This is a genomic window from Virgisporangium ochraceum, from assembly GCF_016863655.1.
In the GTDB taxonomy this organism is placed as follows: Bacteria; Actinomycetota; Actinomycetes; order Mycobacteriales; family Micromonosporaceae; genus Virgisporangium; species Virgisporangium ochraceum.
The window spans coordinates 1-115,343 of record NZ_BOPH01000126.1 but is presented as its reverse complement, the minus strand read 5'-3'; the positions used below and the strand labels follow the sequence as shown (position 1 = coordinate 115,343).

Annotated in this window: 93 protein-coding genes, 2 pseudogenes and 1 riboswitch (1 of these 96 running past the window's edge); of the genes and pseudogenes, 47 read left to right on the top strand and 48 right to left on the bottom strand. The window is 73.1% G+C overall.

The window, feature by feature from the left end; translation table 11 throughout:
- The 6 genes and pseudogenes from Voc01_RS44215 to Voc01_RS44190 all read right to left on the bottom strand — a co-directional run.
- On the bottom strand, positions 1–1,707 hold the 5' portion of the coding sequence (locus Voc01_RS44215; RefSeq protein ID WP_203933747.1) for an MBL fold metallo-hydrolase. 132 nt of this gene lie to the left of the window's left edge; only the first 1,707 of its 1,839 coding nucleotides appear in the window; the start codon lies at positions 1,705–1,707; its stop codon lies beyond the left edge, outside the window.
- Between the two features lie 120 nt (positions 1,708–1,827).
- Positions 1,828–2,025, bottom strand: a pseudogene (locus tag Voc01_RS44210) (FAD-dependent oxidoreductase); the annotation flags it as partial.
- Between the two features lie 418 nt (positions 2,026–2,443).
- Positions 2,444–4,270, bottom strand: coding sequence for a hypothetical protein (locus tag Voc01_RS44205; RefSeq protein ID WP_203933745.1), 1,827 nt, complete (start codon positions 4,268–4,270; stop codon positions 2,444–2,446).
- A complete protein-coding gene (locus Voc01_RS44200; RefSeq protein ID WP_203933744.1) occupies positions 4,267–4,926 on the bottom strand; it encodes an aspartate/glutamate racemase family protein in 660 nt (219 codons plus the stop codon). Before Voc01_RS44200 ends, Voc01_RS44205 begins: the two co-directional genes overlap by 4 nt.
- Positions 4,923–5,786 (bottom strand): hypothetical protein, encoded by an 864-nt coding sequence (locus Voc01_RS44195; protein WP_203933743.1) that lies wholly within the window; start codon positions 5,784–5,786, stop codon positions 4,923–4,925. The genes Voc01_RS44200 and Voc01_RS44195 overlap by 4 nt, the downstream gene beginning before the upstream one ends.
- Positions 5,783–7,198, bottom strand: a complete 1,416-nt coding sequence (locus Voc01_RS44190; RefSeq protein WP_203933742.1) for an FGGY-family carbohydrate kinase — start codon at positions 7,196–7,198, stop codon at positions 5,783–5,785. Before Voc01_RS44190 ends, Voc01_RS44195 begins: the two co-directional genes overlap by 4 nt.
- Positions 7,199–7,267: 69 nt before the next feature.
- Between Voc01_RS44190 and Voc01_RS44185 the strand changes: the two genes are divergently transcribed.
- The 3 genes from Voc01_RS44185 to Voc01_RS44175 all read left to right on the top strand — a co-directional run bounded on the left by Voc01_RS44185 (position 7,268) and on the right by Voc01_RS44175 (position 10,303).
- Positions 7,268–8,035 carry a DeoR/GlpR family DNA-binding transcription regulator gene (locus Voc01_RS44185; protein ID WP_203933741.1) on the top strand — a complete coding sequence of 256 codons (768 nt, stop codon included), beginning with the start codon at positions 7,268–7,270 and terminating at the stop codon, positions 8,033–8,035.
- Positions 8,032–9,276 carry a 3-oxo-tetronate kinase gene (otnK, locus tag Voc01_RS44180; protein ID WP_203933740.1) on the top strand — a complete coding sequence of 415 codons (1,245 nt, stop codon included), beginning with the start codon at positions 8,032–8,034 and terminating at the stop codon, positions 9,274–9,276. Before Voc01_RS44185 ends, otnK begins: the two co-directional genes overlap by 4 nt.
- Before the next feature lie 178 nt (positions 9,277–9,454).
- A complete protein-coding gene (locus tag Voc01_RS44175; protein WP_203933739.1) occupies positions 9,455–10,303 on the top strand; it encodes a hypothetical protein in 849 nt (282 codons plus the stop codon).
- On the opposite strand, the gene Voc01_RS44170 is transcribed toward Voc01_RS44175, so the two are convergent.
- Positions 10,270–11,562, bottom strand: a complete 1,293-nt coding sequence (locus Voc01_RS44170) for a DUF1479 domain-containing protein (RefSeq protein WP_203933738.1) — start codon at positions 11,560–11,562, stop codon at positions 10,270–10,272. The genes Voc01_RS44175 and Voc01_RS44170 overlap by 34 nt on opposite strands.
- A gap of 78 nt (positions 11,563–11,640) precedes the next feature.
- Between Voc01_RS44170 and Voc01_RS44165 the strand changes: the two genes are divergently transcribed.
- The 3 genes from Voc01_RS44165 to Voc01_RS44155 are packed head-to-tail and all read left to right on the top strand — an operon-like array spanning position 11,641 to position 14,082.
- Positions 11,641–12,753 carry an ROK family transcriptional regulator gene (locus tag Voc01_RS44165; RefSeq protein WP_203933737.1) on the top strand — a complete coding sequence of 371 codons (1,113 nt, stop codon included), beginning with the start codon at positions 11,641–11,643 and terminating at the stop codon, positions 12,751–12,753.
- 40 nt (positions 12,754–12,793) lie between these two features.
- A complete protein-coding gene (locus Voc01_RS44160) occupies positions 12,794–13,336 on the top strand; it encodes a P-loop nucleotide/nucleoside kinase family protein (protein WP_203933736.1) in 543 nt (180 codons plus the stop codon).
- A complete protein-coding gene (locus Voc01_RS44155) occupies positions 13,333–14,082 on the top strand; it encodes an arginase family protein (RefSeq protein WP_203933735.1) in 750 nt (249 codons plus the stop codon). The genes Voc01_RS44160 and Voc01_RS44155 overlap by 4 nt, the downstream gene beginning before the upstream one ends.
- Here the strand turns inward: Voc01_RS44155 and Voc01_RS44150 are convergent.
- From Voc01_RS44150 to Voc01_RS44140, 3 genes are all read right to left on the bottom strand, one after another.
- A complete protein-coding gene (locus Voc01_RS44150) occupies positions 14,074–15,267 on the bottom strand; it encodes an FAD-binding oxidoreductase (RefSeq protein WP_203933751.1) in 1,194 nt (397 codons plus the stop codon). The genes Voc01_RS44155 and Voc01_RS44150 overlap by 9 nt on opposite strands.
- Positions 15,268–15,376: 109 nt before the next feature.
- Positions 15,377–17,287 carry an armadillo/beta-catenin-like repeat-containing protein gene (locus Voc01_RS44145; RefSeq protein ID WP_203933734.1) on the bottom strand — a complete coding sequence of 637 codons (1,911 nt, stop codon included), beginning with the start codon at positions 17,285–17,287 and terminating at the stop codon, positions 15,377–15,379.
- A gap of 12 nt (positions 17,288–17,299) precedes the next feature.
- The gene (locus tag Voc01_RS44140; RefSeq protein WP_203933733.1) at positions 17,300–18,031 is read right to left on the bottom strand and encodes a MerR family transcriptional regulator; all 732 of its coding nucleotides are present in this window, start codon (positions 18,029–18,031) and stop codon (positions 17,300–17,302) included.
- 92 nt (positions 18,032–18,123) lie between these two features.
- On the opposite strand from Voc01_RS44140, the gene Voc01_RS44135 reads away from it, so the two are divergent.
- Genes Voc01_RS44135 through Voc01_RS44125 form a run of 3 tightly spaced genes read left to right on the top strand, consistent with a single transcriptional unit; the run spans position 18,124 to position 20,654 of the window.
- A complete protein-coding gene (locus Voc01_RS44135) occupies positions 18,124–19,104 on the top strand; it encodes an ABC transporter ATP-binding protein (protein WP_203933732.1) in 981 nt (326 codons plus the stop codon).
- Entirely contained in the window at positions 19,101–19,871 is a 771-nt protein-coding gene (locus Voc01_RS44130) for an ABC-2 family transporter protein (RefSeq protein ID WP_203933731.1), read from the top strand. The genes Voc01_RS44135 and Voc01_RS44130 overlap by 4 nt, the downstream gene beginning before the upstream one ends.
- A gap of 3 nt (positions 19,872–19,874) precedes the next feature.
- Positions 19,875–20,654: an ABC transporter permease gene (locus Voc01_RS44125; protein ID WP_203933730.1), complete on the top strand. Its 780-nt coding sequence runs from the start codon at positions 19,875–19,877 to the stop codon at positions 20,652–20,654.
- On the opposite strand, the gene Voc01_RS44120 is transcribed toward Voc01_RS44125, so the two are convergent.
- A complete protein-coding gene (locus Voc01_RS44120; protein ID WP_203933729.1) occupies positions 20,651–21,493 on the bottom strand; it encodes a LysR family transcriptional regulator in 843 nt (280 codons plus the stop codon). The two genes, Voc01_RS44125 and Voc01_RS44120, sit on opposite strands and share 4 nt — an antisense overlap.
- Positions 21,494–21,589: 96 nt before the next feature.
- Between Voc01_RS44120 and Voc01_RS44115 the strand changes: the two genes are divergently transcribed.
- The 5 genes from Voc01_RS44115 to Voc01_RS44095 all read left to right on the top strand — a co-directional run bounded on the left by Voc01_RS44115 (position 21,590) and on the right by Voc01_RS44095 (position 24,490).
- Positions 21,590–22,297 (top strand): SDR family oxidoreductase, encoded by a 708-nt coding sequence (locus Voc01_RS44115; protein WP_203933728.1) that lies wholly within the window; start codon positions 21,590–21,592, stop codon positions 22,295–22,297.
- 152 nt (positions 22,298–22,449) lie between these two features.
- Positions 22,450–23,061: a hypothetical protein gene (locus Voc01_RS44110; protein WP_203933727.1), complete on the top strand. Its 612-nt coding sequence runs from the start codon at positions 22,450–22,452 to the stop codon at positions 23,059–23,061.
- Between the two features lie 9 nt (positions 23,062–23,070).
- Complete coding sequence (locus Voc01_RS44105) at positions 23,071–23,634, top strand: VOC family protein (protein ID WP_203933726.1); 564 nt, start codon at positions 23,071–23,073, stop codon at positions 23,632–23,634.
- 251 nt (positions 23,635–23,885) lie between these two features.
- On the top strand, positions 23,886–24,182 hold the full coding sequence (locus Voc01_RS44100; RefSeq protein ID WP_203933725.1) for a DUF4287 domain-containing protein: 297 nt from the start codon (positions 23,886–23,888) through the stop codon (positions 24,180–24,182).
- A gap of 56 nt (positions 24,183–24,238) precedes the next feature.
- The gene (locus Voc01_RS44095; protein WP_203933724.1) at positions 24,239–24,490 is read left to right on the top strand and encodes an SIR2 family NAD-dependent protein deacylase; all 252 of its coding nucleotides are present in this window, start codon (positions 24,239–24,241) and stop codon (positions 24,488–24,490) included.
- Between the two features lie 6 nt (positions 24,491–24,496).
- On the opposite strand, the gene Voc01_RS44090 is transcribed toward Voc01_RS44095, so the two are convergent.
- Together Voc01_RS44090 and Voc01_RS44085 are read right to left on the bottom strand one after the other, a co-directional pair.
- Positions 24,497–25,054 (bottom strand): DUF1707 domain-containing protein, encoded by a 558-nt coding sequence (locus Voc01_RS44090; protein WP_203933723.1) that lies wholly within the window; start codon positions 25,052–25,054, stop codon positions 24,497–24,499.
- Positions 25,055–25,057: 3 nt separating this feature from the next.
- Entirely contained in the window at positions 25,058–27,541 is a 2,484-nt protein-coding gene (locus tag Voc01_RS44085; RefSeq protein WP_203933722.1) for a glycogen/starch/alpha-glucan phosphorylase, read from the bottom strand.
- Between the two features lie 260 nt (positions 27,542–27,801).
- On the opposite strand from Voc01_RS44085, the gene Voc01_RS44080 reads away from it, so the two are divergent.
- Both Voc01_RS44080 and Voc01_RS44075 read left to right on the top strand, forming a co-directional pair.
- Positions 27,802–29,961 carry a carbon starvation CstA family protein gene (locus tag Voc01_RS44080; RefSeq protein ID WP_203933721.1) on the top strand — a complete coding sequence of 720 codons (2,160 nt, stop codon included), beginning with the start codon at positions 27,802–27,804 and terminating at the stop codon, positions 29,959–29,961.
- Positions 29,958–30,125: a CstA-like transporter-associated (seleno)protein gene (locus Voc01_RS44075; protein ID WP_203933720.1), complete on the top strand. Its 168-nt coding sequence runs from the start codon at positions 29,958–29,960 to the stop codon at positions 30,123–30,125. Before Voc01_RS44080 ends, Voc01_RS44075 begins: the two co-directional genes overlap by 4 nt.
- A 41-nt stretch (positions 30,126–30,166) precedes the next feature.
- On the opposite strand, the gene Voc01_RS44070 is transcribed toward Voc01_RS44075, so the two are convergent.
- A complete protein-coding gene (locus Voc01_RS44070) occupies positions 30,167–30,499 on the bottom strand; it encodes an EF-Tu/IF-2/RF-3 family GTPase (protein WP_203933719.1) in 333 nt (110 codons plus the stop codon).
- A 22-nt stretch (positions 30,500–30,521) separates the two neighbouring features.
- Complete coding sequence (locus Voc01_RS44065; RefSeq protein WP_203933718.1) at positions 30,522–31,073, bottom strand: hypothetical protein; 552 nt, start codon at positions 31,071–31,073, stop codon at positions 30,522–30,524.
- A gap of 282 nt (positions 31,074–31,355) precedes the next feature.
- Here Voc01_RS44065 and Voc01_RS44060 point away from each other — a divergent pair, with 282 nt between their 5' ends.
- Complete coding sequence (locus tag Voc01_RS44060; RefSeq protein WP_203933717.1) at positions 31,356–32,984, top strand: pectate lyase family protein; 1,629 nt, start codon at positions 31,356–31,358, stop codon at positions 32,982–32,984.
- A 25-nt stretch (positions 32,985–33,009) separates the two neighbouring features.
- Here Voc01_RS44060 and Voc01_RS44055 read toward each other — a convergent pair whose 3' ends face one another.
- On the bottom strand, positions 33,010–34,107 hold the full coding sequence (locus tag Voc01_RS44055) for a Gfo/Idh/MocA family protein (protein WP_203933716.1): 1,098 nt from the start codon (positions 34,105–34,107) through the stop codon (positions 33,010–33,012).
- A gap of 99 nt (positions 34,108–34,206) precedes the next feature.
- Between Voc01_RS44055 and Voc01_RS44050 the strand changes: the two genes are divergently transcribed.
- Positions 34,207–34,782: a TetR/AcrR family transcriptional regulator gene (locus Voc01_RS44050; protein ID WP_203933715.1), complete on the top strand. Its 576-nt coding sequence runs from the start codon at positions 34,207–34,209 to the stop codon at positions 34,780–34,782.
- On the opposite strand, the gene Voc01_RS44045 is transcribed toward Voc01_RS44050, so the two are convergent.
- Positions 34,783–35,757 carry an alpha/beta fold hydrolase gene (locus tag Voc01_RS44045; RefSeq protein WP_203933714.1) on the bottom strand — a complete coding sequence of 325 codons (975 nt, stop codon included), beginning with the start codon at positions 35,755–35,757 and terminating at the stop codon, positions 34,783–34,785.
- Between the two features lie 86 nt (positions 35,758–35,843).
- Here Voc01_RS44045 and Voc01_RS44040 point away from each other — a divergent pair, with 86 nt between their 5' ends.
- Positions 35,844–36,428 carry a TetR/AcrR family transcriptional regulator gene (locus Voc01_RS44040; RefSeq protein ID WP_203933713.1) on the top strand — a complete coding sequence of 195 codons (585 nt, stop codon included), beginning with the start codon at positions 35,844–35,846 and terminating at the stop codon, positions 36,426–36,428.
- On the opposite strand, the gene Voc01_RS44035 is transcribed toward Voc01_RS44040, so the two are convergent.
- Both Voc01_RS44035 and Voc01_RS44030 read right to left on the bottom strand, forming a co-directional pair.
- Positions 36,421–37,995: a sulfatase-like hydrolase/transferase gene (locus Voc01_RS44035; protein ID WP_203933712.1), complete on the bottom strand. Its 1,575-nt coding sequence runs from the start codon at positions 37,993–37,995 to the stop codon at positions 36,421–36,423. The genes Voc01_RS44040 and Voc01_RS44035 overlap by 8 nt on opposite strands.
- Positions 37,996–38,295: 300 nt before the next feature.
- Positions 38,296–40,185, bottom strand: coding sequence for a glycoside hydrolase family 76 protein (locus Voc01_RS44030; RefSeq protein ID WP_203933711.1), 1,890 nt, complete (start codon positions 40,183–40,185; stop codon positions 38,296–38,298).
- 135 nt (positions 40,186–40,320) lie between these two features.
- On the opposite strand from Voc01_RS44030, the gene Voc01_RS44025 reads away from it, so the two are divergent.
- Together Voc01_RS44025 and Voc01_RS44020 are read left to right on the top strand one after the other, a co-directional pair.
- Positions 40,321–41,757, top strand: a complete 1,437-nt coding sequence (locus Voc01_RS44025) for a glycoside hydrolase family 76 protein (RefSeq protein WP_203933710.1) — start codon at positions 40,321–40,323, stop codon at positions 41,755–41,757.
- Positions 41,758–42,116: 359 nt separating this feature from the next.
- A complete protein-coding gene (locus Voc01_RS44020) occupies positions 42,117–45,191 on the top strand; it encodes a discoidin domain-containing protein (RefSeq protein WP_203933709.1) in 3,075 nt (1,024 codons plus the stop codon).
- Between the two features lie 36 nt (positions 45,192–45,227).
- On the opposite strand, the gene Voc01_RS44015 is transcribed toward Voc01_RS44020, so the two are convergent.
- From Voc01_RS44015 to Voc01_RS43990, 6 genes are all read right to left on the bottom strand, one after another.
- Positions 45,228–45,770: a hypothetical protein gene (locus Voc01_RS44015; protein ID WP_203933708.1), complete on the bottom strand. Its 543-nt coding sequence runs from the start codon at positions 45,768–45,770 to the stop codon at positions 45,228–45,230.
- Between the two features lie 17 nt (positions 45,771–45,787).
- A complete protein-coding gene (gene hisD / locus Voc01_RS44010) occupies positions 45,788–47,080 on the bottom strand; it encodes a histidinol dehydrogenase (protein WP_203933707.1) in 1,293 nt (430 codons plus the stop codon).
- A 13-nt stretch (positions 47,081–47,093) separates the two neighbouring features.
- Entirely contained in the window at positions 47,094–47,375 is a 282-nt protein-coding gene (locus Voc01_RS44005; RefSeq protein WP_203933706.1) for a hypothetical protein, read from the bottom strand.
- A gap of 410 nt (positions 47,376–47,785) precedes the next feature.
- Positions 47,786–48,886: an alanine racemase gene (locus Voc01_RS44000; RefSeq protein ID WP_203933705.1), complete on the bottom strand. Its 1,101-nt coding sequence runs from the start codon at positions 48,884–48,886 to the stop codon at positions 47,786–47,788.
- The gene (locus tag Voc01_RS43995; RefSeq protein ID WP_203933704.1) at positions 48,883–49,707 is read right to left on the bottom strand and encodes an amidohydrolase family protein; all 825 of its coding nucleotides are present in this window, start codon (positions 49,705–49,707) and stop codon (positions 48,883–48,885) included. Before Voc01_RS43995 ends, Voc01_RS44000 begins: the two co-directional genes overlap by 4 nt.
- Positions 49,707–51,272: an N-acyl-D-amino-acid deacylase family protein gene (locus Voc01_RS43990; RefSeq protein WP_203933703.1), complete on the bottom strand. Its 1,566-nt coding sequence runs from the start codon at positions 51,270–51,272 to the stop codon at positions 49,707–49,709. Before Voc01_RS43990 ends, Voc01_RS43995 begins: the two co-directional genes overlap by 1 nt.
- 40 nt (positions 51,273–51,312) lie before the next feature.
- On the opposite strand from Voc01_RS43990, the gene Voc01_RS43985 reads away from it, so the two are divergent.
- Positions 51,313–51,693 (top strand): RidA family protein, encoded by a 381-nt coding sequence (locus Voc01_RS43985; protein WP_203933702.1) that lies wholly within the window; start codon positions 51,313–51,315, stop codon positions 51,691–51,693.
- Between the two features lie 20 nt (positions 51,694–51,713).
- On the opposite strand, the gene Voc01_RS43980 is transcribed toward Voc01_RS43985, so the two are convergent.
- The 9 genes from Voc01_RS43980 to Voc01_RS43940 all read right to left on the bottom strand — a co-directional run bounded on the left by Voc01_RS43980 (position 51,714) and on the right by Voc01_RS43940 (position 61,169).
- Positions 51,714–52,580 carry an IclR family transcriptional regulator gene (locus Voc01_RS43980; protein WP_203933701.1) on the bottom strand — a complete coding sequence of 289 codons (867 nt, stop codon included), beginning with the start codon at positions 52,578–52,580 and terminating at the stop codon, positions 51,714–51,716.
- A gap of 11 nt (positions 52,581–52,591) precedes the next feature.
- Entirely contained in the window at positions 52,592–53,638 is a 1,047-nt protein-coding gene (locus Voc01_RS43975; protein ID WP_239160924.1) for an ABC transporter ATP-binding protein, read from the bottom strand.
- A gap of 40 nt (positions 53,639–53,678) precedes the next feature.
- Positions 53,679–54,713: an ABC transporter ATP-binding protein gene (locus Voc01_RS43970; RefSeq protein WP_203933700.1), complete on the bottom strand. Its 1,035-nt coding sequence runs from the start codon at positions 54,711–54,713 to the stop codon at positions 53,679–53,681.
- A complete protein-coding gene (locus Voc01_RS43965; protein WP_239160925.1) occupies positions 54,710–55,603 on the bottom strand; it encodes an ABC transporter permease in 894 nt (297 codons plus the stop codon). Before Voc01_RS43965 ends, Voc01_RS43970 begins: the two co-directional genes overlap by 4 nt.
- A 5-nt stretch (positions 55,604–55,608) precedes the next feature.
- The gene (locus Voc01_RS43960) at positions 55,609–56,568 is read right to left on the bottom strand and encodes an ABC transporter permease (protein WP_203933698.1); all 960 of its coding nucleotides are present in this window, start codon (positions 56,566–56,568) and stop codon (positions 55,609–55,611) included.
- 70 nt (positions 56,569–56,638) lie between these two features.
- Entirely contained in the window at positions 56,639–58,234 is a 1,596-nt protein-coding gene (locus tag Voc01_RS43955) for an ABC transporter substrate-binding protein (protein WP_203933697.1), read from the bottom strand.
- 78 nt (positions 58,235–58,312) lie between these two features.
- Positions 58,313–59,179: a fumarylacetoacetate hydrolase family protein gene (locus tag Voc01_RS43950; protein ID WP_203933696.1), complete on the bottom strand. Its 867-nt coding sequence runs from the start codon at positions 59,177–59,179 to the stop codon at positions 58,313–58,315.
- Entirely contained in the window at positions 59,179–60,147 is a 969-nt protein-coding gene (locus Voc01_RS43945) for a Gfo/Idh/MocA family protein (protein WP_203933695.1), read from the bottom strand. Before Voc01_RS43945 ends, Voc01_RS43950 begins: the two co-directional genes overlap by 1 nt.
- Positions 60,144–61,169: a Gfo/Idh/MocA family protein gene (locus tag Voc01_RS43940; RefSeq protein WP_203933694.1), complete on the bottom strand. Its 1,026-nt coding sequence runs from the start codon at positions 61,167–61,169 to the stop codon at positions 60,144–60,146. The genes Voc01_RS43945 and Voc01_RS43940 overlap by 4 nt, the downstream gene beginning before the upstream one ends.
- A gap of 121 nt (positions 61,170–61,290) precedes the next feature.
- On the opposite strand from Voc01_RS43940, the gene Voc01_RS43935 reads away from it, so the two are divergent.
- The 16 genes from Voc01_RS43935 to Voc01_RS43860 all read left to right on the top strand — a co-directional run bounded on the left by Voc01_RS43935 (position 61,291) and on the right by Voc01_RS43860 (position 89,538).
- Positions 61,291–62,613 (top strand): aspartate aminotransferase family protein, encoded by a 1,323-nt coding sequence (locus Voc01_RS43935; RefSeq protein WP_203933693.1) that lies wholly within the window; start codon positions 61,291–61,293, stop codon positions 62,611–62,613.
- Positions 62,614–62,710: 97 nt separating this feature from the next.
- A complete protein-coding gene (locus tag Voc01_RS43930) occupies positions 62,711–64,795 on the top strand; it encodes an alpha-galactosidase (protein ID WP_203933692.1) in 2,085 nt (694 codons plus the stop codon).
- A gap of 51 nt (positions 64,796–64,846) precedes the next feature.
- Entirely contained in the window at positions 64,847–65,503 is a 657-nt protein-coding gene (locus Voc01_RS43925; RefSeq protein WP_203933691.1) for an NADPH-dependent F420 reductase, read from the top strand.
- A 532-nt stretch (positions 65,504–66,035) separates the two neighbouring features.
- Positions 66,036–67,889 carry an HAD-IIIC family phosphatase gene (locus Voc01_RS43920; protein WP_203933690.1) on the top strand — a complete coding sequence of 618 codons (1,854 nt, stop codon included), beginning with the start codon at positions 66,036–66,038 and terminating at the stop codon, positions 67,887–67,889.
- Positions 67,886–69,217 (top strand): glycosyltransferase, encoded by a 1,332-nt coding sequence (locus tag Voc01_RS43915; protein WP_203933689.1) that lies wholly within the window; start codon positions 67,886–67,888, stop codon positions 69,215–69,217. The genes Voc01_RS43920 and Voc01_RS43915 overlap by 4 nt, the downstream gene beginning before the upstream one ends.
- Entirely contained in the window at positions 69,214–70,698 is a 1,485-nt protein-coding gene (locus tag Voc01_RS43910; protein ID WP_203933688.1) for a condensation domain-containing protein, read from the top strand. Before Voc01_RS43915 ends, Voc01_RS43910 begins: the two co-directional genes overlap by 4 nt.
- Positions 70,695–80,660, top strand: coding sequence for a non-ribosomal peptide synthetase (locus Voc01_RS43905; RefSeq protein WP_203933687.1), 9,966 nt, complete (start codon positions 70,695–70,697; stop codon positions 80,658–80,660). Before Voc01_RS43910 ends, Voc01_RS43905 begins: the two co-directional genes overlap by 4 nt.
- Entirely contained in the window at positions 80,657–81,730 is a 1,074-nt protein-coding gene (locus tag Voc01_RS43900; RefSeq protein WP_203933686.1) for a pyridoxal-phosphate dependent enzyme, read from the top strand. The genes Voc01_RS43905 and Voc01_RS43900 overlap by 4 nt, the downstream gene beginning before the upstream one ends.
- Before the next feature lie 78 nt (positions 81,731–81,808).
- Complete coding sequence (locus Voc01_RS43895) at positions 81,809–82,213, top strand: hypothetical protein (RefSeq protein WP_203933685.1); 405 nt, start codon at positions 81,809–81,811, stop codon at positions 82,211–82,213.
- A 550-nt stretch (positions 82,214–82,763) separates the two neighbouring features.
- Positions 82,764–83,786 carry a sensor histidine kinase gene (locus Voc01_RS43890; protein ID WP_203933684.1) on the top strand — a complete coding sequence of 341 codons (1,023 nt, stop codon included), beginning with the start codon at positions 82,764–82,766 and terminating at the stop codon, positions 83,784–83,786.
- Positions 83,783–84,424: a response regulator gene (locus tag Voc01_RS43885; protein WP_203933683.1), complete on the top strand. Its 642-nt coding sequence runs from the start codon at positions 83,783–83,785 to the stop codon at positions 84,422–84,424. The genes Voc01_RS43890 and Voc01_RS43885 overlap by 4 nt, the downstream gene beginning before the upstream one ends.
- Before the next feature lie 210 nt (positions 84,425–84,634).
- On the top strand, positions 84,635–85,738 hold the full coding sequence (locus Voc01_RS43880) for an endo-1,4-beta-xylanase (RefSeq protein ID WP_203933682.1): 1,104 nt from the start codon (positions 84,635–84,637) through the stop codon (positions 85,736–85,738).
- A 20-nt stretch (positions 85,739–85,758) separates the two neighbouring features.
- Entirely contained in the window at positions 85,759–86,787 is a 1,029-nt protein-coding gene (locus tag Voc01_RS43875; RefSeq protein ID WP_203933681.1) for a Gfo/Idh/MocA family protein, read from the top strand.
- A 57-nt stretch (positions 86,788–86,844) separates the two neighbouring features.
- On the top strand, positions 86,845–87,918 hold the full coding sequence (locus tag Voc01_RS43870; RefSeq protein ID WP_203933680.1) for a WD40 repeat domain-containing protein: 1,074 nt from the start codon (positions 86,845–86,847) through the stop codon (positions 87,916–87,918).
- Between the two features lie 64 nt (positions 87,919–87,982).
- Positions 87,983–88,330, top strand: a complete 348-nt coding sequence (locus tag Voc01_RS43865; protein ID WP_239160923.1) for a YciI family protein — start codon at positions 87,983–87,985, stop codon at positions 88,328–88,330.
- Positions 88,327–89,538 (top strand): RNA polymerase sigma factor, encoded by a 1,212-nt coding sequence (locus Voc01_RS43860; RefSeq protein WP_203933678.1) that lies wholly within the window; start codon positions 88,327–88,329, stop codon positions 89,536–89,538. The genes Voc01_RS43865 and Voc01_RS43860 overlap by 4 nt, the downstream gene beginning before the upstream one ends.
- Here Voc01_RS43860 and Voc01_RS43855 read toward each other — a convergent pair.
- From Voc01_RS43855 to Voc01_RS43835, 5 genes are all read right to left on the bottom strand, one after another.
- Positions 89,519–90,268: an SDR family NAD(P)-dependent oxidoreductase gene (locus tag Voc01_RS43855; protein ID WP_203933677.1), complete on the bottom strand. Its 750-nt coding sequence runs from the start codon at positions 90,266–90,268 to the stop codon at positions 89,519–89,521. The genes Voc01_RS43860 and Voc01_RS43855 overlap by 20 nt on opposite strands.
- Complete coding sequence (locus Voc01_RS43850; protein WP_203933676.1) at positions 90,268–91,107, bottom strand: fumarylacetoacetate hydrolase family protein; 840 nt, start codon at positions 91,105–91,107, stop codon at positions 90,268–90,270. The genes Voc01_RS43855 and Voc01_RS43850 overlap by 1 nt, the downstream gene beginning before the upstream one ends.
- 6 nt (positions 91,108–91,113) lie before the next feature.
- Entirely contained in the window at positions 91,114–91,347 is a 234-nt protein-coding gene (locus tag Voc01_RS43845; protein WP_203933675.1) for an SCO4848 family membrane protein, read from the bottom strand.
- A 549-nt stretch (positions 91,348–91,896) separates the two neighbouring features.
- Entirely contained in the window at positions 91,897–92,442 is a 546-nt protein-coding gene (locus Voc01_RS43840) for a hypothetical protein (RefSeq protein WP_203933674.1), read from the bottom strand.
- Positions 92,443–92,478: 36 nt separating this feature from the next.
- Positions 92,479–92,958 carry a MarR family winged helix-turn-helix transcriptional regulator gene (locus Voc01_RS43835; RefSeq protein WP_203933673.1) on the bottom strand — a complete coding sequence of 160 codons (480 nt, stop codon included), beginning with the start codon at positions 92,956–92,958 and terminating at the stop codon, positions 92,479–92,481.
- Between the two features lie 49 nt (positions 92,959–93,007).
- Here Voc01_RS43835 and pip point away from each other — a divergent pair, with 49 nt between their 5' ends.
- Positions 93,008–93,940, top strand: a complete 933-nt coding sequence (pip, locus tag Voc01_RS43830; RefSeq protein WP_203933672.1) for a prolyl aminopeptidase — start codon at positions 93,008–93,010, stop codon at positions 93,938–93,940.
- A gap of 58 nt (positions 93,941–93,998) precedes the next feature.
- Here the strand turns inward: pip and Voc01_RS43825 are convergent, their stop codons facing one another.
- Entirely contained in the window at positions 93,999–97,199 is a 3,201-nt protein-coding gene (locus tag Voc01_RS43825) for an AfsR/SARP family transcriptional regulator (protein ID WP_203933671.1), read from the bottom strand.
- A 399-nt stretch (positions 97,200–97,598) separates the two neighbouring features.
- On the opposite strand from Voc01_RS43825, the gene Voc01_RS43820 reads away from it, so the two are divergent.
- The gene (locus Voc01_RS43820) at positions 97,599–98,360 is read left to right on the top strand and encodes a condensation domain-containing protein (RefSeq protein WP_203933670.1); all 762 of its coding nucleotides are present in this window, start codon (positions 97,599–97,601) and stop codon (positions 98,358–98,360) included.
- Positions 98,361–98,405: 45 nt separating this feature from the next.
- On the opposite strand, the gene Voc01_RS43815 is transcribed toward Voc01_RS43820, so the two are convergent.
- The 7 genes from Voc01_RS43815 to Voc01_RS43785 are packed head-to-tail and all read right to left on the bottom strand — an operon-like array spanning position 98,406 to position 105,177.
- Positions 98,406–99,863 (bottom strand): acyl-CoA synthetase, encoded by a 1,458-nt coding sequence (locus tag Voc01_RS43815; RefSeq protein ID WP_203933669.1) that lies wholly within the window; start codon positions 99,861–99,863, stop codon positions 98,406–98,408.
- Positions 99,856–100,734, bottom strand: a complete 879-nt coding sequence (locus Voc01_RS43810; protein ID WP_203933668.1) for an amidohydrolase family protein — start codon at positions 100,732–100,734, stop codon at positions 99,856–99,858. Before Voc01_RS43810 ends, Voc01_RS43815 begins: the two co-directional genes overlap by 8 nt.
- The gene (locus tag Voc01_RS43805) at positions 100,731–101,684 is read right to left on the bottom strand and encodes a branched-chain amino acid ABC transporter permease (protein ID WP_203933667.1); all 954 of its coding nucleotides are present in this window, start codon (positions 101,682–101,684) and stop codon (positions 100,731–100,733) included. Before Voc01_RS43805 ends, Voc01_RS43810 begins: the two co-directional genes overlap by 4 nt.
- Complete coding sequence (locus Voc01_RS43800; RefSeq protein ID WP_203933666.1) at positions 101,681–102,541, bottom strand: branched-chain amino acid ABC transporter permease; 861 nt, start codon at positions 102,539–102,541, stop codon at positions 101,681–101,683. Before Voc01_RS43800 ends, Voc01_RS43805 begins: the two co-directional genes overlap by 4 nt.
- The gene (locus Voc01_RS43795; RefSeq protein WP_203933665.1) at positions 102,538–103,212 is read right to left on the bottom strand and encodes an ABC transporter ATP-binding protein; all 675 of its coding nucleotides are present in this window, start codon (positions 103,210–103,212) and stop codon (positions 102,538–102,540) included. Before Voc01_RS43795 ends, Voc01_RS43800 begins: the two co-directional genes overlap by 4 nt.
- Positions 103,209–103,976, bottom strand: coding sequence for an ABC transporter ATP-binding protein (locus Voc01_RS43790; RefSeq protein WP_203933664.1), 768 nt, complete (start codon positions 103,974–103,976; stop codon positions 103,209–103,211). Before Voc01_RS43790 ends, Voc01_RS43795 begins: the two co-directional genes overlap by 4 nt.
- Positions 103,977–103,980: 4 nt before the next feature.
- Complete coding sequence (locus Voc01_RS43785; protein ID WP_203933663.1) at positions 103,981–105,177, bottom strand: ABC transporter substrate-binding protein; 1,197 nt, start codon at positions 105,175–105,177, stop codon at positions 103,981–103,983.
- Between the two features lie 117 nt (positions 105,178–105,294).
- Here Voc01_RS43785 and Voc01_RS43780 point away from each other — a divergent pair, with 117 nt between their 5' ends.
- The 6 genes from Voc01_RS43780 (at position 105,295) to Voc01_RS43755 (ending at position 113,623) form a co-directional block, all read left to right on the top strand.
- The gene (locus Voc01_RS43780; RefSeq protein ID WP_239160922.1) at positions 105,295–106,116 is read left to right on the top strand and encodes a PaaX family transcriptional regulator; all 822 of its coding nucleotides are present in this window, start codon (positions 105,295–105,297) and stop codon (positions 106,114–106,116) included.
- Positions 106,117–106,127: 11 nt separating this feature from the next.
- On the top strand, positions 106,128–107,189 hold the full coding sequence (locus Voc01_RS43775; RefSeq protein WP_203933662.1) for an amidohydrolase family protein: 1,062 nt from the start codon (positions 106,128–106,130) through the stop codon (positions 107,187–107,189).
- A 38-nt stretch (positions 107,190–107,227) separates the two neighbouring features.
- Positions 107,228–108,040 carry a class I SAM-dependent methyltransferase gene (locus Voc01_RS43770; RefSeq protein WP_203933661.1) on the top strand — a complete coding sequence of 271 codons (813 nt, stop codon included), beginning with the start codon at positions 107,228–107,230 and terminating at the stop codon, positions 108,038–108,040.
- 48 nt (positions 108,041–108,088) lie between these two features.
- Positions 108,089–111,166, top strand: a complete 3,078-nt coding sequence (locus Voc01_RS43765; protein WP_203933660.1) for an IPT/TIG domain-containing protein — start codon at positions 108,089–108,091, stop codon at positions 111,164–111,166.
- 50 nt (positions 111,167–111,216) lie between these two features.
- Positions 111,217–111,326, top strand: a riboswitch (TPP riboswitch).
- Positions 111,324–112,652 carry a purine-cytosine permease family protein gene (locus Voc01_RS43760; protein WP_203933659.1) on the top strand — a complete coding sequence of 443 codons (1,329 nt, stop codon included), beginning with the start codon at positions 111,324–111,326 and terminating at the stop codon, positions 112,650–112,652. It overlaps the preceding riboswitch by 3 nt.
- Before the next feature lie 5 nt (positions 112,653–112,657).
- Entirely contained in the window at positions 112,658–113,623 is a 966-nt protein-coding gene (locus tag Voc01_RS43755; protein WP_203933658.1) for an endonuclease/exonuclease/phosphatase family protein, read from the top strand.
- Here the strand turns inward: Voc01_RS43755 and Voc01_RS43750 are convergent.
- On the bottom strand, positions 113,620–114,834 hold the full coding sequence (locus Voc01_RS43750) for an EAL domain-containing protein (RefSeq protein WP_203933657.1): 1,215 nt from the start codon (positions 114,832–114,834) through the stop codon (positions 113,620–113,622). The two genes, Voc01_RS43755 and Voc01_RS43750, sit on opposite strands and share 4 nt — an antisense overlap.
- A 287-nt stretch (positions 114,835–115,121) precedes the next feature.
- On the opposite strand from Voc01_RS43750, the pseudogene Voc01_RS43745 reads away from it, so the two are divergent.
- Positions 115,122–115,343: pseudogene (locus Voc01_RS43745) on the top strand (hypothetical protein); the annotation flags it as partial.

Genomic DNA, 115,343 nt, shown 5'->3' with positions numbered 1-115,343 from the left:
GCCCAGCGGGGGCAGGGAGAGGGGTACGACGTCGGGCACGGCGACCCAGCCTACCGGTAGCACCAGGCGTAACACGGCCTTCTGCACCGTCCGTCGCGGATTGCTCACGGTGATCCGGTACCGGGTGGTCGACCCGGCTTCCACGCGCGAGTAGTAGGGCGCGATGCGGGCGGCGCCGCCGTCGAGGGCGATGTCGAGGTCGTCGAGGGGCAGCAGGTCGCGGTGGATGCGGACCTGGTCGTCGCCGACGGCGGTGACCTGGTCGAGGTACCCGTCGGTGATCCAGCGCGGCATCCAGTGGCCGGTGATCATCAGGTCGGGCCGGACGCGGCGGTACAGCTCGGCGCTGGCCTGGTAGTCGCCGAGGCGCTGGCGGTTGCGGTACTGGTAGTTCAGCACCTCCCGGGCGCCGTCGATGCCGCCCTGGGACACCTGCTGGTCGCCGGTCACCAGGACTCTCTTCCCGTCGACCATGAACTCGTAGGCCGCCGCGTAGACGGTGTGGCCCGGCAGGTCGTGGACCGTGATCTCGTACTCGTGCCAGGTGAAGCTCTCGCCCAGCCGGAGCTTCCGGTCGGCCGGCACCGGGTCGTACCAGGTGCACGGGAGGTCCTGGTCGAGCGGGTTCTCCAGCACGGCGGCGACGTGCTCGGGCACCCAGATCTCGGTGCCCTCGACGGCGCGGAGCAGGTTCATGCCGGCGACGTGGTCGTCGTGGTAGTGGGTCGGTATCGCGACCTCGACGTCGGTCACCCCGTGGTTGCGCCGCAGCGCCGGGATCGACGCCAGCCAGGGCCGGCGCGACGCGCGGTCGCTGCCCGGGGGGAGACCGGTGTAGGTGTCGTACCCGTAGTCGAAGATCAACGCGGCGCCCGTCGCCGACAGCAGCACGTAGCTGTAGGAGTTGCTCGTGCGGTTCATCAGCAGGTGGTCGGTCAGGGCCGTGTAGGGGTTGTCGAGCAGGCCCTTGAGGTCCCACGGGAACGGGCGGCGGGAGTTGACGTACTCGGTCATCCGCTCGGCGAGCGTCCCGAGGGCGTGGGCGGGGTCGTCCATCGGCTCGCCGTGGCTCGGCAGCAGCAGACTCGGGGCGAGGTCCAGCAGCTGGTGGCAGCTGAGGACGGTCATCGCCGGCCCCTCGTTGTCGACGAACGACCACTGCGTGGCGGCGATCGACCAGACCTTCCCCGGCGCGTAGATGAGGTCGCCGGTGAAGGCGACCCGCTGCCCGGCCCGCTTGACCACGTACGTGGTCGACCCGGTGGTGTGCCCCGGCGTGGGCACGACCTCCACGGTCGTGCCGGCGTACTCGCGACCGCGGTACTCCGGCACGACGTCGTGCACCGGCACCGACGCCAGCAGCGAGAACCTGTCCTGGCGCAGGTTGTAGTCGTTCCAGACGGGCCGGCTCTGCCACATCGACTCGACGTCGTCGAACAGGTCGCGCTCGGCGGCCGGCACGTGGATCCGGATGCCTTCGGCCACCGCGCGGGGCAGGCCCTGGCCCTGGTCGCGGTGGTGGTGCGTCATGAGCACGTCGGTGATGCGCTCGACGCCCATCTCGGCGAGGTGGTCGAGGGCGATCCCGGAGCCGAAGTCGACGGCGAACGCGTCGGTGCCACCGGCCTCCCGGATGACGTAGACGTTGCAGGTGTCGGCGATCCGGAAGATCCCCGGCAGGATCTCGGAGACGGGAGAGCCGCTCATGATCCACATGGTAACGATTCCAGAATCGGATGAGAAGATCTCCGCACCCGCCGTCACCCGTGGCGCTGACCCGGAAGCGACCCCAGGGGCCGCCCCGGCCGCCCATCGCGCCGGCCGGGGTCACACGGACAGGATCTGACCCGCGTCGCGGAGGAGCCGCTGGAGGTGCGCGACGTCCACGGACCGCACCGGCCGCCCGTCACGGAGGGCCAGCACCGCGGCGAGCCCCGCCGCGTGTCCCAACATTTGGTACTGGACCTCCGTGCGGACCGACGAGAACGCGATGTGGGACGCCGACACGCACACCGGCACAAGGAGGTTGGCGCAGTCGGCGAACCGGGGACCAGCGACCGGTACGGGTGCTCAGGGACCCACCGCCACGTCCGCTGCACCTCGCGGACGTCCAGATGGTAGGACCCCATCGCGACGATGTCGTGCGGAGTCGCACTTGCCGCCGGGCAGGTTCGGCTCCAGCCGACGAGGTCGCCGGCGACGACGTCGCGCCACCGGTGGAACAGGCGCCGGCCGAGCTCGAACGCCGCCCCGTCGTACCCCGCCGGGGGAACGGGATGCGGTCGTCGGCGGTGGTCAGGCAGGCGCGGTAGCCGTAGGTCATCACCCCGCCGTCGCCGGCGCCGACCGGGGCGAGCGGCACGTCGCGGATGCCGGGAAGGACGGTGTCACCGTCGGAGACGGCGACACCCACGGCGGGAAGGAGTGCCGGCCACGACCTCGGTCACCGGGCCGCCCGGTACTCACGCCAGGTCTTCGCGACCAGGGCGAGGTCGTCGGTGGTCAGGGTCTCACCGGACCGGTCGACGCGGTCGGCGTAGTAGAGCGCCGGGACCCCGATGCGCGCCTGTTCCTCCACGTAGGCGCGCCACTGGGCACGGTCGCCGATCGGCCACTGGTCGGTGTCGACCGGGTGGTGGGGCAGGGCCGCGGCGGCGACCCGGGCCCGGAACGCCAGCTGGTCGGCGGCCGGTACGACCCGCCCGTCGGGGTCGAGCTCCAGGACGTCGTTGAGCCGGACCATGTCGCACACGTCGGCGAACGCGGGGTGCGGGGTGTGGGTGATGACGAGCGCGTCGGCCTTGGCCGCCTTGGCCGCGCCGTAGAGCGTCGCGAGGAGCTGGTGCAGCGCGGCGATGCCCCACGGCGCGCCGGCGGGCGCGCCGGGTCGCCGCAGCCCGCGCCCGACCGGGGCGCGCTGGGTGAAGTCCACCTTGAAGCCGTCGGCGTCCAGGCCGTCGGGGCTCAACAGCGCGGTGACGATGGAAGCCAGGCGTTTCCGGTAGGCGGCGCTGCCCGGGTCGGCGGCGACCGGGGTGCCGGCCGGGTCGGTGACGCACTCCGCGGCCGGCAGGCCGCCCGGGTCCCACGCCTTCCACCACAGCAGGACGCGCTGGCCGGCCGCGTGCCTGCCGGCGATCCAGGCGCGCAGGTCGGGCCAGCGGTCGGGGTCGGGTTCGGCGGTCCCGTACTGCAGTTGCCAGCGGTCGTCGACGACGACGGTGCCCGGCACGACGCCGTGCTCCGCGAGGCCGGCCAGCCAGCCGTCGTAGCGGTCCTGGCGGGCGAGGTCGGGGGCGGTCGGCAGGCCGGGCGGCGGGGTCGCGGGTCCGAGGTCGCGGAGGAGGTACGGGTGCGACGACGGCTGGCCGGGCAGGGGAGCGGCGGCGCACTGCGCTCCCCAGCCGCAGAAGATGGGCTCGGTCCACCAGCCGGGCGCGGTGGTGGCCGGCCGGTCCGGTGCGAATCCCCGGCTGACGAGGTCGTCGCGGTGGACGGCCAGCGCGTCCCACGGGTCGGACACCCGACGCAGCACGAGCGCGGGGGTCTCGAACGACCCGGCGACGGACGTGCGGCCGTCGTAGTCCAGCTCGACGAGGAAGCCGCCGTCGAGCGGGGCGTAGCGCACCTGCGTGACCGTGAGGTCCTCGACGGGCGCGACGACACCGAGGCTCAGCCACCCGCCGGCGGGGACCCCGGTCGCGTCGGCGACGGGCTCGCGCCCGAACGCCAGGCACAGCGGGGGCGGGGAGAAGACCGCGTGCAGCCGGCCGGGGGACGCGTCGCCGACGATGCCGAGGGCGACGCCGGCGTGCGCCGGCCGCACGACCCGCACCGGCTCGGTGGGCGTCGGGTTGAACACCGAGGCGAAGTCGTACGAGGACCGGAACGTGCCGCACGCCCCGCTGGGCAGCGTCGCCCGCCCGCCCAGGAGCTGGACGGTGCCGAGCGTGCCGGTGCCGGTGACCCGCGCGGTCACCTCGACGCGGTCCTCGAAGCAGCGCAGCACCACGGTCTTCGCGTCCCAGGCGGTGCTGGCGGAGGCCGCCTCGACCACGACGTGGTCGTCCACTGTGGACACCGTCGGTCCGGACAGCGCGTACGACTCGTCGGGCAGGTCGGCCCGGTCGACGGAGGCGAACAGGCTCAGCCGCGACCAGATGCGCCCGTCGGGGTCGGCGAGGATCGCGGTGTGCTGCGGCAGGCGCAGCTCCAGGACGTAGCCGGCGGCCGTGACGGTCCACGTGCCGTCGCCGGAGGTGACCCTCACCGCCCGACGGCCCGCAGCAGCGCCGCCACCCCACCGGCCGGCGAGCTGAGCACCGGCACCGCCACGTCGACGCGCGCCGCCGCGCGGGCCATCGACGCCTGGGCGAGCACGACGACGTCGGCGTCGGCCGCGGCGGCGCGCACCGCGTCGGCCACCAGGTCGTCGCCGCGCTCGCGGTCGCCGCGGTCGTTGGCTCCGGCCGCGCCGTCGACCACGGTGGCGGTCACCGCGAGGGGACCGGCGGCCAGCCGCCCGGCGCGTTCGACCAGCCGTCCGGTCGGTCCGAGCGTGGAGGCGAGCGTGGCCAGCACGGCGATCCGTCCCCGCGCCGCGGCGGCGGTGACGACGGCCTCCGTTGCCATCGCCGCGTCGACCCGCAGCACCGGAGCGTCCACTGTGGACGCCGCCAGCTCCGCCGCCTCGCCGATCGAGGAGCAGGTCACCAGCACGGCGGCGGCACCCCGGGCGGTGAGATGCCGTAGGTGGTCGCCGACCGTCCGCTCCACGGCGGACGTCACGCCCTCGCGGCGGGCGGTGTCGAGCAGCCACGCGTCGGCGACGTGGATCCGGCGCAGCTCCGGCGCCCGCGCGCCGACCAGGTCGTCGAACGTCGCGGCCAGCGCGGGCACCGTGTGCAGCAGGCCGACGGTGGTCATGCCCGCCGCCACGGGGTCGCGTGGGCGTCGACGACCTCCACGAGCCGTCGCAGCCGCGGCACGCTCACCTCGGCGAGCGCGCCGTCGAGGTCGGGCCGGCCGACGACGTCGCTCCACAGCGCGCGTCCGGCGAGGAACCCGCTCGCGCCGCCCTGGCAGGCCGCGGTGACCGCGCCGAGGAAGTCGTCGCGGTCCACGCCCTGCGACAGCACCACCCACGGCCGCGCGATCGCCGAGCCCAGCGCCTCGCACGCCTTGCGCAGCTCGTCCGGGGTTCCCCTGCCCCGCCGCGGAACCTGGGCCTTGTAGAGGCTCGGGCCCACCGGGGCGAGGTCGCGCGCGGCGTCGAGGATCGCGTCGTCCTCGCTCTCGCCGGGCGCGACCCGCACGACCGGTTCGAGCACCGACAGCACGCCGCGTTCGGCGGCGAGCGCGACGAACCGCTCGGCCAGCCGGACGCGCCGCTCGCGGTGGGCGTCGCGGCGCCAGATCAGCAGCAGCTTCAGGGCGTCGACGCCGGTCAGGTCGAACTCCGGTGCCGCCACCACGCCGTCGACCGCGGTGTCCTCGACCGGTCCGCCGGGGTCCTGCGTGAGCGCGTCGGCGGCGAGGATCAGGCCGCAGCCGGCCGGCAGCACCCCGGCGCGCACGCGGTCGAAGCCGAAGTGCCGGTCGATGAGGAACCCCGACGCGTGCGGACCGAGCGCGTGCGCGACAGCGGTCTTGAACCCGACGAGCGTGTCGTCGCCGACGCGGCCCGCACCCGCCTCGGCGAACATCGTGCGCAGGCTCTCGCGCTGGTCCATCGCGACCATCGCGAACCCGCCGGACGGGCGGGCGATCGTGTCCAGTGTGGTCATCCGTTCTCCTGTGCCGCTCGCACGAACCGGTCGTACATGTCGTCGTAGGGCTTCGCGCCGGCCGGCGCCGGCTCCGTGGTGAGCGCGGGACCGGGCGGGCCGACGAGCCCGGCCCGTACGGCGGCGAGCAGCGCGGCACCTACGGCCACGGGCTCGGCGGCCGGCACCACGCGCAGCGTGCCGGGGAGCACCTGCGCCTTGATGCGCGTCCAGTCGGGGTTGCCCGCGACGGCGCCGCCGAAGAGGAACACCGCCGGTGCGCCGGTGCCGCCGGCGATACGGGCCTGCTCGTCGAGCATCCAGCGGGTGTGCAGGCTCAGGCCCTCCAGCAACGCCTTCGCCAGTACGGCCCGGCCGTGCGCCGGCTCGCGGCCGACCACCCGCGGGCGGGCCGCGGGGTCGGGCGCCGGCGTCTGGCGGCCCCGCACGTAGGGCAGCACGAGGACGCCGGTGGGGCCGTCGGGCAGGTCGGCGAACAGCTCCTCGCGGGTCACGCCGGCGGCCTCGTTGGCGAGCCACCACTCGACGGCCGCCCCCGCGCTGGACTGCCCCGCCAGGACCGCCCGGTACCGGCCGCCGACGGTGAGGACCACGCTCATGCCGGCCCGCCCCGCAGCGACCGGGTCCGGCTCACCGGCGACGACAGTGAGCACCGCCTCGGCGGTGCCGAGCGAGTCGGCCACGTCGCCGGGTTCGCGGACGCCGCAGGCGTAGGCGCCGACCGCGTGGTCGTGCCCGGCGACGACGACGGGCGTCCCGTCGCGGAGGCCCGCGAACCCGGTCACCGCAACGGGTTCCGACGTGACGGCCGGCAGGTGGTACGGACGCAGCCCGACCTCGGCGAGCAGGTCGTCGTCGAACGCGGTGGGCGGTGCCTCCGCCGTCGCGGGGAGGCGGTAGGCCATCGTGCGCCCGGCCAGCGTGTGGTCGGTGATCAGCCGTCCGGTGAGTACGAACGCGGCGAGGTCGGCGACGCCTGCCCAGCGGGACATGGCGTCCCAGACCTCGGGACGATGGGTCTGCAGCCAGGCCCAGGTGGCGAGCGGCACCTTCGCGCTCGGCCGCACCCCGGTCGCGGCGACGAGGTGGGCCCACCCGAGCCGGTCCGCGAGGGCGTCGGCCTCGGCGCCGGCGCGGTGACCGGTCCAGCGCAGCCACCCGCCGATGGGCGTGCCGTCGGCGGCGAGCGGAACGCCGGTCTCGGCCATCGAGGCGATGCCGACCGCGTCGGGCGGTGCCGCGCCGGCGAGCACCTCGCGGACCAGCGTGGCCAGCACCGCGCCGAGGTCGCGCGGCTCGGGGGTCGGCGCCGTGGCCACGGCGTGGACCCGCACCGCGGACGCGTCGAGGGAGACGAGCGCGACCTTCGTGTTGGTGGTCCCCAGGTCGATGCCCAGGCTGGCGACCGGCATGGTCCAAGTTTGTTCGTTGTCGAACATTCGGTCAAGGTCAGTTGTGCGTTTCCTGACACACCTGCTTGGATGGCTGTCGTGCGCTACACGCAGGCGCCCGAGCGGCGGGGAGAGCTGCTGCGCCGCATCGGCGAGTCCGGGTACGTGTCGTCCACCGAGGCGGCGGCGGCGCTCGGCGTCTCGGAGATGACCATCCGGCGCGACCTGCGGCAGCTCGCCGCGCAGGGCCTGGTGAACCGCGTCGCCGGCGGGGCGAGCGGCGCGCCGCCGGCGACCGGTGCGCCGTTCGAGCAGCGCAGCGACGCGGCGGCGGGGGAGAAGGCCGCGGTCGCCCGGGCGGCCGTCGCGCTGGTGCCGCCCGGGTCGGTGGTGGCTCTCGACGCCGGGACCACGGTCGCGGCGCTGGCCGGCCTGCTGCCCGGCGGGCTCACCGTGGTCACGCACTCGGTGCCCGTGATCACCACCTGCGTGGGCCGCGACGACGTGGAGCTCATCGCGCTCGGCGGCGCCTACCACGCGTCCACCCGGTCCTTCACCGGGCCGATCACCCGCGCCGGCCTCGACGACCTGGCCGTCGACGTGGCCGTGCTGTCGGCGACGGCGGCCGGTCCCGACGGCGTCTACTCCGCGAACGCCTCCGACGCCGAGACCAAGCGGGCGATGGCCCGCATCGCGGGACGCGTCGTCCTGCTCCTCGACCACGGGAAGATCGGCGCGCGGGCGCCGATGCGCTTCCTCGACCTCGGCGCGGTCGACGTCGTGGTGACGGACGCGGGCGCCGGCGAGGAGCAGGTGGCGCTGCTGCGCTCGCGGTGCCGCGAGGTGGTGGTGGCGTGACGCCGTGGCTCGGGGTCGTCGCCGACGACCTCACCGGTGCGTGCGACCTGGCCGACGCGGTCAGCGACGCCGGCTCGTCGGCGATCGTGTTCCTGGGAACGCCGGCTCTTTCCGCGCCTGGGTGCGACTGCGCCGTCGTCGCGTTGAAGTCGCGCACGGCGCCGGTGGCCGAGGCGGTCGCCGCGTCGGTGGCGGCGGCCCGCTGGCTGCTCGACGCGGGATGCGACACGCTGTACCAGAAGTACTGCTCGACGTTCGACTCCACCGACGAGGGCAACATCGGCCCGGTCGCCGACGCGTTAGCCGGGCTCCTCGGCGGCGTCACCGTGGGAACGCCGGCCACGCCCCGGGTCGGCCGCACTGTCTACAATGGACACCTGTTCGTGGGGCGGCGGCTGCTGTCGGACTCGCCGCTGCGCGACCACCCCCTGACACCGATGCGCGACCCGGACCTCGTGCGCGTGCTGGGACGGCAGGCGGCCGGCGCGGTGGCGTCGATCGGCTGGCCGACGGTCGCCGCGGGGCCGGCGGCCGTCGCCGGCGCGCTGGAGGCGGTCGGCCGGGGACACGTCATCGTCGACGCGCTGACGGAGGGCGACCTCGACACGCTGGCGGCCGCGCTGCTGCGCGCCGACCGCCGGATGGTGGGCGGAGCGGCGGGTCTGGCGGCGGCGCTCGCCCGGGTCCGGACCGGCGGTACGGGCGCCGCCCGGGCGGTGCCGTCCGTGCCCGACGGGCGCCGGCTGATCCTCTCCGGAAGCTGCTCGGCGCGCACGCGGGAACAGGTGGCGGCGTTCGACGGTCCCCTCGTGCCGTTGTCGCCCCTCGATCTCGCCGCCGACTTCGACGGGACCGTCGAGCGGGTGCTCGCCGCGATCGGCCGCGCCGGCGACGGTCCCGTGCTCGTGACGTCGTCGGCCGATCCCGATCGGGTGCGGGACGCCGAGGCGCGCCTCGGGCCCGGGCGCGCGGCCGGCCTGCTGGAGCGGGCCACCGCCGGGATCGCCGTCGGGGCGGTCGGCACGCTCGGGGTGCGGCGGCTGCTGGTCGCCGGTGGCGAGACGTCCGGTGCGGTGGTCGGCGCGCTCGGTGTCGACGCCCTGCGGGTCGGACCGGCGGCCGGGCCGGGGTTGCCGTGGATGGTCCCGGACTCCGGGCCGCGCCTGGCGCTGCTGCTGAAGTCGGGCAACTTCGGGGAGCCCGACCTGTTCGGCACGGCCTGGGCTCACATCTCCGCGTAGATCTCCAGCAGGTTGCCCTCCGGATCGCGGAAGAACAGGGTGCGGTGCCGGGCGCCGGTCGGGTCGGTGCCACGCGGGCGCAGGGTCAGCAGGCTCGCGCCGATCCGGAAGCTGACGACGGGAACTGTAATCCGGAAGGTGACAGCCGTCCGCGCCGGCGGGCCTGTAGCGTCTCGCCATGGGCTGGTATCCGATGGCGGCCGCCGCGCCGTTGGCCGAAGGTGGCGCCTCGTCCCTCGGGGCCGGGCTGAAGGTCGACCCGCCGCCCGACCTCGTCGACTCCGACGTTCCCGCACCCGACGACCTCGACACCTGGCAGTGGGACCAGTACCAGCTGGAGACCGACGTGGCCGCGAAGCTCGGGCTCACGGTCGGCGGTGGCGGGAGCCTCGCGCGCAAGTCCCGGGTACTGGTGGCGGAGTTCTCCCGGTCGAAGAGCGTCGCGCGGCCGGAGGGCCAGTGGCGGTACGGGGTCGCGGCCCGGCTGGTGGTGAACGTCAGCAACTTCAACTCCGGCGCCAACATGACGCTGCCGTTCGTGGCCGCCGAGGCGCAGTTCAACCGCCTGGAGGCGTCGGCGGCGCTGCGGGTCGAGGGGTACGTGGGCGCCGACGCGGCGAAGCAGTTCCCGAACTTCGGCGCGTTCGACGTCGAGACGTACGTGAAGCTGATGGACGCGCTCAGCTCGCTGAAGGACTCGATCGGGTCCGACGTCGGCAACATCCGCCCGGTGCGGCTGTGGACGTGGGCCGAGTCGGCCGACAGCACGCCGGCGGTCGACGACCGGCTCACCCACGCCGTCGGCACGGTGTGGGCGCTCACGCAGATCGCCGCCGGCAAGCCGGTGACCGAGGCGGTCGCCGGCTACCGCGACACCGACGACGACGTCGCCCACGCGGCGATCCGCGAGACGTACGCGTCGATCAGCTCGACCGACGACAGCGTCGACCCGGACGCGCAGTCGCGCGCCCACGCCCGTGACCTCCTCGACGGCTACCGCGCGAAGTCCGGCTGGTTCGCCCGCTGATCGAGGCCGAGGCCGCGGCGGCCGACCTCGTTGAGGTCGTCCTCGCGGAAGCGGTCGGGCCAGGTGCGCTCGTAGTGTTCGGCGGGGAAGTCGCCGGGGCTGGAACCGCTGCGGAACGCGTCGCGCACCGATGCCGCGTACGCCTCGTTGCGCGGGCACCACGGCGCCGCCGGGATGTACATGACGTTGCCCCAGCCGCGCTGGTTCCGCACCGGCGCCACGCTGTGGATCATGTCGCAGTGCCACCAGACCGAGTCGCCCGCGCGCACCGACGGGATGCCCGACAGCGCCCGCATGAGCAGCGGGTGCCACCTCTCGTTCGCCGGGAACACCTGGTTGACGGTGACGCCGCACATGTCGTCGTCGGGAACGTCGGGCATCAGCGGGCGCAGCATCAGGTACGCCATCGCGGAAGGGATCGGCACGGTGTGCAGGACGCCCTGGTCACTGTCCATGTCGGACAGTGCGGTCCAGCCCTGGAAGGTGCGGAACGCCGAGCACATCGTGGAGCCGGGGTACTGCGGGCCGGCGGTGCGGTAGGCGGCGTCCCAGGGGTCGTACTCCTCGACGGTCCCGTCGAACAGGTGCCGGAACGCCTTCTGGTACGCCTCGGTCATCCAGAGGTCGAGTGTGCCGGGGTCGAGGTGGGTGCCGAGGCCGTTGGAGTCGGCGCCCTCGGGGCGGCGGCGGATGCGGTCGGGGTACAGCGAGTCGCGGTTCGGGTCGAACCACCGGACGCCCTCGGACGACGACTTCCACTGGCTGTTGAGGAACGCCTGCACGCGGGCCATGCGGTCGCTCTGCCGGGCCTGCATCTGCGCCCGCGACCAGTAGATCGGGTAGATCTCGGGCCGGGAACCGACGCTGCCGAAGAAGTCGTCGCCGGGGCCGCGGTAGGTCTCGAAGAACCGGTTGTTCTCCACGTAGTCGACGATGTCGCGGTCCCAGCCGAGGGCCTGCTCGCGCTCGAAGTGGCCGCGGACCACGAGGCAGCCGCGGCGGCGCAGGTACTCCAGGTCGGCGGCGGTGACGGTGCCCGCCTGGATGTCGGCGTAGTCGATCACCGGCCAGACCTGCTCGCCCCGCCGCCGCGCGGCCTCGATCTCACCGACCGCGGCCTCCATGCGGCGCTCGACGACCCCGAACACCTCCTCGACCGTGCGGCCCGAGGCGGCGATCCGCGCGCGCAGGGCGGCCTTGACCTCGCGGATCGCGGCGGGCAGGTCGGCGGGGGTGGTCTCCCAGTGCGGCAGGGTCATCGTCGCCTCCTTCTAGTAAGCAAGCCTTACTTGGAGGCATCATAGCTCCTGGGAAAGAGTCCTGTCTAGAATCGTCGGGTGGAACCCGCCAAGCCGTCGCTGGCGCTCGTGCGCGAGGCGACCGACGACCACGTGCTGCGCGCGCTCATGCGGCACCGCCGGCTCACCCGGGCCGAGCTCGCCACCGAGATCGGCATCTCGAAGCCGACCGCGGGGGAGAGCGTGCGGCGCCTGGCCGAGCGGGGCCTGGTCGCCGACACGGGTGAACGCACCCCCGGTGGCCGGGGGCGGGGCAGGGTCGGGACGTACTACTCGCTGTCGCCGTCGGTGGGCACGGCGGTGGCGGTCACGATCGCGGCCGAGGGCGTGGTCGCCGAACGCGTCGACGTCTTCGGCGACGCGGTGACGCGTGCGGAGCGGCACCTCGACCGTCCCGCGCGGCCGGCGCAGGTGTCCGCCGCGGTCGGTGCCGCGGTATCGGCGGTCTGCGCCGGGGGCGGGCAGCCGGTGCGGTTCGCGGTCGTCGCGGCGGCGGATCCGGTGGACCGCGTGAGCGGCCGACTGGTCCAGCTACCCGACTCGCCGTTCCTCGTCGGCGACCTCGACCCGGTGGCGGTGCTGTCGCCGCACGTCAGCGGTCCCGTGGTCGTCGACAACGACGTGAACTGGGCCGCCCGCGCCGAGCGTGACCACCGCGGACCCGACCACCCGCGCGACTTCGCCTACCTCTTCCTCGGCGACGGCCTGGGCTGCGCCGTCGTCAGCGACGGCGAGGTCCGGCGCGGCCACGCCGGGCTGACCGGCGAGATCGCCCACGTGCTCACCGTCGGACCCGGTGGCCGGGCGGTCCGCTTCATCGACCTGTTCGGCGAGCTGGGCCTGCGCCGCGCCGGCTCCACCGCCGTCGACACCGAACGCGTCCGGGCCGCCGACGCCGCGTTGCGCGCGACCCTGAGCACCGCCATCGCCGGCGTGATCGACGCGGTGGTGGCGCTGGCCGACCCGGAGCGGGTCGTGGTCGGCGGCACGTGGGGCCCCGCGGTGCTCGACGGGGTCCGGGCGGCGGTCGCGCGCACGCCGCGTCCCGTGGCCGTCGACGCCGCGACGGTGACCACGGCGCCGGTGCTGACCGGCGTACGGGCGGCGGCCCTGGACGGCCTGCGCGCCGCGGTGACCGCGCCGGACGCATAATCGTTTGCCGTTCCCCCGAGGCATTGGCCACCATCTCCGCGTGGACCTCGACGGGTGCGTCATCGTCACGGGCATGCCGGGCGCCGGTAAGTCGACGGTGAGCGCGCTCGCCGCGGAGCTCCTCCCGCGGGCGGCCCGGATCAAGGGCGACGACGTCCGGTACATGATCCTCAGCGGCCGCGTGCGGTTCGACGGCGAGCCGGTCGAGGCCGCGCGGCAGGGTGAGCTCACCACCCGGAACCTGTGCGCGCTGGCCAACAACTTCGTCGACTTCGGGTTCACGGTGTTCATGGACACGCTGGTCTCCGGCCGGGCGAAGCTCGACCTCCTGCGGGAGCTGCTGGCACCCCGGCCGGTCCGGCTCGTGGTCCTGGCACCCGGCGTCGAGGTCTGCCGGCACCGCAACGCCACCCGGCGGGCGAGCGAGCGCGTCGAGTTCGACGGGTACGAACGGCTGAACGCGACGATGCACGCCGCCCTCGCCGGACCCGGCTGGTGGTTCGACACCTCGGCGCTCACCCCGGAGGAGACGGCCGTCCGGCTGGTCGCCGAGCTGGGCCGGCGCCCTACGCTTGCCGGGTGACCACGATTCTCGTGCCGTACCACCAGGACGTGCGGCTGGCCGACGACGACATTCCCGTGCGCGCCGACACCACCGTGCGCCCCGAGCTTCCCGACGGCGACGTGTGGTCGCAGGTGGCCGCCGTGTGCGGGGCGACCGCCGACGCGGTGGCACCGGTCGTCGCGGCCGGCCGGGTGCCGACGGTGTTCTCCGGCGACTGCCTGGTGGCCGGCGGCGTCGTGGCGGGCGCGCAGCGCGTCGGTGTCGATCCGGCGATCGTGTGGTTCGACGCGCACGGCGACGTGCACACGTTGGAGACCACCACCTCCGGTTACCTGGGCGGGCTCGCGCTGCGGGTGGTCACCGGCGCGCACCCCGACCGGTACGCCGACGGGTTCGGGCTGCGGCCGCTGGCACCGGAACGGGCGGTGCTGGTCGACGCGCGCGACCTCGACCCGGCCGAGGCGGAGTACCTCGAAACCGGCCGCACCGGCCGGATCCCGGTGTCGGACGTGTCGGCCGGGACCGTTCCGCCGGGGCCGCTGGTCCTGCACCTCGACGTCGACGTGATCGACGCGCGCGAGGTGCCGGGGCTGCGCTTCCCCGCGTCCCAAGGCCCCACCACCGACGCGGTGCTGGCCGCCTGCGCGCGGCTGCTCGCGACCGGCCGGGTCGTGGCGGTCAGCGTGGCGTGCCCGTGGTGGCCGGCCCGCGACGACGACGAGCGCGCCGTCCGGGCGCGGCTGATCTCGCGGCTCTCATCGTGACGTGAACACGGCCGCCGGGTCGTGGTCGGACCTGATGCGCCGCAGCCGCGCGGTGTTCCCGAGGAAGTAGGCCTCCTCGGGCAGTCCCGGCTCGGGGAAGTTCGGGTAGACGCCGCCGGTGCCGTACGGGTGGGTCAGCGCGTACGAGTCGTCGAGCCACGCGCCGGGGCGGTCGTCGGGTGCAACGGTCGCGGTCTGCTTGAGCAGGAACCGCGCGTCGCGGTGCGGGAACGCGGTCGCGTCGGCGGCGACGCGGGTGTACGCGCCGCCCCACGGCGACAGGTCGAGTTCGCGCTCCTCGCCCGGCCGGCGGTCGGCGAGCAGCCGGGCGACGAGGTCGGCGGCCGGCACGGTGTCGCGGTGGAACTCCGAGTGCAGGTAGGCGTACCGGTCGTCGGGCTCGTCGGTGCCGGCGAGCCAGCGCTTGGTCTCGCGGTGCGTGCCATGGTTGCGGTCGTCGGTGGTCGGCGTCAGCCCGAGGAGACCGTCGACAGCCGCCGGTCGCGGTGCCGCGCCGAACACGCTGACGCGCAGCGGTGACCCGGGATCCGCCGGCGCGACGATGACCAGGCTCGGCGCGAGCGCGTCGTCGAGGTCCGCAACGGCGTGCTGCCACGCGTCGAGCACGTCGACGGCGGCCGCCGCGGGAAAGGTGAGCCGGAACGCGGTCGAGTCGGGCGCGGTCACCGTCCGGAACGTCAGTGAGGTGACCACGCCGGGCGCGCCGCCGCCGCGCAGCGCCCACAGGAGGTCGTCGTCGGCCTCGACCTCGCGACCGTCGGCGGTGACCATCGTGGCCGCCAGCAGGCTGTCGCACGTGAGCCCGTACCGCCGGCCGAGGATGCCGAGCCCGCCGCCGAGGGTCAGCCCGGCGACGCCGACGGTCGGCCCGCATCCGGCCGGAATGGTCCGGCCGTGCGCGGCGAGGGTGTCGTAGACCTCGGCGAGTCGGGTGCCGGCGCGGATCACGGCCCGGTCGCCGTCGAGGCTCACGCCGTTCATCGGGCTGATGTCGACGACGAGACCGGTGCCGCTGGACCGGCCGGCGAAGCAGTGCCCGCCGCCGCGCACGGCGACCGGCAGGCCGGCCGCCCGCGCCTCGGCCAGCGCCGCGACGACGTCGGCGAACGTGGCACATGGCCGCACGGCGGCGGCCCGGACTCCGGCGAAACGCGCGAGAACCATCGGCCCACCCTATGCGCCGACCTCGCCGACACCGTCGAACTGTCGCGGCTGACCGTCGCGGCGGTCGCCCGGCACTTCGGCGTGTCCGACGCCGCGCTGCGGGAGTTCCTCAGCGGGGTCGGATGATCCGGGCCGCGGCGGCGCGGGTCTCCTCGTCCTCGACGAACGCCCGCCAACCGCCGGACCACCCGAGCCGCCGCGGGTCGGCGAGCACGGCGGCGGCGATCGTCCCGGCGGCCCCGGCCGCGTCGCTGTGCTCGGACAGGTGGCACAGGGCGGCCCGGCGGACCGGGAGGCGGTCGCCGTCGGCGAGCGGCGCGGCGACCGCCATCAGTACCGGCACGGCGGCCGTGGCGTCGCCGGTGACCCGCCACAGCGCGTGGGCGGCCTCCACACGGGTCCAGTCGTCGGCCGACGTCAGCGCCCGCAGGTGGTCGACGGCCGTCACCGCGACGGGGCCGAGGTCCGCGAGGTGCCGCAGCGCGGGCAGCGACCACGTGCCGGTGGTGTGCGCGACGAGCCTCGCCACGGCGAGGGCCGGGTCGCCGCCGAGCCGGTGGTAGGCCCACGCCGCGTCGGGGTGGTCGTCGGCGAGGTGGAGGAGTGGGCCCGCACCGGTCGCGGCGACCGGTCCGATACCGCCGAGTGCGAGCGCCGCGAACGGCGCCGCCGTCGGGTGGCGCAGCAACGCGGCGAGCGCCGGCGCGGCCGGTGCGCTCGCGGCTCCCCAGGCGTGCAGCGTGCGGAACATCCAGGCGAACGACGCCGGACCGGCATCGTCGGCCACCGTCGCCAACCGGGCGGCGACCAGCGGCACGAGGACGTCGGCGTGCCGCCGCAACGGCACCAGGGTCTCCTCGATACCCGGTGGCAGGAACGCGAACGCCGGCATCCGCCCGAAGTACGCGGCCGACTCGGCGAAGCCCCGCACCGGTCCCGTGAGCCTGTCCACCAGACCGGGGACGCACCGCGGGTCACCGAGACGCGCCAACGCCCACACGGCCTCGTCGCCCGCTGCCGCGTCGGTGACGAGCGCCGCGACGCTCTCGCGGAGCCCGGCCGCGTCCTGGCCGAGGCAGCCGACGAGGTGCGCCGCCCGGAAGCGGATCCCGGCGTCGCGGTGGCCCAGGCCCTGCTCCAGCAACGGCAGCAGGGCCGGGGTGACCGTGCGCCACTCCTCCAGCAGCGAGCCCGCGATGTCGAGAGCCGCCGCCGTCCGGTCGTCCCCCCGCCCGCCACCGACGCCGACCGTGAATGCGGCCGCCGCGGTCGGGTCGTGCCGGTACAGCTCCGCCGTGGTGTGGACGATCGCCCGCGGGTGGTCGCCGTGCCAGGCCGAGTCCGCCCAGCCGGCCGAGTCGGTGTGGCGTACGGCCCGTACCGCGGTCGCCACCTCGGCGACGGCCACGTCGGGCTCGTGCGCGGCGAGCGCGTGCACCGCGGCCAGCCGCAGCTGGAGGTCGTCGTCGTGGAGCAGGCGGCGCAGCTCGGCCCGGATCCCGGCCGCGTCGGGCACGTCGGGACGGGCCGCGGCGACGCCACCGAACGCCAGCACGAGATCCCAGCGGGTGACCCCGTCGCGCTCGGCCGACCACCGTTCCCACAACGCGTCGACCGTGTCGGAGAACGGCAGGCACCCGCTGCCGGCGACCCACGTCGCCTCCCGCCGGATCCGCGGGTCGGGGTCGCGCAGGAGCGCGAGCAGCCGCGGCACGGCACCGGCCAGCGCGTCGGGCCAGTCGGGGTCGAGAAAACGCGGGTCGACCCGGGCCGCCTCCCGGACCAGCCGCCCCACCAGCCGCACGACCCCGAGCCGGACGGGCATGTCGGGCTCGTGCGCGAGGTCGAGCAGGTACGGCAGCGCGGCCGACGCCGCCGGACAGATCCAGCCACCCTGATGGAAGAGAACGTTGTCGAGGTCGTCGAGGGCGCGCTCGCCATCGGGACCGGCGCAGCCGCGCAGCAGTCCGGGAACGTCGGACGCCCGGCCGTAGTGGTGCCACAGGCGGGCCCAGGGCACCGCGTCGAGGTCTCAATACATGGGTTCCGATCCTAGCGCTCCACTGGTCTCGAGGTAGCGGTAGAGGGCCGCCGTGCCGCGGGCGCGTTCCACGCTCGCCCGGTCGAGGTCGCGTTGGCGGGAGGCCAGGGCGGTGCGGGTGCGGGCCGGGTCGCCGGCGACCATCGCGGCCATCACCTCGCCCACCGCGTCGAGGGAGTAGCCGGAGCGGCGGAGCAGCACGACGACGCGGGCCATCGTCAGCTGCCGCTGGTCGTACAGGCGGTACCCGGTCACGCGTTCCCGGCCCGGAGCGAGGAGCCCGCGCCGCTCCCACACCCGCAGCGCCGACGCACGCGCGCCGATCGCCGCCGCGGCGTCGGCGATGCGCAGCGGGCGGTGGATGCGGAAGCGCTCCGGCAGGTCGCCGTCGAGCGCGTCGAGCACCGAGCGCACGTGGACCCGTTCGCGGTCGAGCTCGCCGTGGCTGCGGTCGACCAGCGACAGGGCGGTCGCCGGGTCGCCGCGGTGCACGGCGCTCAACATCTCGACGGCGGCGGGCCAGCCGTGGCCGGCGATGAGCGTGCGGGCGGTGGCGAGAGCGTCGCCGTGGCGCGTGGTGAACACCCGGTACCCGTTGGGTGCGCGGTCGGCCGGCGGCAGCATCCCGAGCGTGACGTAGTTGCGGATCTGCTGCACCGACAGGCCGGCCGACCGCGCCAGCTCGGTGATGCGGATCCTGGTACCGCCGGTTGAGGGTTTCACGCATCCGCTCCGTGCCAGCGCTCGGCATCGCGAGCAGAACAGTCAATTGATCCTTCAATGATAGCGTCAATGGTCGGCGAAAGGGGGCACCCGTGTCGGTGGTCGTCGCGCAGGACCTCACCATGACCTACCGCGTGCCGGTCCGGGCCGGTGGGCTCGCGGCCGCGCTCGCGTCGGTGGTGCGCCGTCGCTACCGCGACGTGCACGCCGTGCGGCGGGTCAGCTTCGAGATCGCGCCGGGTGAGGTGGTCGGTTTCATCGGACCGAACGGGGCCGGCAAGACGACGACGATGAAGCTGCTCTCGGGTCTCCTGCACCCGACGTCGGGCCGCATCGACGTCCTCGGGTTCACGCCGTGGCAGCGCCGCGCGCCGTTCCTCAAGGGGATCGCGCTGATCCGGGGCAGCCAACCGGTCGGCGGCTCGCAGGAGCTCACGGTGCTCGACGCGCTGGACTACCAGCGGCTGCTCTACGACGTCACGCGTGGCGACTACCAGCAGGCGCTCACGGAGCTGACCGACCTGCTGGAGCTGGAACCGTTGCTGGAGCGGCAGTTGCGGGCGCTCAGCCTCGGCGAGAAGATGCGCGTCGGGCTGGCGCTCGCGCTGCTGTACCGGCCGCGGGTGCTGTTCCTCGACGAGCCCACGCTCGGTCTCGACGTCTCGGCCACCGCGACGATCCGCCGCTTCCTCGCCACCCACGCCGAGCAGACCGGCGCCACGATCCTGCTCACCAGCCACTACATGGCCGACGTGCAGCAGCTGTGCGAGCGGCTGCTGCTGATCGACCACGGCGAGGTGCAGTACGACGGGTCGCTGCCGGAGCTGTCGGCGCGGCTGTCGCCGTTCAAGCTCATCCGGGTCAGCGCGCCGTCCGCGCGGCGCGACGACGTCGAACCGGCAGGCGAGATCGTGCAGACCGGCAACGGGACCTGGGTACTGCGCGTCCCCCGGGCCGACGTCGCCCGGGCGACCGCCGCCCTGCTGTCCACTGTGGACGTCGCCGACCTCGCGGTGGAGGAGCCGGCACTGGAGGACGTCATCGACCGCGCCTACCGCGACGGCCTCGCATGACGAGGATCCTGCGGCTCACCGCGCTGCGCGTGCGACGCCAGGTGCTCGACTGGTCGGGCGGCTGGTGGTTCCTGCTGACGCTCGTCGCCAACGAGACGCTCGGCCCGCTGGTGGGGCTGTTCGTGTGGTCGACGGTGTTCCCCGACGACCCGCGCGTGGTCGCGTACTTCATCGCGCTCACGGCCGTGCAGATGACGACCGCGTCGTACGAGAACCACACGTTCTCCGAGACCGTGTACAACGGCACGGTCAGCCACGAACTGCTGAAGCCGCAACCGGTGGTCATCGGCCCGATCGGCGAGAACCTCGCGATCCGCGTCTGGATGACGCTCATCGGCCTGCCCGTGGTGGCGCTCGCCGGGTTCGCGCTGGGCGCGTCCTACGAGTGGTCGCACCTCCTGCTCGCCCTGCCCGCGTTGCTGGGCGCGGCCGTCCTGCGGTTCCTGTTCACGTGGACGCTCGCGCTCGCCGCCTTCTGGACCGAGCGCGTCCACGCGGTGGTGACGTTCGGCTGGCTGGTCACGTTCGTGCTGGGCGGTGCGGCGGCACCCGTGTCGCTGCTGCCGGACCCGTGGCGCGCTGTCGCGGTCACGTTGCCCTTCCACGCGATGCTCGGCCTGCCGGCCGACGTCGCGACCGGAACCATCGGCGGCGCCGACGCTCTCGTGGCCTTCGGCCGTTCGTCGGCCTGGATCCTCGTGTTCGGCGCGCTGTCGGCCGCGGTCTGGCGGGCGGGCGTGCGCCGGTACACCGTGATCGGTGCGTGACGCGTGAAGCTCCTGCGCCTGTTCGCCGCCGGGTTCTCGATGTCGCTGCGGCGCACGATGACCTTCCGCACCAACCTGTTCTTCGACGTGGCACTCGCCGCGGCCGGCCTGGCGACGGCGCTCGGCACGGTGCTGCTCGTGTTCACCCGGACCGACCGGCTGGCCGGCTGGACCCGCACCGAGGTCATCGTGCTCGTCGGCACCTTCCAGATCCTCACCGGCATCAAGGCGACGTTCATCGACCCGAACCTGGCCTGGTTCCCCGTCCGCGGTATCCGCGAGGGCACGCTCGACACGTACCTGATGCAGCCGGCGCCGAGCCTGTTCCTCGCGTCGCTGTCGACGGCGGCGCCGCTCGCGCTCGTCGAGACCGCGCTCGGCGCCGGCGTGGTCGCGGTGGGGGTGAGCGGAGACCCGCCGGGACCGGTCGGGGTGCTCGCATGGCTGCTGCTGCTCGCCGTGGGCGCGGTGGTGACGTGGGCGCTCGGGGTGCTGCTGGCGTGCCTGGCGTTCTGGGCGCCGCGCCTGGAGCTGGAGGTGTTCTACGGCGCGGCGTGGCAGCTCGGCCGGTACCCGACCGACGTGTACCGGCGGCCGCTGCGGCTGGTGCTCACGTACGTGCTGCCGCTGACCCTCATCGCGACGCTGCCGGCGAGCGTGCTCCTGCGCGACCCCGATCCGGCGGTGATCGCGGGCGCGGTGGCGGCGGCGGCGTTCGCGTGGGCCCTGGCGACGGGCCTGTGGCGGTGGGGGTTGCGCCGCTACACCGGCGCCACCAGCTAGAGCCGGGTGGCGGCGAGCACCAGGCCGGCCAGCGCCCGCGACCGGCTGTGCGGCGGCCACGCGATGAGCGTCGTCACCGTGGGCGCGTCGGGGACCGGCACCGTCACCAGGTCGCGGCGCAGGTTGTCGCGGCACGACTCGGGGAGCACGGCCGTGGTGCGGCCGAGGGCGATCAGCTGCAGCAGTTGCGCCGTGTCGTGGACCTCCGGGCCGGGGCCGTCGCGGTAGGTGCCGTCGCGGCGGGGCCAGCGCGGCAGCGGCAGGTCCGGGATCGACTCCGCCTCGGCCATCGTGAGCTGTGACCGGGTGCTCAGCGGGTGCCCGGCCGGCAGCACCGCGACCTGGCCCTCCGTGCGCAGCACCTCGGTGTCGAACCCGACCGGCGAGTCGAACGGCAGGTGCAGCAGGGCGACGTCGGCGCGTCCGTCGCGCAGCAGGCCCTCCTGCTCGCCGACCCCGCACAGGTGCACGTCGACGGCCACCGCGCCGGGCTCGGCCGCGTACGCGTCGAGCAGCTTCGCCAGCAGCTCGGTGGAGGCGCCGGCCTTCGTCACGAGCACCAGGCCCGGACCGTCGGTGGTGGCGGCCCGGCGCGTGCGGCGCTCGGCGGCGTCGACCGCGTCGATCGCGGCCCGGCCCTCGCGCAGCAGCACCGCGCCGGGCTCGGTGAGCGTGACGGCGCGGCTCGTGCGGTGCAGCAGGGTGACGCCGAGGCGCCGTTCCAACTGGGCGATCGCCCGCGACAGGGGCGGCTGGGCGATCCCGAGCCGCTGCGCCGCGCGTCCGAAATGAAGCTCCTCGGCCACCGCGACGAAGTAGCGCAACTCCCGCGTCTCCACGCTTCTCACCGTACCCCCGGATCGATACCCTGCGGGTATCGCCGCGTACCCACACGGTGTTGGAGCGGATCCGTTGCCCGGCACAGGATTCCAGGCATGAGTGAGCGGACGACCGCGCTGGTGACCGGCGCGAACAAGGGGATCGGGTACGAGATCGCGGCGGGCCTCGGCGCGCTCGGGTGGCGCGTCGGCGTCGGCGCCCGCGACGACGGTCGGCGCGAGGCCGCCGTCGGGAAGTTGCGCGCCGCCGGGGTCGACGCCTTCGGCGTACCCCTCGACGTGACCGACGACGCGAGCGTGGCCGCGGCCGTCTCGCTGTTCGACCGCCTCGACGTGCTGGTGAACAACGCCGGTGTCACCGGCGGAATGCCGCAGGAGCCGTCCACAGTGGACATCGCGACGATGCGCACGGCCGTGGAGACGAACGTGTTCGGCGTGATCCGCGTGACGAACGCGTTCCTGCCGTTGCTGCGCCGCTCGGCGTCGCCGCGGATCGTGAACATGTCGAGCACGGTCGGCTCGATCACGAGGCAGAGCACGCCGGGCGCGGAGACCGGTCCGATCTCGGCGGCGTACTCGCCGTCGAAGTCGTTCCTCAACGCGGTCACCGTGCAGTACGCGAAGGAGCTGCCCGGCATCCTCATCAACCTCGGCTGCCCCGGCTACTGCGCCACCGACCTCAACGGGCATCGCGGCTACCGCACCCCCGAACAGGGCGCGGCGGTGGCGATCCGGCTGGCCACTCTTCCCGACGACGGCCCGACGGGCGCCTTCTACGACGACGACGGTGTCATTCCCTGGTGACTCGGGCTTTCACAGCCACGATCGTCGAAGGTCGTGGATGTGCGGATCGCGGGGTACGCGGCGTTCGGGGCCGCGCTGGTCTACGTGGCGCTGAAAGCGTTGTGGGTGGCCGGTTCGACGTGGGGGTCGTCGACGGACCCCGTTCGGGGTGGATGGCGGGCAATGTCGGAACCGGGCTGTTCGGGGTCGTCGGCGCGGTGGTGGCGTTGGCCACCGTGCGGCCGTGGGGGATGCGGATCCCGGTGTGGCTCCTCGCGGTGCCGATGTGGGTCGGTGCCGGGTTGCTCGCCCCGTTCGTGGTCCTGATGCCGGCGGCCGTGGTGCTGGCGCCGCCCGACTCTCCGGACGCGGAGCTGCAGCCGTGGGTGTTCGTCGTCGTGTACGGCAGCTTCATCGTGCTCGGCGTCGGGCTGACGGTGGCCCTCCCGCTGTACGCCCGCGCCCGGCTCGGCGTTGTCGTGCGGGGCACCGTCGGCCAGGCGCCGAAGGGGGTCACGCACGCGGCGCAGGTCGCGCTGGCGTGGGTGTTCGGCGCCGCCGTGGGTCTCGGTGCGGGGGTGGCTCGGCGCCGGCGGCATGGTGGGCGCCGGCTTCCTGGGCACGCCGACGATCCTGTCCGGCGACCGCTGGGCGCCCGCCGGCCAGACCTTCCCCGCCCACGCCACCACCACGTTCCTGACGGCCTGCGCGGGTGCGGCGATCAGCGTGGTGGCGCTGGTGCTGCTGCTCGAGCGTCGGGCGGTTCTGTCGCATCGGGCCGGTAGCGTGCCGGCATGCGGTTCACGGGTGCGAGCCTGATCGCCGACGACGTGCCCGGCCTGGTCGCGTTCTACTCGGCGGTGCTCGGCGTCCCCGCGTCGGGCGACGACGTCTTCGCCACGGTGGCGGTCCCGGGGGCGACGCTGTCCATCTTCGCGGCCGACGCGCTGAGACGGATGGCCCCGGTCGACGCCACCACCGTCCTGGAGCTGCGGGTCGACGACGTCGACGCGGCCCACGAACGCCTGCGGGCCCTGGGCGTGCCGATCGTGAAGCCGCCCACCACCCAACCGTGGGGACGCCGCTCGGTGTGGCTCCGCGACCCGGCCGGCACGGTCGTCACCCTGTACAGGGACATCGCGCCACCACCCGACCCGGCCGACGTGGTCGCCTCGTACTTTCACCGCCTGCTGGTCCAGCGCGACCTGTCAGCCTGCGACGACCTGCTGGCCCCCGACTACCTCGACCACGACGCCCCGCCGGGCACGCCACCGGGCCCGGCCGCCACCCGCGCCTACGCGGAACGCCTGTTCGCCGACCACCCCGACCTGCGGGTCGACGTCGGCCCCCCCCACTGATACTCGACCGGCACGTGGCGGTGAACCTGGTATGGCGCGGCACCCACCGGCACACGGGCGAACGCCTGGACCGCGCCGGTCTGGTCCTCGTGCGTGTGACGAAGTCCGGCCACCTGGCCGAGCGGGTCTCCAGGTACACCGACGCCCCGCGCCGCGCGAGGGTGGGAGCGCGAGAAAACGTGGCGGGCTTGTCGATTCCGGGGGGTGCCGTTCGCTGTCTGTGTGACGGGCACGACGAGAAGGAGACAGTGATGTCGTTTCAGGCATACCTCGACACGATCGAGGACAGGACCGGCAAGACGCCCCGCACGCTCGTGGAGGAGGCGCAGCAGCGCGGCCTCGGCGGGCCGGACGCCAAGGCCGGTCCCGTCATCGCGTGGCTCAAGGAGGAGTACGGGCTCGGGCGCGGCCACGCGATGGCCCTGTTCCACGTCATCAAGAACGGGACCGGCATCGGCACGAAGCACGTCGGCACCACCGGGGTGCACCGCGACGAGTCCGACACGCTGTGGATCGACGGCAAGGCGACGAACCCGAACCGGAAATAAGCGGTCGTCCCGGCGCGGGGTCGCTGCCTACCATCGGCGGCCATGAACACGTATGCGTGGGCGCGGGGCGTCCCGACACGGCGAGCCTCGCGCAGCGGACCGCCGCGCACAGCGGGCTGTTCCTCGCGATCGGCACGTCCCTGCGGGTCGAGCCGGTGGCGTCGCTGTGCGCGGTGGCCGTCGACGCCGGCAATCGGCTGGTGATCGTCAACCGCGACCCGACCCCGTACGACGACCTCGCCGACGAGGTCGTCCGGGAGCCGATCGCCGTCGCGGTGCCGGCGATCGCGGCGGCTCTGGCCGCGTAGCAGGGGTCAACGGGACCCGCGGAGCAGCGCGACGATTTCGCGCGCGTGCCCGGTGGTGAACCGGTACTCGATGCGTCCCGACCGGTCGGGGTGGAACGGGCCGACGGCCCCGACGATCCGCAGCCGCCCCGCCCGGTCGACCGAGTACGACATCGCGGCGTCCCACCGCGGGTCGGCGAACGGAACGTCGACGCGCTTGGCGCCGCCGGCCCAGACGACCAGCCCCCGGCGGCTGACCCCGACGGCGCCGCGCACCCGCACCGTGCGCCGGAAGACGCGCTGACCCGGCGTCCGGTACCGGCGGAAGACCATCACGCCGGGCAGGTTCTCGGCCAGGAACAGCAGGCCCTCCGCGACGAGGCGGGCGCGCAGGTCGGCCGCCAGCGTGCCCGGTCCGCCCTCGCCGACGCCGCTGAACACGGCAACCAGGTCGGCCCGGGAGGTGGCCGCCGCGGCGGCCAGCGCCCGCCGTTCGTAATCGGCGGCGTCGATGCCTCCGGCCTCGAAGTGGTCGCCGAGGGCGGCGACGGCAGCGTTCCGTTCCGCGTCCGAAGCGTCGTCCACCCTTTACTCCGGCGGGACGCGTACCGGTTCGACGTTCCAGATGCCGCGGCAGTAGTCGCGCACGGTGCGGTCGGAGGAGAAGAACCCGCTGCGCGCCGTGTTGAGGATCGACATGGTCGTCCACCGTCCGGCGTCGTGCCAGGCCCGCTCGACAGCGTCCTGACAGTCCACATAGGACCGGTAGTCGGCCAGGCAGAGGTACTCGTCCCAGCCGAGGATGGAGTCGACCACGGAGGTGAACGCGCCGCGGTCACCGGGGGAGAAGGCCCCGCCGGAGATGGCGTCAATCGTCGCGCGCAGCTCGGGGTCCCGCTCGTAGTACGAGCGCGGTGAGTAGCCGCCCGCGCGGACGTTCACCGCCTGCTCCACGTTGAGGCCGAACAGGAAGAAGTTGTCGGCGCCCACGCGGTCACGGATCTCGATGTTGGCGCCGTCGAGCGTGCCGATGGTGACCGCGCCGTTGAGCGCGAGCTTCATGTTGCCGGTGCCCGACGCCTCCTTGCCGGCGAGCGAGATCTGCTCCGACAGGTCGGCGGCGGGAAGGATGAGCTCGGCCCGGGTGACGTTGTAGTCGGGCAGGAACACCACCCGCAGCAGCCGCGACACCGCCGGGTCGGAGTTGACCGTGTCGGCGACGGCGTTGACCAGTTTCATGATGAGCTTGGCCGCGCGGTAGCCGGGCGCGGCCTTGCCGGCGAACACCACCGTGCGCGGCGCGACCGTGGCCGACGGGTCGTGCTTGAGCCGGTTGTACAGCGTGACGACGTGCAGCACCTTCAGCAGCTGGCGCTTGTACTCGTGGAACCGCTTGATCATCACGTCGCACATCGCGTGCGGGTCGATGATGACGCCGGTGGCCTTGGCCGCGTACGCGGCGAGGTCCTCCTTGTTGTGGCGCTTGACGTCGCGCCAACGTTCCCGCAGCGCGTTGTCGTGGGTGAACGCCTCGAGGCCGGCGAGCTGGTCGAGGTCGGAGAGCCAGCCGTCGCCGCCGAGGTGCGCGCTGATCAGCGATGACAGCCGCGGGTTTGCCAGCCGCACGAACCGGCGCGGGGTGACCCCGTTGGTGACGTTGTGGAACTTCTCCGGCCACAGCGTGGCGAAGCGGCGCAGTGTCGTCTCGGCGAGAAGCTTCGAGTGCAGCTCGGCGACGCCGTTGACCGCGTGGCTGCCCACGACGGCGAGGTGCGCCATGCGGACCCGCCGTTCCGGCTCCTCCTGGATCAGCGACAGCTCCCGGATGGCGTCGAGGTCGTCGGGGTGCCGGATCTCGATGTCGCGCAGGAACACGTGGTTGATGAGATAGATGATCTCCATGTGACGCGGGAGCAGCCGTTCGAGCAGCGCGACCGGCCAGGTCTCCAGGGCCTCGGGCAGCAGGGTGTGGCAGGTGTAGGCGAACGTGCGCTGGGTGATCGACCACGCCCGGTCCCAGTCGACGTGGTGCTCGTCGACGAGCAGCCGCATCAGCTCGGGAATCGCGAGCACCGGATGGGTGTCGTTGAGCTGGATGACGACCTTGTCGGGAAAGGTGTCCCAGTCCTGGTTGCGGAAGCGGAAGCGGCGGATGATGTCGCGCAGCGAGCAGGAGACCAGGAAGTACTGCTGCTTCAGGCGCAGCTCGCGGCCGAGCTCGGTGCTGTCGTCGGGGTACAGCACCTTGCTGATGCTCTCCGACAGCGCGATGTGCTGCACCGCCTCGCCGTACTGGCCGGCGCCGAACCGGGCCAGGTCGAACGACTGCCGGCTGGCCCGGGCCCGCCACAGTCGCACGATGTTGACGGTCTGGGTGCCGTAGCCGGGCACCAGCATGTGGCTCGGCTCGCCGCGCACGGTCTCGCCGGGGACCCACCGCCGCGGGCCGGCCTGCGAGTCGCCGTTGGCCGACTCGGTGCGGCCGTAGAAGCCGACGACGTGCTGGTCGTCGGAGGCGGCGAACTCCCACGGGTTGCCGTAGAACGTCCAGTCGTCGGGTCGTTCGACCTGCTCGCCGTCCTGGAACGTCTGTTTGAAGATGCCGTAGTCGTAGCGGATGCCGTAGCCCACCGCGGGAATGTCCAATGTGGCCATCGAGTCGAGCAGGCAGGCGGCGAGCCGGCCGAGGCCGCCGTTGCCGAGGCCGGGCTCCACGTCGAGGGCGGCCAGGGTCTCCATCGACAGGCCGCGCGACTCCGCGATCTCGCGGGTCCACTGCTCGGTGCCGGTGTAGAGGAGGTTCTGGTTGAGCTGCCGGCCGAGCATGTACTCCGCCGAGAGGTAGTACACGAACCGCGGGTTGGTCTCGTAGTGGGCCGCGACCGTGCGGGCGTACCTGTCGACCAGCCGGTCGCGCAGTGTCACCGCGAGCGTGTGGTACGCGTCGCCCGCGCTGGCGGACTCGATGGTGGTGCCGCGCTGGAAGTACAGGTTGCTCAGCAGGTTCTGCTCGAAGTCCTCGACTGTCGTGCCGACGCGGCGGATGTTCGGTCCGGGCTTGATCTCTGGCACGAATGTCAGACTATCCGCCTCCGCGTCCGGTCGCGTGCCTTCGCCGCCAACCCGACGTGTCACCGGGGCCGGCCCCGACGACCTTACGGGGTGTCCACGATGCACGGTGTGGTTCCTGGGGTGGAAGGGTCGCGGCAGCTATCGTCCGAAACGGGCAGTAGGCGGTACATTCTGGGCACTACTGCGCATGGCGAGTTCGCTCGGCGTGGCGCAGTATGAAGGTCCGTCGATCTCTGCACTTCACCCCCGAGGAGCAGGTCATGAGTGTCGATGCGCCGCCGCGCACACGTCCCAGCACCCGAACCATCGTCATCTGGACGGCCGTGGCGATCGCCGGCGCGATCGCGTGGGCCGTGCTCGCCCTTTCGCGGGGCGAGAACGTCTCGGCGATCTGGCTGGTGATCGCCGCCCTGTGCTCGTACGCGATCGCGTACCGCTTCTACGCCCGGTTCATCGCCTACAAGGTGCTCGTCGTCGACCGGAACCGGGCGACCCCGGCCGAGCGGCTCGAGAACGGCATCGACTACCACCCGACCGACCGGCGGGTGCTGCTCGGCCACCACTTCGCCGCGATCGCCGGCGCCGGGCCCCTGGTGGGGCCGGTGCTGGCCGCGCAGATGGGCTACCTGCCCGGCACCATGTGGATCATCCTCGGCGTGATCTTCGCCGGCGCGGTGCAGGACATGGTCGTCATGTTCTTCTCGATGCGCCGCAACGGGAAGAGCCTCGGCCAGATGGCCCGCGACGAGATCGGCCCGATCGGCGGCGTCGCCGCGTTGATCTCGGTGTTCGTCATCATGATCATCCTGCTCGGCGTGCTCGCGCTCGTCGTGGTGAACGCGCTCGCCGACTCGCCGTGGGGCACGTTCTCGATCGCGATGACGATCCCGATCGCGCTGTTCATGGGCGTCTACCTGCGGTACCTGCGGCCCGGGCGGGTCGTGGAGACCACGATCGTCGGCGTCGCGCTGCTGGTGTTCGCGATCGTCGCCGGCGGGTGGGTGCAGGAGTCCAGCTGGGCCGACACGTTCACGCTGTCGCCGAAGACGCTCGTGATCTGCCTGGCGGTCTACGGGTTCCTCGCCTCGGTGCTGCCGGTGTGGCTGCTGCTCGCTCCCCGGGACTACCTGTCGACGTTCATGAAGATCGGCACGATCGGGCTGCTGGCCATCGGGGTGCTGGTCACCGTGCCGGTCCTCCAGAACGAGGCGGTGACGGACTTCGCCCGCGACGGCACCGGCCCCGTGTTCGCCGGCGAGCTGTTCCCGTTCGTGTTCATCACGATCGCCTGCGGCGCGTTGAGCGGGTTCCACGCGCTGATCTCCTCCGGCACCACGCCGAAGATGATCGAGAAGGAGCCGCAGGTCAGGCTGATCGGCTACGGCGGCATGCTCATGGAGTCGTTCGTGGCGGTCATGGCGATCATCGCCGCGTCGCTGCTCGACCCGGGCCTGTACTACGCGATGAACGCGCCGGCCGGCGTGGTGGGCGGCACGTTCGAGTCGGCGGCGACGGCCGTCGGCAACCTCGGGTTCACGATCACCCCGCAGGACCTGGCCGCCGCGTCGGCGGCGGTCGGTGAGCCGACGCTGGTCGCCCGCACCGGTGGCGCGCCCACGCTGGCGGTCGGCATCTCGGAGATCTTCTCCGGCGTCATCGGCGGCGACTCGCTGAAGGCGTTCTGGTACCACTTCGCGATCATGTTCGAGGCGCTGTTCATCCTGACGACCGTCGACGCCGGCACCCGGGTCGGGCGGTTCATGCTGCAGGACATGCTCGGCAACGTGTGGAAGCCGATCGGACGCGTCAGCTGGTGGCCCGGCGTGTGGGCGACCAGCGCGGTCGTGGTGGGCGCCTGGGGCTACTTCCTGTACACCGGTGTCAGCAACCCGCTCGGTGGCATCAACCAGCTGTTCCCGCTGTTCGGGATCGCCAACCAGCTGCTGGCGGCGGTCGCGCTCATGGTGGCCACGGTGCTCATCGTGAAGTCCGGAAAGCTGAAGTACGTCTGGGTGACCGGCGTCCCGCTGGCCTGGGACGCCGCCGTGACCCTGACGGCCAGCTACCAGAAGGTCTTCTCCGACGACCCGCGCCTCGGCTTCTTCGCCCAGCGCGACCGGTACGCCGACGCCCTCGACGCCGGCCGCATCCTGGGCCCGGCCAAGACCCGCGACGACATGGAGGCGATCATCTTCAACTCCACGCTCGACGGGGTGCTGGCGGCCCTGTTCGCGGTACTGATCATCATCGTCCTCGCGGACGGTCTGCGGATGTGCGTCAAGGCCGCGCGGGCCCGGGAGCCGTTGCCGACGACCGAGGCGCCGTTCGAGCAGTCCACGCTGGACGCCCCCGACGGCCTGATCCCGACGCGGGCCGAGCGCGAACTGGTGAAGTCCTCGGCGGGCGGTGGTGAGCCGTGACCCGGGTGCTGGCCCGCGCCTGGTGGTACGTGCGCGCGGTCATGGGCGAGACGGCCTACGACACGTACCTGGAGCACCGCGGCCGGACGCATCCCGGCGAGCCGGTACTGACCCGGCGGGAGTTCGAGGAGCGGCGCACCAAGCCGAACGTCCGCTGCTGCTGAGCGGTCTGTGGGTGGCACCTCCGGGTGCCACCCACGTCGTTTCAGGTACGGACGACGTCTCCGGCGGTGACCTCGCCGCGGGCGAGGCCCTTGAACAGCAGGCCGATGGAGTCGCCGGCGGCGGCCGACCGCACCGTCCGGCGGACCATCTCGATGGCGGCGACCTCCGCGGTGAGCGGAGGCCGTCCCGCCCGCTCGATGGTGACCCGGGCGCCCATCGCGAGCACGCCCGCCTCGACGGTGCCGGTCACCACCGTTCCGCGCTGGGCGATGACGAAGACGTCGGACACGACCAGGCGGAAGCCCGCGGACTGCGGCGCCGCCGGTTCGGGGATGCTGAAGAGCTCCTGGCTCCGGCGCTTGAACAGGCCCACGCCCACCACGATAGCGGCGTGGTCACCGCGCACCCGCGGCGAGCTTGCGCGCCTTCGCGTACCTGTTCGTCGGCGGCAGGAACAGCAGTACCACGACCACGACGCCGAGCAGCATCGCCGTCACGCCCAGTGCCTTGGTGACCGCGGGCGCCACATCGGCGACGATCACCCCGTTGCCGCAGAGCGAGCCGAGCAGCAGCACCGTGAGCACCGCCCGGGCCCAGAGCGCCCCGTTGCGCACGGCCAGCGCCACCCCGATGACCAGCAGCGCCGACACCAGTCCCATCACGCCCCGCGTGGTCAACGTGCCGGCCGCCTCGTCGACGGCCGCGGTCACGAGGATGTCGGTGCTCCCGGAGTCCGAGCCGAGGACCGCCTCGGTGGCGTCGCGCACCGTGCGTTCGGCGACGTCGCGCGCCTGGAGCATCAGCACGGCCGCGCCGACCGCGCCGAACAGTCCCGCCAGGAGGGCGCCGACGTATCCGAGCGTGAGGGTCAGCGGGCGGCGCGGAATTCCGCCCGACGAACGGTACGGTGTCGGGCCGGGTGCGTATGGATAGACGTGCTGTGACACGTGAGAATCTCCCTGTCGTCGCCACGGTCCGGACGAACCGCCGACCACGACGGCGTTCCATCCCGTTCCTTCGCCCGCACCGGGCGACAGAAATCCGACGCGCCCGCCCGTGGGCTTCGTTCCCGCGCCGGTTGCCACGTCCCGTTTCCGCGGTGCGGGCTGCGGGTTAAGAGATCGACAGGGATCACTGCTTGCGTTGCAAACGGTTGCAGCGTACGTTCGCCCGCAGGAAAGCGCTTTCCCCGCCTGTTTCATACCCCAGCGGGAAAGGACGTCATGCCGATGACCGTCCCTGTCCTGGCCCGGTCACCCCGGGCCGCCGTGCGCCTCGCCGCCGTCACCGGCGCGGTGCTGGCACTCGCCGTCGCCTATGTGGTGGGCACCGTCTCCTCCGCCGCAGCGGCGACCCTGTTCAGCGACACCTTCGAGGATGGCAACTCCACCGGCTGGACCACCTCCGGTGGCAGCTGGTCGGTGGTCAGCGACGGAAGCCCGGTCTTCCGTCAGTCCGGCACGAGCTCCGACGCGCGGGCCCGCGCCGGCACGTCGACCTGGACCGACTACGCGGTGACCGCCCGCGTGCGTCCCACCGCGTTCAACGGCAGCAACCGGTTCGTGGCCGTGCTCGCCCGGGCGCAGTCGAACACCAGCTACTACTACCTGGCCCTGCGGTCGAACAACACCGTCGAGTTGAAGAAGCTGGTCAACGGGTCGTCGACGACCCTGGCCACGGCGTCGGTCACGGTGACCGTCGGCACCTGGTACACGCTGCGGCTGGAGGTCTCGGGCAGCACCCTGCGCGGCACCGTCGACGGCGGCGCGGCCACCACCGCGACCGACTCGCAGTACAGCAGCGGGCAGATCGGCGTGGCGACGTTCAACGCAACCGCGTCGTTCGACGACGTCGTCGTCGAGACCGTCGGCGGCGGTACGCCGTCGTCACCGGGCACGCCGTCGAGCTCTTCGAGCTCCTCGGCCCCACCGGTGGACCCCGGCCCGAACCAGGCCGACGGATGGGCCTCGGTGAACGCGTGGGGCCAGAACGGCACCACCGGTGGGGCCGGCGGCCCGACCGTCACCGTGACCACCGCGGCGCAGTTCCTCGCCGAGATCGCGGCCTCGGGCCCGCGCGTCATCCGCGTCAGCGGCATGCTGTCGCTGCCCGGACCGATGCACGACGTCACCTCCGACAAGACGATCGTCGGCGTCGGGTCGAACTCCGGGATCTCCGGCGGCGGCCTGAACGTCGGGATCCCGATCGACGACAACATCACCTCGCCGCCGGCGAACGCGGTGCACAACGTGATCATCCGCAACCTGCGCATCGTCGAGTCCGACGACGACGGCATCAACGTCCAGATGTTCTCCCACCATGTCTGGATCGACCACAACTACTTCACCGGCGCCACCGACGGCTCGCTCGACATCAAGCGCGGGTCGAGCTACGTCACCGCGTCGTGGAACCACTTCGACAACACCGACAAGACCGCGCTACTCGGCCGCGACGACGAGGACGACGCCCAGGACGTCGGCCGGCTCAAGGTCACCTACCACCACAACTGGTTCGACTCGACCAACCAGCGCAACCCGCGCGTCCGGTTCGGCGACCAGGTGCACGTCTACAACAACTACTACAACGACACCGGAAACTACGGCGTCGCGTCGACCATGAACGCGGGCGTCATCGTGGAGGGCAACTACTTCCTCAACGTCGACGACCCGTACCACCTGGCCGAGGGCGACTCCGGCCCAGGTCGCCTGGTGGCCCGGAACAACTGCCTGGTCAACTCCGGATCGGGGGAGACCGGCGGCAGCGTCGGCAACCCGTCCTACTCCTACACCGTGCAGACGGCCTGCTCCATCAACGGCATCGTCAGCGGCGGTGCGGGAACCGGCCGGATCGGCACCTGAGAACCGTCCCGGCAGGTGCCCGCCGTCAGGGCACCTGCCGGGACCCCGTCCGCTCCGACCGCTCGACGGCGGCCAGCACCCCCTGCACCCGCGCGGCGGTGTGGAAGTTGGGTGCCGCCGGCCGTCCCTCGGTGATCGCCGCCGCCACCTCGCGGTACAGGTGGGTCAGGTTCGCCGAGACCCCAGCACCCGCGCCGTAGGACTCCGGCACCTCGAGGTCGCGCGGTTCTCCCTCGACCGGCGCCCACCGGACCCGCCAGTCGGCCCAGTTGATGTACTCGCCCGGCTCGCGGGGCGTGGCCGTCAACACGCCCTCGGTCCCCGTGATCCGCAGGTCGAAGCCGGCCGGAGCCGCGCGGTTGCCACCGTGCACGGCGACCGACCCGACGGCGCCGTTACCAACCCCGCCGTTCCCGAACCGGCCCACGAACGCGAGATGACCCGCGACACCGCTCGCGAGCCGCTCACCGGTGCCGACCACGGTGACCGGTGACGGCCGGGAGACCACCGCCGACACCTCGGTGAACCCGCCGACCAGCCGTTCGAGCGCGATCAACGTGTGCCCACCCATGATCGTCAGCAGGTTGTTGCCCGCGTCGGGTTCCAGCGATCCGGTGAGGAACGGCGCGACGCGGCTACCGCCGTGCGGGTCGCCGGACCCGACGAAGCTGACCGCCTCGACCGCGCCGACCCGCCCCTCGGCGACCAGGTCGGCCACGAACCGCGCGCCGGGGGAGTGCCACGCCTGCGCGGCGACCGCGTGGACCACCCCCGCCTCGTCGGCGACCGCGGCGATACCCGCGGCATCGTCGGCGGTGACCGCCAGCGGCCACTCGACGAGCACGTGCTTACCGGCCCTCAGCGCCGCCATGGTCGCCTCGACGTGGCTCGCCGCCCGCACCGCGACGACCACGAGATCGACCTCGGAGTGCTCGACCAACCCCGCCGCGCCGACGAACCACCGCCGCGCCCCGTACGCGTCGGCGGCCGCGCGTGCGCTCTCCTCCCGGGTGGTGGCCACGGCGGTGAGCTCGTAACCGCCGGCCGCCATGATCGCCGGCACGTGCGCCGTGCCCGCCCACCCCGCGGCCGGGTTCGCGCCCACCACACCAACTCTGATCACGAGACCCCCGTTGTGTACCGATAGGTAAAAAACCTAGCTGACGCGCGCCGGCGGAGTCAACGGGTAATGTACCGACAGGTAAAAAAAGGAAGGTGCCCGATGCCCGGTGGCCGGCCGCGCGCGTTCGATCCCGAAACCGCCCTCGAGCGGGCCATGGAGGTGTTCTGGCGGCAGGGGTACGACGGCACGTCGATGTCCGACCTCACCGCGGCCATGGACATCAACCGCCCCAGCCTCTACGCGGCGTTCGGCAACAAGGAACGGCTGTTCGTCGCGGTGCTCGACCGGTACCTGGCCGGTCCGGCCGCGTACGCCGCCGACGCGCTCGCCCTGCCGACCGCGCGCGAGGTCGTCGAGCACCTGTTGATCGGCGCCATCGGCCTCACCGAGGGACGCGGCTGCCTGCACTCCGGCCACGCCCAGTCGTGCGCGCCGGAGTCCGAACCGGTGCGGCAGCAGGTGCTCACCCGTCGTCGGGCGAGCACCGCCGCCCTGCGTCACCGTCTCGAACGCGCCAGACGCGAGGGCGACCTCCCGGCGGACGCCGACCCCGCGACCCTCGCCGACTACGTCGCCACGGTCACCGACGGCATCGCCGCGCAGGCCGCGAACGGCGTCGACGCCGACGACCTCCGCCGCGTCGTCGCCGTCGCGATGCGCGCCTGGCCCGGTTGACTACGGTCGGCCGGCCAGGAACGCGCCCAGGTCCGACGCGATCCGGTCGGGGTACTCGCCGTTGATCGCGTGCGACGCGTCGGGGTAGACGTGCACCGTCGCGCCCGCGGGCACGCGCCGGGCCACCGACGCCGCCTCGTCGGCGTCGTGCATCCGCGATGCGCCGGCCAGGATCGCCAGGGTCGGCATCCGCACGCCCGCGAGCTGTTTGTCGGTGAGCTTCGTCGGTCCACTCTTCTTCACGACGTAGGTCTGCATGCCGGCCTCGATCATCCGCGCGACCGGGACGTCCTCGACGGGCGCGTCATTGGCCGTCCAGCTCGCGAAGTCGTCCCGGAACGATCTCGGCAACCACCGCACACTCGCGCCGACCGACCGGGCGATCGCACCGATCGACAACTCGGCGTACACCCGGACCGGCTCGATGAGCGTGACGCTGGCCAGCTTCTCCGGCCGGTGCACGGCGAGGTTCATCGCCGTCCATCCGCCGATCGACAGGCCGACCAGGTGCACCTGCGGCTCCGGCAGTGACAGCAGTAGCTCGTGCAGCCACCGGGCGTGGTCGCGCGGGCTGCTGATCGGACGCTGCTGCACGCTCATGCCCGGCTCGCCGAGCAGGTCGACGACGTACACGCCGCGCAGCCGCAGCAGCGACGGCAGGTTGTCGGCCCACACCGGCGACGCCGACCGCGTGCCCGGGAGCAGCAGCAACGGCGCGGCGTCGGGCCGCGCCCCCGCGAAGTGGTACAGCCGCACGACGCCGTACCCGGTACGCACGTCGAGGGTCCGGTCGGGCTCGGGCAGGTCCTCCATCGCGCGGTCGTACGCGCGGAGAAACCGGTCCTGCGCGGCCGCCGAGGTGAAGTAGCCGACAGGTGACGGCGTGCGCACCGCCCACCATCCGGCCAGGGCGACCGCGAGGACCGCGGTGACGACCAGGTGCCGGCGACGGATCCGGCTCAGCAACTGACGCATGGTTCATCGCCTCCTGTAAATCTACCGTCCGGTCAGCTTACTGACCGATCGGTCAGAAATCCAACTGGGAGGTAGAGTGGGCCGCGATGCCGACCCGGAAGCCCACGTTCATCGAGCAGGCCCGCCGCGCCCAGCTCGTCGACGCGACGATCGACCTGGTCGCGCGGCACGGGTACGCGGGCACGTCGCTGGCCCGCATCGCCGAGGCGGCCCGGATCTCCAAGGCCACGGTGCTGTACCACTTCCCGTCGAAGGACGCGGTGGTGCGGGCCGCCTACGAGTCGGTGATCGGGGGACTGACCGCCCACGTCGGTGCCGCGGTCGCCCCGCACACCGGTGCCGCGGCGTTCGAGGCGTACATCCGTTCGCTGGTGGGCCATCTGCACGAGCGGCCGGAGCGTGCGCGGCTCATCGCCGAGGCCATCGGGGGTGACGAGGAGGTCACCGACAGCCCGGGCGCACAGGCCCGCTGGCAGACCGTCGCCGACCTCGTCGAGGCGGCGAAACGGGCCGGCGACTACCGGTCCGACGTCGACGCGCGCGTCACCGCGATCGCGGTCAACGGCGCGATCGACGCGATCGTCGCCGAACGCATGGCCGACCCGACGTTCGACACCCCCGCCGCGGCGGAACAGCTGATCGCGATGCTGCGCCGCGCGCTCGCTACGTAGCGAACGCCGTCAGGAACCTGTCGCGGAAGTCGCTCATCTTCCACACCGGCGCGCCCGGGGTCGGGCGCAGCCCGTCCTGCCAGCCCCAGCCGGCCGTGCGGTCGAGGATCGCCCTGTCGCGGGCCACGATCGTGATGGGCACGTCGAAGTTCGGGCTGTTGTCGGTGACGTTCGGGGTCGGCTGGTGGTCGCCGAGGAAGACGAGCACGAGGTTGTCGTCGCCGTAGGTCTCGACGTAGGAGATGAGCGAGCGCAGCGAGTAGCCGATGGTCTTCGCGTAGGCGGCGCGCGCCTGCGCGGTCCCGCCGAGCAGTGACCCGTCGGGCGACGCGGCGGCGAAACCCGTGGAGCCGTCGCCGATGTCGTTCCAGTCGACGAGTTCCGGCGGTGCCCCCCACGGGGTGTGGCTCGACATCAGCTCGATCTCGGCCATCAGCGGCCCGCGGCCCGGCTTCGCGCGCTCCTCCTTGTGGAACTTGGCGAGCGTGTACTGGTCGGGCATCGCGGCGTACCCGAAGCGCGGTCCGCGGTAGGCGAGCCCTTCCTTGCCGTAGACGCGGTCGTAGCCGAAGAACTCGCCCTCCGGCCACTTCCGGATGATGCCCGGCATCACGCCGACGGTGTTCCAGTCGGCCCTGCGGAACGCGGTTCCCAGCGTCAGCCGCTTGCTGGACGTCAACGTCTTGTACCGCTGCTGGTTGTCGATCCACAGTCCACTGAGGAACGTCGCGTGGGCGAACCAGCTTCCGCCGCCCGCCGTCGGCGAGGTGAGGAAACCGCTGCGCGCCGAGAAACCGGCCGCCTGCAGGCGGTTGCGCCCGTCGTCGAGCACCGACCCGATGTCGGCCTGGTACCGCGGATCGGTGGCCGCGCTGAACCCGTAGCTTTCCACGAACGCGAACACGACGTCCTTGCCGCGCAACCCGTTCAGCAACTGGTTGTCGGGAACGCCGGCGAACGCGTCGACCGCGGCCTCGCGCGCGAACGTCTCCTTGTCGTTCATGCTCTTCTTCGCCTGCAGCGCGCGGTAGTACGTGAAACCGGTGGTGCTCTTGGCCGCGACCGGTTCGCCGGGCACGATCTCGGCGTTCGTCACGGCGAGCAGCACCCAGGCGACGGCGAGCACGAGCCCGGTCACCACGGCGTTGCGTCGATGGCCTACCACGAGTCGCGTCATGCGCAACGCCGACCACACGGTCACGGCGAGCACCGCGCCGACGAGCAGCACGACGGCGACCACCGCGCCGACCGCGCCCGCGCCGCCGTAGGACTCCCGGACGAAGTCGAATCCGTTGCCCAGCAGTGTCCAGTCGAGCACCGGGTCGGAGGACCGCAGGAACAGGGCGATGAAGAACATGTCGATGACCTTGACGATCACCACCAGTCCGAGGCCGACGCCCGCGAGCACCGCCGCGACCCGGCCCGGCCGGCGCGGCAGCACGAGCACGATCACGAGGCCCAGCAACGCCTCCACCGGAATCCGCACGAACCACCCCGGCGTGAAGTGGCGGAACTCGTTCGGCAGCACCAGTCCGCACAACAGGATCGCACCGGCGAGCGCGGTCACCGCCCACGCGGCGTACCGGCGCCAGGCCCGCGGTGGTCGCGCCGGTTCCGCCGGTCGCTGTTCGCGTTCCGGTTCAGAGGTGACGCGCGTGCGGGTGTCAGCCTCTGGCGCGCTTGCCGCCTCGTCATCGACCGGTGGCCGTGGCCCCGGTACGGACGTCGGAACCCCCGTGGACAACGCCAAGGTGCGGTACCCTCCCGAGCGGGTGTCGGCCGCGCAGCCCGGTGCCGCGCCATCCCCTGGTACGCAGCGACGCGCACGTGAGGTTCCCTCCCACCGCGATCCTGTCGTCGGGGCAGGTCAGGCGGCCGCGATGAACGCGCTGACCGCGCTGGCCTGTGTACGCCAGTCGCGGGCGTTCGGGTATCCCGCCGGGCTGCGGCCCGACCAGCGTTGACCGAGCCGGTTCAGCGCGTCGCGGTCGGCCGCCCAGATCGCGTCGGCCTGCCGCACCGCGAACCACCGGTACGCGCCGCCCGTGACCCGGTCCAGGTCGTGCAGGTACCGCAGGAAGACTCCCTTGAACTGCTTCTGGTTGTCGTCGCACAGGGTCGTGTCGGCGTCACAAGACTCGGTGAGGATGCCGTCGCGCACCAGGGTCGGCGACGCGATCGCGGCGTCGGCCAGCCGGCGCGCGGTGGCGAGCGCGCCCGCGTCACCGGTGGCCCGCCACACCTCGACGGCCGCGCCGATCGCGAGTCCCTGGTTGTAGGTCCAGACGGTCTGGCCGTTGTTGCGGCACGCACCGGTGAGGCCGTCGTTGACGAGGCCGGCGGGGTTGATCAGTCCACTTGCGACGTACCAGGTCCACCCGGTGCGGGCGCGGTCGCGCCACAGCGTGTCGCCCGCGGTGCGGTTGTGCAGGGCCGCGGCCAGCCGCACGTACAGCCCGCTCGTGACGGCGTTCTTGTAGGTGCGTTCACGGTCCCACCAGACGCCGCCGCCACACGTCGTCGGGTCCCAGTACCCGTGCACGTAGGTGGCGATGGTACGCGCCTCGTCCAGGTACACCGGGTCGCCGGTGAGGTCGTAGGCGCGCACCCACGCCAGTCCCCACCAGGCCGCGTCGTCGATGGCCCGGCTGATGAAGTTGCCCTCGACGGCGTCGGTCGACCGCTGCCCGGCCGGGAACGGCACGCGGTTCACCACGAACGTGCGGTTGACGACCCAGTCGTGGTCGCGCCGCCCGCCGGCGATCAGGTGGTCGATGACCGTGGTGACCGCGACCGCCGAGTTCCACCAGCTCGACGGCCACCACGCGGTGTACGGGTCGTACCACCACATCAGCGCGTCGACAGCCGCGTCGGCGCGGGACCCGGCGACCGGACGGGACCACGCGGTGCAGCTGCCGGCCGCCCCCTCCACGGCCCGCCCGCAGGCGCGGACGGCGCCGCCGGACAGCCGCGCGCGGGGCTCGCGCGTCGCGTAGGCGACGGTGCGCACGCCGGTCCCGGACGACACGGACACCCGGCCGAGCGACGACCCGCCGGGCCAGGAGGCGCCGGCGTCCCACGACCGGTCGAGCCACACCTCGTCGCCGACGCGGCCGGCGTCGAGCGTGCCCCAGGCCATGCCGTCGCCGTCGACGTGCAGGGCGACGCGGCGGCCGGCGATCGATGTGGCGGGCACGGGTTCCACGTCGCCGGCACCGGTCGGCGTCGGTGCGCCGTCGCAGGCCCGGGCGCAGACCTTCAGGTGCGCCCAGTCGGTGCAGGAGACGCCGTTCGCGTCACCGCAGGCGCGGACGACGCCACGCCGGTGGCGCGAGGGGTCGGAGATGTTGTACATGAGGGTGCGAGTGCCGGTCCAGGTGCCGGGGATGCTCGCCCTGCCCAGCAGGCCCTCCCAGGTGGCGCCGCCGTCGAAGGACCGGTCGAGCCACACGGCGTTGCCGGCGGTGCCGTCGTCGATGCTGCCCCAGGCCATGCCGTCCACATCGGACACATGCAGGACGATGCGGCGGTTGTTCTGCCGCCGCTCGGCTACCGGGAACGTCTCCTGGCGGGCGAGCGACGGATCGCGCGTGTCGCACCACAGGCCGCAGACGGCCGCCGCGACGACGGGCGCGACCGTGGTGGCGGATCCCTTCGCGGGCGTGGCCGTGGTCGCGGGCCTGGCATGGGCGGCGGGTGCGACCGCCAGGCAGGCGGCGACGAGCGCGAGGGTAGGAGCGGAGCGGCGCAACCACATGGCGGAGGCCCCTTCGGCGGGGAGTGAGAGCGCTCTCTCAATGCCATCGATAATCGCGCGGCGAACGACCGTTGTCAATTGACACAGGTCGATGAGGGCTGCTAGAACGGCCATCCACCGTAGAGGGAGGCATCCGTGGTCCCCATCAGTCTCGCGCTCACCGCCGTCCTCCTCGCGCCGGCGGCGCCCCCGGCAGAACCGTCCACCCTCGCCAACCGGGTGGTCTGCAACCGGTACTGCGACGCGCGCGACGCGGCCGCGGCGCCGGCCGACCGCACGCCGGTCCGCACGACGCTCTTCGGCCGGAGCATCGTGCTGCACCTCAACGACACCGACGCGATGGGGTGGGCCGCGATCGAGACCGGCAACGCCGGCGACGAGGTCTGGCTCGACCGCTCCTTCGACGGCGGCCGCACGTGGGCCGACGGCAGCCGGCTCGGCGTGACCGCGGTACCGGCCGGGCAACGGGGCTGGCGTACGGCGCAGTACAACGTCGACGACTGGAACGCCCGGGGCGTCGGTGCGCTGCGCGCGTGCGGGAAGGCGGGCGACCGTCCCGACGTGGCCTGTACGCCGTGGGCCCGCAGCACCTGGAACGCGTGGGACCGGCGCACCGCGGCGGCCACCGCGCTCATGCAGTTCTACGACAACGGCACCGGCCTGTTCGCGACGACCGGGTGGTGGAACTCCGCGAACGCGCTGACAGCGGTCGTCGACAACATCCGCCGCAGCGGGATGACCAGCTACCGCTACGCGATCGAGAACACCTACACGCGGAACATCAACGCGCACCGGGGAAACTTCACCAACGACTTCCTCGACGACACCGGATGGTGGCCGATGGCGTGGATCGGCGCCTACGACCTCACCGGCGACGCCCGCTACCTGACGACCGCCCGCGCCGGTGCCGAGCACATGGCCCGCCACTGGGACGGCGTCTGCGGCGGCGGGGTGTGGTGGAGCACGGCGCACACGTACAAGAACGCCATCACCAACAGCCTGTACATCCAGGTGAACGCCGCGCTGCACAACCGTGTCGCGGGCGACTCGCTGTACCTGCAACGCGCCCGGGCCGGTTGGGCCTGGTACGCCGGGACCGGCATGGTCGACTCCCGCAACCTGGTGGTCGACGGCATCAGCCTCTCGACGTGCCGGGCCGGCAACCCGGCGGTGTGGTCGTACAACCAGGGCGTCCTGGTGGCCGCGCTCACCGAGCTGGGTCGGGCCACCGGCGACGCGTCGTCGCTGACCCGCGCCCGCCAGATCGCCGACGCCGCGACCCGCGACGCCGCCCTGAACCCCGGCGGCATCCTCCGCGACTCCTGCGAGTCCGGCGACTGCGGTGCCGACGGCCCGTCGTTCAAGGGCGCGCACGTCCGCGGCCTGGCGGCGCTGAACGCCGCCCTCCCGGACCGCCCCTACTCCACGTACCTGCGCCGCCAGGCCGACACGGCCCACGCCGCGAACCGCACCCCGCTCGACACCTACGGGCTGCGCTGGGCCGGCCCGGTCGACCGGACGGACGCCGCCCGGCAACAGTCCGCCCTCGACCTCCTGAACGCCGCCCCCTGACCCTCCGCCCCCGCCCCTCCGCCCCCGCCCCTCCGCCCCGCGCCGCCGGCGCCGCCCCCCTTTCCGCGCCGATCTTGCACTCGTGGTCCCCGATAAGCCACGTAAATCCGGATATATCGGCGGCCACGACTGCAAGATCGGCGCGGACGGTGGGGGGTACGCGGGCAGAAGTGGGCAAGTGGCGGGCAGGAGGCGTGCGAGGGGTGGGCGAGGAGCGGGCGAACAGTGGGTTGACGGGACGGCCGGAATCGATGACGCTCTCTGTGTTGGAGAGCGCTCTCCCACGCCCGTCCCGACCCTCCGGAGGAGCCGCGGCCCGCCCGCCGCCCGGTTCCGCCGGGCTGCCCATGGAGCGCCGTATGTCCCCACCCCTGCCGGTTCCGCGGCGGCCGCGGACCCTCACCGCCGTGCTCGCCCTCCTCATCGTGATCGTCGCCGCCTACACCGCCGTCACCGCGCGGGAGGCCCGCGCCGCCGGCGCGCTGCTGTCGCAGGGCCGGCCCGTCACCGCGTCGTCGTCGGAGGGCGGCGCCTACCCGGCCAGCGCGGCTGTCGACGGGAACGCCGGCACCCGCTGGTCGTCGGCGTTCAGCGATCCACAGTGGATCCAGGTCGACCTCGGCGCACCGGCCACCGTCGACCAGGTGGTCCTGTCGTGGGAGGCGGCGTACGCCCGCGCCTTCCAGGTCCAGACGTCGGCCGACGGCACCGCCTGGACCACCGTCTACAGCACGACGTCGGGCACCGGCGGCACACAGACCCTCGCCGTCGCCGGCACCGGCCGGTACGTGCGGGTCAACGGCACCGCGCGGGCGACCGGGTACGGGTACTCGCTCTGGGAGTTCCAGGTCTTCGGGGCCACCGGCGGCACCGGACCGGTCGGCACCACACCGATCTCGGCGTTCAAGCCGGTGACCGCGTCGTCCTATGAGGGTGGCAACGCGCCGGCCGCCGCGCTCGACGGGCGGGGCACCACCCGGTGGTCGAGCCAGTTCAGCGATCCACAGTGGATCCGGGTCGACCTGGGTGGCACCGCCACGGTGACCCGCGTCGTGCTCGTCTGGGAGGCGGCGTACGCCACAGCGTTCCAGCTGCAGCTGTCCACCGACGGGAACGCCTGGACCACCGTCTACAGCACCACGACCGGCACCGGCGGGACGCAGACGCTGACCGTCACCGGCACCGGACGGTTCATCCGCCTGAACGGCACCGCGCGCGCCACCGGGTACGGCTACTCGCTCTGGGAGTTCCAGGTCTTCGGGACCGTCGACACCGGTGCCACCACGCCGCCGATGCTGAGCGGCCCCACGCGTCCGCCCGCGACCACCGACCAGTTCGCGTTGGCCGCGCCCGCCGACGGCGCGATGGTGACCACCACCCGGCGCCCGGCCCTGTCGTGGAACGCGGTCGCCGGCGCGACCCGCTACCAGGTGTGGCTCAACATCAGCCGCACCGACTACGACTTCACCCGGCCGGGCGCCCTGATCGACCTCTACACGCGGGTCGCCGAACCGACCGGCACGAGCTACACCCCGACGTGGGACATCGAGGACCGCTGGACGTACAAGTGGTACGTCACCGCGGTGACCGGCGGCGGAACCGTCACCTCGAACATCCGCCGGTTCAGCCTCTACGTCCCGACGCTGGAGGCCGTGGCCGACGGGGTGTCCATTGTGAACGGTGCGCGCGATCTCAACCGCAGCGGCACGATCGAGCCGTACGAGGACTGGCGGCAGCCGGTCGAGACGCGCGTGAACGACCTCCTGGGCCGCATGACGGCCGAGGAGAAGGCGTACCAGATGTTCTACAACGCGCAGGCGTTCCCGAGGAGCGGTTGGCATTTCGGACCGGCACAGGCGCCCGACCTGCACGCCATGCTCCTGGCGAGCAGCGGGACCCGCCTCGGCATCCCGTTCGTATCGGCCGGCGACACCATCCACGGCTACCAGACGACGTGGCCCACGCAGAGCGCGCTCGCCGCGGCGCGGAACTACGCGCTGGACTACAAGCTCGGCGACATGCAACGCAGGGAGCAGTTGGAGGTCGGCACCCGCGGCGTGCTCGGCCCGCTCGCCGAGGTCGGCACGAAGGTGCTGTACCCGCGCATCCAGGAGGGCAACGGCGAGAACGCCGACGTGGCCGCCGCGCAGGTGCGGGCGCTGGTGTCGGGCCTGCAGGGCGGACCGGAGCTCAACCCGAGGTCGGTGCTCGCCACGGTGAAGCACTGGCCCGGCGAGGGCGCCGGCGGCGAGGCGGTCATCGTGTTCGACGCCGTCACCATCAAGTACCACATGATCCCGTTCCGGGCCGCGATCGAGGCCGGCGCGGTGAACATCATGCCCGGCTACGCCGGCAGCACGCTGCTCGACCCGGGCGGCCCGGGTGCCGGCGACAGCGCGCCGATCCTGCGGTACCTGCGCCAGAACCTCGGTTTCACCGGCCTCATCACCACCGACTGGCTCCCGTCGGGCTCGTGGGTCGGCGCGGCCAACGCCGGCTCCGACGTGATGGGCGGCGCCGACCCGGGCGCGGCCGGCTTCTCGATGGCCACGTTCCTCGCGAACGTGCCGGCGGCGCGCGTCGACGACGCGGTGCGGCGCGTGCTGCGGCTGAAGTTCCAGCTCGGCCTGTTCGAGAACCCGTACGGCGACCCGGTGAACGGGCCGTACCGGCAGCACACCCCGGAGTACACCGGCCTCATCAACCAGGCCTCGCGCGAGGCGATGACACTGCTGAAGAACGACGGCGTACTCCCGATGCGCCTGTCCGCCGGCGACAACATCGTCGTGGCCGGGCCGCGCGCCTCGGACGGCGGCGCCTGCTGCGTGTGGACGTCCTACTTCCACGACAACCACGGGTCGAAGTCCATTGTGGACGCGGTGCGCGCGCGGGCCGCGACGGCCGGCGTGAACGTGTACCAGGACAGTGGGCCGGCGCCGAAGCTCGCGATCGTGGCCGTCGGCGAGGCGTCGTACACCCACGGCACCAACTGGGTGAAGGAGCAGCCGTACCTGCCACCGGACCAGCTCGCGGTCATCCAGAACTTCCAACGGCAGGGGATCCCGGTCGTGGTCGCGCTGGTGCTGCCGCGGCCCTACGTCATCACCGAGTGGCACGACCTGGCCGCCGCGATCGTCGTGACCTATCGCGGTGGTGAGGAGATGGGACCGGCGTTGGCGAGCCTGCTGTTCGGCGACTACGCGCCCAGCGGCAAACTCCCGTGGCAGCTGCCGCGGGCACTGTCCGATGTGCTCCGTCCGGGTGGGACGGACGTCCCGGCCGATGCCACCGAACAGTGGGACCTACCGTACGACCTCGCCGCGACGGCCGCGCAGCGCACCGAGATCCGCGGCCACATCGACGCCGGTCGCCCGGTGCCGACGACCTACGGCAACCCGCTGTACCCGTACGGAGCCGGCCGCACCGGTTGGTGACACTACGCCCCGACGGCGGCCCGTCCTTGCGGGGACCTACGACGACGGGCCGCCGTTCCGGGGGACGGCGACCCGCCGTCGCCGCACGAACGCCGTGACCGCGACCGCCGCGCCGGCCAGCAGCGCGACGGCCCCGCCGACGGTGGCCGCGAGCGACCGCGTCAGGTCCGGCTCCTCCGTCACCACGAAGCCGACGCCGGGAACCTCCGTGTCGAACGGGCAGTCGAGGCCGTACCGGCCGGCGCGGGGTGCGTCGAAGGTGCCGAGCGCGGTCCGGTTGTCGACGGCGTCGGAGTCGTCGGTCTCCCAGCGCACCAGGAACCGGGGCGCGGTGAGGCGGACGGACTCCCCGCCGGGCCCGGACACGCGGCACCGGATGCTCCGGTGGCTGTAGGGGCCGTCCTCCCACACCGTGTAGGCGCCCGGCTTCTCCACCGTGACGACCCCTGGGGAGCCGTAGGTGCCGGGGAAGCTCGTCTCCGCCACCGCCGGATCCGGGACCGGGTGCAACGGGACGCCGTACGTGATGCCGGCGATCCCGAGCACGACGAGGACGAGGGACACCACCCAGTAACGCATAGAGGGAGGTTAACGGGTCAGGGCGCCCACGGTAGCGGGTCACCCTCGTACTTGTGCGCGCGCACGTCGCCGGAGCGGGCGTGGCCCTCGAACAGTTCCAGGCGGGCCGCGCGACCGCAGAGGCGGCCGAGGTCGGCGCTCGCCGCGGTGCTGGTCACCTCCTGGTAGGTCACGGTCTTCAGGTACTTGCCGACCCACAGGCCGCCCGTGTACCGGGCCGCCTTGCGCGTCGGCAGGGTGTGGTTGGTGCCGATCACCTTGTCGCCGTAGGACACACAGGTCGCCTCGCCGAGGAACAGAGCGCCGTAGTCGCGCATCGCGGTCAGGGCCTCGCGCGGCTCGCGGGTGAGGACCTGCACGTGCTCGAACGCGTACCGGTCGGCGAGCGCATACGCCTGCGCGAGGTCGTCGACGAGCACGACCTCGCCGTGGTCGCGCCACGCCGGCGCGGCGAAGTCGCGGGTGGGCATGTCGACCAGGACGCGGTCGACGAGGTCCATGACCTCGCGCCCCAGCGTCTCCGAGGTGGTGATGAGCACCGCGGGCGAGTCGGGGCCGTGCTCGGCCTGGCTCAACAGGTCGACGGCGACGACGAACGGGTCGGCGGCGTCGTCGGCCACGATGAGGATCTCGGTGGGACCGGCGAACAGGTCGATGCCGACCTCGCCGAACAGTTGGCGCTTGGCCTCGGCCACGTAGGCGTTCCCCGGGCCGGCCAACAGGTCCACGCGTCCGATGGTCTCCGTGCCGACGGCCATCGCCGCGACGGCCTGGACGCCGCCGAGCAGGTAGATCTCGTCGGCGCCGGCCAGGTGCATGGCCGCGATCGTCGCGGCCGGGATCTCGCCACGGATCGGCGGCGTGCACGCGACGACCCGCTCGACGCCGGCCACCTTCGCGGTGACCACGGTCATGTGGGCCGACGCGACGAGCGGGTACCGGCCGCCGGGCACGTACGCGCCGGCGGCCCGCACCGGGATGTTCCTCTGTCCCAGCAGGACACCGGGCTCGGTCTCGACCTCGAAGTCCCGCAACGAGTCCAGCTGTCGCTGGGCGAACCCACGCACACGGGCCTGCACGGCCCTGATGTCGTCGATCGCCTGTGAGGGCACGGTGGCCACGATCCGGTCGATGTCGTCGGCGGAGAGCAGGAACGAGTCCGGAGACCAGTTGTCGAACTTCTCCGAGTACTCCCGCACCGCGGCGTCGCCGCGCTCCCGCACGTCGGCGATCACCGCCGCGACGGTCTCGCGAACGCCTTCCGCCGCGGACGTAGCGACGGCCGCCGGCGACTTCAGATGTGTGGCCACCGTGTACCTCCAGTTAGTTGATCCAGTACGAGTACAGGTCCGCGTCGTCCAGGTGGAACCTCAGCCGCAGCTGCTGACCGGCCAGTGTGGACAGTGACCCGCCGGTCCACGAGGCCGCGGCGTCCAACTGGTCGCCGGTGACCGGGTTCGAGAGACCGAAGGCGGTTCCCAGGACCTCCACCCGGATGCTGCCGCCGGCCCGCACCACCGCGTTCAGGTGCAACGTGCCACCGGTGAACGTGATCGGCCTCGTGGTGACGGTCCCGGCCTCGTCACCGGCGTTGTGCAGCGACACGAACCCGTCGCGCCGCCACGACGCCAGCCCGATCTTCGCGGTCTGCGTGGGCCCGCCGCCGTGGTCGACGTTTGAACCCGCCGTAGTACACGGAGACGGTCGACGACGACACCTGCAACGTGGTCGAGGTGAAGACCATCGAGTCGTCCCACGCGCCGGCGCGGCCCAGCGGCAGCACAGGTTCGCGCGCCGGCCGCGACCACCGCACGAGGCACCGGCATCCCGTACACCTGGCTCTCCACGCCGAGATGCTGAGCAGCACGAGGGCCGCGGCGGTCAGGGCCAGGTTTCGCCGGTGTGGTGCGTGAGGAGACATGGGAACTCCCGTGCACTCGTCGTGTCGGGGTGGGGTCGCGACCCCACCCAGCACACGTGAAATGCCGTTCCATGTCAACAGCGACCGGCGTGGTTCAGTGACGGGCCTGGATCGGCCAGTCGTCGACGGCGACGCCGCCGCGGACCACCGTGACGTGGCTCCACATGTTCGTGGTGCCGCACGCGTGGTTCGGGACCAGCCGCACCAGGTCGCCGACCTTCAGCCGGGTCGGGCCGGCGTCGAGGAGGAAGCCGTGCTCCTCGTTGCCGTCGACGAACGTCACACCCTCCAGCGGGACGACGTCGACGTCGCAGGCGATGCCGACCGAGCCGGCCGTCGCGATGGTGTCGGAGCTCATCGCCTTGACCCCCGCGTCGGTGATGGCCCGCCCGTCCCGCTGCACCGACAGGACCCGGGCGAGCACGGTGAGCGCGCAGTCCGACAGCTGGCAGCTGCCGAGCCTGGTCTGGTTGGCGTCGAAGTAGACGTACGTGCCCGGCCGCGCCTCGGTGACCCCGGACGCGAACGGCGCCGACGTGGCACCCGGCGTCGAGCCGACCGACACGACCGGCGCCTCGTGGCCGGCGGCCCGCAGCGCCTCGGCGACGCTGACGAGCAGCGCGCCGGCCTCCCTGCCGGCGCGCTCGAGGTCGTCGCGGACCGCCTCCTGGGAGATGTGACCCTCGTGGGTCATCACGCCGCGCAGGCGCAGCCCGGGCAGCGCGGCGAGCGCGGACGCGGTCGCCACGGCCCGGTCCGGGTCGACGCCGAGCCGGGCGTGCCCGGTGTCGACCTCGAGGAGGAACGGCACGGTGAGACCCGCGACGACCGCGGCCTCCGACAGCGGCGCGCCGGCCTCGACCGAGTCGAGCGCCACGGTGAGCCCACCGCGGCGGGCGGCGGTGACGGCGAACTCGACCTTGCGGGGACCGACGGGCGCGTGCGCCCACAGCAGGTCGCCGACCCCGTGGTCCTGCAGCCACGCCACCTCGGCCGGGGTCGAGCAGGTGAACCCGATCGCGCCGGCGTCGAGCTGTCGGCGGGCCACCTCCCAGCATTTGGAGGTCTTCACGTGCGGGCGCAGCGCGATCCCGCTGCCGGCGAAAGCCGCCGCCATCGCGGCGATGTTGCGCTCCAGCCGGTCGAGGTCGACCAGGAGCGACGGCGTGGGCAGCTCGCTCAACGGGGCGCTCATGCCCGCACCCCCAGCGCCTCGCGCGGGTCGCCGTCGACGAGCCACTCGATCGTCGCGGGCTCGATGCCGGGGCCGACCCCGGTCAGGGCCCGCAGCCCGGCGACCGCCTCCGCGGGTGTCCACATCGGATAGTCCGACCCGAACAGCAGCTTGTCGACCACGCCCCACTCCTGCGCCCGGATGAGCGCGCGGTGCCCGTCGTACGGGCGGGCCCAGGCCGCCGACACGTCGGCGAACACGTTGCGGCTCTTGCGGAGCACGACCATCGTCTCGCGCTGCCACGGGTGTCCCATGTGGGCGATGATCTGGGTCAGCTCGGGGTGGCGGCGGGCCACGTCGTCGACGAGCAGCGGGTTGCTCAGCTCCAGCCGGCCCTCCGGGCTGGGCGTGGCGCCCATGTGCCACAGCACGATCAGGTCCGCGGCGGTGGCGGCGGCGAAGAACCGGTCGTGCGTCTCGTCGCGGGCGTCGAAGTGGGCCAGGATCGGGTACAGCTTCACGCCGCGCAGCCCGCGGCTCACGCCGTCGGCGAGCTGGTCGAGCACGTCCGGGTCGCCGAGGTCCAGCGCCATGAACCCGACCGTAGGGGTCGAGGTGTCGGCGCAGAACTTCTCCACGTGCTCGTTGGGCGTGATGACCCCGGCGCGGGTGGCCCGCATGCCGAAGACGAACGCGAGGTCGACGCCGGCCCCGGCCATCGCCTCGTCGTACTGCTCCGGGGTGCGTTCGGCGTATTCGTGGCCGTACACCGGCTGCCAGTTCTTCGACCACTCGCACCCCCAGTGCTCGGGGAGGTGGCAGTGGGTATGGACGTCGAGCATCAGAATCTCCTTTCCACGGTGCCGGCCCGGGCGCCGGTGTGCCGGCCACCGTCCACGGTGGACACGCCGTTCACCAGGACGAGGTCGATGCCGGCGGCGAAGCGGTGCGGCGCGGTGAACGTCGCCGTGTCGGTGAACGTCGCGGGGTCGAACACGACCACGTCGGCGCGGGCGCCGGCCCGCAGCACGCCGCGGTCGTCGAGTCCGACGCGGGCGGCCGGCGCCGAGGTGCAGCGGCGCACCGCGTCGGCGAGGTCGTCGTCGCCGTAGCGGGACAGGTAGCGCGGGAACGTGCCGTAGCTGCGCGGGTGCGGCAGGCCGGCGCCGGTGACGCCGTCGGGGTCCAGGGCCAGCCCGTCGGAGGCGACGACGCTCGCGGGGTGGGCGAGCGCGGCGAGCAGGTCGACCTCGCTGCGGCCGCCGGCGGTCATCATGACGCCCATGCCGAGCTCGGCGAGGATGTCGAGCACGACCTCACCGCCGGTCGTGCCGCGCTCGGCGGCCAGTTCGGCCACGCTGCGCCCGATCTCGGGATCCGGTGCGGCCCGCGCGGTCCAGCCGACCGTGATCTCGTCCCAGCGCGACTCGCGGTCCGTCCACTCCGCACGGACGCGGTTGCGCACCACCGGGTCGCGCAGCAGCGGCATCCACACGGCCTGCCCGCCGGCCTGCGCCCAGGCCGGCAGGAGCTGCGCGAGCGGCGCGTTTCCGTGCAGGTACGGGTAGACGTCGACGCCGATGTCGCAGCCCTCGGCGTTCGCGGCGTCGACCAGGTCGAGCACCCGGCGCACGCCACCCCAGTTCCTCGGGCCGACCGCCTGCAGGTGCGAGATCTGCGTGCGGCAGCCGGTCTCCCGGGCCACCCGCACGGCCTGCGCCGCCGACTCGACCAGGCCGTCGTCGTAGTTGCGGAGGTGCCAGGCGAAGAGCTTTCCGGTGGACGCGGTGACGCGCGCCAGCGCGACCAGCTCCTCCTCGCGCACGTAGGGGAGCGGGGCGTAGACGAGGCCGGTCGACAGGCCCACGGCGCCGGCGTCGAGCGCGTCACGCAGCAGGCCGGTCATCCGGTCGAGGTCCACAGTGGACGCGGGCCGGTCGGAGAGGCCGCACACCGCCGCGTGCAGCGGCAGGTGGCCGACCAGGGCGGCGACGTTGACGCCCGGTCGGGCCCGCTCGACCGCGCCGAGGTAGCCGTCGAGGTCGTGCCACGGCCACGTGACGGCGGGGTCCAGATCGAGGTAGCTCACCGCGCCGCGCAGGCCCCCGGGGTCGGGACCGGGCGGCGCGGCGCCGAGGCCGCAGTTGCCGACCACCTCCGTGGTGACGCCCTGGTGCACCTTGCTGAGCGCACGCGGGTCGGAGAGCAGGGTCAGGTCGGAGTGCGTGTGGATGTCGACGAAGCCGGGGCAGACGACGCGGCCCGTCACATCGCGTTTGTCGACATCGGCCACGACGGCGCCGACGGCTGCGACGCGGCCGTTGCGGACGAGGACGTCGGCACGGCGCGGTTCCGCGCCCGTCCCGTCGACCACGAGGCCGCCGGTGAGCAGCAGATCACGCGACATGGACCTGCGACCTCAATGTGGAATGTGATTCCATACGGCCATGGTTGAACGTTTCCATCCTGAGGGCCGGCCGACGCCGCCCGTGCCGCTGTCGTCCGCCACGCGCGCCGGCGACTTCGTGTTCGTGTCCGGCCAGGTCGCCAACCTGCCCGACGGCAGCGTGTACATCGGTGACTTCGAACGCGAGGTCGAGCTCACCATCGACAACGTCGAACTGGTGCTGGCCGCGGCCGGCGCGCGGCTCGACCAGGTGACGAAGATCGGCGCGTACCTGTCGAACCCGTTGCTGTTCGCGCCGTTCAACGAGGTCTACAGGCGACGGTTCGGTGACACGCTGCCCGCCCGTACCACCGTGGTGGTGACCTTCGGCCACCCGGACGTCCGCGTCGAGATCGACGCGGTCGCCTACGTCGGCGGCTGAACCGCCGGTCGGCCCACCGGTCATGCGCTCACGGTCGGCTTGACCGCGGGGCGCAGCGACCGGTGCACGATCCGCAGCGCGGTCGCGAAGTCCGGGTCCGCCGCCATGGACTTCGCGACGCGGTCGAGCACCGCGACGTACTCCTGCTGGCGGGCCCCGGTGAACTCGCCCGCCGGCCCGGAGACGCTCACCGCGGCCAGGCACCGGTCGTCGATCGTGATCGGCACGGCCACGCAGCGCAGGCCGGTGCTGCGCTCGTTGTCGTCGAGCGCGAAGCCGCGGCGATTGACCCGGTCGAGGTCCTTGCGCAGGTCGGCCTGCGTGGTGAGGGTGTGCTCGGTGAACGACGGGAACGGCTCGGCGGGCAGCACGGCCGCGCGCTGCTCGTCGGTGAGGCCCGCCAGGAGCACCTTGCCCAGCCCGGTGCAGTGCGTGTGGTCGCGCGCTCCGAGGTTCGTGGTGAACCGCAGCGGCCGGTCGGGCTCGGCGACGCAGATGTGCAGCACCTGGTCGCCGTCGAGCACGCCGAGGTTCGCGGTCTGCCCGGTCGACAACGCCACCGGTTGCAGGTAGGCCTCGGCGACGACGGTCAGGTCCAGATTGGACACGTACGCGGCGGCGAGGCCCTGCACCTTGTGCCCGAGCCGGTACGCGGGCCGCTCGTCGACCCGCACCACGTAGTCCATCTCGGCGAGCACCGCGAGCAGGCGTACCAGCGTGCTCTTCGGCAGCGCGGTGCGGTCGCTGAACTCGCCGAGCGTCAACGGTTCCGGCTCGGCCGCCAGCATCTCCAGCAGGGCGAGGCCGCGGGCCAGCGCGTTGGCGTGGTAGTTGGCCGATGCCGGTCTGGCGTCGTCGACCGAGGCCTGACGGGTGGTTCGGGCCATGGTGTGAGCTCCTATGTGGACGGGGTTCCCGGGGTCTGTGACCCCCCAGGAATTTCAGGGAAGTGGCAGGCGCTCGGGTGACCGACACCGGTGCGGTCGACGAGCGCCGGCTTCTCCCGGGCACAGATATCCTGGGCCTTCCAGCACCGGGTACGGAAGGGGCATCCGGACGGCGGGTTGCTGGGACTGGGTACGTCGCCGGTCAGCGTGATGCGCTCGCGGGTCTCGCGGCCCTCCGGATCGGGCACCGGGATCGCCGACAGCAGCGCCTGCGTGTACGGATGGGTCGGGGACGTGAAGATCTGCGCCCGGGTGCCGGTCTCGACGATCGAGCCGAGGTACATCACCGCGACCCGGTGCGAGATGTGCCGCACCACCGACAGGTTGTGCGAGATGAACACGTACGCCACCCCCAGCTGCTCCTGCAACGAGCGCAACTGGTTGATCACCTGGGCCTGCACCGACACGTCGAGCGCGCTGACCGGCTCGTCGAGCACCAGCAGCCGCGGGTCGAGCGCCAGCGCCCGGGCGAGGCTCACCCGCTGCCGCTGGCCGCCGGAGAACTCGTGGGAGTACCGCAGGGCGTGCTCGGGCCGCAGCCCCACCAGCTCGAGGAGCTCGGCCACCCGGTCGGCGCCGTTCTCCCGGTAGCGGCCCTGCACCCGCAGCGGCTCGGCGACGATGTCGTGCACGGTCATCCGCGGCGACAGCGACGCGTACGGGTCCTGGAACATGATCTGCAGCTCGCGGCGCTTCCCGCGCAGCTCACGTTGCGGCAGCCGCGCGATGTCGACGCCGTCGAACTCGATGCGACCCGACGTCGGGTCGAGCAGCCGCACCAGCAGCCGGCCGGTGGTCGACTTGCCGCACCCCGACTCGCCGACGAGGCTGAGCGTCTCCCCCGGGCGGAGTTCGAGGCTGACGTCGTCGACCGCGCGGACAGCGCCGACGGCCCGGCGGAACACGCCCTTGCGCACCGGAAAGTGCTTGCTGAGGTTCTCCACCTTCAGCAGCGGCGCCGTTCCCGTGGGCTCCTTGACCAGATCCGGTGCCGTCACGCGATCGCTCCGCTCCGCCCACCCGCGCTCATGGGGCTGTTCATGCCGTGACCTCGTTTCCGGCCGGGCGCTGGCCGTAGAGGGTCTGGGCGTCGACACCGGCGAGCTCCTCGTGGAAGTGGCACGCCGAGTAGTGGTCCTTCGCGACCGGGACGAGCGGTGGACGGTCGGTGCGGCACCGGTCGCGGGCGATCGGGCAGCGCGGGTGGAACGGGCAGCCGGCCGGCGGGTCGGCCAGGTTCGGCGGGTTGCCCGGGATCGGCTCGAGCTGGTCGACGTCGGTGTCCATCCGGGGCAGGCTCGCGAGCAGGCCCATCGTGTACGGGTGGCGCGGGCGCGCGAACAGCTCGCGCACGCCGGCGGTCTCGGCGATGCGTCCCGCGTACATCACCACGACCCGGTCGGCCATCTCCGCGACCACGCCGAGGTCGTGGGTGATGAGGATGGTGGCCGCGCCGGTCTCCGCCTGCGCCTTCTTCAGCGGCGCGAGCACCTGCGCCTGGATGGTGACGTCGAGGGCGGTGGTCGGCTCGTCGGCGATGATGAGGTCGGGGTCGTTGGCGATCGCCATCGCGATCATCGCCCGCTGCCGCATGCCGCCGGAGAACTCGTGCGGGTACTGGCGCACCCGCTGCTCGGCGTCGGGCACGCCGACGAGCCGCAGGAGGTCGACCGCGCGTGCCCTCGCGGCCCGCTTGTCCCTTGTGGACTGGTGCAGCACGACCGCCTCGGCGATCTGGTCACCGACGGTCATCACCGGGTTCAGCGCCGTCATCGGGTCCTGAAAGATGACACCGACCGGACCGCCGCGCACCGACCGCAGCTGGCGGGCGGACATCGCCCGCAGGTCCTCGCCGCGGAAGGACAGCGTGTCGCAGGTGACCGTCGCGGTCTTCGGCAGCAGCCGCAGGATCGACATCGCGGTGACCGTCTTGCCGGACCCGGACTCGCCGACGATCGCGACGATCTCGCCCGACCACACCGACAGGTCCACATCGGACACCGCGTGCACGGTGCCGCCCTCGGTGCCGAAGCGCACCGACAGCCCCTCCACCTTCAGCAACGGGTCGGTCATGAGGACCTCGGATCCACGGCGTCGCGCAGCCCGTCGCCGACGAAGTTGACCGCGAGCACGGTGAGCGCCACCGCGATACCCGGTGACATCCACAGCCACGGCTCGGACCGGATGACGGTGAGGCTCTGCGCGTCGGTGAGCATGTTGCCCCAGCTGGCCGACGGCGGTTGCACACCGAGGCCGAGGAAGGACAGCGTGGCCTCCAGCCCGATGCCCTGCGCGACGGCGAGCGTGGCGGCCACGCTCACCGGGGGCAGTGCCGCCGGCAGGATGTGGCGCGTCATCAGCCACCCCGGCCCGGCGCCGGTGGCGCGTGAGGCGAGCACGTACTCCTGTTCCCGCAGCGACAACGTGACACCGCGGACGATGCGGCCGCAGACCGGCCACTGGAACAGCCCGATCGCGATGACCATCGTCACCACGCTCGGACCGAGGATGCCCGCGAGTACCACCATCACCACGAGCGACGGAAACGACATGAACATGTCGGCGACGCGCATGATGACGCCGTCGACCCAACCGCCCAGGAGCCCGGCGAGCCCGCCGAGCACCGACCCGACGACGACCGCGAGCGCCGCCGACGCGATGCCGACCCCGAGCGACACCCGACCGGCGAACAGCAGCCGGGACAGCACGTCGCGACCGGTCGGGTCGGTGCCCAGCAGGTGCTCGCCCGACGGTCCCTGACGGGCGGCGAGCAGGTCGATGACGTTCGGGTCGTGACCCGACAGCGGACGGGCGAAGATGGCGGCGAGCACGACCAGCAGGAGGTACCCGACGCTGATCAGCGCGGCCGGATGCCGGCGGAACCGGCGCAGCCCGGTGCGGAACGGCGTGCTCGGCGGTTTCCCGGGACCGGCCTGCGCGTCGGCCTTGGTCGCGGCGGCCACGTCTGTCAAGACAGCCTCACTCTCGGGTCGACGAGCGTGTAGAGGACGTCGGCGAGCAGGTTCGACAGCAGCACCAGGATCGCCACGATGAGCGCGAACCCGATGATGACCGAGTAGTCCTGCTGGTTGACCGAGCTGACCGCGAGCTGGCCCATGCCGGGCCAGGCGAACACCTGCTCGATGACCACTGCGCCGGCGAACAGCTGGCCCAGGTTGGTGGCGATGATGGTGAGCACCGGGATGAGCGAGTTGCGCAGCGCGTGCCGCACCACGACCCGCTGCGGGCCGGCGCCTTTCGCCTCGGCCGTGCGCACGTAGTCGGCGCCCAGCTCGGTGATCATGCTGCTGCGCACGTACCGCATGTAGGCGCCGGAGTTGCCGAAGCCGAGGATCGTCGCCGGCAGCACCAGGTGCATGAGCGTGTCGACCAGACCCGGGTTCGTGGGATCGGAGATGCCCGACGAGGGGAAGATCTGCAGCTTCAACGTGAACAGGTAGATCGCGATCAGCGCGACGAAGAAGATCGGGATCGACACCGAGCCGAGGCTGACGACCGCGGCGCCGTAGTCGAACACCGAGTTGCGGCGGCGGGCGGCGAGGATCCCCAGCGGGAACGCGACGAGCAGCGAGACCGCGAGCCCGACGAGCATCAGCTCCAGCGTGGGGCCGACCCGTTCCAGGAGCAGCTCCGTGACCGGCCGTCCATTGAGGAGGGAGTAGCCGAGGTCGCCGGTGAGCGCGTTGCCGAGCCACTCCCAGTACTGGAGGTACAACGGGTCGTCGAGGCCGAGATCCGCGCGGATCTGCGCGATGTACTCGGCGCTGCCGGTGTTGAGCTGGTCGGGCGGGATCCGCATCGCGATCGGGTCGCCGGGGGTGGAGTGCACCAGCACGAAGATGGCGATGGTGATGAGAAAGAAGACCAGCACGTTGGTCAACAGGCGCCGAACCAGGAACGCACCCATGGTCCTCCTCTCGGGTCGTGGTGAGGCCGGGCGCCCGCCGCCGTGACGGCGGGCACCCGGCGGGTCGGGGTTACTTCGAGACGCTCCAGGACGCCGGGTCCCAGAAGCCGGCGTCCTGCGAACCGGCGGCCTTGAAGCCCTGGATCCGCTTGTTGACGCCCCACAGGCCGTTGGGGGAGTAGAGCCAGAACAGGTCGGCCTGCTCGTTCTCCAGCTTGGCGGCCTGGCCGTACAGGTCCTTGCGCTCGGACTCGTCGTTCGAGGCGTTGGCGCGGGTCATCAGGTCGTCCAGCTGCGGGTTGCAGAAGAAGTTGATGTTACCGCCGGCCGGGAACTGCTGGGCGCACGCGGTGATCACGTTGATCGCCGACGAGTCGATCGCGTAGTTGCCACCGCCGTACAGGACCATGTCGTAGGACTTGTCCTGGTAGGTCTTCTGGATCTGCGCGGCCTGGATGTTCACCAGCTCCACCTTCACGCCGACCGCCGCGAGCTCGCTCTGGACGATCGTCGCGGTGGCGTCGCGGTCGCGCTGGCCCTGCACCCACTGGAGCTTGACGACGCGGTTGGGGTCCCAGCCCGCCTCCTGCAGCAGCTGCTTGGCCTTGTTGACGTCCTTGGCGTACTCGTTGAGGCCCGGGGGCTCGTTCGCCTTCGCGAAGTTCGACAGCCGCACCTCGCCCTTGCCGCTGAGTACCGTCTGCACGATCTGCTTGCGGTCGGTGGCGTACAGGAACGCCTGGCGCACGCGGGCGTCCTTGAAGTAGTCCTTCGACTGGTTCAGCGCGATGCGCACGAACCCGGCGCCGGGCTTCTCCTGCGTGGTGACGTCACCGAAGCCGGACACCGTGGCGATGTCGGTCGGCGAGTACGAGGCGATGTCGATCTGGCCGTTGCCGAGCTGCGCGGTGGCGGCGTCGGACTTCATCGGCTTGAGGTAGACGTCCTTGATCTTCGGCGCGGTGCGGTAGTTCGCGTTCGCGGTGACGTGCACGTACTGGTTCGTCTTGTACTCGACGAACGTGTACGGGCCGATCGTCACGGTCGGCTTGCGGAAGAACGCGTCCGCCGCCAGGTTCTCCGGCGCGATCTTGCCGAGCACGTGCTCGGGCATGATGTGCGCGATGCCGATCAGCGCCACCAGGCCGTAGTTGGGCGCCGCCGATCTGATGACGAACGTGCTGTCGTCGGGCGCCGAGAAGCCGGTGATGGTCTGCGCGGTGCCGGCGTTGAACTCCTTGACACCCTCGACCGCCGCGTACGAACCGGCGGTGGCCGCCTTCGCCTTGGTGTTGGCCAGCGCGTTGTAGGTGAACAGCACGTCCTTCGACGTGAACGGCGTGCCGTCGCTCCACTTCACGCCCTTGCGGAGCTTGAACGTGAACGTCCTGGCGTCGGAGGAGACCTCGAAGCTCTCCGCCAGCCGCGGCTGCAGCTTGTAGTCCGGGTCGACGCCGAGCAGGCCCTCGTTGATGAACGACATGACCTGGTTGTCGGGGCCGCTGCTGGCCGCCAGCGGACCGAACAGCCCGGCCGGTTCCTGGTACAGGTACACGTTGATCGACGCGTTGGCGCCGGCGCCGGTGTTGTCGGTCTTGGGGCCGGTACACGCGGCGACCGCTAACAGCGCCGTCGCCGCGACGCAGGCGAAGAGCCTTCTGCGCATGATGGGTGGGACCTCTCTGGTGAGGCGGTGACCTGGTGAGCCAGTGGATGTGGGATGAGAGGGGAAAGCGTTGCGGCCTCAGGCCACCGTGTTGTGCAGCGTGCCGAGCGTGCCGACGGTCACCGTCACCGCGTCGCCGGCCTTGAGGTACCGACCGGTGGCGTCACCGACGCCGGACGGCGTACCGGTCATGATGATGTCGCCGGGTTCCAGCGTCATGACGCGGGACGCGTGCGAGACCAGCTCCGCCACCGGGAAGATCATGTCCCTCGTGGATCCGTTCTGCCGGGTCTCCCCGTTCACCTGGAGCTCGACCGGCAACGTCTGCGGGTCGCCGACCTCGTCGGCGGTGACCAGCCACGGCCCGATCGGGGCGAACCCGTCGCACCACTTGCCGGCGAGCCACTCGAAGAACCACACCGCCCGGTCGCTGGCGGAGTGGGTGACCTTGCCGAAGTCGACCGCGCGGGCCGACACGTCGTTGGACGTCATGTACCCGGTGACGACGTCCAGCGCGTTCTCGACGGGGACGTTGCGGGTCCGGGCGCCGATGACGACCGACAGCTCGGCCTCGTAGTCGACCCGGTCGCTGATGTCGGGCAGCGGAATGACCGCACCCGGGCCCACGATCGACGTCGGCGGCTTGAGGAACAGCCGCGGAGTGATCACCGACTTGTCGAGCGGCGGGCCACCGCCCTCGACCACGTGGTCCTGGTAGTTGGCCGCGACCGCGAGCAGCTTGCCGGGGCGTGACAGGGGCGCCAGAAGCTCCACATCGGACAGTGGGTACGTCCCGGTGTCCTTGGGCGCGGTGCCGGCGGTCAGCGGGAACACGGTCGCCACGAGGACACCGAGGTCGCCGCCGCCGAGCTCGACGACCGTGTCGTCGCCCTCCAGGCGGCCGTGCCGCACCGCGCCGTCGCGGCGGTAGCTGACGAGTCGCATCAGGAATCAGCCTCCAGGTGAACGGGCGCACCCGTGTCGATCGACCGCTGCGCGGCCTCGATGACCCGCAGGGTCCGCACGGCGTCGGCCACGCCGATCTCGGGCCGGCCGGTGCGGATGCCGGCGGCGAGCACGTCGAGCAGCGCGTCGACGGTGCCGGGACCGGTCCAGGCGGTGGACTGGCGCTCGGCGGTGCGTACGCGCAGCGCCGGCTTCGTGGCGTCGACGGTCAGCACGCCGTGCGAGCCGCTGACCCGGTACCGGTGGGTCGCCAGGCCCGCGGGGGCGAGGCCGTGCAGCGTGCCCGTCCGTCCACACACGACGGTGCTGGTGACCCCGTGCGGATGGTCGAGCATCAGCGTCACCAGCGCCGGGCCGCCGGTCGCGTACACCCGGGTGACGTCGAGGCCGAGGATCGAGCACACCGCGTCGACCGGGTACAGCGCCAGGTTCACCAGTTCGCCGAGCGGCGACGGGTCGCCGCCGGCGACGAGGAAGTCGGCCTGCACGTTCCACGGCAGCCCCACGCGCCCCGCCCGCACCGCGGCGCGGGCCGACCGCAGCGCCCCGCCGAGGCGGATGTGGTGCGCGGGAACGACAACGACCCCGTGCTCGGCGGCGAGCCGCTGGATCCGGAGAGCCTCCGTGAGGCTCGCCGACAGGGGCTTGTCGGCGAGCACGTGCTTCCCGGCGCGGACCGCGTCGGCGACGATCCCGCCGCGCAGCCCGATCGGCGCGGCCACGCAGACGACGTCGGCCGCGGTGAACGCCTCGGCCGGGTCGGTGAAGTGGCGCAACCCGTGGTCGCTCGCTGCCTTGGCGGCCTTCTCCGCACCGCCAGGGTCGGCCGATCCGAGGGTCCCCACCAGAGTGAAGGCCGGGTGCCTCGCGAAGGCGGGAAGGTACATGTCCGTCTGGTGGTCCTGCGTCCCGATACCGCCGAACCCCACCAACACGACGGTGCTCACGCGGTCACCCCCGAGAGAGCGACCGGCTGGCCGGTCGCGATCGACGTCTCCACGGCGATGCCCATCGCGACGGCGCGGACCGCGTCGGCGACGGGCATCGCCGGTGGGGCACCGTCGATCGCGTCGAGCCACGCGGCGAGCTGTGCGGCGAACCCGTCGCCGCCGGCGGCCGGCACCAGCGCCGTGCCGCCCTCGGCCTGCAGCAGCGCGGCCTCGCCGTCCCAGTCCTGGTCGAGCTGACCGTCGGTGCCGACGACGAGGACCTCGCGCCGGCTCAGCGTGGCGGGCCGGTGGCCGCGGCTCATCTCACAAATGGCGGTGGCGCCGTTGGCGTACGTGAGCACCATCTCGAGGTAGTCGTAGATGCGGAGGTCCGTCGCGGTCTCCTTGCGCCCGCGGGCGCGCACCGCCACCGGTTCGTCGCCGATCCACCACGTGGCGAGGTCGAGCAGGTGCACTCCGTTGTGCAGCGCGTGCCCGCCGGACCTCTCCGGGTCGGCGACCCAGGCGCTCCAGTCGGTCCAGATCCAGCCGCCGAGGATCGCCAGCCGCACCAGCAGCGGCCGACCGATCGTGCCGGCGTCGACGGTCTCCTTGACCGCGCGGCCGTAGTCGTAGGCGCGGTGGGTGTGCGCGGCGAACAGGACCTTCCCGGCGGCGGCGAACCGGCGCTCCAGGTCCTTCGCGTCGGCGACCGTGGTGGCGAGCGGCTTCTCGATGAGCAGGTGCCGCCCGGCCTCGGCCACCGCCGCGCCGACCGCGGCGTGGGTGTCGTTCGGGGTGCACACGATCGCGGCGTCGACGCCCTCCCACCGCAACGCCTCCGCGAGGTCGGACCCGTGCCGGATCCCACCCTGCGACCGCGCGAACGCGGCGGCGCGTCCCGCGTCGGCGTCGACGACGCCGACCAGCTCGGCCCGCGGGTTCGCGGCGATCGCCGCGCTGTGTGCGCCGGCGATGAAGCCGGCGCCCACGAGGAGGACGCCTGCGGGCTTCGGCTGCGGCACGGAACGGGGTTCCATGTCCGCCATCCTGTGGTCGTCACCACGCCATGTCAAGGTCAACGCGGCGACCGGAGATTGCGGATGCGTAAAACATGGAACATCTTGCCATGTTGTCGCACGCTGCTTTAGCGTCGCCACCATGCCAACACCTGAGTCTCCGCGGTCTCCGCGTGGGCAGGCGATCGCGGCGGCCGCCGCGCGCGTGATCCCCGGTGGCGTGAACTCCTCCACCCGATACATCGGTGAGCCCTACGCGTTCGTGGCGGCCGACGGTGCCTACGTGACCGACGCGGACGGGCGCCGGTACCTCGACTACCACGCGGCGTTCGGAGCGATCCTCCTCGGCCACAACGCCCCGGTCGTCAACGAGGCCGTGCGGGCGGCGATGGACGGCGTCGACCTCACCGGGATCGGGGTCACCGAGGTCGAGGTCGCACTCGCCGAGCGGATCGTCGAGATCATCCCGTCGGCCGAGCAGATGATCGCCACCATGAGCGGGTCCGAAGCCACCGCCCAGGCGATCCGGCTGGCCCGCGCCGTGACCGACCGGGACCTCATCATCAAGTTCCAGGGGGGCTTCCACGGCTGGCACGACGCCGTCGCCCGCAACGTCATCTCCGCCCCCGACAAGGCCTACGGGCGCGACCCGCTCTCGAAGGGCATCCTCGACCAGGCCGTCGACGCCACACTCATCGCCGAGTTCAACGACCTCGACTCGGTGGTCGAGCTGTTCGACCGGTACCCCGACCGCATCGCCGCGGTCATCCTCGAACCCATCCCGCACAACGTCGGCGCGCTCGTGCCGACCAAGGACTTCGCGCAGGGCCTGCGTGACGTGACCACCGAACGCGGCGCGATCCTGGTGTTCGACGAGGTGATCACCGGCTTCCGGCACGCGCTCGGCGGCTACCAGGAGGTGCTCGGGATCGTCCCCGACATCACCACGTTCGGCAAGGGCATGGCCAACGGGTTCCCGATCGGCGGCGTCGCCGGCCGGCGCGACCTGATGGAGCACTTCAACGGCCGCACCGGCGACGTGCTGATGGCCGGCACGTTCAACGGCAACCCGGTCGGCTGCGCCGCGGCGCTGGCGACCATCGACCACCTGGCGTCGAACCCGGACTTCTACACGCGCACGCACGGCTTCGGCGAGCGGATGCGGCAGGGCCTCGCCGACATCGTCACCGAGCTGGACATCGAGGCGACCCCGGCCGGCTTCGGCGGCGTGTTCGCGCTGTACTTCTGCAAGGCGCCGGTGCTCGGCTACCGCGACCTCATGCGCAACAACGACACCGCGTACGTGGCGTTCCACCGTGGCATGACCGGGCGCGGCTTCCTGATGCTGCCGATGTCGCTCAAGCGCAACCACGTCTGCGGTGCGCACACCTCGGAGGAGATCGACCGCACCCTCGAGGCCGCCCGTGACGTGCTGAAGGAGCTGCGCACCACCAACGTCGTCTGATCCTCCTTGACATGGAACGGTGTTCCATCAAGTTTCGTGAGCCTCTGGCGGATTCCTTCGGAGGGCTCATGAAGCGCGAAAGACCAGACCTCTCCTCGTGACCGTCACCGTGGGCGCGCTCGTCGCCGCGGTGGCGGGCTCCGCGACCGGGCAGACGCCACCGTCCACAGTGGTCGGTCAGACCGGCAACCTGCTGCCGAACGGCGGGTTCGACGTCGGCGACCGGTCGACCCATCCGGCCGACTGGGCCGTGGACGGCAACGTCGGCGGCACCGCGATCATCGCGACCGCCGCGAACATCGCCTCCGGCAAGGGCTCGCTGCGGATCACCAACGTGAGCGGCGGCACGGTGACCGTCACCAGCCCGCGCGCGGTGGCGGTGCCCGGGAAGACGTACACGGTGACCGCGAAGGTGAAGGGCGCCAGCGGTACGCTGCCGATCCTGGCGCTCGTGTTCACCAGCTTCGAGAACACCGTGCTCGACACCCGGGCGGTGAGCCCGACGTTCTCGACGGCGTTCCAGACGGTCACCGTGCAGGGGGTCGCGCCCGAGCGGACCGCGAACGTGTCGGTCCGCATCTCGGCCACCCCGACCGAGGTCGGCCAGTCGTACTGGGACGACGTGTGGCTGAGCGAGGCACACATCCGACGGCAGGTGCTCGCCGTCGGCAAGCTGGTGCTGGAGTCGCGGCGGGGCGTGCCCGGCCACGCGCACCAGCCGTGGCTCGCGGTCGACGGCCCGTCGTCGTCGGAGGAGCACGGCGAGATCTGGAGCATCGCCGTCGCGCACGGTGGCTCGTGGAAGCTCGTCGCCGAGCTGTCCGGCTACGGCCACACGCACGTGACCGCCGGCCTCAACGACTTCGACCTGCGGCTCGTGCTCGCGCCGGGGGAGCGGCTCGACCTGCCGGAGACGGTGGGCGTGTACGGCCCCGCCGGGTACGCCGACCTCACCGCGCGCTGGCACCGGTACGAGCGCGGGTTCGTGCTGCCGCGGCCCACGCGGGTGCGGCCGGTGCTCTGCAACTCCTGGGAGTCCACGTTCTTCGACGTGCGTCACGACGACCAGGTGGCGCTGGCGAAGCGAACGCACGACCTCGGTGTGGAGCTGTTCGTCGTCGACGACGGCTGGTTCGCCGACCGTGCCGACGACGCCGGCGGGCTCGGCGACTGGCGCACCGACCCGGCCAAGCTCCCGCACGGGCTCGCCGCGCTGGCCGACGAGGTGCACGCGCTCGGCATGCGCTTCGGGCTGTGGGTCGAACCCGAGGCGGTCACCCCCGACAGCGACCTGTTCCGCGCGCACCCCGACCGGGTCATGCGCTGGCCCGACCGGGACCCGGCCGCGGTGCGGCACAGCTACGGCCTCGACTTCGGCCGGACCGACGTGCGGGACTGGGCGTTCGGGACGCTCGACCGGCTGGTGCGCGAGGGCCGCGTCGACTTCCTCAAGTGGGACCTGAACCGGTCGCTCACCGACACCACCGGCGCCGGCCAGTTCCACCACGAGGCCGGGTTCCGGTCGGTCGTCGACCGGCTCCGGGCCGCCCATCCGGACCTGTGGCTGGAGACGTGCGCCTCCGGCGGCGGACGGGCCGACCTCGCCAGCCTGTCGCGGTTCGAGCTGTCGTGGCCGTCGGACAACACCGACGCGCTGGAGCGACTGTCCATCCAGGAGGGTTACGCGCTCGTCCACTCGCCGCTGACGATGTCGTGCTGGGTCACCGACTCGCCCGGGTACCTCAGCCACCGGCCGGTACCGCTGCGGTTCCGGTTCCACGTCGCGATGACCGGGCTCCTCGGCATCGGCGGCACGATCGGCCGCTGGCCGGCCGGGGAGCGCGCCGAGGCGGCCGGGTACGTGGCCCGGTACAAGGAGATCCGCGACACCGTGCAGCTGGGTCACCGGTACCGCCTCGGGTCGGCGCGCCACGACGAGCGCTTCGCCGTGTGCTGCGTGGCCGCCGACGGCGCGCAGGTGGCGCTGTTCGTGTTCGCCCGCACCGTGCGTCAGGACGGCGGCGACCCGCCGGTGCGCCTGCGCGGGCTCGATCCGCACGCCCGCTACCGCGACGTCGACTCCGGGACCGCGTACGGCGGCGCGTTCCTCATGCGGCACGGGCTGCGCCCGCTGCTGCGCGGCGACTACGCGAGCGCCCTGTTCGTCCTCGAACGGGTGTGACGCCGGCAACACCCCAGGAATCCCGGGATGGTCCGCCCGGTTGGGCGGGACATGACCACTGTTGGTTTCATCGGAAGCGGAAAGATCGGCGGGACCGTCGCCCGGCTGGCCGTCGCGGCCGGCTACGACGTCGTCCTCAGCAACTCGCGCGGACCGGAGACGCTCGCGGACCTCGTGGCCGACCTCGGCCCGAAGGCCCGGGCGGCGACCCCCGCCGAGGCGGCGCAGGCGGGTGACCTCGTGGTGCTGAGCGTCCCGCTGCACGCCTACCGGGTGGTGCCGGCCGCGGCGGTCGCCGGCAAGCCGGTGCTCGACACCAACAACTACTACCCGCAACGCGACGGCCGGATCGCCGAGCTGGACGCGGGATCCACGACGAGCAGCGCACTGCTCCAGGAGCACCTCGCCGGAGACGCCGCGGTGGTGAAGGTCTTCAACAACATCAACTGGACCCAGCTCGGATCGCTGGCCCGTCCGTCGGGTGCGGCCGACCGCAGCGCCCTGCCGGTCGCCGCCGACGACGCGCGGGCGAAAGAGGCCGTCGTCGCGTTCCTCGACGCGATCGGCTACGACGCCGTCGACACCGGCTCTCTCGCCGACAGCTGGCGGCAGCAGCCGGACACCCCGGTGTACGGCGTGCCGTACGCGGGTGGCCCCGCACCCGCGGAGAAGATCCGCGACGCGCTCGCGGAGGCCGGCCGGGGCTGACCGGAAGTATGCTATCGAAATACATCGATTAAGGCGGCGGCGCGTGTCCGGACAGGGACCATTTGGAACGCGCTCGCCGCATTTTTTCCGTATTCAACAAAATCTTTGTCTTGTTCAGTGACGCCGCAACGAATTGCACAGTTGCGCACCTGCCCCATCGGCCGTTGACACGTCTATGTGACGACTCTATGTTTGTCGTGCCGCTGCCGACCCCGCCTCCCCGGGTTCGTTTGAGGCGGCATTTTTCGGCAGTGTCGCCGCGCGGATTCCACGGTGCAGGAGTGGCTTTTGTCCGCGCACCTTTGTTGACTTCGGGGAGGCGTCGGGACTTTTGGACGGAACACCTTTCGGGCGCATCGCCATCGTCGCCAACTTCACTGCTCAACCGCTGTCCGAACCGCTCGCCTTCTGGCTGTCGGCACTGCGGATGAAGGCAGAGATCGCATTCGCCGAATACAATCAGATATTCCAGGCGCTGCTCGCCGGGAATGGTCCACTCACCACGAACCGGTCCGGCGCGAATGTCATTCTCGTGAGCCTGGGTGAGTGGCGCGACGAATCCGGCGGCCTGGTCGACGACCTCGTTCACGCCATCCGCTCGTGCGCCGACCGGGCACCCGTACCGCACCTGGTGGTGTGCTGCCCGGCCGACGTGTCGACCGACGACGGTGTGGCCGAGAAGCACCTCGAGGCAGCGTTCGCCGGCGATGCCCGGGTCCGCGTCCTCACCGAGGACGACGTGCGGCGGCAGTACCCGGTCGCGGCCCGGTTCGACCCGTACGGCAACAGCACCGCGCACGTCCCGTACACCCCCGCGATGTTCGCGGCGCTGGCGTCGGTGACCGTGCGCGCGCTGCACGCCGCCGTGACGCCGCGGCCGAAGGTGATCGTCGTCGACGCCGACAACACGCTGTGGGACGGCGTCGTCGGTGAGGACGGCGTGGGTGGTGTCGTGGTCGGCCCGGCCCGACGGGCCTTCCAGGAGTTCCTGCTCGACCAGCGGGCCGCCGGCCGGCTGCTCGCGCTGTGCAGCCGCAACGTCGGGTCCGACGTGCTCGACGTCCTCAGTGGACACCCCGACATGGTGCTGCGCCCCGGGCACCTGGCGGCGATGCGGGTCAACTGGGCGCCGAAGTCGGCCAACCTGCACGAGATCGCGGCCGAACTGTCCCTGGGCGTCGACAGCTTCGTGTTCCTCGACGACAACCCGGTCGAGTGCGCCGAGGTAGCCGCCGGCTGCCCGGGCACGCTGGCACTGCCGCTGCCCGCCGACGCCGAGGCCGTGGTTCCGTTCCTGCGGCACTGCTGGCCGCTGGACGTCGCCGACGTCACGGCCGAGGACCGCGAGCGCGCCGACCGGTACCGCGCCGAACGTGACCGCGACCGCGCGCGGGCCGACGCGCCGTCGCTGGAGAGCTTTCTCGCCACACTCGACCTCGTGGTCGACGTGCGTCCGCTCGGCGACGCCGACCTCGCCCGCGCGGCGCAGCTGACCCGGCGCACCAACCAGTTCAACCTCACCACGGTGCGGCGCGGACCGGCCGAGCTCGCCTCGCTGCCGGACGGCCTGCGGTGCGACGTCGTCGAGGTGCGCGACCGGTTCGGCGACTACGGCCAGGTCGGCGTCGTGGTCACCGGCACCGAGGGCGACGCGTTGGTTGTGGAGACGTTCCTGGTGAGCTGCCGCGTCCTCGGACGCGGTGTGGAGCACCGGATCCTCACGACCCTGCTCGGCCGGGCGCGCGCGGCCGGGCTCACGCGCGTCCGGCTGCCGTTCGAACCGACGGAGCGCAACCTGCCGGCGCTGCGGTTCCTGGAGTCGCTGCCCGCGCGGCGCGTCGACACCTCGACCGGCGCGCGGTTCGAGCTGCCGGCGACCGCCGAGGTCGCCCCGCGGTACACCGACGACGGGCCGGAGACGGCGCCCGACGCGGTCACCGTGGTCGAGGCACCGGACGCGGGCGTCGACTGGGCGCGCGTGGCCACGACGCTGGCGACCGCCGAGCAGGTGCTCGCCGCGGTCGAGGCCCATCGGACCACGTCGGAGTCCACAGTGGTCACCGACGACCCGGTCGAGGCGGCCGTCGCCGCGATCTGGGCCCGGCTGCTCGACTTCCCGCCGAGGTCGGTGCACGACTCGTTCTTCGACCTCGGCGGGCACTCGATGCTCATCGTCCGGTTCGCCACCGCCGTGCGCGACGAGCTCGGCGTGGAGCTCGCGATCGACGAGCTGTTCACCACCGCGTTCACGGTCGCCGACATCGCGCACACGGTGCGCCGCCGCCAGCTCGACCGCGCCGACGACGCGGAGCTGGCCGACCTGCTCGACGAGCTCGACCGGCTCTCCGACGAGGAGATCCGCGCGATGCTCGACGTCGAGCGATGACCACGTTCCTGCTCAGCACCAGCGGCACCCACGGAGACGTGCTGCCGTTCGTGGAGCTGGGCCGCGCGCTGGTCGGCCGCGGCCACGACGTCACCCTGTACACGCACGAGTTCTACGCCGCGACCGCGCGGCGGGCGGGCGTGCGCGTCGAGGCCCCCGACACGCGGGAGGAATACGACCGGCAGATCGCCGACTCGCACAACCTGCTGCGTGAGGTCGTCGCCGACCTCGACCACCTCACCGACTTCTTCCGCCGCAACGGACTGTTCGACCACATCCGGTTCGAGTACACCCGGATGGCGGAAGTGATCCGCGACCGGGCGCCGGACGACGTCGTGGTGGTCGCCCGGCACACGTCGGGCCTCGCGGCGCTGATGCTGCGCGAGTCGCTCGGGGTGCCGGTGGCGTGGGTCGGCCTCGCGCCGACCCAGTACATGGCCACGCCGCTGAACGAGCGCATCTTCCCCCGCAGCCTCGGCGGGCCGGTGAACGACCTGCGGGCGGGGTTCGGCCTCCCGCCGGTGACCCGCTGGGGCGGCTGGCTGCGCTCGGCCGACCTCCACATCGGACTGTGGCCGGAGTGGTTCGACCGCGCGGGCGAGCCGGCGCCGCCCGGGGTGGCCCTGACCGGCTTCCTGCTCAACGACGAGGCCGAGTCCGGCGAGCTGCCCGACGATGTACGGGCACTGCTGGACCCGGCACCGGTGCTCATCACCGGTGGGTCGGGCCAGTTGCTGCACGGCGACTGGTACCGGGTCGCGGTGGACGCGTGCGTGCGCGTCGGCCGGCCGGCCCTGCTGGTCTGCCGGCACCGCGGGCTGGTGCCGGACGACCTGCCGCCCGGCGTCCACCGGTTCCCGGCGCTGCCGTTCGCGACCCTGATGCCGCACGTGGCCGCCGTCGTGCACCACGGAGGCGTGCTCACCAGCGCCCGCGCGGTCGCCTCGGGCGTGCCGCAGCTGGTGCTGGCACACGGGATCGACCGGCCCGACAACGCGGCGCGGATGCGCCGGGCCGGCGTGGGGGAGTGGCTGCCCGCGGCCCGCTGGGAGCCGGCCGGCGCCGCCGCGCTGCTGCGCCGGCTCGTCGAGGACCCCGGCTACCGCGACCGCGTCCGGCGCCTCGCGCCGTCCGTCGACGCGCGGAACAGCGCGGCCGCCGCGTGCGAGCGGCTGGAGGGCCTCGCGGGACGGGTCGGTGCGGCGGCACCGTCCACAGTGGATGAACCCGGTGACGACCTCGGCGCGCGGCTGCGCCGGCTGGATCCGCACCGGCGGGAGACGCTCGCGGCCCTGCTGGCCGAGCGCCGGGGAAGGGTGAGCCTGTGACCGGGGTGGTCGACCCGACCGACGCGCGCAGCCGCGTCGGCCAGCTGTCCGACGAGCGGCGCGCCGTGCTCATGCGGCGCCTGGCCGCGCAGCGGTCCGGCCGGCAGGCGGGCCCGGCGGCGCCGCGGCCGCGCCCGCCGGGTGCCGCCGACCTGACCGTCGAGTGCTCGCCCACCCAGCGGCGCGTGTGGCTGGCGGCCGGGCTGTCGCCGGACAGCCCGGGACTGCACGTCACCACGGCCATCCGGCTCAGCGGGCCGCTCGACGTGGCCGCCCTCCAGCGGGCGGTGTCCACAGTGGTCGCCCGGCACGACGGGCTGCGCACGGTCGCCGACGACAGCACCCCGGTGGTGCGCCAGCGGGTACGCGCCGACGCGACCGTCGAGGTGCGCCGGGTCGACCTCGCCGGCGGTGGGCAGACGGCGGTCGTCGAGGCGCTGCGGCGGGAGCGGTTCGACCTGCGACGCGGTCCACTGCTGCGGGTGGCGCTGCTGCGGCGGGGCGACGACGACCACGTGCTCGTGCTCGTCGGCCACCACTTCGTGATGGACGGCGGCTCGATGGGCATCGTCGTGCGGGAGCTCGCGGCCGTGTACACGGCCGTGGCGCGCCGGAGCCCGGTGCCGCTGCCGGCGCACGCCGTGCAGTACCCCGACGTGTCGGCATGGCAGTGGGACCTGCTGCGCGACGGCCGGCTGGACCGGTCCCTCGACTACTGGCGGGCCGTTCTGGCCGGCGTCGGTGAGCCGCTCGACCTGCCGCTGCCCAGACCCGGGACGCCACCGGAGCGCACGGTGGGCGTCCACCCGTTCCGCATCGACGGCGCGGCCGCGAGGCCGGGCGGACCCGGTGGCCTCGCGCCCGGGCTGCTCGCCGTGTTCACGGTGCTGCTGGCCCGGTACACGGGCCGGTGGGACCAGACGGTCGGGATGTTCGTGGCCGGCCGCACGCGGGCGGAGACCGCCGGCGTCGTCGGCAACTTCACCAACCTCGTCGCGGTGCGTACCGACCTCACCGACCGGCCGGCCTTCGCGGAGGCGGCGGTCCGGGTGCGCGTGGCGTTCGCCGGAGCGCTGGCCCATCAGGACGCGCCGTTCGAGACCGTCGTGGCGACTGCCGGGCCGCCGCGGGTCGTGGGACGGCCGCCGCTGGTGCAGGTCGCGGTCAACCTGCACAACCACGCGTACCAGCACGCCGCCTGGCACGGCCTCGGCGCCGAGGTGCTGCCGGTCAGCGCCGACCACGACGACCTCGACCTGACGCTGGTGGCGGTGCCGCAGCACACCGGCACCGTCGACGCGGCCTTCGAGTATCCGGCCGACCGGTTCGCGCCGGAGGCGGTGGCGGCGCTCGGCCGGCACCTGACCACGCTCGGCGCGGCCCTCTACGCCGACCAGGGCCGGCGGGTGTCGGCCGCGCCGATGCTGCCGGCCGACGAGCTGGAGACCCTGCGAGCGTGGGGACGGGGACCCGGAGCATGACAGTTCTGTCCACAGTCGACACCGGTACGGTGCTCGACCGCTTCCTCGCACAGGTGACCCGTACGCCGGACGCGACCGCGGTGCTCGCCGGTGACGTCACACTGTCCTACCGGGACACGCTCGCCCGGGCGCGGGCGCTCGCGACCCGGTTGCGGGCCGGCGGTGCCGGGCCGGGCGGGCTCGTCGCGGTCTGCGTCGACCGGTCGGAGCACCTGGTGGTCGCGCCGCTCGCGGTATGGCTGACCGGCGCGGCGTACCTGCCGCTCGACCCGGCCTACCCACCGGCGCGCACCGCGATGGTGCTGGAGGACGCGCGGGCACAGGCCGTCGTCGCCACCCGCGGCACCCGCCCGGTCGTTCCGGACGGTGCTGTGCCCGTCACATTGATCGAAGACGCCGCAGACGGCCCGGACCCTGCCGACCACCCCGCGCCCGGCGGCGCCGACGCGGCGTACGTCATCTACACGTCGGGGTCGACCGGGCGGCCGAAGGGCGTGGTGGTCGAGCACGACGCGCTCGCGAACTTCGTGACCGCGATGCGGCGCGTGTTCGGCGGCGGGCCCGAACACCGGTGGCTCGCCAGCACCTCGCTCGCGTTCGACATCTCCGGGCTGGAGCTGTACCTGCCGCTCACCACCGGCGGAACCGTCGTCGTGAGCGGGGTCGCCGGCCACGACGGCGCCGCCGTGGTGTCCCTTGTGGACGAACGACGCGTGACCCACGTGCAGGCGACCCCGTCGGCGTGGCGGCTGCTGCTCGCGGCCGGCCTCGACCGGCCCGACCTGGTGGCGCTCGTCGGCGGCGAGGCGCTGCCGCTGCCGCTCGCGCGACGGCTGCGCGAACGGGTCGGCCGGCTGGTGAACATGTACGGCCCCACCGAGACGACGATCTGGTCGACGTGCTGGGACGTGCCGGACAACCCCGACCACGTGTCGATCGGGCGACCGATCGACCGCACCGTGGTGTGGGTGCTCGATCCCGACCGCGGGATCCTGCCGATCGGCGTGCCCGGCGAGCTGTACATCGGCGGCGCCGGCGTGGCGCGGGAGTACCTGCGCCGACCCGGGCTCACCGCGGAGCGGTTCGTGCCCGACCCGTTCGCCGACGGCCGCCTCTACCGCACCGGCGACCAGGTGCGGTGGCGGCCCGACGGGACACTGGAGTACCTCGGCCGGTTCGACGACCAGCTGAAGCTGCGCGGACACCGCATCGAGCCGGGCGAGATCGAGGCGGCGCTGCTGCGTCACCCCGCGGTGGTGGAGGCGGCGGTCGTCGTGCGGCCCGACCCGGCCGGCGACCCGGTGCTCGTCGGGTACGTGAGCCTGCGGGACACCGTCGCGGTGCAGGACCTCCGCGCGTTCCTGGCGGCCGACCTGCCGCCCGCGATGGTGCCCGGACCGATCGTCGTGCTCGACCGGCTCCCGGTGACGCCCAACGGCAAGCTCGACCGCAAGGCGCTGCCCGCGCCCGACACCGCCGGCACCACCCGGGAACCGGTGACTCCTACCGAGATCGCCGTCGCCCGCGTGTGGCGGCAGGCGCTCGGACTCGCCCGGCTCGGTGCCGACGACGATGTCTTCGCCGCCGGCGGCCATTCGCTGCAGGCGATGGCGGTGGCCGCCGAGCTGAACCGCGCGCTGGGCCGGCCCGTGCCCGTCGGGCTGGTGTTCGCCCACCCGACCGTCGCGGGGCTCGCGGACGCCGTCGACCACACCGTCGTCGAGGAGTCGGCGCTCGCGACGATCCCCGTGATCGACCGTGTGGACGGCGCCGCGCACCGCTGCTCCTACAGCCAGCTGAGCATGTGGCTCGCCGAGCGGCTCAACCCCGACCGGTTGATGCTCAACACGTTCGCCGGGCTGCGCCTGCGCGGCGACCTCGACCGCGAGGCGCTGGCCGGCGCCTTCGCCGACCTGGTCGCCCGGCACGAGATGCTGCGTACGGTCTTCGTCGAGGTCGACGGCGAACCGTGCCAGATCGTGCTGCCGACGGTCACGGTGCCGGTCGCGGACCTCGACCTGCGCGACGGACCCGACGCCGACGCGGCGGCGCACGCCGAGGCCGACCGGCTCTGGCGCGAGCGCTTCGACCTGGGCCGCGGGCCCCTGCTGCGCGCGACCCTCGCGCGCACCGGTGAGCGCGAGCACCTGCTGCTCACGGTGTGGCATCACATCGCAATCGACGGCTGGTCGCTGGCGACCGCGCTGGAGGAGCTCGGCGCGCACTACGCGCGACGCGCCGGCGGCGGCGACGCGCTGCCGGACCTTCCGGTGCAGTACCTCGACTTCGCCGCCTGGGAGCGGCGCCGCGTCGACGACGGCGACCTCGACGCCGCGATCGCGGTGTGGCGCGAGAAGCTCGCCGGCGACCGGCCCGACGCCGTGGTCGCCGCGGTGCCCGCACCGCCCGGCGGCCCGGCCCGCGGCGCGAAGCTGACCACCGTGCTGCCGACCGCCCTCGTCGACCGGCTGCGCGCCGCCGGTACCGGCATCACGCCGTTCCACGTGCTCATCACCGGCTTCACCGCGCTGCTGTCGCGCTACACCGGTTGCGACGACCTCACCGTCGGCGTCGTGGTCGCCGGCCGCCCGCATCCGCAGCTGGCCGACCTCATCGGCTCGTTCGTGCAGACCCTGCCGGCGCGCGCCACCGACATCACGGCGACGAGCTTCCGCGACCTGCTGTCCCGGGTACGGGCCGCGGTCGTCAACGCCGTCGTCGTGCAGGACGTGCCCTACGACCTCATCAAGGACCCCGACCACCCGCCGCTGCGCTACGCCTGCCTGATGATCGAGGACGACACCGGCCCTGTGACGGGGTTCGGCGGCCTCGCGGCCGACCGGTGGCACCACGAGTTCGACGACGTCATGTTCGACCTGTCGCTGCAGGCGGGCCACGTGCCGGACGGGCTGCAGGTCACCGTCGAGTACCGCGCCGACCGGTACGACGGGGCGACCGCGCACCGGCTCGCGACCCACCTGCGCACCCTGTGCGAGGCGATGGCCGACGCGCCCGACGACCCGATCGGGCGCCTGCCGCTGCTGACCGCCGACGAGCGGCACCGCGCGGTCGAGGGCTGGAACCCGCCCCCGCCCACGGATCCGGCGGAGCCGGTGCTGGCGCTGGTCGCCGCGCAGCCGGCCGGCGCGGTGGCGCTCGTCGACCCCGACGGCACCACCACGACCTACGGGGAGCTTGTCGCACGGGCCGCGGGCCTGGCCCGGCACCTCACCGGGCTGGGCGTGCGGCCCGAGGAGCCGGTGGCGGTGCACCTGGAGCGCACGTCGGCGGCGGCGGTGGCCGTGCTCGGCGTGCTCGCCGCGGGTGCCGCGTACGTGCCGGTGAGCACGGCCGCGCCGGCGGCCCGCGTCGAGGCCCAGCTCGCCGACGCCGGGGTGCGGTTCGCGGTGACCGCGGGAGCGTGCGCCCTGCCGCCCGGAGTGTCCACGGTGGACCTCGCGACGGTGGAGCCCGGCGACGCCCTGCCCGTGCTCGGCGGCGACCGGCTCGCCTACGTCATCTACACGTCCGGCTCGACCGGCGTTCCCAAGGGCGTGCGGGTCACCCACGCGAACCTGGCCAACACCTACCGCGCGTGGCGCGCGCAGTTCGGCCTGGCGGCGCCGCGGCTGCTTCAGATCGCCGACCTCGGCTTCGACGTCTTCACCTCCGACCTGATGCGCGGCCTGTGCAGCGGCGGCACGGTCGTGTTCTGCCCACGCGAAACGGTGCTCGACCCGGCCGCCCTCGCCGCGGTCGTCGTGGCCCACCGGATCTCGATGGTGGAGCTGGTGCCGGCGGTCGCGCGGCTGCTCGCCGAGCACCTGCGCGCCACGGGGGGAAGGCTCGACGGGCTCGACCTCCTCGTCGTCGGCTCCGACCAGGTGTTCGTCCGCGACTACGCGGAGCTGGTCGAGCTCGTCGGTCCACACACGACGGTCGTCAACTCGTACGGCGTCACCGAGGCCGCGATCGACAGCACCGCCTACGCCGGGCCGGTGCCCCCGGGCGATCCGGCGGCGCCGATGCCCATCGGCTGGCCGATGCCCGGCATGACCGCCGACGTGCTCGACGCGTTCGACCGCCCGACGCCCGTCGGGGTCACCGGCGAGCTGGTGGTCGGCGGCGACGGGGTGGCGCGCGGCTACACCGACGCGGAGCAGACCGCCGCCCGGTTCGGACCCGACCCGCTGCGCGCCGGTCGGCGGGTCTACCGCACCGGCGACCTGGCCCGCCGCCGCCCGGACGGCGCGATCGATCTGCTCGGCCGTGTCGACGGACAGCTGAAGATCCGGGGCTACCGCATCGAACCCGGCGAGATCGAGGCGGTGCTGCGCGACCTGCCCCGCGTCTCCGACTGCGCGGTGGCCGCGTGGCCGGGCCGCACCGGCCAGCTCCAGCTCGTCGCGTACGTGGTCGGGGAGGCGCCCGATCCCGGGGCGGTCCGCGCCCGGCTGCCCGAATACATGGTGCCGGCCGCGTACCTCACCGTGCCCCGGCTGCCGCTCAACGCCAGCGGCAAGGTCGACCGGCGCGCGCTGCCGGCACCGGACCCCTCGGAGCTCGCCGGGGTGCCCTACGTCGAGCCGGCCGGCCCGACGCAGCGCGCGTTGGCCGACATCTGGCGGCGGCTGCTCGGCGTCGACCGGGTCGGCGGCGACGACTCGTTCGTCGGGCTGGGCGGGCACTCGTTGCTGGCGGCCCGGTTCGTCGCGGCCGTGCGGGCCGAACTGGGCGTGGAGCTTCCGCTGCGCGCGGTGTTCGATCTCGGCACCGTCGCGGCGCTGGCCGGGCTGGTCGACGGCGGCGCCGCGGCGGGCCCCGGGGTGGTGATCCCGCGGCGACCGTCCGGTGTGGACGCTCCGCTGTCGCCGGTGCAGCGGCGGATGTGGTTCCTGGAGCAGCTGGAGCCGGGAACGGGGACGCTCAACGTCCCCGACCTCCTGCGCCTGCGCGGCCCGCTCGACCTCGCCGCCCTGGAGCGGGCCTGGAACGTCCTGTGTGGACGGCACGAGGCGCTGCGGGTCAGCTACGTCGGCGACCCACCGGTCCAGCGCGTCGCGGACCCCGCGGAACGGCCGCTGACCGTCACCGACGTGGCCGACCTCGACGCGGCCCGCGCCCTCGCCCACGACGACGTGGCCGCGCCCTTCGACCTCGCCGCCGGTCCACTGTGGAGGCTGCGGGTGCTCCGGCTGGCGCCCGACGACCACGTGCTCTCGCTGGTCGTGCACCACAGCATCACCGACGACTGGTCGGGCCGGATCCTGTTCGAGGAGCTGGCCCTGGCCTACGGCGGCCACGACCTGCCGCCGCCGATGGTGTCGCACGGCGACGTCGCGGCCTGGCAGTGGGAGCGGCTGACCACCGGACGGGAGGCGGTGGCGACGGAGTTCTGGCGCGCCGCGCTCGCCGGCGCGCCCGAGGTGCTCGATCTGCCGACCGACCGGCCCCGCCCGCCGGTGCAGCGACCCGACGGCGGCACGGTGTGGCGGCGGGTGCCGGCCGACGTGTCCGGCCGGCTCGACCGGTTGTCGGCCGCCGAGGGCGCCACCGGCTTCATGACGCTGCTCGCCGCCTACGCGGTGCTGCTGGCCCGGTTCAGCGGCCAGCACGACGTGTCCGTCGGCGCGCCGGTGGCCGGCCGCGAGGCGCCGGACCTGCAACGGGTGGTCGGCTGCCTGCTGAACACGCTGGTGCTCCGGGTGCGGCCGCTGCCGGGGCAGACATTCCGCGAACTGGTCGGCGCGACGAAGGGCGTGGTGCTCGACGCGCTGAGCCACGCCGACCTGCCGTTCGAGCGGCTCGTCGACGTGCTGAACCCGCCGCGCAGCCTCGCCCACTCGCCGCTGTTCCAGGCGATGTTCAACGTGATCGAGGCCGACGGCCCGCCGCTGCGGCTGCCCGGCGTCGAGGTCGACCACCTCGGCCACGAGCTGACCACCACCAAGGCGGACGTCTCGATGACGGCCACCCGCCACCCCGGTGGGCTGGACCTCTACGTCACCTACCGCGCCGACCTGTTCGAGCCCGGCACCGCCGCCGACCTCGTCGACCGGTACGTGGCCCTGCTCGCCGCGATCACCGACGACCCCGACCGGGACTGGCTCGACCTGCCGCTGGGCGGGGTCGCCGTGACGGCCGCCGTGAGAGCGGACCCGCCGACCACCACGCTGGGCGGGCTGTTCGAGGACCAGGTCGCCCGCACCCCGCACGCCACCGCGCTGGTGACCGGCGCCGGACGGGTCACCTACGCCGACCTGAACGCCCGCGCGAACCGGTTGGCGCACGGGCTGCGCCGGCGCGGGGTCCGGCCGGGCACGCTCGTGGCCGTCGCCGTGGAGCGGTCGGTCGACCTCGTGGTCGCGGTGCTCGGCGTGCTCAAGGCCGGCGGCGCGTACGTCCCCCTCGACACCACGCACCCGACGGCCCGCCTCGCCGCCGTGCTCGACCGGGCCCGGCCGGTGCTGCTGGTCACCGACGCGGTCGTGCCGGTGCCGTTCGACGGGCCGCGGCTGCACCCCGCCGACTGCGGCGACGAGCCGGCCGAGGACCCGACGCCGCTGGCCGGCCCCGACGACCTCGCCTACGTGGTGCATACCTCCGGCTCGACCGGCGTACCCAAGGGCGTGCTGTGCCACCACCGCGGCGCGGTGAACTACCTGTCGTTCGTGACGCGCCGGTTCGGTGTGTCGACGTCGGACACCGTGCTGCAGGTGGCCGGGATCGCGTTCGACGCGTCGGTGCGCGATCTCCTCGGTCCGCTCACCGTGGGCGCGACCGTGGTGCTGCTGCGGCCCGAGGACGCGAAGGAGCCGGCCGCGATGCTGGCGGCGGTGCGGCGGCACCGGGTCACGTGCCTGCTGTCGGTGGTGCCGACGCTGCTGCGCGGAATGGTCGCGAGCGGCGAGCCGGTCGACGGGAACACCGTGCGGCTGCTGCTGTGCAGCGGTGAACGCATGTACCGCCGCGACGTCGCCGACGCGCACGCGTTGTTCGGTCCACAGTCGACGGTCGTCAACCAGTACGGGCCGACCGAGTGCACGATGACGTCGACCTTCCACGTCGCGGAGCCGGGCGGCGACCCGGCCGAGCCGCTGCCGGTGGGCGGCCCGATCGACGGGTGCCGGATCCACGTGCTCGACCACCGGCAGCGGCCGGTGCCCGCCGGCGTGCCCGGCGAGGTGTGGATCGGCGGCACCGGCGTGACCGCCGGCTACCTGAACGACCGGGAGCAGACCGACGAACGGTTCCGGCCCGACCCCGCCGGCGGCCGGATGTACCGCACCGGCGACCGCGGACGGTTGCGTCGCGACGGGACGCTGGTGTTCCTCGGCCGCCTCGACCAGCAGGTGAAGATCCGCGGCCTGCGGGTCGAGCCCGGCGAGGTCGAGGCGCACCTGCGGGAGCTGCCGGGGGTCACCGCCGCGGCGGTCGTCGCCGACTCCACCCGCCTCGTCGGATACCTGGCCGGCGACGTCCTCGACCTGGAGGCGTTCCGGGCGACCCTGCGCGAGCGCCTGCCCGAGCACCTCGTGCCGGCCGTCCTGGTCGAGGTCGCCGCGATGCCGTTGACCGCCAACGGAAAGGTCGACCGCGGCGCGCTGCCCGCACCACCCGCGCCGGCGCCCTCGGCCCGGTACGAACCACCGGCCACCGACGCCGAACGGCGCGTCGCCGACGCGTTCGCCGAGGTGCTCGGCGTCGAGCGGGTCGGTCGCACCGACCACTTCTTCGACCTCGGAGGCGACTCGTTCGCCGCGGTGTCGGTCGCCCGGCTCGTCGGGTCGGGCATGCGGGTGCTGGACCTGTTCCGCGCGCCCACCGTCGCCGCGCTCGCCGCGGTGCTGGCGACCGACGACGCCGGAACCGGCCTGCTGCACGAGCTCACCCCACCGGGCGCGCCGCGGACGCTGTCGGTGGTGTGTGTGCCGTACGCGGGCGGCAGCCCGATCAGCTTCCAGCCGCTGGCCGCCGCGCTGCCGGCCGGGTACGCGCTGTACGGGGTCGCGCTGCCCGGACACGAGGTGACCCGGCCCGACGAGGAGGCGCTGCCGCTGGAGGTGGTCGCCGGCGCCGTCGCCGACGAGATCCTGTCCACCGTGGACGGTCCGGTCGCCGTGTACGGGCACTGCTCCGGGAGCGCGTTCGCGATCGAGATCGCCCGGCGGCTCGAGGACGCCGGCCGGCCGTTGCACGCGGTGTACGTCGCCGCGGCGTTCCCGAGCACCCGGCTGCCCGGGAAGCTGCTCGGCCGGCTGACCCTCGACCGGTTCCAGAGCGACCGCACGTACCAGACGTTCTTCCGGTCGATGGGCGGCTTCGGCGACGGGCTCACCCCCGACGAGGTCCGCCAGATCATCCGGAACCTGCGCCACGACTCGACGGCCGCCGAGGACTACTTCACCCGCACCCTCCACGACCCGGGCCACCGCCGGCTCGCCGCGCCGATCGTGTGCGTCGTCGGCGACCGCGACCCGCTGACCGAGTACCACGCCGAACGGTTCCGCGAGTGGGAGTCCTACAGCGACTCGGTCGACCTCGTGGTCCTGGAGCGCTCCGGACACTACTTCCTCAAGCACCGGGCCGCGTCGGTCGCGGAGGTGATCGGCGGCCTGCGGTCCGGGTCCGCCCAGAAGACGACGGACCCGGCGCCGCGCCGCGGCTTCGGGACGTTCGCCGCCGTCGCCGCGAGCCAGTTCGTGTCGCTGCTCGGCTCCGGCATGACCTCGTTCGCGCTCGGCGTGTGGATGTTCCAGAAGACCGGGTCGGTGACGCTGCTCGGGCTGATCGCCGCGTGCGCGCTGGCGCCGGGCATCGTGGTGTCGCCGTTCGCCGGCGCGGTCGTCGACCGCGCCGACCGGCGGAAGGTCATGCTGCTCGCCGACCTCGGCGCCGGCGTCGGGACGCTCGTGCTGGCCGCCCTGATCTGGTCGGGTGACCTGAGACCCTGGCATCTCTTCGTGGTGCTGTCGTGGTCGTCGGTGTGCTCGGCGTTCCAGCGACCGGCGTACCTGTCCGCGGTGCCGCAGCTCATCCCTAAGCGGTACCTGGCCCGCGCCAACGGATTCGCGATGAGCCTCGACGCCGGCTCGCAGGTGCTGGCGCCGCTGCTGGCCGGCGCGCTCGTGGTGACGATCGGGCTCGCCGGCGTCATCCTCGTCGACGTCGTGACGTTCTCGGTGTCGGTGCTGGTGCTGCTCCTGCTGCGGTTCCCGAACGCGTTGCCCTGGCGGCGGCGCGAGTCGATCCGGGCCGAGATCGCGGGCGGGTTCCGGTACATCACGGCGCGGCACGGCATCATGGCGCTGCTGGTGCAGGCCGCGGCGTGCAACGTGCTGCTCGCGATGCTCGGCGTCCTGGTGACGCCGCTGGTGCTGCGTACCATCGACGACCCGGGCGCGCTCGGGGTCGTGATGGCCGCCGGTGGCGTCGGCGCGCTGGCCGGCGGGCTCGCGATGGCGGTGTGGGGCGGACCGGCGAAGTTGATGCACGGCATCCTCGGCTACGCGCTGGCCGGTGGCGTGTTCATCGCGGTGCTGGGCCTCGGGTCGGGCGTCCCGCTCATGGCGGCCGGCATGTTCGGCTTCTGGGCGACGCTCGCCGTGAGCAACGCCTGCTACACGGTGCTGATCCAGGTGAAGGTGCCGCACCACCTGCACGGTCGGGTGTTCGCGATCAATCAGATGGTCGCGTTCTCCACGATGCCGGTCGGCTTCCTGCTCGCCGGGCCGCTGGCCGACGACGTGTTCGAGCCGTTGTTCGCACCGGGCGGCGCGCTCGCCGGCGGTCTCCTCGGCACCGGTCCGGGCCGCGGAGTGGCGCTGCTGCTCGTGGTCATCGGTGTCCTGACGGTTCTGGTGAACGCGGCCGGGTACGCCTACCCGCGGCTGCGCCGCCTCGACTCCGACACGCCGGACGCCCAGCCCGACGAGGAGATCGCGGTGGGGGACCGGCGATGAGGTGCGCGGCGGGCCACGACGTCACCGACCCACTCGCGTGGCGCTGCCCGGACTGCGGCGCGCCACACGACTTCACCGACCTGCCACCGTTCGACCCCGGCTCCATCGACACCGGCACCTGGTCGATGTGGCGCTACGCCGCGATGCTACCGGTGAAACCCGTGGTGACCCTCGGCGAGGGCGCGACCCCGCTCGTGCCCGTGCACCTGCCCGGCGGGTCGTTCCTCGCGAAGCTGGAGCACCTGAATCCCACGGCCTCCTACAAGGACAGAGGCACGTCGGCCGCCGTGAGCCACCTCGTGACCCACGGCGCCGACCACCTGGTCGAGGACTCCTCCGGCAACGCCGGCGCGTCGATCGCGGCGTACGCGGCCGCCGCCGGGGTCACCGCCCGCGTGTACGTGCCGGCGACCGCGAGCGCGGCGAAGCTGCGGCAGATCGCGGCCGCGGGCGCCGACGTGGTGCCGGTGCCCGGCCCCCGGTCGGCGGCCTACACCGCCGCCCGCGGCGACACCCGGGGCGTCTACGCCAGCCACGTCTGGCATCCGGCGTTCCTGCTGGGCCACCGCACCTGCGCGTGGGAGATCTGGGAGCAGCACGGGCGGCGGCTGCCCGCGGTGGTGGCGTGCCCGGTCGGCCAGGGCAACCTGTTCCTCGGCCTGGCACACGGGTTCCGGGCACTCGTCGGGGCCGGGCTCGCCGGTCGGATGCCGCGGATGGTCGCCGTGCAGGCCGCGGCGTGCGCACCGGTCGCGGCCGCGTGGCGGTCCGGCGCCGCCGATCCGTCCACAGTGGACGAGCGGCCGACCGTCGCGGAGGGCATCCGCACGGCGTCGCCGGTGCGGGGACGCGACCTGCTGCGCGTGGTGCGGTCCACGGGCGGTGCCGTGCTCACGGTCAGCGACGCCGCGATCGGCGCCGCCCAACGCGACCTCGCCGCCGCCGGTCTCCTGGTCGAACCCACCGGAGCGGTGGCGGTGGCGGCACTGGGCGAGCTCCGGCGCCGCTTCGACGCCGAGATCGCCGAGATCCTGGTACCGCTGACCGGAAGCGGGCTGAAGACCGGATAGTCAGGGGATGCGGGCCACCGCGCGGTGGACACGCAGTGTCACAACCGTGACGGCGGGAATGACATATAGGGTGTCCGCATGACCGACCCGTTGGCGCAGCCGGCCGACCAGACCCGGGACCGCCCCCGCCAGGTGAACATCGTGTCGGTCCTGCTGGTCGTCTTCGGTGGCCTGAGCCTCATGCTCGCGATGCTGCTGCTGTCGATCGTCAACAACGAGAGCGACCTGCCTCCATGGATCTACGTGCTCGTCTACGGGCAGCTGCTGCTGGCCGGGCTGCAGATCCTCAGCGGCATCTTCGTGTGGCTCGGCAAGGCGTGGGCCCGCACGGCGGCCATGGTCGTCTGCGGGATCAACCTCGTTGGCGCCGTGTTCTCGCTGGTCAGCGGCTCGATCTTCCAGGCCGTCACCGCGGGGGTGGTGAACATCGCGCTCCTGCGGCTGCTCCGCAGCACCGAGGTCACCGACTGGTGCGAACGCTGACCCAGGGTTCCGGTGCTCGCACCGGCCTTCTGGCCTGCTGCGATGCACAGGTTCCCCCGGCTTGCGCCATGTCTGAGAGTGGTGTCACGGTGCGTGACGTTCGCGGAGTTGGCTCCGGGTCGATCGAAATACCAAGATCAGCTTTTGAGGAACGAGAGTGAAGCGAGACTTCACCCTCGTTCCTCAAAAGCTGATCTTGTCCGGTTGACGGCGGCGCGGAACAGTCGAATCGGGCATCCACGGGGAGTAAGGGGCGTGATCTCGGTCCGTCGACTGGCGGCAGTGGGAAGCCCTGCATTCTGAGCAGCGGTGACTCATCTGTGTGAACGGTTGTCGAGTGTGTTCCGGGAGAGAAAGCGCTGTCCGGGAAGCACTTTTCCTCCCCGGATGCGACTGACAGGCGATCCTGGACGACCATCGTCGCCCAGGCGGACCACGATCGTCCAGGATCGCCGTAGCCTGGTTGGGGCTTGCGCCACGCGCGGTGAACGACCACCGAAGTGCCGTTCGGCACGGTCCGGGCCGGTCGCCGGCTGCCTACGCTCGTCGGATGAGGACCTGGGTTCCGGTGCTGGCCGGCGTCGCGGGGGCGGCGTCGATCGCCGCGTCGGTCGTCGTCCCGCTGGCCGGTGCGGCGTACGAGCAGGGCGGCGCCGCCACCACCGGCTGGGCGTTCGCGGAGATCGCGGTGCTGCTGGCGCTCGGGCTGGTCGCCGTGCGGGTGGCGCCGCCCGGGCCGTGGTCGTACGGGGCCGCGCTGCCGCTGGTCGCCGTGCCGGCGTGGCTGCTGCGGTTCGGGTCCGGGCCGGTCTCCGCGGAGCTGGTCGGCGGGTTCGTCGGGTGGGGGCTGGTCGCGCTCGTCGCGGCCGTTGTCGGGCTCTATCTGCGTCGGTTGGACCGGGACAGCGCGCGCTCGGTCGTCGAGGCGCGCCGGGCCCAGCGCCTGCACCTGGCCCGCGACCTGCACGACTTCGTCGCCCACGACGTCAGCGGCATGCTCGCACAGGCGCAGGCCGGCCAGCTGCTCGCCGAGCGTGACCCCGCTGCGGCGGCGGCCGCGTTCCAGCGCATCGAGGCCGCCGGGCTGCAGGCCCTGGCCTCGCTCGACCGCACTGTGCACATGCTGGGCGACCCGGCCGACGGTCCGGCGGTGCCGCCGGCGACCCTCGACGACCTGACCGGGCTGGTCGGTCGCTTCGCGTCGACGGCCGCCATCGACCTCGAGGTCGAGCCGGGACTGGAGGCCGTCCTGCCCCGCGCGCACGCGGCCACCGCGTACCGGGTGGTCGTCGAGGCCCTGACGAACGTGCGCCGGCACGCTCCGGCCGCCACGCGGGTGGCGGTGCTTGTGCGCCGGACCGGGCCGGCCGTGCTGGTGAGCGTCACCGACGACGGGCCGACGCAGGCCGCACGGTCCGCGCGGCCGCGACCCCGGCGCCAACCCCGGCACAGCGGGCTCGGCCTGCCGGGCCTGGCCGAACGCGTGGAGGCCCTCGGCGGGACGCTCACCGCCGGTCCCGCCGACGCCGGCGGCTGGCGGGTCGCGGCCACCCTGCCGCTGGGGCCGGCGTGACGATCCGGGTCCTGATCGCCGACGACCAGGACGACGTCCGGTCGGCGTTCACGGTGATCCTCGACGCCCAGCCCGACATGGCCGTGGTGGGCGCGGCCGCCGACGGCACCGCCGCCGTGGAGCTGGCCCGCCACCTGCGCCCCGACGTGGTGCTCGTCGACATCCGGATGCCCGGCCTCGACGGGCTCGCGGTCACCCGCCGGCTCGCCGGTCCCGACGTCGCCGACCCGTTGCGGGTGCTCGTGGTCACCACGTTCGACCTCGACGAGTACGTCCACACGGCGCTGCGCAACGGCGCCTGCGGGTTCCTGCTCAAGCGGTCGAGCCCGGCGCTGCTGGTCGAGGCCGTCCGCGCGGCGGTGGCCGGTGACACGCTGATCAGCCCGTCGGTGACCGTGCGGCTGCTGCGGCACCTCACGACCGCGCCGCCGCCCGGGCGGGAGACGCTGACCGACCGGGAGATGGAGATCGCGCGCATCCTGGCGCAGGGCCGCACCAACGCCGAGATCGCCGCCGAGCTGTTCCTCGCCGCGGGCACGGTGAAGAACCACGTCGCGGTGATCCAGCGCAAGCTCGGCGTACGCAACCGGGTCGGCATCGCGGCGTGGGCCTGGGACACCGGCATCGCCCACCGCTGATCGAAACTTTCGAACGCAGCGCAAACGCTTCGACGCCGATGTGAACGATCTCGAAAGTTTCGAACGCATTCGATTCGCGATCGATACTGTGGTGCCGCGTTTTCAGGGATTGACCGCCGTGGACGCCTCGCATAGTGTTTCGGAAACGTTTCGAGAGCCACCCCGTTGCATCCACCCTGTGACGAGAGGTTTCACATGACGAAATCCAGCATGACGAGATCGCGCGCGATGGCGGCCGCCCTGGTCGCCGTCGGAGCGCTGGCCTGGGTCGGGCCGTCGGGCGCCGTCGCCGACAGCCGGCACGGGTCCATCCCCAGACCCGTCACCGTCGACCAGCCGTTACGCGTCCTCGGCGCCAAGGCCGACGTCCTCATCGGCACCGCCGTCGACATGAACGCGCTGGCCACCGACACCACCTACCGCGAGCGGGTCCGCACCGACTTCTCGGCCGTCACCGCCGAGAACGTCATGAAGTGGGCCGAGCTCGAACCCACCCGCGGCCAGTACAACTGGGGCCCCGCCGACCAGTTGGTGGCCGAGGCCCGCCGCAACGGCCAGCAGATCCACGGCCACACGCTGCTCTGGCACAGCCAGTTGCCGACCTGGCTCACCGACGGCGTCGCCAGCGGCGACATCGACTCCGCGGAGCTCACCGAGATCGTCCGCAACCACATCCGCACCGTCGTCGGCCACTTCAAGGGCAAGGTGCGGGCCTGGGACGTCGTGAACGAGGCGTTCACCGACGGGTCCGCGCCCGTGCTGCGCGACACGATCTTCAAGCAGCACCTCGGCGACGACTACATCGCGAAGGCCCTGCGCTGGGCGCACGAGGCCGACCCGCGCGCCAAGCTGTTCCTCAACGACTACGCCATCGACAACGTCAACGCGAAGAGCACCGCCTACTTCGAGCTGGCGAAGACGCTCAAGGCCCAGCGGGTGCCGCTGCACGGCCAGGGCTTCCAGGGCCACCTCGACCTGCAGTACCCGCTGCCGATCGACGCGCACGAGAACCTCGCCCGCTTCGACCGGCTCGGCCTGGAGACCGCGTTCACCGAGGTCGACGTCCGGTACTTCCTGCCCGGTGACACGTACAAGACCGCCGGCCAGGTGGGCAGCTTCAACGTGCTCCTGCAGGCGTGCCTGCTGACCCCGAAGTGCGTCATGTTCACCGTGTGGGGCTTCACCGACAAGTACTCGTGGGTCCCGGGCTTCTTCGAGGGGCAGGGTGAGGCGACGCCGCTCGACGCCAACTTCCAGCCCAAGCCCGCCTACCGCGGCCTGCAGCAGACGCTCGCACTCGGCCGCCCCCGGTAACGGCGACGGTGCCGGCTCCCGTGCGCATCGCGATCGTGGGTGCCGGCACCACCGCCCGCCACCACGTCGAGGCACTGCGTGCCCTCGACGACCGGGTCGAGATCGTGGCCGGCGTCGACAGCGTCGACGGGGACGCCGGCCACGCGGCCGCGTTCTGCGCCGGCCACGGGATCCCGTACGCGGGAACCGACCTGAAGAAGGCGCTCGCCGACGCCGCGCCCGACCTCGTGCACGTGTGCGCCGGCGACCCGTTGGAGCCGGTGTCGGCGGCGCTGGCGGGTGGGGCGCACGTCCTCGTCGAGCCGCCGCCGGCGTTGTCGCTGCGCGGTCTCGACGACCTCGACGCCGCCCAGGCACCGGGCGGCCCCTACGTGGCGATGGTGTTCCCGCACCGGTTCGGGCCCGGCCCGCGCCGGCTGCGGGACCTCGTCGCCACCGGCGCGCTCGGCCGGCCGCTGCTCGCCCTCTGCCACACCACGTGGTGGCGGGAGCGCGGCGGCCTGCTGACGGGTCCGGGAACGTACCACCTGGACCTGCTGGTCTCGGTCCTCGGGGGGTGGACCGAGATCCAGGCCGCCGCCCACCGGCTGGCCCGGCCCGGACGCGCCGAGGACGTGTCGCTGGCGCACGTGACGTTCGCCAACGGCGCGGTGGCGAGCATCGTCACCAGCGTGCTGTCGCCCCGCGAGGAGAGCCACGTGCGGTTCGACCTCGAGCGGGCCTCGGTCGAGCTGACCCGCGTGCGCGGCCACGGCGACCACTGGCGCGTCACCCCGGCACCCGGTCACGAGAAGGCCGTGCTGGCCGCGTGGAACGCACACACCGACGGCGGCCGCCGTGGCCTGCCCGCGCAGGTCGCCGACGTGGTGTCCAGCGTGCGCGCCGGCACCCCGCCGCCGGTGAGCCCCGCCGCGGCCCGCGACACGGTGCGCCTGGTGGCCGGCATCTACGCGGCGGCCTTCACCGGGCACCTGGTCGCGCCGGCCGGACTCGAGCCGGGATCGGCGTTCTACGAACGCATGGAGGGCTTCGGACCGCCCTGGGCGTGACCCGTCCGTCCGCCGGGGGGCTGACGTCGGCGCAACGATGGAGCATTATCGTCGCTGATGCTCAGCCGCCGCTCCCTCCTGTTCGCCGCCACCGCCGGTCTCCTCACGGCCTGCGGAAGCGACGACGAGGACCCCGTACCCAGCGCCGCGAAGCCGGCTCCGTCGTCGTCCTCCCGCCCGCCGCTGTCGGCCGCGCCGGCCGGGCCGGGCGCGGAGCGGCTCGCCCGGTTCCGGCTGCCGGAGAAGGGCGTGTGCGGCGGTCTCGACTGGAGCCCGTCGGGCGACCTGCTCGCGGTCACGGGGCAGGGGCAGGTCGCGCTGTTCGCGGGCAGCGGCGGCGAGGCGCCGGTCGTCGCGGCGAAAGCCCACGGGACCGCGATGGCGAACTCGGTCGCCTGGGCGCCCGACGGTGGCCGCTTCGTGACGGTCGGTACCGACAGCGTGCTGCAGTTCTGGAGCGCCGACGGAACACCCACGCGGTCGGTGCAGCTCAAGGGCGTCGAGCGGCACGGGCTGGTGCGCTGGTCGCCGAAGGGGAACCTGCTCGCCGTGTCCACCGGGAACACGCCGCTGACCGTCGACGTGTCCGGGCCCGTGCCGGGCCAGCCGGTGGCGGGCACGAAGGTCGAGGTGCTGTACGAGCTCGCGTGGGCGCCCGACGGCGCCTCGTACTACGTGGTCGGCGCGGGTGGGGTGGCGCGGTGCCCGGCGCCGTCCGGTCCGCCACTGGTGACCCTCGCCGACGCGGCCGTGCGGGTGTGGCGGTCGGCGGCGGTGGCGTCCGACGGGCGGGTCGTGATCGCCGCCCGGGCCGACGACCGCGACGTCATCCGCGTCTACAGCCCCGACCTTGCCACGCCCGGCCCGCTGTTCGAGGTGCCCGACGGCACGTCGACGGTCACCACGATGCGGTTCGCCCCCGACGGGCGGCGCCTGGTCGTCGGGTTCCAGCAGGGCCCGGTGGGGGTCTGGGAGGTCACCGGCACGCAGGCCCGGTACGTCGGCGGGTACCGCGGCCACGCCCGTCCCGGCGACGGCGGGTACGGGGTGGCCTGGCAGCCCGGCACCGACCGGGTCGCCTCGCTCGACGCCGACGGCAGCGTGCACCTCTGGCGAATCAGTTCCGGCTAGGTGTCGAATTCGCCGCGGGCCGGCCGTCATCTCCCCGACCATGCACCGAGGGAAGGATGACGTCATGGAGTACGCACTGCTGATCTACGGCGACGAGAAGGCCTGGGCGGCCCGCACCGACGAGGAGCGGCGGACCAACGGCGAGCGCCACGCGCGGTTCGTCGCGCTGCTCGCCGAGCGTGGCGTGGAGATGCGCGGCGGCCGGGAGCTGGCGCTCGCGGGGTCGGCCACGACGCTGCGCAAGAAGGGTGACGCGGTGAGCGTCACCGACGGCCCGTTCGCCGAGACGGCCGAGGTGCTGGGCGGGTTCTACCTCCTGGCCGCCGACGACCTCGACGTGGTGCTGGAGCTGGCCCGCGAGCTGCCCGAGGACACGATCGAGATCCGGCCGATCGTGCCCCTCCCGGAGTGACGGACGACGCGGTCGAGCAGGCGTACCGGGAGCACGGGGCACGCCTGCTCGCCCTCCTGGTCACCTGGCTGCGCCGCTTCGACGTGGCCGAGGACAGCCTGCAGGACGCGTTCGTGGCGGCCGCCCGCACCTGGCCGGAGCGGGGCGTGCCGGCGAACCCGGCCGCCTGGCTGCTGACCGCGGCCCGCCGCCGCGCGGTCGACCTGCTCCGCCGTGAGGACTCCGACCGCCGTCGCCTGCCGCTGCTGGTCACCGACGATGCGCAACCACCGGCGGACGATCCCGACGGCATCACCGACGAGCGGCTGCGGCTGCTGTTCGCCTGCTGCCACCCCGCGCTGGGCGCCGACGCGCGGGCGGTGCTGATGCTGCGGTTCGGCGCGGGCCTGCGCACCGCCGAGATCGCCCGGCTGTTCCTGGTGCCGGAGCCCACCATGTCGGCCCGGCTCACCCGCGCGAAGACCAAGATCGCGCAGGCCGGCATCCCGCTGCGCCAGCCGACCCCGTCGGACCTGCCGGCCCGCCTGGACGTGCTGCACAGCGTCGTGTACCTGCTGTTCAGCGAGGGGTACCGGGCCACCGACGGCGCCGACCTGCACCGGCCGCGGCTCGCGGCGGAGGCGATCCGCCTCGGCTATCTGCTCGGTGAGCTGCTGCCGTCGCAGCCCGGGACCGTCGCGTTGCTCGCGCTGATGGTCCTCCAGAACGCCCGCCGGGACGCGCGGACCGACGCTCACGGCCGTCTCGTGCTGCTGCGGGACCAGGACCGCGCGCGCTGGCACCACGACGAGATCGCGCAGGGGCTGGACCTCCTGGCGCTGATCGGGGGCACCGACGCGGGGGAGTACCACCTGCAGGCGCTGGTCGCCGCCGAGCACTGCCGCCCCGACGGGCCCGACTGGCACCGGGTCGCGCTCCTGTACGCCGACCTCGAACGCCGTACGGGGTCGCCGGTGGTGCGCCTGAACCGCGCTGTCGCGGTCACCGAGGCAGGCTCGCCCGAGGCGGGCCTGGCGCTTCTCGACGGCCTGGACACGGCGCTGCCGCGGCATCATCTCGTTCCCGCGACGCGGGCCGAGCTGCTGCTGCGCGTGGGCCGGACCGCTGAGGCGGCGGCCGCGTTCGACGCGGCGCTCGCGCTGGTGCGCACGGACGCCGAACGCGACCACCTGGAGCGCCGCCGTGCCGCTACCGGGGACGGACCCTGAGGCCGTGCATGCCGCCGTCGACCGACAGCACCGTGCCGGTGGTGGCGCTCGCCAACGGGCTGGCGAGGTAGCCGATCGCGGCGGCGACCTCGTCGGCCGACACCATGCGGCCGGTCGGCTGCCGGGCGTTGAGCGCCTTGAGCTCGGCGTCGGGGTCGTCGGCCTGTGAGAGCAGCCGGCGGATCCACGGCGTGTCGGCGGTGCCGGGGTTCACGCAGCAGACCCGGATGCCCTCGCGCACGTGGTCGGCGGCCATGGCCGCGGTCATCGACTGCACCGCGCCCTTGCTCGCGCTGTACAGGACCCGGTCGGGCACCCCGGCGTGCGCGACGATCGAGCCGGTGTTCACGATGACCGCGTGCTCCGAGCGCCGCAGGTGCGGCAGCGCCGCCCGGCTGACCCGCGCCATCCCGATCACGTTGACGTCGAGCACCCGGTGCCACTCGTCGTCGGAGTTGTCCTCGACGCTGCCGATGGCCCCGATCCCGGCGTTGTTCACCAGGATGTCGAGCCCTCCGAGCCGCTCGACGGCCTCGGCGACGGCGCTCCTGACGGTGGCGTCGTCGGTGACGTCGGCGCGGATGCCGATGAGCGGCTCCGGGACGTCGTCGGGGTTGAGGTCCAGGCAGGCGACCGTCGCGCCGCGTTCTGCCAGGAACCTCGCGGTCGCCAGGCCGATGCCGGACGCGCCACCGGTGACGATCGCCTTCAGCCCGTCGAAGTCGCCCATCAGGCCGCCCCGAGCGTCTGGCGCTGCCGGCCCAGTCCGTCGATCTCCAGTTCCACCACGTCGCCGGCCTTCAGGTAGGGCTTCGGGTCGGGCTGGCCGAGGGCGACGCCGGCCGGGGTGCCCGTGTTGATCAGGTCGCCCGGGTACAGGGTCATGAACTGGCTGAGGTAGCGCACGATCTCGCCGACGCCGAACACCATGTCGGCGGTGGTGCCGTTCTGCTTCGCCTCGCCGTTGACCCACAGCCGCAGGCCCAGCGTCTGCGGGTCGCCGACCTCGTCGGCGGTGACGAGCCACGGCCCGAGCGGGTTGAACGTCTCGCAGTTCTTGCCCTTGTCCCACTGGCCGCCGCGGTCGAGCTGGAACTCCCGCTCGCTGACGTCGTGCGACAGCACGTAGCCGGCGACGTGCTCCAGCGCCTCCTCCGGCGAGCCGAGGTAGCGCGCGGTGCGGCCGATCACGACGCCGAGCTCGACCTCCCAGTCGGTCTTCACGCTGTTGCGCGGCACGAGCACGGTGTCGTCGGGACCGACGATCGTGTCGGGCGCCTTCATGAACACCACCGGCTCGGTCGGCGTCGGCGCGCCGACCTCGGCGGCGTGCCGGTGGTAGTTCATCCCGATGCAGACGATCTTGCCGGGACGGTTCAGGGGCGGGCCGTAGCGGCCGGCCTCCACGGTCGGCAGGCCGTCGAGGGCGGGACCGTTGCCGGCGGCGACAGCGGCGACGAACGCCGGATCGATGTCTGTGGTCACGGACGACAGGTCGACCAGGCGTCCGTCGTCGAGAACGGCGACCGGACGCTCGGCGCCCGGCTCACCTACACGCGCAAGCTTCACGGGAGTTCACCCTACCCGCGATCTTGCGCGTAGGGCTTTCACCCCGAGCACCCCGACGGCGGTCCCGACCGCGAGGGACGCGCCGATCAGCAGCGCGTGCACCCAGAGGAACGACGTCGGCGTGTCCGACCTCCAGGCGCGGTCGTCGTTCCAGATCGCGAGCCCGAACCGCGGCCAGATCACCCATGTCCACACCCCGACGCCGACGAGGAACAACGACCACCGACGGGTCAGCACCATGCGGCCCAGTATGGACGGGTGTTCCCGCACGCCGGCGGGGGGTCACACCGTCGCGCCGGGGTGGGGCTCTGCGGGGTCGGGGGCTCTGCGGGGCCGGGGGCACTGCGGGGCCGGGGGCTCTGCGGGGTCGGGGGCACTGCATAAACGACGCTCTATCCGGTGCGTGATCGGCGCCGGATTCCGCACTTGATCGAGCGTCGTCTATTCCGTGCCGGGATGGCGGGCGTCACGGCGCCGATCACTGTCCGTCATGGCAATCTGCCCAACGGGTCTGTGCCGGCCGCCTTGATCGTCGTTTGAGGAACGAACGCGAAGCCCCACTGCAGTTCCGTTCCTCAAACAACGATCACATCCCCCGCGAAGACAGAGCGTCCGAACGCACAGTGACACACCACGACCGCATACGAATCAACGACTCGGGACACCGGGCGGCCGGGGGCTCTGCGGGGCCGGGGGCACTGCATAAACGACGCTCTATCCGGTGCGTGATCGGCGCCGGATTCCGCACTGGATCGAGCGTCGTCTATTCCGCACCGGGGTGGGTGGGCGTCAGAGCGCCATCACCGCGTAGGCCAGTGACACGAGGCCGCCGGTGAGCAGCACCGCGCCGGTCGGCAGTCCGGTGGTCGCGCTCACCGCGATCGAGCGCCGCCGCGCGGCCGGAACCGCCGCGAGTGCCGCGAGTGCCGCGATCGTGACGCCCGCCGCGACCACGTGCAGCAACGGGTAGTCCAGGATCGCCGCGACCGGGAACAGGTGCACCCCGACCACCAGCGCGATCCACGGCGGGATCAGCTCGGCCCGCCGCCGCACCGCCAGGATCACGGCACCGAGGGCGGCCACGCCGAACTCGATGCCGACCACGATGCCGAACCGTGGCGCGGTGGTGTCGTCGAAGGCGGAGCCGCGCGACCAGAGCCGCCACAGCAGCAGTCCACCGGCCACGGCCGTGAGCATCGACAGCACCGAGCCGGTGAGGAGCAGCGGTTTCCAGCGCGTCGGCGGACTCTCCTGTGCCCAGCCGAACCAGCTGGCGGCGAAGAACCCGAAGACCGCGGCCGTACCGGCGAAGTCTCGGACGTGGTCAGTCAGCACGGCGACCCCCGTCGATCAGGTGGGGCCAGCGTAGCGTCAGTGGGCGAGCAGGCCGGGTGCGGCGTCGGCGATGCGCTCGCGCATGGGCCGGCGTTCCAATGCTTCGAGGACCTCGTCGATGAGCGCGCTCAGCGGGGTGGACAGCTCCGCTTCGAGCGCGGTGGCGGCCGCCGCGGTGGCGGCCCACTCGGCGTCGAGCGTCGGCAGCAGGCGTCCGGCGGCCGGCGTCAGGCTGACGATGCGGTGCCGGGCGTCGGCGCCGGGGGTCAGCGTCACCAGGTCCCGGCGGGCCATCTGGGCGACGGTCTGGCTCGCGGCCGAGTGCGTGACGCCCACCGCCGCGGCCAGGTCGCGGATCGACCGCGGCCCGTCGGCGCCGAGCGTGCGGATGTAGGCCACGAACCGGGGACGGACGTCGGCGAGCCCGAGGTCGGCGTAGACCGCCGCCACCTCCCGGTCGAGCACCTCCAGCAGGTGGCGCAGCCGGGTGCCGAGAAACTCCGGTCCAGATGTCACAGTGCTAATATAACAGTGCTTACACATTCTGCGGGGAAGGCGGGGCCTCATGAACGAAGGCATGCTCGACGTCGGCGACGGCAACCTCGTCCACTGGGAGGTCAGCGGGCACCCGGAGGGCAGGCCCGCGCTGGTGGTGCACGGCGGTCCCGGCAGCCCGTGGCCGGGCGCCGACCGCTTCTTCGACCTCGACCGGTACCGCGTGGTCTCCTTCGACCAGCGCGGCTGCGGGCGCAGCCGGCCGCACGCCGCCGACCCGGCCACCGACATGGGTCCCAACACCACCGGGCACCTGATCGCCGACATGGAACGGCTGCGCGAGCACCTCGGCATCGAACGGTGGCTGCTGTTCGGCGGCTCGTGGGGGTCGACGCTGATCCTGGCCTACGCCGAGCGGTACCCGCACCGCGTGTCGGAGATCGTGATCGTGGGGGTGACGACGTCGCGGTGGGCCGAGATCGAGTGGCTGTACCAGGGCGTCGGCCGGTTCCTGCCGCGGCAGTGGGAGATCTTTCGGGACGGCGTGCCGCCCGCCGACCGCACCGACCTGCGCGCCATTCTCGCCGGGTACGCGCGCCTCCTGGACGATCCCGACGCCGACGTGCGCACCCGGGCCGCCGCCGCCTGGACGGCGTGGGAGGACTCCGTCATCGGCCACGAGACCAACGGCAAGCCCGACAGCTACAGCGACCAGCCGCCGGACGACCTCGTCGCGATGGTGCGCACCTGCGCCCACTACTTCTCGAACGGCATGTGGCTCGACGACGGGATCCTGCTCCGCGAGGCGCACAAGCTCGCCGGCATCCCGGGCGTGCTGATCCACGGCCGGCTCGACCTGAGCTCCCCGCTGGACACGGCGTGGCAGCTGACGAAGGCCTGGCCCGACGCCGACCTCGTGGTCGTGGATGACGCCGGCCACACCGGCAGCGTCGCGATGCGGGAGGCGATGCGCGAGGCGCTGGCCCGGTTCGCCGACCGGTAGCGCGGCTCACCGGGCGGGCTCACCGGGCGGGCTCACCGGGCGGGCTCACCGGGCGGGCTCACCGGGCCGCGAGGCGTTCGAGCAGACCGTCGAGCGCGCGGTCGGTGAAGGCCATCCCCGTGTCGTCACGCAGGTCCAGCGCGGCGCGGGCGGCGGACCGCGCGGTGGCCGCGTCGCCGAGGTCCGACGCGAGCACCGCCCGCGTGGCCAGGCACTCGGCCGCGCAGATCCGCAACCCGTGGCGACGGGCCAGCGCCAGCGCCTCGCCCAGCCGCCGCAGGTGGTCGGGGTGCGGACCCAGCCGGTGACCGCTCTCCGCGGCCCCGCGCACCGCCTCGACCTGCCACGACACGTCGCCGATCTCGACCGCCCGGTCCCGGGCCCGACCGAAGTACCCGACCGCCTCGCGGTGCCGGCCGAGCCGGGCGGCGACCACGCCGGCCGCCACCGCGACCTCGCACTCGACGTGCCCGTCGCCGACCTCCGGCGCGTCGTCGAGGAGCGCCGACAGCAGACGCAGGTGCGTGTCGAGCGGCGGCCGGGCCGACCGGACGACCGCGGCGAGGGCGCTCGACCGGTTGATGCGCGACAGCACATCGGGCGGCAGGTGCAGCACGGCGTCGGCGGCCGCGAGCGCCTCCGGCCGGCGGCCGAGGCTCGCGAGCACCCGGTTCAGCTCCAACAGCGCCGAGGCCTCGCCGTCGCCGTGTCCCTGCGCGCGGTACGAGTCGAGCAGGCGCCGGTCGAGGTCCAGCGCCTCGGTGAGCCGGCCCGCGTCACGGTGGACCATGCCGACGGTGAGCAGCGTGTTCGCCCACCCCAGCGGGTCGTCGATGGACTCGTAGAGAGCGGCGGCCCGCAGCCCGTTGTCGAGGGCCGCGTCGAGCCGGCCGGTCGCCCGGTAGATGGCGGCCAGGTTGCTGATGTTGGCCGCGGCCCCGCGGGTCCGGCCGAGCCGGGTGTTGAGGTCGAACGCGCGGGTCATGTGGTCGATGGCCGCCTCGTAGCCGTTCACCGACCAGTGCGCCACGCCGACGAAGTTGGTCATCCTGGCCAGCGTGGGCAGGCCGCCCACCCGCTCCGCCCCGGCCGCGGCCGCCTCGCCGATGTCGAGCCAGTCGGACGTGTGGCGGTGCGCCCACAGGTACGGCATCAACGTCGCGGCGGTGTCGGCGGCCCAGTCGACGGCGGCGGGGTCGTCCCGGGTGGCCGCGTGCCGCACGGTCGCCACGATGGTGGCGCGTTCGCGGTCCAGCCACGCCAGCGCGTCGGCCGACGACGCGAACGTCAGGCCCCGACCGCCGGCGGGTGGTGCCGGCTGGGCGCTCGGCCACGCGACCTGGGCCGCGGTGAAGACGCTGGCCCGGTAGAACGCGCGCAGCCGTCCCATCGCCGCGGACACCTCGTCGGGCGGGTCCTCGGCCGCACAGCGCTCGGCCGCGTACAGGCGCACGAGGTCGTGCATCTGCAGGCGCTCACCGGCCCGGCGGTCGCCGCCGGCCCGGCGGTCATGGGCGGGCCGGCGGTCGAGGAGGTACGAGTCGGCGAGCGCGGTCACCGCCGCGCGGGTCGTGGCCGGGTCGGCGTCGAGCAGGGCCGCGGCCGCCTCCGACGACAGGTCCGTGCCCGGCGCGGTGCCGAGCAGCCGGAACAACCGCGCCGCCGCCGGCGGCAGCGCGCGGTACGACGGGTGCAGCGCCGAGCGGACCGCGAGCTGGTGCTCGGTCAGCGCCAGCGCGTCGAGCCGCGACCCGCGCAGCCCGGCCAGCACCGCGTCCGGGTCGCCGGCCGCCGCGTTCGCCGCGCAGATCCGCAACGCGAGCGGGAGACCGGCGCAGAGGTCGGCCGCCGCGTCGATGGCGGTCCCGGCTCCGACGAGCGACCGCAGCAGCGCCACCGCGGCCGGCCGGTCGAGGCCCGACAGCACCACGGGGTGGGCGTCGACGCCCAGCGCCACCAGCGGGAGCCGCCGGCGGCTCGTCACCAGGACCGTCGACGCCGACGCGCCCGGCAGCAACGGCATCACCTGGTCGACGGTCGCCGCATTGTCGAGGACCACGAGGACGCGCCGGTCGGCGAGCAGCGACCGGTACAGCCCCTGCAGCGCGGCCGACGCGGTGGGGACGCGCGCCGTCGGCACACCGAGGGCCTGCGCGAAGCCGGCCAGCACCTCGCGGGTCGACGGTCCCGGGCCGGGGGAGAAGCCGCGCAGGTCGATGAACAGCTGCCCGTCGGGGAACGCCGCCCGGACGTCGTGGGCCCACCGCGCCGCGAGCGCGGACTTGCCCACCCCGGCCGGCCCTTCGACCACCACGACGCGCGGCGGCCCGTCGACGGTGGGCAGGCCGGCGGCGTCGAGCCGGCTCAGGTCGTCCGCGCGTCCCTCGAACACCGACGGCGGCGCCGGCACCTGCGCCGGAACCGGGACACCGGCGGGCGCCGGCGGCCCGGCGGGTGTCGCGGTGGCGCGGACGCCGTCGCGCAGGATCGTGTCGCGGAGGCGGCGGATGTCGGGACCGGGCGCGACGCCGACCTCGCGGTCGAGGTCGGACGCGAACCGCCGGTACGCGTCGACGGCGTCGACCCAGCGGCCGGCGCGGTGCAGCGCGGCCATCAGCAGGAGCGCGACGCGTTCGCGCAGCGGATGCTGCAGGGCGAGGTCGGTCAGCGTGGCGACGACCGCGTCGAGGCGTCCGGCCCCGTCGGGCCGGCCGGCGGCGACGACCCCGTCGTGCCGGCCGGCCGGCAGGGCCAGCCCGGCCCACCGTTCGGCGGCCGCGAGCCGCGCCTCCTCGAGGGCGACGGCCTCGCGGCGCAGGACCCCGCTGTCCAGACCGGCGAGCGCCGGCCCGCGCCACAAGTCCAACGCCGCACCGAGGTCGTCGATGGCGGCCTCGGCCGACCCCCGCCGCTCGGCCGCGGCGACCAGCAGCCGGAAGCGCGACGCGTCGAGCTGCCACGGGTCGACGTCGAGGCGGTAGCCGGCCGGCACCGTGGCGACCACGATCCCGGTCTGTGCCCGGTGCAGCAGCGACCGCACCTGCGACACCGCGTTCTGGGCCTGGCGACGGGCGGTCGGCGGCGCGTCGACGTCCCAGATGGCCTCGGCCAGCTGCTCGTAACCGACTGGCTGCCCGGCCCGCGCGGCGAGCATCGCCAGCAGCCGTTGCCGGCGCGGTCCGCCGAGGTCGAGCACGCGGTCACCGACCCGGACCTCCAGCGGGCCCAGGATGCGCAACCGGAGAGCTGGACCATCCAACGGATGTCGGGCTCCCTCCGGCGACCGCGGTGCACTGACCGCACACCCTATCGCCGTCCGTGCCTGTCATTCGCCGTAGTTGCCCCCGCCACCCGGATCCCTGGTCATGCGCGTCCCCCTTCTCCCCGGGCCCAGCCTGGGGGACGCCGTCCTCCGGATCCTCTCGCTTGTCAGTACCGGCGGACATTGACATCGGCGCGCCGGTCCGCTAAGCGGTCGTCCACTGTGGACAGTCCGGCTTGATAACGACTCGCCTACGACCGTGCCTACCGACGAGCCGTTGTTGACACGTCCCTGTAACACGGGCAGAATCTCTTGGGAGCGCTCCCATGGGAGCGCTCCCGCCGCCGGAGGTTACGACCCATGCCACTGGATCAGCTGTCTCTGGAACACCCACCCGTGGATCACCGCGTCCTTCCGCAGTACTGGACGCCGCCCGTCATTCCGGTCCGGGACCTGGTCTGGACCATGGAGCGTTCCAGCCACGACAGTGTCGCGTCCGTGCACGGTTTCACGTTCCGGCTGGTCGGCGACGTGAACCCGATCGCGGTGGCGGCGGCGCTCGGCGAGGTCATCGAACGGCACGACGCGCTGCGGCTGACCACGGTGATGGTCAACCGCAAGCGGCGGCAGCAGGTCGAGCCGGTCGGCGCTCCGCTGGACCTCATCGACCTGCGCGGGGTCGATCCCGCGCAGCGGCTCGACCGCGCCCGCGCGGTGATGGCCACCGTGCTGGAACGGCCGTTCAACCTGGCCCGGCCGCCGTTCCTGCGGGCGGTCCTCCTGCGCCTGGGCGACCGTGACCGCATGCTGGGCCTCGGCATGCACCACGTGCTCTGCGACGGCACGTCCACCGGCGCGCTGCTCGACGACCTGTTCGACGCGTACCGCACGGCGACCACGCCGGAGGGCGCGACCACGCCGCACGTGCGGCTGCGGTTCCCCGACTACGAGCACCGCGTGCCGTGCGACCGGCACCGGTTCGCGGGGGGAGCCGCGAACCTACCGACGACCCGGGTCGGCCGGATGGATCAGCGCGGGGAGGCGCCCCGTCCGGCAGGCACGACTCCGGGATCGGGACAGGACGGCGGCCCGCAAGGGTCGCCGTCCTGCTCACGCGATCGGCTCGCTCCGCTCACCGATGCGTTCGCGAGGCACTGAGTTGCCGGTTCGCTCGCGCAAGCGCTCGCTCACGAAACACGAGATTCAGCGCAGCCGTTTCTTGAGGACCTTGCCCGATCCGGTGCGCGGCAACGACTCCAGGAACACCACAGACTTCGGCACCTTGTAGCGCGCGATCCGCCCGTCGAGGAAGTCGAGGAGTTCACGCGGCTCGGCGCTCGCGCCGTCGGCGAGAACGACAAACGCCCGTCCGACCTCACCCCACCGGTCGTCCGGAATTCCCACAACCGCGCACTCGGCCACCGCCGGGTGCGCGTACAGGGCGTCCTCCACCTCGGCCGGATAGATGTTCTCGCCGCCCGAGATGATGAGGTCCTTGACGCGGTCGCGGATGTAGGCGAAGCCCTCGTCGTCGAGCACGGCGACGTCGCCGGTGCGCAGCCACCCGTCGGACAGGACCTCCGCCGTCGCGTCGGGCAGGCCCCAGTAGCCGGCCATCACGTTGGGCCCCTCGGCCAGGATCTCGCCGGGCTCGCCGGTGTCCACAGTGGATCCGTCGGGCCGCACCACCCGCACGTCGCCGAAGAACACCGACGTGCCGGCCGACCCGGCCTTGCGCGTGCTGTCGTCGGCCCGCAGGTACGTCACGCCGGGCGCGGCCTCCGACAACCCGTAGCCCTGCAGGAACGTCAGGCCGCGCCGCTGGTAGGTCTCGATCAGCGCCGCCGGAACCGGCGCCCCGCCGCACGACACCGACCGCAGCGACGACAGGTCGGCACCGTCCCACTTCGGTGACCGCGCGAGCATCTGGTACTGCGCCGGCACGCCGAACGTGTACGTGACGCCGTACCGTTCGATGAGTTCCAGGCTGAGATCGGCGTCGAACGCGCCCATGAGCACCGACCGGCCACCCTTGAGGAACGTGGGCAGCACGGTCATGTTCAGCGCCGCGACGTGGAACATCGGCGCGTTCACGAGCGTCACCTCGGCGCTCGTCAGGTCGATGTCGAGCAGCAGGTTGAACGAGTTCCACGCGATGTTGGCGTGCGTGAGCATCGCGCCCTTCGGGCGTCCCGTGGTGCCCGACGTGTACATGATCATGCAGACGTCGTCGTCGGCCACCTCGACGTCGAACGGCTCCGCCGCCGACGGCAGGTCCAGGCCGTCGAGCGCGAGGCGCGTGGGCGCGTCCCGCAGATCGTCCACGACGGGCAACGGCGCGTGGACCAGCACAGCGGCGCCACTGTCACGCAGGATGTAGTCCAGTTCCGGGGCGGCGAGCCGGGTGTTCAGCGGCACGAACACCGCGCCCAGCAGGCCGGTGGCGAACAGCGTCTCGAGGAACGCCGGGTGGTTCGGGCCGAGGTGGGCGACGCGGTCGCCCTTCGACACCCCGTGCGCGGCGAGGACGTGCGCCATCCCCGTCGCGCGGTCGGCGACCTCCGCGAACGTCCACTCCCGGCCGTCGTGCACGACGGCGACCCGGTGCGGCGACATCCGCGCCCGCCGCGCGGGCCACGACCCGACACCCTTGTTACGCATCCTTCACCAGCCCCAGCAGCCGCGCGGCGTTGTCCTTGAGGATGCGCGGGCGCACCTCCGGCTTGATGTCGAGCGCGTCGAAGTCGGCCAGCCACCGGTCGGGCGTGAGCACCGGGTAGTCGGAGCCGAACAGCACCTTGTCCTTGAGCAGCGTGTTGGCGTAGCGCACCAGCTGCGGCGGGAAGTACTTCGGCGACCAGCCCGACAGGTCGATGTGGACGGTCGGCTTGTGCTGGGCGACGGCGAGCGCCTCGTCCTGCCACGGGAACGACGGGTGCGCGATGACGATCGGCAGGTCGGGGAAGTCGGCCGCCACGTCGTCGAGGTCGAGCGGGTTGGAGTAGCGCAGCCGGATGCCGCCTCCGCCCGGCAGGCCGGCGCCGATGCCGGTCTGTCCACTGTGGAACAGAGCGACCATCCCGTGCTCCTGGAGCACCTCGTAGACCGGGTACGCGGCCCGGTCGTTCGGATGGAAGGCCTGCAGGCTGGGGTGGAACTTGAAGCCCCGCACCCCGGGGGTGTTCGCGAGCCGGCGCGCCTCGCGTACCGCCTCCGCGCCCTTGTGCGGGTCGACGCTGGCGAACGGGATCAGCACGTCGGCGTGCCGGGCGCACTCCTCGGCCACCTCCTCGCTGGGCACCGGCGGGTGGCCGGTGGCCGTCTCGGCGTCGACGGTGAACACCACCGCGGCCATCCGCCGCTCGCGGTAGTACGCGGCCAGGTCGTCGATCGACGGCGTCCGCTCGCCGGCCACCCGGAAGTAGGCGGCCGACCCGTCCATGAGCGACGGTGGCAGCGAGCGGTGCCCGTCCCGGGAGATCTCCGCGTGGGTGTGCATGTCGATGGCGACGATGCTATCGAGGTCGATCATTGCGCTACTTTCGCACGTGGTCGTAACCGGTCGATTGCCGGCACGATACCGCGCGGCAGGAAAAGCACCACGAGCACGAGCAGCAACGCGTAGACGGCGTAGGACATGACGCTGGGCGCGTACTCCGGCATTCCGGGCCGGGTGCCCAGGTTGGTGAGCACCTGCACCAGCACCGTGATCGCGGTGGCGCCGACGACCGGCCCCACGATGGTCCCCATGCCGCCGACGACGGCCATCACCACGAACTCGATCGAGAGCAGCACCGGGAACGACGCCGGCCCGAGGTAGCCGATGTAGTAGGCGTAGATGCCGCCGGCGAGCCCGGCGACCGCCGCCGACAGGGCGAACACCGCGAGCCGGTACCGGCCCACCGGCACCCCGCTCGCCGCGGCCGCGGTCTCGCTGGTCGCCAGCGCCCGCAGCCCGCGCCCGGCCCGCGAGTCGATCAGGTGACGGGTCACCACGAGCGTCACCACGAGCGCGGCGACGGCGAGGTAGGCGTACTCGATGTCCTCGCGGAACTCGTACCCGCCGACGGACAGCCGGGGGATGCCCTGCAGCCCGATGGCGCCGCCGGCCCAGTCGCCCTTCGACAGCAGCGACAGCAGGATCAGCTGGGTCGCGAGCGTCGCGAACGCCAGGGCGTGCCCGCGCAGCCGCAGCAGCGGCAGGCCGATGATGGTCGCGCCGACGGCCGCGACGACGGGTGCGGCGAGCAGCCCGAGGACCGGTGCGACGTCGTTCGTGGACAGGAGGCCGGCGGTGTAGGCGCCCATCGCGTAGAACGACGCCTGTCCGAGCGACACCTGCCCGGCGTAGCCCATGAGCAGCGACAGCCCGGCGACGACGATCGCGGCGAGCACCAGCAGGATGAACACCGCGAGGTGCTTCTCCGGCACCAGCAGCGGCGCCACGACGAGCGCGGCGACGACAACGATCAGAGCCTTCATGCGGTTTCTTCCTGCGGACCCACGTGCCGGGCGGCCTGCACGATCATCACGGCCAGGATCAGCACCAACGCCACCTCCAACTGGTACGCGCCGCCGCCCCAGCCGGCGATGAGGGTCTGTGCGACACCGAGGAGCAGCCCACCGGCGAGCGTCACCGCCGGGCGGGTCAGCCCGCCGAGGATGGCCGCCGCGAACCCGTTGACGATGAGCGCCACGTCGCTGTCGAACGTCACCTGCTGGGCCGGGGTCACAAGCACGCCGGCGAGGCCGCCGAGCGCGCCGCCGAGGGCGAACGCCAGCAGTCCCATCTTCCGCACGTCGATACCGACGATCCGCGCGGCGTGCGGGTTCGACGCGCACGCGGTGAGCGCCTTGCCCACGTCGGTGCGGGCGAAGAACACCGCCATCGCCGCGAACACCGGGACCGTCACCGCGACGACGAGGAGGTACTGCCACGGCACCCGGGCGTCGCCGATGGACAGCGCGCCGGGAACACCGGGGAACGAGCGCGGCTGGTCGCCCCAGATCAGCACCTCGACCGCGTACGCGAACACGCCCAGCCCCAACGTGACGATCAGCGACGCCGCCGGCGTGGTGCCCGGCCTGCCGATCGCGACCAGCCCGACGAGGAGCCCGACGGCCGCACCGACGACGACCGCGAGCCCTTCGCCGACCACGTGCGGCACGCCCGCGGCGAGCAGGCTCGACGCCGTCAGGGCCGCGACGACGGCCAGCGCCCCCTGTGCGAAGTTGACGACCCGGGTCACCCGGTAGATCGCCACCAGGCCGCTGCCCACGAGCGCGTACCCGGCCCCGATGCCGAGCCCCGTGAGCACATAGGCAAGGAACTGGTTCACGTGACCGCCCCGCCGAGGTAGGCGGCGGCTACCTGTTCGCTTCCGGCCAGTTCCGCCGACGGCCCGTGGAGGACGACGCGGCCGGCCTCCAGCACGTAGGCCCGCGTGCACAGGTCCAGGGCCAGGCGGGCGTTCTGCTCGATGAGCAGCACGGCGATGCCGCGCTCGGAGTTCAGCTCGCGCAGGTGCCGCACGAGGTCGGCGACCACCAGCGGCGCCAGCCCGAGCGACAGCTCGTCGACGACGAGCACGTCGGGGCGCGCCATCAGGGCCCGCCCGACGGCGACCATCTGCTGCTGCCCGCCCGACAGCGAGCCGGCCCGCTGCCTGCGCACGCGCACGAGGTCGGGGAGCAGGTCGTAGATCGCCGACGTGTCGCGCCCGCCGCGGCCGTTGCGCCAGCCGCCCAGCCGCAGGTTGTCGTCGACGGACAGGTCGGGGAACACTTCGCGGCCCTCGGGCACCACCGCGAGCCGGCCGCGGACCTCGCACCGGCCGGCCGCCGGCGCCAGGATGCCGGCGAGCGTGTTCACCAGCGTCGACTTGCCCGCTCCGTTCGGCCCGATGAGGGCGACGAGCTCACCGGCGTCGACGAAGAGGTCGATCCCGTCGAGCGCGGTGGCGGCCCCGTACCGCACGACGAGGCCGTCGACGTCGACCACGGTGCTCACGTGGTCACCTCGTGGTCTTTCCCGAGGTACGCCGCGACCACCGCGGGGTCCGCGCGGACCTCGGCGGCGGTGCCCGAGGCGATCACCCTGCCGAGATCGAGGACCGTCACCCTGTCGACGAGCCGCATCACGAACCCGACGTCGTGCTCGACCAGCAGCATGGTCAGACCGTCCACATGCAACTGTCCGATGAGGACGGCGAGCCGTTCGCGTTCGGCGGCGCGCAGCCCCGACGCGGGCTCGTCGAGCAGCAGCAGCTTCGGCTCGCCGCACAGGGCCCGGGCCACCTGCAGCGCCCGCTGCTGGCCCAGCGGCAGCGCCTCGGCCGGCCGGTCGGCCCATTCGGCGAGCCCGGCGCGGTCGAGGCACTCCCGCGCGCGGTCGCGGATCGTGCGTTCGGTCCGGAAGTGGCGCGGCAGCCGCAGCACCGCGGAGAGGAAGCCGGCGTCGGTGGTGGCGTGCGCGCCGACCATGACGTTCTCCAACGCGGTCATGCCGCGGAAGATGCGCGCGCCCTGGAACACCACGGCGATGCCGAGCGCGGCCCGCCGGTGCGGCGGCAGCCGGTCGACGCGGGTGCCGTCGAACGTCACCGTGCCCGCGTCGGCGGCGAGCTGGCCGCCGATCACGTTGAACAGCGTCGACTTGCCGGCGCCGTTCGGGCCGATGATGCCGCGCAGCTCGCCGTGCGCGACGTCGAGGTCGACGTCGCGCACGGCGTAGACGCCGCCGAAGGACCGGGAGACGCCGGCGAGCGTCAGCACGTGCTCACTTGCCGGAGATCTTCGCGAGTTCAGACTTCGCCCAGTCGGTCGGCACGAACTGCCCGCCCTTGACCGTGTTCACCGAGATGTAGTCCGGCTTCAGTCCACTGTGGTCGGTCTTGGAGTAGACGTAGCGCCCGTTCGGCGTCACGAGGTCGAGGCTCTCCAGCGCGGCCCGCACCTTCTCGCGGTCGGCGCTCTTCGCCTTCTCGATCGCGGCGGCGAGCAGCTTGACGCCGCTGTAGCCGTCCTGGGCGAACTGCGGCGGCGGGTAGCCGTACTTGGCCTGGAACGCCGACTGCAGCTTGGTGACGGCCTCCTTCTGCGGCCCGTCGGGCAGGTGCGGGCCGACGACGCCGATGGAGCTGGACACGTTGATGCCCTCGGCGGCCGGTCCGGCGGGGTCGAGGAACAGCTTGCTCGCCTGCGCACCGGTGAGCATCAGCGGGATGCCGGCGCCGGCGGTGGCGTACTGCTTGGTGAACGCGACCGCCGGCGGGCCGGTGGCCCACACCGTCAGGGCCTGCGCGCCGGACGCGCGCACCTTCGCGAACACCGCGCTGAACTCGGTGGTGGTGGTCTGGAACTCCTCCTGTGCCACCAGCGTGACGCCGTAGTCACCGGCCTTGGCCTGCATGCCCTTGAACCCCGCGACGGCGTAGGAGCTCTTGGTGTCGTAGGCGACGGCGACCTTCGTCTGGTTCGTGCCCTTGAAGTACTGCAGCATCCGTTCGGCGTAGGTCGCCGAGGTGGCGGGCACCACGAACACGTACGGGTGCACCGGGTTGACCTGCTCGTCGGCGGGCGTCAGCGAGATGTAGGGGATCTCCTCGCGGTCGACCAGCGGGATCGTCGCCAGCGCCGAGTTGGAGAACGGCGAACCGATCACCGCGTCGACGTCACCCTTCATCTCGTTGAAGGCGAGAACGGACTGGTCGGGCGCGCTCTTGTCGTCCTTGAGCACGGTCTCGATCTTCTGGCCGGCGATGCCGCCGGCATTGTTGATCTCCTCGACGGCCAGGTCGATGGCCTTCTTGTCCTCGGTGCCGAGGGAGGAGTAGTTGCCGGTGAGCGACAGGATCAGGCCGACCTTGATGGGGCCTTTCGCCCCGTCGCCGGAACTGTCGGAGTCGGAGCCGCCGCACGCGGCGCCGGCGGCGGCCAGCGTCAGCGTCAGCGCTATGGGAAGGAGGCGGCGCACGGGGGACCTCCGGTACGAAGGGAGTGACCGGGTGTGTGGCTCGCACCATAGTTAGGCGCGGATGTTGCAGCCGTCAAGAGGTTGCCGAATATCGTGGCCGCACCTAAATTCAGGGCCGTGACAGCTCTCGCCGCGCCGGAGGTGTCGGCACTGCGGCCGCAGCTGGTGGTCCTGCTCCTCTTCGGCGACCATATCCTCGGCAGAGACCGCAGTCTCTTCTCCGGCAGCGCCATCGAGGTGCTCGGCCGGCTGGGCGTCTCCGAGCACGCCACCCGCTCGACGCTGACCCGCATGGTCAACCGCGGGCTGCTGCGCCGCCGCCGCGAGGGCCGCCGCATGTACTTCGGCCTCACCCCGCGCGCGGTCGAGGTCCTGCGCGACGGCCAGCGGCGCATCTGGCAGACCGGCGCGGTCAACGACGGCTGGGACGGCACCTGGACGCTGCTGTGCTTCTCGCTGCCCGAGGCGTGGCAGCGCGAGCGGCACGGGCTGCGCTCGGAGCTCGCCTGGGCCGGGTTCGGCCCGCTGCAGGGCGGCCTGTGGATCGCGCCGGGCCGCGTGGAGGTGCGGGCGATCGTCAGCGACCTGGGCCTGGACGCCCATGTGCGCGTGTTCCGCGCGCAGGCCGACGAGCTGACCGACGTGCGGCAGCTCATCGGCGACGCCTACGACCTCGACGGCCTCGCTGCCCGGTACGCCGCGTTCCTGAGCCGCTGGGAGACCCGCGCCGAGACCGTGACCGACCCGCTGACCACCCGGATCCTCGTCGTGGGCGACTGGCTGCAGGTGATCCGGCGCGACCCCCGTCTCCCGGTGAAGCACCTGCCCGACGACTGGCCCGCGGTGCGCGCGCAGGCCACGTTCCACCGGCTGGCCGGCGCGCTCGAGGCGCCGGCCGGCGCCGAGGCCGCGACCCTGCTCGACACGCTCCCGGACTAGGATGCCTGCTCGTGACGAAGATCGATGCACAGACCGACGCCGGAGCCGGGCGGTACCTCCGTATCGCCACCGAGGAGGCGTTCGCCCCGCCGGAGCTGGTCGCGCTCTGGCGGCGGCTGCTGGAGCGGGGGACGCACGGCGACCCGGGGTTCGAGAGCCTGGTCGGGTTCTACATCAACCACCGCAGCCCGCGCACCGACTTCGTCCTCGACCGGTTGCAGGACCTCGGCGACCAGCGACTGTCCGACATGGACGATGCCGGCATCGACCGGCAGATCATCTCGCTGACCGCGCCCGGCACCCAGATCCTCGACGCCGGCGACGCCCGCGCGATGGCGACGCTCGCGAACGACCGGCTAGCCGAGGCGGTCCGCAACCATCCGGACCGGTTCAGCGGCCTGACCGCGATCGCACCGCAGGACCCGGAGCACGCCGCCGCCGAGATCGAGCGCGGCCACCGGGAACTCGGCCTGCGTGGGGTCATCGTCAACTCGCACACGCACGGCGAGTACCTGGACGACCAGAAGTTCTGGCCCATCTTCGAGGCCGCCGAGGCGCTGGACACGCCGGTGTACCTGCACCCGACCACGCCGCCGGCCGGGATGATCGGCCCGATGCTGGAGTCCGGTCTGGACGGCGCGATCTACGGCTTCGCGGTGGAGACGGGCATGCACGTCCTGCGGGTCATCAGGGCCGGCGTGTTCGACCGGTTCCCGCGGCTGCGGCTGGTCGTCGGCCACCTCGGCGAGGCGCTGCCGTTCTGGCTGTACCGGTTGGACTTCATGCACGAGGCCGCGCTGCGCGCCGGCCGGTACTCCTTCCTGAAGCCGTTGCGGCGCAAGGTCAGCGACTACATGCGCGAGAACGTGTGGGTCACCACGAGCGGCATGGCCTGGGCACCGGCGATCACGTTCTGCCGTGAGGTGCTCGGCCCGGACCGGGTCCTGTACGCCATGGACTACCCGTACCAGTACCTGCCGCAGGAGGTCACCGACCTCGACAAGCTGCCGCTGGACCCCGCGGCGCTGAAGGACTTCTACCAGGGCACCGCGGAGCGCCTGTTCCGCCTGTGACCCGCCCACGGTGGGCCGCCCACTGCGAGGATGACGGTATGACGGACGACGTGGTGGGCACGTTCGACGAGGCGGCCGGTACCTACGACCGGGTCGGCGTGGACTTCTTCGGCCCGTTCGGCGCCGCGCTGGCGCGCCGGGCCGGCCCGCGGCCGGGGGAGCGGGTGCTCGACGTCGGCTGCGGCCGGGGCGCGGTCCTGTTCCCGGTCGCGCGGGCTGTCGCACCGGGCGGGCACGTGACCGCGACCGACGGCGCACCGTCCATGGTGGACCTGACCCGGGCCGAGGCCGCCCGGCTGGGCCTGGACCACGTGACCGTCGAGGTCGGCGACGCGCAGGCGCCGGCGTACCCGGCCGGCTCGTTCGACCTCGTCACCGCCGGGCTGGTCGTGTTCCTGCTGCCCGACCCGCACGCCGCGCTGCGCGCGTACGCGCGGGTCCTGCGCCCCGGCGGGCGGCTGGCGCTGAGCACGTTCGGTCCCCAGGACCCGCACTTCTCCGCCGCCATGCGCGCGCTCGCCCAGCACCTTCCACCCGGCGGCGGGCCGCCGCCGAAGCCCGACGACATGTTCGCCTCGGCGGAGGCGACGACGGCCGCGCTCACCGCCGCCGGCTTCGGCGGGGTGACCCACACCGACCACTCGACGGTGAGCCGCTTCCGCGACGAGGAGCACTGGCTCGCCTGGTGCTGGTCGCACGGGGCGAGGGCGCTGCTGAGCCGGATCCCGCCCGACGGCCTGCCCGCCGCCACCGCCGACGCGTTTCCCGAGATCCGCGGGGCCCGCACCGACGACGGCGACCTCGCGATCACCACGGCCATCCGCGTCCATGTCGCCACGGTGGCCGGCTGATTTACGCGTCCGGCTGTCCGGATGAGGCAGATTATTTAGTATTCGTCCGTGTTGAGGAGATTGTCTCGCGGGCTCGCGTGGCCGGCCGCCGCCGTGGCCGCGCTGGGGGCGGCGCCGCTGGTCATGACGGCGGCCCCGGCGATCGCTGCACCGGCGTGCGGCGCGGCGACCGCCACCGTGACGCGGACCTCCGGACCCGTGCTCTACCTGGAGCCCGGATCCAGCCCCGCCCTGGACAGCGCGTACGCCATGTACCGGGTGACGAACACCAGCGGCGCCGACTACGCCGACGTGTGGGTGACGATCGGGTCGTTCGCCGGCCCCTCGATCGGACGCGCGTCCAGTGAGAGCGGACAGGCGCACATCGGCCGCCTGGCGGCCGGTGCCAGCGCGAACGCCGCGTTCTACCTGACCGCCGGCACCGAGGTGACCACGCCCGAGGCGCACACGGTGCGGGTGTACGGGACCCGGCCGGACCTCGCGCCCGACGCGGTGTGCACCGCCTCGTTCAGCCTCACGGCGCAGGCCGACATCTCCGCGTCGGCGAACAAGGTGACGTCGGTGACGGCCAGCTCCAGCCCGCAGCTCGGCGGCCGCCTGACGGTCACGGTGGTCGGCAACACCGGGACCATCGGCGCGGCCGGCCTGTTCACCGCGACCCCCGCGTCGTACGCGAGCTGGCCGGCGAACGCGTACCGGCTGACCGGGTCGACGATCACGATGAGCGGCGGCAACACCGGCACGCACACCGACACGCTGTACCTGCCGGGGCTCAACTCGTCGGCCACCGACTACACCGCCACGTTCACGTTCGCCGTGGCCGGCACCACCGCGTCGGCGACGGCGGTCAGCCCGATGACCCACATCAGCAGCGGAACCCAGGTCAAGCACACGACCACCAACAACTTCGCGACGCTGCCGCCGATCCCGGCCGTGGTCAACCACACGTCGCTGACCGTGTCGGGCAGCCCGACCTCGCTGCCGCCGGTCGGCGGCACCGCCACGTTCACCACGACGGTCACCAACGCCGGCGGCGCCGCCGTGACCCTCGACGACGTCACCGCCACCCTCCCGGCGGGCACGACGTACGTGCCGGGCTCGGCCACGTTCGGCGGCGCGCCGACCGCCGACCCCGCGATCAGCGGTGGCGCCGCGGTCTTCCTCGCCGGACTCGACGTGCCGGCCGGCGCGAGCCGCCAGCTGACCTTCCAGGTGGCCGTGCCGGGCACGCCGGGGCAGTACACGGCGAGCGTCGTCGGGCACGTCGCGTCGGCCACGATCGACGCCACCACCGGCACCGGCGACAGCCAGCCCGCCACGGGCAAGATCACCGTGGCCGGGGTCGGTACGCCGCCGACGGTCACCGCCGTCGCGCCCGACGAGGGACCGGCCGCCGGCGGCACGACGGTCACGGTGACCGGCACCCACCTCACCGACACCACGACCGTGCGGGTCGGCTCCGCCGACGCGACCGACGTGACGGTGGTCGACGACACGACGATCACCGCCCGGACCCCGCCGGGCAGCGGCGCGCAGGACCTCACCGTCACCACGCTGACCGGGACGTCGGCGCCCGTGACCTTCACCTACCGGGCCGCGCCCGCGCCGGCCGACCTCACCTCGACCGGCGTCGGCACCGGCGCGCAGACCGCGACCGTGCCGCTGCCGGCCGACGGGGGCGTCACGTTGCTCGACGCCGACGGCGACCCGACGGCCGGGCCGGTGACCGTCCCCGGGCAGGGCACGTACACGCTGGCCGACGACACCGTCACGTTCACCCCGGTGCTCGGCTACGCGGGAACCGCGACCCCGGTCGGCTTCCGGGTCACCGACCGGTTCGGGCAGACCGGCGACGCCACGTTCACGCCCACCGTCACCGCGCCGCCGGGTCCGTCGGCGGCGCCGCTGTCGTCGTCGGGGGTGGGGACCGCGACGCAGACGGTCACGCCGGCGGTGCCGACCGGGGGCACGCTCGCGCTCGTCGGATCCGGGGCCGTTCCCGACAAGGGGACCTTCGCGGTCGACGCGGGCACGTTGACGTTCACCCCGCGCATCGGGTTCACCGGTACGGCGGCGGCCCAGTACCGGGTCACCGACGCCTACGGCCACGACGCGGCCGCGAGCTACACCGCGACGGTGACCCCGCCCCCGCCTCCGACCGCGCCCCCGCACCAGACGAGCGGGATCGGCACGAGCCCGCAGGCGGTGCAGTTCACCGTTCCCGACGGCGCCACCGCGACCCTGCTCGACGCGAACGGCAACGCGGCGACCGCCGTCACCGTGCCGGCGAAGGGCACCTACACGCTGCAGACGCCCGAGCGGGCACTCGCACGGCCCGGCCGCGCCGAGCACGCTCTGGCGCGGATGCGCCCGCGCGACACCGAGGCGGCGACGGTCGCGACCATCACGTTCACGCCCGTGCTCGGGTACACCGGGGTCGCGCCGCCCGTGCAGTACCGGATCACCGACGCGTACGGGCAGAGCGCCGTCGCCACGTACACCCCGACCGTCACCCTGCCGGCCGCGCCGCCCGCCGCGCCACAGACCAGCACCGGCGACAACACCACGCCGCAGCACGTCACCGTCACGGTTCCGCCGGGCGGCAACGTCACCCTCCTCGACGCGAGCGGCAACCCCGCGACCACCGTGACGATCGCCGGCCAGGGCGCCTACACCCTCGACCCGGCGACCGGCGGCATCACGTTCACCCCCGAGGCCCGCTTCCGGGGCACGCCGTCGCCGGTGACCTACCGCGTGACCGACGCCTACGGCCAGTCGGCGACCGCCACCTACACCCCGGCCGTGGCCGCCACCGACGGCGGCGACCCCGGTGGCGGCGACCCCGTCGCCCTTCCGGTGACCGGACCGGACACCCCGACGCTCATCGGCCTCGGGCTGTCGATGGTGCTGCTCGGTGCCGCGCTCGCGCGTCGACGGTGGGCACCGCTGCCGGCGCGGTCGCGCCACACTGGCGTCGATGTCGGGAACCGATGGTCCGGTGCGGGTCGGCGGGAGGTGTACGGCGCGGCGCCGGCCGCCGCGACGACGCTGACGTTCCTCGTCCGTCGGACCGACGACGGCTCGTGCGCGGCCGAGGTCACGTGGGAGAACGCGACGATGTGGTGACCCCCGTTCTGGCGGTGCGGGTCCGTACGGCGTAAGGTCGCTGCGACGCGATACGCAGACGCGGGAGCTCGACGCATCGGGCTGAGAGGACGGCTATGGCGCCGTCGACCGCAGGAACCTGTCCGGGTAATGCCGGCGTAGGGAGCTGACACGGCCCATGAGCGGTCCCATCGACGCACCTCACTCCGTCCACGTGGAGGCGCCGAACCTCCTCACCGAACCGCCGCCCCGCACGTTGGGGCTGCGCGCCTGCCTCGGCCTGTGGGGCAACCTCGGCGTCAGCCTCCTCCTGCCGGTCGCGGCCACGTACGTCGTGCTGGCCGGGCGCCCGCTCGTGGTCACCGTCGCCGCCATCGTCGTCGGCGCGGTCATCGGCTCGGTCCTGTTGGGACTGGCCGCGGCGGCCGGCGCGCGCGAAGGCGCGCCGGCGATGGTGCTGCTGCGTGGCCTCCTCGGCGGGCGGATGTCCTACCTGCCGACGGTGTTCAACCTCGTCCAGTGCGTCGGCTGGGCCACGTTCGAGATCGTCGTCATCGCCGAGGCGGCCTCCCGCGTGCTCGACCTGCCGCGGTGGCCGTTCGTGCTCGCCGGCGGGGTGCTGGCCACGCTGATGGCCCTGCGCCCGCTCGCCGCGGCGCGGATCCTGTCGCGGTACGCCGTCTGGGCGGCGCTCGCGGCGGTGGTGTACCTGTTCGTCGAGGTGCTCCGGCATCCGTTGCCGCCGATCGAGGAGGGTGGCGCGGCGTCGTTCTGGGTCGCGGTCGACGTCGTGATCGCGCTGCCGGTGTCGTGGTTCCCGCTGGCGGCCGACTACACGCGGCACGCGCGCGACGGGCGCTCGGCCTTCACCGGCACGGCCGTCGGCTACGGCGTGGCCACCGTGGCGATGTTCACGCTGGGCGCGCTCGCGCTTGCCGCGTACGGCGCGGCCGGGCTCGACGTCATCGACGCGTTGCTGGCGGTGCCGTTGGGGATCGTCGCCGTGCTGGTCCTCGTGGTCGTGGAGGTCGACGAGGCGTTCGCGAACATCTACTCGACGGCCGTGTCGGCGCAGAACTTCGCCGCCCGGCTCGACCGGCGGCTGCTCGCCGGTCTCGTCGGTCTCACCGCGACGGTGCTCGCGCTCACCTTCGACATCGCCGCGTACGAGCCGTTCCTGTTCCTCATCGGCGCGGTGTTCGTGCCGCTGGTCGGCATCTTCGTGGTGGTGTACTTCGTGCTGCCGCGGCCGGCGTGGAACGTCACCGAGCGGGCGCCGGCGCGGCCGCTTCTGCTGCTGCCGTGGGTCGCCGGCTTCGTCGCGTACCAGCTGACCCTGCCGACGTTCTTCACCGGCACCGGCGCCGGCTGGACGTCCTGGTGGTCGACGCGCCAGGCCGACCTCGGCATCGACCCGGCGAACGGCTGGTCGGCGTCGCTGGTGAGCCTCGCGGTGGCGGTGCTGCTGACGGTCGCGGTGACCCTGCCGTTCCGCCGGGGCCGCTGAGTCGCATGTGGACGAAGGTCGCCCCGTGGGTGTGGCTGCCGGTCGTCGCGTGTCTGGTGTGGACGGTGGTGCGCGTCCCCGGCTGGGAACGGGGCTGGCCGTGGGTGCAGGTGATGGCGTTCACCCCGTACGTGGCCGCCGGGTCCGTCGCGGTCGCGGTGCTCGCGCTGGTCGCGCGCCGCTGGGTGGCGGGTGCGGTCGCGGTGGTCGCGGCGGTGTCGCTGTGCGCGGTGGTCGTTCCGCGCGCGTCACGTGACCGGCACAGCACGGCCGACGGGCAGCCGCTGCGGGTGCTGACGGTGAACCTGATGGGCGGACGCGCGGACGGGCGGGCCCTGGCCTCCCTCGTGGACCGGCTGGACGTCGACGTGCTCGCCCTCCAGGAGCTCACGCCCGACGGCGACGCCGCGCTGCGGGACGCCGGCGTGTACCGGCTGCTCCCGTTCGCCGCGGCGTTCCCGCTGCCGGGGGTCAGCGGCTCGGCCGTGCTCAGCCGGTACCCGCTCACGTCACCGTCGCACCGGCGGCTGCGTGGTGGGTCGGTGCAGGCGCGGGCGACGGTCGAGGTTCCCGGCGCGGTACCGGTCGACGTCGAGTCCGCGCACCCGGCGGCCCCGTGGGGCGCGCCCGGCATGGCGAACTGGTACCACGACCTGCGCGCGCAGCCACCGGCCACAGTGGACGGTCGGCCGCGGGTGCTGCTCGGTGACTTCAACGCCACGCTCGACCACGCGGCCCTGCGCCGGCTCGTCGACACCGGGTACCGCGACGCGGCCGCGGTCGCCGGCACCGGGCTGCGCACGTCGTGGCCGTCGCGGTGGCCGTCGAACGGGCGCCGGCTGACCCTGCCGGTGACGCTCGACCGCGTGCTGGCCGACCGCCGGATCGGGATCGCCGCCGCGCGGCCGTACCGGATCGCCGGAACCGACCACCGGTCGGTGTACGCCGCGCTCGTCGTGCCCGTTCGCTAGCCGACGGTGACGCGGTGCCGCGGCCGGTACGTCGTGTCCTCGGTGCGGGAGAGGTTCTCGGGGAGGCCGGGCCGGCCGTAAAGCCAGCCCTGGCCGTAGTCGACACCGATCGCGCTCAGCGCCGAGGCGTCGTCGGCGGTCTCGATGCCCTCGGCGACGACCTTGCTGCCGCAGCCGTGCGCGAACGTGACGAGCGCGCCGACGAGGGTCCGGAGCACCGCGTCGCCGTGGACGCCCGCGACGATGCTGCGGTCGAGCTTGATGACGTCGGGGGCCGTGAGCACCACGTGGCGCAGCGACGAGAAGCCGGCACCGACGTCGTCGATGGCCAGGCGCAGGCCCGCGCCGCGGAACGGGTCGAGCACGGCCTGGAGTTCGTCGTAGTCCTCGACCGGGTCGTGCTCGGACAGCTCGAGCAGCACGCGGTCCAGCGGCAGGTCCGCGAGCAGGGCCCGGCAGTCGTCGGTGAGGAGGGTCGCGGGGGAGACGTTCATGGCGACGTACCCGTCGACGCGTGACAGCACGTCGGCCGCGCCGCGCAGCGCGAGCACCTCGAGGTGGTGGCCGCGACCGACCCGGTGCGCCTCGGCGAAGCACACGTCGGGTGCCTTGCCCCAGTCGGTCGGGAACCGGCTCAGGGCCTCGGCGCCCACCCGGACGCCGCTCACGAGGTCCACGATGGGCTGGAACACGACGGTAGGCCCGCCGTCGGCGACGACCTCGCTCAGGCGGCCCTCGATCTCGGAACGCTCGGCGTTGTCGCGCACGTCGGGTTCGATGACCACGGACGCGGCGCGGGCCAGCACCTCCATGAGCGCGCGGTCGCGCCGGGTCAGACCCTTGTCGGAGGTGAGACCGGCCGCGCAGAACGTGCCGTAGAGAGTGCCGTCGCTCAGCTTGACCGGTACCGACACGAAACTGCGGATCCGGGGCATCTTCGCGGCGGGCAGCTTCATCGCCTCGGGGAAGTCGCGCAGGTTCGGGATGACGCTGGGCAGCTTCCCGTCCAGGATCGCCTGGCACAGCGAGGTCGCCTGGGGCCGCATGACCCCCTCGCGGAACAGGAGTGGCACGGAGGACTCGACAACCTCGAGGTGCTGCGTGGTGCCATCGAGGCGGCTGAGGAAGGCGACGCTGAGTCCCAGCGACCTCTTCGCGGTGACCAGCAGCTCGGCGACCTGCTCGCCGATCTCCGTCCTTGGCTTTCCCACGCCGGTTCATCGGTCGCGCGGGCGGCTCGCTGAGCGTTTCCCGGCGCGGTGACCGGTGGGTCGGGCGGTGCCGGTGTGCCGGCACCCGTTCGGCACCCGTACCGGTGGCCGGTCGATCCACCCGGCGGATACCTGTATATACATCCCTGCTCAATGTCCATTGTGGACGGTGTCCCGGATGGCCGACACCGTAACGGCAACCTCCCGTCGACCCGACGGCACAACGCGGCCTCCGCACTCTTGTAGTTGTCCAGCCCCGGACAGCAACATGACGAGGAGAGCCCCCCGTGACTCACACCCGCCAGAAGTTCTTCCGCCGTTTCGCCGCCGTCGCCGTGGCCGCCGCAGCCGGTATCTCCCTCGCCGCCCCCGCGGCGATGGCCGGATCGGGCGCCGAGCCCACCAAGGGCGCGGCCAGCAAGACCGCTCCGATCCCGGCCGTCGCGCCGGCGAAGCCGGGCACGAACTGCACCGTCGACGCCAAGCTCGTCCCCACCTGCAACGTCCTC

Excerpts from the sequence above, each read along its gene's own strand:
- Voc01_RS43970 (WP_203933700.1), bottom strand. The coding sequence starts at position 54,713 with ATGACCGACCCGTTGCTGAAGGTGGAGGGGCTGTCGGTGCGCTTCGGC.
- Voc01_RS43895 (WP_203933685.1), top strand. The coding sequence starts at position 81,809 with ATGACCGACCCGTTGGCGCAGCCGGCCGACCAGACCCGGGACCGCCCC.
- Voc01_RS43980 (WP_203933701.1), bottom strand. The coding sequence starts at position 52,580 with ATGGCCCGAACCACCCGTCAGGCCTCGGTCGACGACGCCAGACCGGCA.
- Voc01_RS44195 (WP_203933743.1), bottom strand. The coding sequence starts at position 5,786 with ATGACCACACTGGACACGATCGCCCGCCCGTCCGGCGGGTTCGCGATG.
- Voc01_RS44110 (WP_203933727.1), top strand. The coding sequence starts at position 22,450 with ATGGCGGGCAATGTCGGAACCGGGCTGTTCGGGGTCGTCGGCGCGGTG.
- Voc01_RS43865 (WP_239160923.1), top strand. The coding sequence starts at position 87,983 with ATGGAGTACGCACTGCTGATCTACGGCGACGAGAAGGCCTGGGCGGCC.
- Voc01_RS44170 (WP_203933738.1), bottom strand. The coding sequence starts at position 11,562 with ATGACCCTGCCGCACTGGGAGACCACCCCCGCCGACCTGCCCGCCGCG.
- Voc01_RS44050 (WP_203933715.1), top strand. The coding sequence starts at position 34,207 with ATGCCCGGTGGCCGGCCGCGCGCGTTCGATCCCGAAACCGCCCTCGAG.
- Voc01_RS43845 (WP_203933675.1), bottom strand. The coding sequence starts at position 91,347 with ATGGTGCTGACCCGTCGGTGGTCGTTGTTCCTCGTCGGCGTCGGGGTG.
- Voc01_RS43805 (WP_203933667.1), bottom strand. The coding sequence starts at position 101,684 with ATGAAGGCTCTGATCGTTGTCGTCGCCGCGCTCGTCGTGGCGCCGCTG.
- Voc01_RS43880 (WP_203933682.1), top strand. The coding sequence starts at position 84,635 with ATGACGAGATCGCGCGCGATGGCGGCCGCCCTGGTCGCCGTCGGAGCG.
- Voc01_RS43890 (WP_203933684.1), top strand. The coding sequence starts at position 82,764 with ATGAGGACCTGGGTTCCGGTGCTGGCCGGCGTCGCGGGGGCGGCGTCG.
- Voc01_RS44015 (WP_203933708.1), bottom strand. The coding sequence starts at position 45,770 with ATGCGTTACTGGGTGGTGTCCCTCGTCCTCGTCGTGCTCGGGATCGCC.
- Voc01_RS44080 (WP_203933721.1), top strand. The coding sequence starts at position 27,802 with ATGAGTGTCGATGCGCCGCCGCGCACACGTCCCAGCACCCGAACCATC.
- Voc01_RS43955 (WP_203933697.1), bottom strand. The coding sequence starts at position 58,234 with ATGCGCAGAAGGCTCTTCGCCTGCGTCGCGGCGACGGCGCTGTTAGCG.
- Voc01_RS43915 (WP_203933689.1), top strand. The coding sequence starts at position 67,886 with ATGACCACGTTCCTGCTCAGCACCAGCGGCACCCACGGAGACGTGCTG.
- Voc01_RS44045 (WP_203933714.1), bottom strand. The coding sequence starts at position 35,757 with ATGCGTCAGTTGCTGAGCCGGATCCGTCGCCGGCACCTGGTCGTCACC.
- Voc01_RS44020 (WP_203933709.1), top strand. The coding sequence starts at position 42,117 with ATGTCCCCACCCCTGCCGGTTCCGCGGCGGCCGCGGACCCTCACCGCC.
- Voc01_RS44150 (WP_203933751.1), bottom strand. The coding sequence starts at position 15,267 with ATGGTTCTCGCGCGTTTCGCCGGAGTCCGGGCCGCCGCCGTGCGGCCA.
- Voc01_RS43855 (WP_203933677.1), bottom strand. The coding sequence starts at position 90,268 with ATGGGCGACTTCGACGGGCTGAAGGCGATCGTCACCGGTGGCGCGTCC.
- Voc01_RS43950 (WP_203933696.1), bottom strand. The coding sequence starts at position 59,179 with ATGCGACTCGTCAGCTACCGCCGCGACGGCGCGGTGCGGCACGGCCGC.
- Voc01_RS43770 (WP_203933661.1), top strand. The coding sequence starts at position 107,228 with ATGACGGACGACGTGGTGGGCACGTTCGACGAGGCGGCCGGTACCTAC.
- Voc01_RS43870 (WP_203933680.1), top strand. The coding sequence starts at position 86,845 with ATGCTCAGCCGCCGCTCCCTCCTGTTCGCCGCCACCGCCGGTCTCCTC.
- Voc01_RS44040 (WP_203933713.1), top strand. The coding sequence starts at position 35,844 with ATGCCGACCCGGAAGCCCACGTTCATCGAGCAGGCCCGCCGCGCCCAG.
- Voc01_RS44190 (WP_203933742.1), bottom strand. The coding sequence starts at position 7,198 with ATGCCGGTCGCCAGCCTGGGCATCGACCTGGGGACCACCAACACGAAG.
- Voc01_RS43960 (WP_203933698.1), bottom strand. The coding sequence starts at position 56,568 with ATGGGTGCGTTCCTGGTTCGGCGCCTGTTGACCAACGTGCTGGTCTTC.
- Voc01_RS44100 (WP_203933725.1), top strand. The coding sequence starts at position 23,886 with ATGTCGTTTCAGGCATACCTCGACACGATCGAGGACAGGACCGGCAAG.
- Voc01_RS43990 (WP_203933703.1), bottom strand. The coding sequence starts at position 51,272 with ATGTCGCGTGATCTGCTGCTCACCGGCGGCCTCGTGGTCGACGGGACG.
- Voc01_RS43760 (WP_203933659.1), top strand. The coding sequence starts at position 111,324 with ATGAGCGGTCCCATCGACGCACCTCACTCCGTCCACGTGGAGGCGCCG.
- Voc01_RS43935 (WP_203933693.1), top strand. The coding sequence starts at position 61,291 with ATGCCAACACCTGAGTCTCCGCGGTCTCCGCGTGGGCAGGCGATCGCG.
- Voc01_RS44185 (WP_203933741.1), top strand. The coding sequence starts at position 7,268 with ATGGCTGTCGTGCGCTACACGCAGGCGCCCGAGCGGCGGGGAGAGCTG.
- Voc01_RS44200 (WP_203933744.1), bottom strand. The coding sequence starts at position 4,926 with ATGACCACCGTCGGCCTGCTGCACACGGTGCCCGCGCTGGCCGCGACG.
- Voc01_RS43905 (WP_203933687.1), top strand. The coding sequence starts at position 70,695 with ATGACAGTTCTGTCCACAGTCGACACCGGTACGGTGCTCGACCGCTTC.
- Voc01_RS44175 (WP_203933739.1), top strand. The coding sequence starts at position 9,455 with ATGGGCTGGTATCCGATGGCGGCCGCCGCGCCGTTGGCCGAAGGTGGC.
- Voc01_RS44130 (WP_203933731.1), top strand. The coding sequence starts at position 19,101 with ATGACGAGGATCCTGCGGCTCACCGCGCTGCGCGTGCGACGCCAGGTG.
- pip (WP_203933672.1), top strand. The coding sequence starts at position 93,008 with ATGAACGAAGGCATGCTCGACGTCGGCGACGGCAACCTCGTCCACTGG.
- Voc01_RS44115 (WP_203933728.1), top strand. The coding sequence starts at position 21,590 with ATGAGTGAGCGGACGACCGCGCTGGTGACCGGCGCGAACAAGGGGATC.
- Voc01_RS43940 (WP_203933694.1), bottom strand. The coding sequence starts at position 61,169 with ATGGAACCCCGTTCCGTGCCGCAGCCGAAGCCCGCAGGCGTCCTCCTC.
- Voc01_RS44000 (WP_203933705.1), bottom strand. The coding sequence starts at position 48,886 with ATGAGCGCCCCGTTGAGCGAGCTGCCCACGCCGTCGCTCCTGGTCGAC.
- Voc01_RS44105 (WP_203933726.1), top strand. The coding sequence starts at position 23,071 with ATGCGGTTCACGGGTGCGAGCCTGATCGCCGACGACGTGCCCGGCCTG.
- Voc01_RS43925 (WP_203933691.1), top strand. The coding sequence starts at position 64,847 with ATGACCACTGTTGGTTTCATCGGAAGCGGAAAGATCGGCGGGACCGTC.
- Voc01_RS43810 (WP_203933668.1), bottom strand. The coding sequence starts at position 100,734 with ATGATCGACCTCGATAGCATCGTCGCCATCGACATGCACACCCACGCG.
- Voc01_RS43755 (WP_203933658.1), top strand. The coding sequence starts at position 112,658 with ATGTGGACGAAGGTCGCCCCGTGGGTGTGGCTGCCGGTCGTCGCGTGT.
- Voc01_RS43985 (WP_203933702.1), top strand. The coding sequence starts at position 51,313 with ATGGTTGAACGTTTCCATCCTGAGGGCCGGCCGACGCCGCCCGTGCCG.
- Voc01_RS44030 (WP_203933711.1), bottom strand. The coding sequence starts at position 40,185 with ATGTGGTTGCGCCGCTCCGCTCCTACCCTCGCGCTCGTCGCCGCCTGC.
- Voc01_RS44060 (WP_203933717.1), top strand. The coding sequence starts at position 31,356 with ATGACCGTCCCTGTCCTGGCCCGGTCACCCCGGGCCGCCGTGCGCCTC.
- Voc01_RS43900 (WP_203933686.1), top strand. The coding sequence starts at position 80,657 with ATGAGGTGCGCGGCGGGCCACGACGTCACCGACCCACTCGCGTGGCGC.
- Voc01_RS43995 (WP_203933704.1), bottom strand. The coding sequence starts at position 49,707 with ATGCTCGACGTCCATACCCACTGCCACCTCCCCGAGCACTGGGGGTGC.
- Voc01_RS43815 (WP_203933669.1), bottom strand. The coding sequence starts at position 99,863 with ATGCGTAACAAGGGTGTCGGGTCGTGGCCCGCGCGGCGGGCGCGGATG.